The sequence below is a fragment of the Pseudomonas sp. RIT357 genome (assembly GCF_000632245.1).
In the GTDB taxonomy this organism is placed as follows: domain Bacteria; phylum Pseudomonadota; class Gammaproteobacteria; order Pseudomonadales; family Pseudomonadaceae; genus Aquipseudomonas; species Aquipseudomonas sivasensis.
This window is the reverse complement of the sequence record NZ_JFYX01000046.1, coordinates 57,672-173,014: the sequence shown is the minus strand read 5'-3', so window position 1 is coordinate 173,014 and position 115,343 is coordinate 57,672. Positions and strand designations below refer to the sequence as shown.

The following is a 115,343-nucleotide window of genomic DNA, read 5'->3' as shown; positions in this document are numbered from 1 at the left end:
TCACTCTGAAACTGGGCGTGGACTACGGCTCCGATCTGGACCTGGTGAAGGAATTGCTGCTCAAGGCCGCGAGGGAAAATCCACGGGTGCTGAAGGAACCGGAACCTCACGTGTACTTCCTCAACTTCGGCGAAAGCACCCTCGACCACGAGCTGCGTATGCACGTGCGCGACCTGGGTGACCGCAACCCGGTACTCGACGAGGTCAACCGCTACATCAACCGTGAGTTCAAGAAGCAGCACATCAACATCTCGTTCCGGCAGATGGAGGTGTACCTCAAGAACATGCATGGCCAGGAGTACAAACTGGTGCCGGTCGAGGATGATCGCAAGACCATCGCCGGGCCCGCCACCGAACAGGACGCCCCCGAGCCGCCGCCCGGCAAAGTCGACGATGCGCCGGAACCGCCGCCCAGCAAACTCGACTAAAGCGTCTATCCCCAGCAGAATGCTCGGACATTCTGCTGGAGATGGCCGGTGAAAGCCCTCGACGAACTGACCTTCGACAACCGCTTCGCACGCCTGGGCGACGCGTTCTCAACCCACGTTTTGCCCGAACCCCTCGACGAGCCTCGCCTTGTCGTGGCGAGCAACGCCGCCATGGCCCTGCTCGACCTCGACCCGGCGGTGGCCGAAACGCCGGTATTCGCCGAACTGTTCAGCGGCCACAAGCTGTGGGCCGAAGCAGAACCGCGCGCGATGATCTACTCCGGGCACCAGTTCGGCGGCTATACCCCTCAGCTGGGCGACGGCCGTGGGTTGTTGCTGGGCGAGGTGTACAACGAGGCCGGCGAACATTGGGACCTGCACCTCAAGGGTGCCGGGATGACGCCTTACTCGCGGATGGGCGATGGCCGTGCGGTTTTACGCTCCTCGATTCGTGAGTTCCTCGCCAGCGAAGCACTCCACGCGTTGGGCATCCCCAGCAGCCGCGCGCTGTGTGTAATCGGCTCCAGCACGCCGGTATGGCGGGAAAAACAGGAGCGGGGTGCCATGGTGTTGCGCCTCGCGCCCAGCCATATCCGCTTTGGGCATTTCGAATACTTCTACTACACCAAGAAGCCCGAGCAGCAAGCCGAACTGGCCGAGCATGTGCTGAACCTGCACTACCCCGAGTGCCGCGAACAGCCCGAACCGTACCTGGCGATGTTCCGTGAAATCGTCGAGCGCAACGCCGAGATGATCGCCAAATGGCAGGCCTATGGCTTCTGCCATGGCGTGATGAACACCGACAACATGTCGATCCTGGGCATCACCTTCGACTTCGGGCCGTTCGCGTTTCTTGATGACTTTGACGCGCACTTCATCTGCAACCATTCGGACCATGAAGGGCGCTACTCCTTCAGCAATCAGGTGCCGATTGGACAGTGGAACCTCAGTGCGCTGGCCCAGGCGCTCACGCCGTTTATCAGCGTCGATGCCTTGAAGGAGTCCCTCGGCCTGTACCTGCCGCTGTACCAGGCGCACTACCTGGACCTGATGCGTCGCCGACTCGGGCTCACCACCGCCGAAGACGACGACCAGCAACTGGTGGAGCGCCTGCTGAAATTGATGCAGAACAGCGGTGTGGATTACACGCTGTTCTTCCGTCGCCTTGGGGATGAGTCAGCGGCGCTGGCCGCAGCGCGGTTGCGCGATGATTTTGTCGACATGGCCGGGTTCGATGCCTGGGCCGAGCAGTACAAGGAACGTGTCGCACGAGACGCAGACTCCAGCGAGGAGCAGCGCCGCGAGCGGATGCACGCCGTGAATCCGCTGTACATCCTGCGCAACTACCTCGCCCAGAACGCCATCACCGCAGCCGAGTCGGGCGACTACAGCGAAGTTCGGCGATTGCATGAGGTGCTTTCCAGGCCGTTCGAGGAGCAAGCGGGGATGGAGCAGTACGCGCAGCGGCCGCCGGATTGGGGAAAGCATTTGGAGATTAGTTGTTCGTCGTGACCACGAGAGCAATGAGCGCCCTTTCTACAATCATGTGTTTCGCTTGATAACTATCATTGCTGGCTCCAAATAGAGCCTATTGGCCATTTCCAGGAGCCCTCAATGTCCGAACCTCTCGTCATACCCTGCCCTCATTGCAACGGCCTCAACCGCATCCCCGGCGAACGCCTGGCAGATGCGCCCAAATGCGGGCGTTGCAAACAGCCCGTTTTGTTGAATAAGCCTTTTGAGCTGAAACAAGGCGACTACGCCAGCCAGATCAAAGGCGACCTGCCGCTTCTGGTGGACGTTTGGGCCGACTGGTGCGGACCGTGTAAGTCGTTCGCACCAGTGTTTGAACAGGCTGCCGGACAGTTGGAGGGCAAGTGCCGGTTGGCCAAGCTGGACAGCGAGGCCAATCAACAGTTGTCGGCGCAGTTGGGGATTCGGTCGATTCCGAGCCTGATTCTGTTCAAGAATGGTCGCGAAGTGGCGCGTCAGAGTGGAGCGTTTCCGTTGCCGCAGTTGATGAGTTGGTTGCGTAGCCAGGGGGTGTAACCGAACCTCAAGGACAATGCTGGGCAGTGTGGGAGGGGGCTTGCTCCCGATGCGGTGGGTCAGCTCCAGATGAGCTAGCTGGCATACCGCTATCGAGGGCAAGCCCCCTCCCACAGGTCAGGCGTTTTCCAGCAAGTTATGCAATTCCACGAACTGTTGGGTCAGCTTGTGCCGTGGATCGAGGTGGATCAGCGGCTTGTTCTCCTGATGGGACTCGCGCATGCGCACCGAACTGGCCAGGTACACCGGAAGCACCGGCAACCCTTCATTGATCAACTCCTCCAGCATCTGCTGCGGCAGACTCGCTCGGGCCTGGAACTGGTTGACCACGATACCTTCGACTTCGAGGCCTTCGTTGTGGTCTTCCTTCAATTCTTCGATTTCGGCCAGCAGGCCATACAGGGCCTGCCGCGAGAAGCTGTCGCAATCGAAGGGGATCAGCACACGATCAGCAGCAATCAGCGCCGAAACCGCATAAAAGTTCAGGGCTGGCGGTGTATCCAGGTAAATCCGGTCGTAATCTTCGCTCAGCTCATCCAGCAGCTTTCGCAGCTTGTTGATCTTGTGCTTGGCTTCAAGCTTGGGCTGCAAGTCCGCGAGTTCGGCCGTCGCGGTGATGACGTGAAGGTTATCGAAGGGCGTTTCGTAGATATCGACCTTGTTCTTCTTCGAAAACGGCCCGGAAGACAGGGTTTGCTTGAAAAAGTCCGCGATCCCCATGGGAATGTCGTCGCCGGTCAGCCCGGTGAGGTACTGGGTTGAGTTGGCTTGTGCATCGAGGTCCACCAACAGGGTTCGATAGCCTTCGCTGGCACTGACCGCCGCCAGGTTGCAGGCGATGCTGGACTTGCCAACGCCGCCTTTCTGATTGAACACCACACGCCGCATGGAAAAACCTCCGTGTATCAATGAATGTCCGAGTGTAGAGGGCAAAAGCGCCTGTTAGCTACCTCGTTCATCCATCCATTGCCGCACTCTAGACAGGTCGTCGCACCTCACACACAAAAGAATAGGAACGGTCCGACAATCCAACTCAGCCATCGATAAAGGACAATCTGTAAATCCTTACCAACAAATTGTATTCAGCCGTGAACAAATCTTTACCAAAGTTTGCTAGAACCCCGCGGCACCGGGATAATGCGCGCCATTCGGCTATTGCTCCCTGTCCCGGTATTCGGGGCCAAAAGCCGCACATGGAAGCCCGCAGGGGCGGGATAACTTCTCAGTGATCAACTTCAACATTGCCCAATGGCGTGCCTGGGCCCCAGGGCTGGAAAGTGCGGACGAATGGCGCGCATGGTGCCAGGCGCCGGTGCTGCTGCCCGCCAGCGATGCCTCGCCCGACGTATCCTTCTTGCCCGCCATGCAGCGCCGCCGCCTGAGCCGGCTGGCGCGCATGGCCTTCAGCGTGGGCTGGCCCCTTGCAGAAGGCCTGCAAGACCTTCCGCTGGTGTTTATTTCCCGGCACGGCGAAACCCCACGCACTCTAGACATCCTCAGCGACCTGGCCAACGAGCAGCCGCTGTCCCCGACCCAGTTCAGCCTGTCTGTGCATAACGCAGTGATTGGCCTCTGGTCGATTCTGCGTAATGAAACCAGTGAAATGACCGCCCTCGCCGCCGCCGGCGATGGCTTGGAGCACGGCATGCTCGAAGCCGCCGCGCTGCTCAATGAAGGCGCCCCGGCGGTATTGCTGGTGATCACCGAAGAACAGCCGCCCGAGGCCTACGCCAGCTGGATCGTTGACGTGCCCTTCCCCTACGCCCTCGGCCTGTTGCTCACACCAGGCGACGAGTGGCAACTGGAACTCACACCCGGCACTGTCCAAGCCAATCAAACCCAGTGGCCCCACGCCCTGAACCTGCTGCGCACCCTGCTCACCGAACAGGGCGCCTGCCAACATGCCTGGAAGAACCGTGTATGGAACTGGCAACGCAAGCTCTGACTGACAAGCCACGGGACGCCTACTACTGGCGCCTGTTTGCCACCGCCGCCAGCTTCTTCCTGTTTGGTGTCGGCGGGCTGTGCCTGCGCTTGCTGGTGTTTCCGGTGCTCAGCTGCCTGCCGGGCAGTGCCGACAAGCACCAGCGCCGTGCCCGTCACACCATCAGCAAGCTGTTCTGGTTCTTTATCCGCATGATGCATCGCGCTGGCGTGCTGACCTACAGCGTCGAAGGCGCCGAGAAACTCGGCCGCCCCGGCCAGATGATCGTTGCCAACCACCCGTCGCTGATCGATGTGGTGTTTCTGATCGGCCTGATGCGCCAGACCAACTGCGTGGTCAAGCAAAGCCTGTGGCAGAACCCGTTCACCCGGGGGCCGATACGCGATGCGGGCTATATCAGCAATGACGGCAGCGCGGAGATGCTCGATGCCGCCGCCGACGCCCTGCGCGAAGGCCAGACGCTGATCATCTTTCCTGAAGGCACTCGTACCACACCCGGCGCGGCGCCCGCCTTTCATCGCGGCGCCGCCGCCATTGCGCTGCGGGGTGCGACAATCATCACCCCCGTGGTGATCAAGGTCAGCCCAACCACCTTGACCAAAGCCGAACCCTGGTATCGCATCCCGAAACGCCGCTTTCACTTCAGTTTGCGGGTGGGTGCCGATATAGAACCACAGGCGTTCGCGGCACTGGGGCCCGCGCCTCAGGCTTCACGCAAGCTCAACGATCACCTGCACCACTATTTCATTAAGGAGCTCGCCGAAGATGAGCGACCAACACCGCCTTGAGCACGACATAAAGACGCTGATCATCGAGGCCCTGGGTCTGGAAGACATCAGCGCCGACGACATCGGTAGCGACCAAACCCTGTTCGGCGAAGGCCTGGGCCTGGATTCGGTAGACGCCCTGGAATTGGGTCTGGCGATTCAAAAAAAATACGGCATCAAAATCGATGCCGACGCCAAGGACACCCGTAATCACTTCACCAACGTGGCGAGCCTTGCGGCGTTCGTTACGGCCAGACAGGCAGCTTGAGACCGGACCATGCAAACTCGTGACGATATTTTCAACACCCTGCGCGATGCCTTGGTGGAACTGTTTGAACTCCCCCCAGAGCGCGTCACCCTTGACGCCAACCTGTATCAGGACCTGGAAATCGACAGCATCGATGCCGTAGACCTGATCGACCATATCAAGCGCCAGACCGGCAAGAAGATTGCCGCCGAAGAGTTCAAGGCCGTGCGCACAGTGAACGACGTGGTAGAGGCGGTGTACCGTCTGGTCCAACCCGCCGCATGAGCCGGCTGATCGGCCTTGGCCTGTTGTTGGCGGGGCTGCTGTACCCCTTTGCGGTGTATTACGGCACTGAGCATTTTGCGCCGTGGCAATTCGGGCTGCTGCTGGGCAGCCTCTGGCTGTTGCGCGCGTTCATCGGCGCACCACGTCCCGGCAGCCGCTGGATGGCGTTGGCGATGATCGTGTTTTGCCTGTTACTGGCTTGGTTCGACAGCCCGCACTTGCTGCGCTGGTACCCGAGCCTGGTCAGTGCCTTCATGCTCGCGCTGTTTGGCCTGAGCCTGAAATACGGCCCGCCGATGGTGGAGCGCCTGGCACGCATGACCGACCCGGAGTTACCGCCCAACGCGATTGTGTATACCCGCCAGGTCACCGTGGTGTGGAGCGTGTTTTTTCTGTGTAATGGCCTGCTCGCTGCCGCCCTAACCTTATGGGCGCCACTGAGCTGGTGGACGTTGTACAACGGCCTGATCGCCTACGGATTGATGGGGCTGTTGTTTGCCGTGGAATGGCTTGTACGACAAAGGGTTCGAGGCCGCATATGAATGGGTTGAAACTTGAGCACTTGCTGCTTGAGCCGCTGCAACAGCGTTTGGTGACCACCGAACCTGCAATGAATCACGCCCAACTGTGGGAACAATCACTCGGTCTGGCCGCGGGCCTGCAAGCGCGCGGTATTCGGCGTCTGGCGGTGCACCTGGAAGATGCCGGCGTGCTGGCGATCGCCCTGCTGGGCGCCTGGCGCGCAGGGGTCAGCGTACTGCTTCCCGCCGATCTGCAGCCCCAGACCCGCCAACGCTGGGCCGATGCCGTCGACGCATGGCTGGTCGACCCCGCCGATCTCGACGCGCTGTACCAGGCGCCGTTGCCTGCTGCCGCGCTCGACCTGGACACGTGTCAACTGAGCCTGTGCACCTCCGGCTCCAGCGGCGAGCCCAAGCGTATCGACAAAACCCTGCGCCAATTAGCCAACGAGGTTCAAGCGCTGGAAGCCTTGTGGGGTGCGGACCTTAAAGACGCCTGCATCATCGGCAGCGTCGCCACCCAGCACATCTACGGGTTGCTGTTCCGGGTGCTGTGGCCGTTGTGCGCCGGTCGTACCTTTGTGCGCAAGCAACTGGCCTTTCCCGAAGACTTGCAACGCGCCAGCCGCGAACACCCTCAATTTGCCTGGGTGGCCAGCCCGGCACTGCTCAAACGCATGGGCGACAACCTCGACTGGCCCGCGCTGAGCCAGGTGTCGCGAGTGTTCTCTTCCGGCGGCGCCTTGCCCGTCGAAGCCGCCGCCAGTCTTTACGAGCGTTTGCACCAATGGCCGACGGAAATTCTCGGCAGCTCGGAAACCGGCGGCATCGCCTGGCGCCAGGGCGCGCAACCCTGGCAGCCGTTTGCCGATGTGCAACTGAGCCAGGACGCCGACGGCGCTCTGCGCATCGCCTCGCCTTACCTGCCAGCAGGGCATATTGAACAAACCGCTGACGCTGCACATATCCATGCCGATGGTCGCTTCGAGCTGCTGGGTCGCCTGGACCGCATCGTCAAGCTGGAAGAAAAACGCATCTCCCTGCCGATGCTGGAACAAGCGCTGATGGCCCACCCATGGGTCGCGGAAACGCGCCTGGGCGTGGTGCAAGAAAACCGCGCGTCACTGGGTGCCCTGGTGGTATTGAGCGCCGAAGGCCTACACGCCCTGCGCAACCAAGGCCGCCGCAGCCTCACTCAAACCCTGCGCCAGCATCTGAGCCAGCATTGCGAAGCCCTGGCCCTGCCCCGTCGCTGGCGCCTGCTGCGACAGTTGCCGTTGAACGCCCAGGGCAAACTGCCCCAGGCCGATGTGGCCGCGCTGCTGCTGGCGCCACGGCCAAAGGCGCCGGAGGTGTTGGGGCAGATCGAAGCCGATGGCGAATGGACCGTGCAACTGAGTGTGCCGCCGGACCTGGCCTACTTCAGCGGGCACTTCCCGGTCACCCCCGTGCTGCCGGGCGTGGTGCAAGTGGAATGGGCGTTCAACCTGGGCCAGCAACTGCTCGACCTGCCCGCGACCTTTGCCGGGATGGAAGTGCTCAAGTTCCAGCAACTGATACGCCCCGGCGATCGTATCGAATTGCACCTGCGCTTCGACCAGGAGCGCGGCAAGCTGTATTTCGCCTACCGCAACGGCGTCGCGGCCTGCTCCAGTGGGCGGATTCTGCTGGAGACTGTCGATGCATAACCCCTGCGCCCTGATCCCGGTCTACAACCACGAAGCCGCCGTGCCCGCCGTGATCCAAAGCCTGTTGAACAGTGGCCTGCCCTGCCTGTTGGTCGACGATGGCAGCAGCCCGGCGTGCGCGGCGGTGTTGGCGCAATTGGCGACCCTCAATAACGTGACTCTGCTGACCCTGCCACACAACCAAGGCAAGGGCGGCGCGGTCATGGCGGGTTTCCGCGAAGCTGCACGCCTTGGCTATTCCCACGCCCTGCAAGTGGACGCCGACGGTCAGCATGATTTGCGCGAAGTCGAAACGTTTGTCGATACCTCGCGCAGGCACCCCGACGCTATTATCTGCGGCTACCCCGAATACGATGAAAGCGTGCCCAAAGGCCGCTTGTACGCGCGCTACCTGACCCACGTGTGGGTGTGGATCAACACGCTGTCGCTGCAGATCCGCGACTCGATGTGCGGCTTTCGCGTCTACCCGCTGACACCGGTGCTGGCGCTGATGGACTCGGCCTACATTGGCACGCGCATGGACTTCGACTCGGACATCCTGGTGCGCCTGGCATGGCGTAATCAGCCGATGCGCTGGCTGCCGACGAAAGTGCATTACCCCACCGACGGCCTGTCGCACTTTCGCCTGTTCCACGACAACGTGCGTATCAGCGCCATGCATACGCGGCTGTTTTTCGGCATGTTGGTGCGCGCGCCGATGATCCTGTGGCGACGGTGGAAGGCATGAGCGACAACACGCAACACTGGGCCGACCGCGAAGAACGCGGCAGCTACTGGCTGATGAAATTCACCGCCTTCGCGGCCAAAGTCCTCGGCCGACGCCTGCTGAGCCCGGTGCTGTACGGCATCGTGCTGTACTTTTTCCTGTTCGGCCGAAGCGCGCGCCAGAGCGCCTGGCAATACCAGCAGCGCCTGGCCGAATGGAGCGGGCGCGATGAGTTGCGCCCCAGCCACCGCAAAGTATTCGGCCAGTTCATGGCCTTCGCCGATTCCCTGCTCGACAAACTCGACGTGTGGAACGGCAAGCTGCGCCTGGAACAAATCGAAATCAACGACCCGGCGAAACTACGCGGGCAACTGCGCGGCGAGCGCGGCCAGATGCTGGTCGGCGCACATTTGGGCAACCTGGAAGTGTGCCGCGCGCTGGCGGAAATCGGCGAAAAGGTCACCATGAACGTGCTGGTGCACACCAAGCACGCCGAACAATTCAACCGCCTGTTGGGCGAAGCCGGGGCGAGTCATCTGCGCCTGATCCAGGTCAGCGAGTTGGACCCGGCGACGATGTTGCTGCTGAGCCAGCGCCTGGACGAGGGAGAGTGGCTGGCGATTGCGGGCGACCGCGTGCCGCTGCACGGCGGGCGCACGGTGCGCGTGGATTTCCTCGGCCATGACGCCGCATTCCCCCAAGGCCCGTGGCTGCTGGCCGGCCTGCTCAAATGCCCGGTCAACCTGCTGATGTGCCTCAAGCACACTGGGCGTTATCGCCTGACTATCGAACCGTTCACACCCTTGATCGAATGGAAGCGCAGCACCCGCGAGCAGGTCATCGCTCAGTGGACCTCACGCTACGCCGCACGCCTGGGCCAGTTCTGCCTGGAAGCGCCCCAACAATGGTTCAACTTTTACCCTTTCTGGAAGACCGATGACGACGCATCTTGAGCCGGTAACCTTTGGCGAACGCCCCCTGCGCATCGAAGACGTGCTGGCCCTGGCCAACCGTCAGGCGCCCACCCAGTTGCAGGGCGACGCCGCGTATCGCCAGCGCATCGCCAAAGGCGCGCAGTTCCTCGACTCGCTGCTGGACAAGGAAGGCGTGATCTACGGCGTGACCACCGGCTACGGCGACTCGTGCGTGGTCGCAGTGCCGTTGCAACACGTAGAGGCCCTGCCCCGTCACCTGTACACCTTCCACGGTTGCGGCCTGGGTAAATTGCTCGATGCGCAAGCCACCCGTGCCGTGCTGGCCGCGCGGTTGCAGTCGTTGTGCCACGGCGTTTCAGGCGTGCGCGTGGAGTTGCTGGAGCGCCTGCACGCGTTCCTCGAACACGACGTGCTGCCGTTGATCCCGGAAGAAGGTTCGGTGGGTGCCAGCGGTGATCTGACGCCGCTGTCCTACGTCGCCGCGACCCTGTCCGGCGAGCGCGAGGTGATGTTCCGTGGCGAACGTCGCCAGGCCGCCGACGTGCACCGCGAGTTGGGTTGGGACCCGCTGGTTTTACGTCCGAAAGAAGCCCTGGCCCTGATGAACGGCACCGCCGTGATGACCGGCCTCGCCTGCCTCGCCTTCGCCCGCGCCGACTACCTGCTGCAACTCGCCACACGCATCACCGCGCTCAACGTGGTCGCGCTGCAGGGCAACCCGGAACACTTCGACGAGCGCCTGTTCGCCGCCAAGCCGCACCCTGGGCAGATGCAAGTCGCCGCCTGGCTGCGCAAGGACCTGGCGATCGACGCGCCGACCGCACCGCTGCACCGCCTGCAGGATCGCTACTCGCTGCGCTGCGCGCCCCACGTCCTCGGCGTGCTGGCGGACAGCCTGAACTGGCTGCGTTCGTTTATCGAGATTGAACTGAACAGCGCTAACGACAACCCGATCATCGACGCCGAAGAAGAACGCGTGCTGCACGGTGGGCACTTCTACGGCGGGCATATCGCCTTTGCCATGGACAGCCTCAAGACCCTGGTGGCCAACGTAGCTGACCTGCTCGATCGCCAACTCGCGTTGCTGGTTGACGTGCGTTACAACCACGGCCTGCCGAGCAACCTGTCCGGCGCGCCGGCTGACCGCGCGATGATCAACCATGGCTTCAAGGCCGTGCAGATCGGCACCAGCGCCTGGACCGCCGAAGCGCTGAAAAACACCATGCCGGCCAGCGTGTTCTCGCGCTCCACCGAGTGCCACAACCAGGACAAAGTCAGCATGGGCACCATCGCCGCCCGCGATGCAATTCGCGTGTTGGAGCTGACCGAACAGGTTGCCGCCGCCACCTTGCTCGCCGCCAACCAAGGTGTGTGGCTGCGCGCCCAGGCCGAGGATGCGCGGGCGCTGCCACCGGCGTTGGCCGCCATGCATGAGGAACTGGCCAAGGACTTCCCGCCGGTGATCGAAGACCGCGCCCTGGAAGGCGAACTGCGCCTGTGCCTGCAACGCATCGCCGAGCAACACTGGAGGCTGCATGCGTAGCCCCGGCGTACTGCACTGCGACACCGAAATCCTCGTGCCATTTTTCGACGTCGACACCATGAACGTGGTGTGGCACGGGCACTACGTGAAGTATCTGGAAGTGGCGCGCTGCGCGCTGCTGGACAAGATCGGCCACAACTACACAGCGATGCTCGAAGCCGGCTATGCCTGGCCGGTCATCGACATGCAACTGCGCTACGTGCGCGGGGCAGTGTTCGGCCAGACGATCAACGTGCGCGCCAGCCTGGTGGAATGGGAGAACCGCTTGAAGGTCAATTACCTGATTACGGACCTGGCCAGCGGCGAGCGTTTGACCCGCGCCACTACCGTGCAAGTGGCGGTGGAGATGGCCAGCCGCGAGATGCAGTTGGCCTCACCCAAAGTGTTCACAGATGCGGTCGAGAGGGCCCTGGCATGAGAGCGATCATCCTGCTTGTGGGCCTACTGCTGAGCGTCAGCGCCCACGCCTTCGACCTGCAACAACTCAGCGATCAGTTGGCAAAACCTTCCGTGATCCACGGCAGCTTCACCCAGGAAAAACACCTGCGCGCCCTGCCACAGCCCTTGGTCAGCAAGGGTACTTTCGTCCTCGCCAAAGACCACGGCCTGCTATGGCTGCTCAAAACCCCATTGCAACAGGACTACCGCATCAGCGCCCAAGGCATCGCCCGGCGTGAAGCCAATGGCTGGCAGACACTGCCAAACAAGAGCGCCGGTGCCGAGCAGAATCGGTTGTTCCTCGCCGTACTCCAGGGCGACAGCAGCGGCTTGCAGCGGGATTTCGAGCTGCAACTGCAAGGCGAGGCTACGCAATGGAAGCTGACGCTGATCCCTCGGTCGCTGCTGCTGAAACAAGTGTTCACCCAGATCAATATCGACGGCGGCGCGCTGGTGCAAAAAATCGAACTGCTGGAAACCCAAGGTGACAGCACCGTACTGCGCATGCAGGACAGCACCGCCGAACAACCGTTGAGCGACGCGGAGCAACACGACTTTGCCCAGTGAGCGCCTGTTGCCGCGCCTGTTCCTGATCCTGCTGGTGGCGGTGCTGGCCCTGGCCGGCTGGCAGTGGCGCCACGGTGCGCCGCTGTCGGCCAACCTGATGGAACTGGTGCCGGGCAGCACGCCGAACGCCTTGGAACTGCAAGCCGAACAGCGCATGCAGGAACCGTTGAACCGCGAGATGCTGGTACTGGTGGGGCATGCCGACCGCCAGCAAGCGGTGGCTGTGGCACAACAGTTGGGCGAGCGCTGGCAGGCCAGCGGTCTGTTTGAAAAGGTGCAGTGGAACCTGCAAGCCGACTTGCCGGCACTGCGCGAGCAATTGCTGCGCGGCCGTTTGGCGATGCTCTCGACCAAGGACCGCGAGCAACTGATTGAACACCCCGACGCCTTTATCCAGCAGCGCGTGCAGGCGCTGTTCGACCCGTTCACCGGCTTCAGCCTGGTGCCGAGCCAGGATGACTGGCTGGGCCTGACCGGACGCATCCAGAACAGCCAGCCGCAACGTGGCTCGGTGCAGTTGGATATCGGCAGCGGCGCGTTGATCGCCGATGCCGACGGCAAAAGTTGGGTGTTGCTGCGCGCGCGCACCACCGGCAATGCCTTTGATATGAAACTGCCGCTGCAAGTAGCGGACTTGCTCCAGGCCAGCCGTGAACAGGCCGGCCAGCAAGGCGCGCAACTGCTGGCGGCCAGTGGTTTGTTATACGCCGCCAATGGTCAGCAGCAGGCCACACGGGAAATCACCTGGGTCGGTGGCGGCGCGACCGTGGGCATCCTGCTGTTGCTGTTGCTGGCGTTCCGCCGATGGCGGGTATTGCTGGCTTTCGTGCCGGTACTGGTGGGCATGCTGTTTGGCGCCGTGGCGTGTGTGGCGCTGTTTGGCCATATGCATGTGATGACCTTGGTGCTTGGCTCCAGCTTGATTGGCGTCGCGGTGGATTACCCGCTGCACTACCTGTCAAAAAGCTGGAGCCTCAAGCCCTGGCGCAGTTGGCCGGCGTTGCGCCTGACCCTGCCAGGGTTGAGCCTGAGCCTGGCCACCAGTTGCATCGGTTACTTGGCGCTGGCCTGGACGCCGTTCCCGGCGCTGACCCAGATCGCGGTGTTCTCCGCGGCGGGCCTGGTCGGTGCGTATCTGTCGGCCGTGTGCCTGTTGCCGGCATTGCTCAAGGGCGTCGAACTGCGTCCGGCGCAATGGCCGTTGCGTATCGCCGAATGCCTGTGGCAGATTCGCGCCGCGTTGCTCACGCGCGTGCCGAGCCCGGTGCTACTGGCGCTGGTGTTGCTGTTTTGCGCCGGTGGCCTGTGGCAGCTCAATAGCAAAAACGATATCCGCCAGTGGATCGGCGCGCCGCCGCAGCTGCTGCAAGAAGCCCAGGCCGTGGCGCGCATCACAGGTTTCCAACCCACCAGCCAGTTCTTCCTGGTGCGCGCCGAGAATCAACAGCAATTGCTGGAGCGCCTAGCCGCGTTGGGCCAGCGCCTGGATCAATTGGTGAATATGGACAAGCTCCAGGGTTACCTGGCGCTCAATCAACTGGTCAACCTGCCCGCCGAGCAGCAACAACTGCGCGAAGCACTGAACACACTGCCACAGCATTGGCAGCCGCTGCTGGACCTCGGCGTGCCGGCCAGCGCCCTGCAAGCTGAAGTTGCGCAGTTGCAAGCGCTGCCCACCGAAGACATCGACGCGGCACTGGCGGGCCCGATGGCCGAACCCTGGCGCACACTGTGGCTCGGCCCGGTGGACGGCGGTGTTGCAGCGATGGTCAGCCTGCAAGGTCTGAACAACCCAGCGCTGTTGCGGGTGCAGGCTGTGGACTTGCCGGGCGTGCAGTTGGTGGATCGCCTCGGTGATCTGAACCGCGTCTTCGCCGCCACCCAGATTAGCGCCGCGGAACTGAAATTGATGTCGTGCGTGCTGATCGTGTTGCTGCTGATCCTGCCGTTTGGTTTCGGCGGCGCCCTGCGCATCGTTGCACTGCCATTACTCGCCGCACTGTGCAGCCTGGCCAGCCTCGGTTGGCTGGGCCAGCCACTGACATTGTTCAGCCTGTTCGGCTTGCTGCTGGTGACGGCGATCAGCGTCGACTACGCGATCCTGATGCGCGAGCAGATCGGCGGTGCTGCCGTGAGCCTGCTGGGTACACTGCTTGCGGCGCTGACAACGTGGTTGTCGTTCGGCCTGCTGGCGGTGTCCAGCACGCCCGCCGTGAGTAATTTCGGCTTATCGGTCAGCCTGGGCCTGGCATTCAGCTTTATGCTGGCGCCCTGGGCTGGCCATCAGAAACACGCCTTATGAATCGGATTATCGCCATAGCGGCAAGGAGCCCTCGTGCCCACAGTTGAAATGGAACGTCGCCAGGTTGTCGTGATTGGTGCCGGCCCGTCCGGCGCCATCGCCGCCGCGCTGCTCAAGCGCAAAGGGCATGATGTATTGATCATCGAGCGCCAGCATTTTCCACGGTTCTCGATCGGCGAAAGCCTGCTGTCCCACTGCATCGACTTTATCGAAGAAGCTGGCATGCTCGACGCCGTGCAGGCCGCAGGCTTCCAGGTAAAAACCGGGGCAGCGTTCGCCTGGGGCGAGCGTTACAGCGCCTTTGACTTCAGCGACACTTTCAGCAACGGCAAGCCGACCACTTTCCAGGTGCAGCGAGGCGAGTTCGACAAGTTGCTGGCCGACCAGGCGGCATTGCAGGGCGTGGAGATCCGCTACGGTGAAACCATCGTCGGCGTGGATTTCGCGGGCGATAGCCGCTACCTGCATGTGCGCCGCGAAAACGGCAGCGAGTACCACATCAAAGCCAAGTTCGTGCTCGATGCCAGCGGCTATGGCCGCGTGCTGCCGCGCCTGCTGGATCTGGAAGCACCGTCGAATTTCCCGGTACGCCAGGCGGTGTTCACTCATGTTGAAGACCGCATCGAACACCCAGGTTTCGACCGTACCAAGATCCTGGTAACCACTCACCCGACCAAACGCGACATCTGGTTCTGGACCATTCCGTTCAGTAATGGCCGGTGCTCGGTGGGCGTGGTCGCGGCCAAGGAGCATTTCGACGGCCGCGACGCTGACCTGGACGCCTGCCTGCGCGGCTTTATCGACGAAACTCCAAGCCTGTCCGGCGTGCTGAACAACGCGGTGTGGGACACGCCAGCGCGCACCATCGGCGGCTACTCGGCCAACGTCAAAACCCTGCACGGCCCGGGCTTTGCCCTGCTGGGCAATGCGGCGGAATTCCTCGACCCAGTGTTCTCCTCTGGTGTGACCATCGCCATGCGCTCAGCGAGCATGGCGGCCGCCCTGCTGGACCGTCAGCTCAAAGGCGAAACCGTGGACTGGCAAACCGAATTTGCCGCACCGTTGAAGCGCGGCGTCGACACCTTTCGCTGCTACGTCGAAGGCTGGTACGCAGGGACATTCCAGGATGTGATTTTCCACCCTGAAAGCTCGCCGGAGATTCGCCGCATGATCAGCGCGATTCTCGCAGGCTACGCGTGGGACGAGCGTAATCCGTTTGTCAGCGAGCCCAAGCGGCGGTTGCGGATGTTGTCGGAGATTTGCGCGAGTGAACCGACATGACATCTCAATACCTGAGTAAAAACTACGTCGAAGAAACCAAATTCGGTTTGTGGTTCCTGCGCAGCCACACCTGGCAGCACCATGTGCTGCGCGTGGCGATCAACGACCTGCGCAGCCTGTTCACCGACCCACTGCCCGAAGCGCCGGTATTGCTCGACGCCGGCTGCGGCCAGGGCAAATCCTTCCAGTATTTGCAGCAGGTGTTCGCCCCCGAGCGCCTGATCGGGCTGGACGCAGACCCTCATAGCCTGGAATTGAGCAAGGCTGAAGCCACGCGCCAGGGCCTGGCCATCGAGCTGATCGGCAGCGACTGCGCCACCCTCGATGTGCCGGACGAGAGCGTCGATATCCTGTTCTGCCACCAGACCTTCCATCATCTGGTCGAACAGCATCGCGCACTCAAAGAGTTTTACCGAGTGCTCAAGCCGGGAGGCTATTTGCTGTTTGCCGAATCCACCGAAGCCTATATCGACACTTGGGTGATCCGCTGGCTGTTCCGCCACCCCATGCATGTGCAGAAAAGCGCCGAAGAATACCTGGAGATGCTCCGCGAGCAGGGCTTTGAATTCGGCCCACAGAACGTTTCCTACCCGTACCTGTGGTGGAGCCGTTCCAGCGACTTCGGCCTGCTGGAGCGCTGGGGCCTGCGCAACCCGCCGCCGGTGGGCCAGCGCGAAGAAACCCTGGTCAACTGTGTAGCGCGCAAGCCTCTGGCGAGCTGCGCACCATGATGCGCAGCCTGTTGATCGGTTGCCTGCTATTGCTGAGCGCCTGCGCCAGCCAGCCGCCGTTGCCGGAAAAAACGCCCGCGCTGGCGTTGCCGATGCAACTGCATGTGCAGCGCCATGCAGATGGACAGAGCCAGGACTGGTTCCTGGTGGTCCAGCGCGAAGGCAGCGCAATCCGCTGGTCGATGATGGACCCGCTGGGCATCCCGCTGGCCCGGCAAAAACTGATCGATGGCGCCTGGCAGGCCGACGGCTTGCTGCCGCCCAATCCCCAGGCGCGGGAGCTGTTCGCCGCCCTGCTGTTTGCCCTGGCCTCAGCCGATGACGTGCGCGCGCTTTACCCCAGCGCCCAGGCAAGGGGCCTCACACGTACCCTGCCGGGGCATTGGCAAATCGTCTACCAATCCTCAGAAGTCTTCAGTGTGACCATGACCGGCCAACCCTTGAGCTACCGCATTACACCGCTCGGTGCCGCCCAATGACCGCCTACCTCAACGCCCTCGGCGTGATTTGCGCCCTTGGTCGCGGTCAGGAGCACGTCAGCCGCAGCCTGTTTGCCGGTGACTGTTCAGGCATGCGCGCCGAAAGCGGTTGGGTGCCGGAGCGCGTGTTGCCGGTCGGCAGTGTGCACGGCGAGCTGGCAACCATCCCGGTGGAACTCGGCCAGCAGAGCAGCCGCAATAACCAACTGTTGCTGGAAGCGGCGTTGCAGATCGAGAACGAGATTCGTCAGGCGATCCACACCTACGGCGCCTCGCGCGTTGGCGTCGTGCTGGGCACCAGCACCTCGGGCATCGACGAAGCCAGCCGCGGCATCGCCCTGTACCTGCGCGACAAGCACTTCCCCTGCGACTACGACTACCAGCAACAGGAACTCAGCGCCCCGGCGAACTTCCTCGCCGACTGGCTGCAACTGAGCGGCCCTGCCTACGTGATTTCTACCGCGTGCACTTCCAGCGCCCGCGCCCTGATGAGCGCCCAGCGCTTGCTTGATCTGGGAGTGTGCGATGCGGTGATCTGCGGCGGCGTGGACAGCTTGTGCAAGCTGACCCTCAATGGTTTCAGCGCGCTGGAGGCAGTCTCGAATGAGCGTTGCAACCCTTTCTCGGCGAACCGCAACGGCATCAATATCGGCGAAGCGGCCGTGCTGTTTTTGATGAGTAAAGCGCCGGCACCGATTGCCTTGCTGGGCAGCGGCGCCAGCTGCGACGCACACCATATCTCCGCGCCCGAACCTACCGGCAAAGGCGCGTTGCAGGCGATGCGCAAGGCCCTGGCCAGCGCAAAACTGGCGCCGGAGCAGATCGGCTACCTGAACCTGCATGGCACCGCCACCCAGCACAACGACGCCATGGAAAGCCTCGCCGTCGCCAGCCTGTTCCCCGAAGGCGTAGCCTGCTCATCCACCAAACCCATGAGCGGCCACACCCTCGGCGCCGCCGGTGCGCTGGAAGCGGCCTTCTGCTGGCTGAGCCTGACTCACGGCCGCGTCCCACCCCACGTATGGGACGGCCAGGCCGACCCCGCGTTGCCCGCCTTGCAATGGGCACGCAACGACGAAACCTTGGGAAAAACCTGCCTGATGAGCAACTCGTTTGCCTTCGGCGGTAATAACGTCAGCCTGATTATCGGAGAGGCCCCATGACCAACTGGCCACTCGCCGAGCTGCTGCCCCACGCGGGCGACATGATCCTGATCGAACACGTGCTGTCGTTCGACGAAGAGCAGATTCACACCCGTCTCACCGTCAAGCCTGGCGGCCTGTTCAACCGCCCTGACGGCAGCTTGCCGGCCTGGGTCGGCATCGAGTTGATGGCGCAGAGCGTCGCCGCCTACGCCGGTTGCCGCGCACGCCAAAGGGGCGAGGCGGTGGAACTGGGCTTCCTGCTCGGCACACGTAAGTTCGAATGCAACGTGGAACACTTCCCGGTGGGCGCCGAGCTGAACATCCACGGCCTGCGCTCCCTGGAAGACGACAACGGCATGGGTGTGTTCGAATGCCACCTGACCGGCGACGGTATCCAGGCCAGCGCCCGCTTGAACGTATTTCGACCGCCCCAGGCGGCCAATTATTTAGAAGAATCGAAGGACGAAACGCCATGACTGAATCCGTACTGGTCACCGGCTCCAGCCGTGGCATCGGCCGCGCCATTGCCCTGCGCCTGGCCCAGGCCGGCCATGACATCGTGCTGCATTGCCGCAGCGGCCGTGCCGAAGCCGATGCAGTACAAGTCGAAATCGAAGCCCTTGGCCGCAAGGCACGGGTGCTGCAATTCGATGTGGCGGATCGTGCGACCTGCAAGGAAATCCTTGAGGCCGACGTCGAGCAACATGGCGCCTACTACGGCGTGGTGCTCAATGCCGGGCTGACCCGCGACGGAGCGTTCCCGGCCTTGTCGGAAGACGATTGGGACGTGGTGATGCGCACCAACCTGGATGGTTTCTACAACGTGCTGCACCCGGTGATGATGCCAATGATTCGCCGTCGCGCAGCCGGGCGTATCGTGTGCATTACCTCAGTGTCGGGGCTGATCGGCAATCGCGGCCAGGTCAATTACAGCGCCTCGAAAGCCGGCTTGATCGGCGCGGCAAAAGCCCTGGCCATCGAGCTGGGCAAGCGCAAGATCACTGTCAACTGCGTAGCCCCCGGCTTGATCGACACCGCGATGCTGGATGAAAACGTACCGGTGGAAGAGCTGATGAAAATGATCCCGGCACAGCGCATGGGCACTCCCGAAGAAGTCGCCGGCGCGGTGAATTTCCTGATGTCGGCCGAAGCCGCCTATATCACCCGCCAGGTGTTGGCCGTCAATGGAGGCTTGTGCTGATGAAACGTGTAGTCGTCACCGGCATGGCCGGCATGACCTCCCTGGGCGGAGATTGGGCGACCATCTCCGCCAACTTTCGCGCCAACCGCAGCGGCATTCGGCGCATGGACGAGTGGGACCGTTTTACCGAACTGAACACGCGCCTGGCCGGCCCTATCGACGATTTCGTCGTGCCGGCCCACTGGACCCGCAAGCAGCTGCGCAGCATGGGCCGTGTCTCGCGCCTGGCGGTATGGGCGGCGGAGCAGGCATTGCAGGACGCCGGGTTGCTCGGTGATGAGTCGATCAAGGATGGGCGCATGGGTGTGGCGTGTGGTTCGTCCACAGGCAGCACCGATGAGATCAAGGCGTTCGGCAATATGCTGCTCAATTCTGTGGCCGAGGGGCTGAACGCCAACTCCTATGTACGGATGATGCCGCACACCACGGCGGCGAATATCAGCATCTTTTTTGGCCTGACCGGGCGGCTGATCCCAACGTCCAGCGCCTGCACCAGCGGCAGCCAGGGCATCGGTTATGCCTATGAGGCGATCAAGTTCGGCCGCCTGCCCTTGATGCTCGCCGGCGGCGCCGAGGAGCTGTGCCCCACCGAAGCCATGGTGTTCGACGCGCTCTACGCCACCAGCCTGAAAAACGACGCCCCGCAAACCAGCCCACGCCCCTACGACAGCGGCCGCGACGGCCTGGTGATCGGCGAAGGCGGCGGCATGCTGGTACTTGAGGAGCTGGAACACGCCCTGGCGCGGGGTGCACATATTCACGCGGAACTGGTCGGCTTCGGCAGCAACGCTGACGGCCAGCACACCACCCGCCCGGAACAGAAAACCATGCGCCGCGCCATGGAGCTGGCCCTGGAAGACGCTGGGCTCACACCAGACGCGATTGGCTACGTGAACGGACACGGCACCGCCACCGATCAAGGCGACATCGCCGAGACCCTGGCCACCAGCAGCCTGTTCGGCAAGCGCATGCCCATCAGCTCGCAAAAAAGCTTCCTCGGCCACACCCTCGGGGCGTGCGGGGCGCTGGAGTCGTGGTTCAGCATCGAGATGATGAACCGCAACCAATACGTGCACACCTTCAATCTGGACTCCGTCGACCCGCAGTGCGGGAAGCTGGACTACCTGCAAGGTGAATTCCGCGAGATGCACCACGACTACGTGATGAACAACAATTTTGCGTTTGGTGGCGTGAATACGTCGCTGATCTTCCGCCGCTGGTCCTGACTTTTTAAACGATTGGAGAATACGGAATGTCTTCCTTGCTACGCGTCACCCTGATCACCCTGGCGCTGTTGACCACTGCCGGCTGCACCAGCAAACCGGTCCTCAACACCCAGCACGACCTGCCGGCGAACGCCCAGGTCAGCGAAGAAAAAATGAAGACGGTTATCGTCAACGCCCTGCAAAAACGCGAGTGGAACGTGCAACGCCTGAGCCCGCAACTGGTGCAGGCCGAGATCACCGTGCGTAACCAGTACTACGCCGCCATCGACATTCGTTACACCCGCAACAGTTACGCCATCACCTACCGCGACAGCCGCGAGCTGGGCTACAAGGACGGCAAGATTCATCGCAACTACAACCGCTGGGTGAACAACTTGGACAGCGACATCATGGCGGGCTTGCGCAGCAATGGTGTGAGTAGTGAGGCAGGGTCGGCGGCGCAGTTGTTTGAGCAAACCGGGACCACCAAGTAAAACCGAGACTCCGTGGGGAGCGGGCGGTGCGAGGCAGCCCAATAAAGACGCGGGTATTTTTCTGTTAGAACTCAACGTCTGATTTTGGGGCTGCTGCGCGGCCCAGCGCGGTACAAGCCCGCTCACCACGAGTCTCTCGTTTTCTCAGGTTATGTTTTAGATACCTATCGGGAGCGAGCCTCCTCCCGCACTTGAACCGAGCACGCCCGGCAACGCTTGGCCGTCAAGGGAACAAGCTCCCTCACCACATTTTCGATGAAGCATTGCAACTCAGTGGGTGGCCTTAAGCGTCAACAACTCCACAAACGCCTTCGCCATCGGCGTCTGCGCGCCCTTGCGCTGTACCAGCCATACCGAGGTCACCGCCTCCGGGTCCAGTAAGGTGCGATACACCACCCCATCAATGCGGATGCGCTGGTAAGACGCCGGCAGCACCGACACGCCCAACCCCGCCGCCACCAGGCCGATGATGGTCATCGCCTCGCCCGCTTCCTGGGCGAAGTGCGGGCTGAAGCCAGCGTCGCGGCACAGGCTGAGCAGTTGGGCATACAGGCCGCTCCCATAGCTGCGTGGAAAAAACACAAACGGCTCGTCAGCTAACTTGGCCAGGTGCAAGCCACGCTCACTGCCTTCCACCAACGGGTGACCGGCACTCAAGACAGCAACCAGGGGTTCGCGCATCAGCTCGATCACATTCAACGAATCCGGCAATGGCAAGGGACGCATCAACCCCACCTGAATCGACTCATCCACCAGCGACTCGGCGACTTCGGTGCTGCTCATTTCCTGCAGGTTCAAGTGCACCGCCGGGAAGGCCTGGCGAAACGCGAAGATCGCCTGGGGAATGCTCGCGTTGAAGGGCGCTGACGAGGTGAAGCCTATCTTCAACTCCCCCAGCTCACCCAACTGCGCCCGCCGCGCGACGTCCGCCGCCTTGTCCACCTGGGCCAGCACCAACCGCGCTTCGTGCAGGAACAAGCGCCCCGCCTCGCTCAGCTCAACCCGACGATTGGTACGCTCAAATAACCGCGCGCCCACCTCCTGCTCCAGCGCCTGGATCTGCTGGCTCAGGGGCGGTTGCGAGATGCCCAGCACCTGCGCGGCCCGGCCAAAGTGCAGCTCTTCGGCAACAGCGATGAAGTACCGCAGATGACGCAATTCCATGCAAACCCCATTAGGTCGTTAAAGCTATCAAACAGGTCGAACAATATATTGGAAAGAATCATTAGCCAGCTATATTCTTTTTTGCATTGCCAGCCCTGACAGGCTTTTGCTCCCCGAGGCCCCCGTGAAATCTGCTGTCGCTCCACTCGCTCAAGACGTCCCGCCCACCGCCCTCGATGAGGTAGTGGCTCAGCTCAATGACGCGTTCATCGAGAAAGGCACGCCGATGTTCATGCGCACGGTGCTGGCGCTGTTCTCAGGCGGTTTTGCTACGTTTGCCCTGCTGTATTGCGTGCAACCGATGATGCCGGCACTGTCCCACGAGTTTTCCATCAATGCCGCGCAAAGCAGCCTGATTCTCTCGGTGTCCACGGCGATGCTTGCGCTGGGTTTGCTGATCACCGGACCGATTTCCGACACCCTGGGGCGTAAGCCGGTGATGGTCGCCGCGCTGTTCTGCGCGGCGCTGGCCACGATTGCCAGCGGCCTGATGCCGTCCTGGGAAGGGATCCTGCTGATGCGTGCGCTGGTGGGCCTGTCACTCAGCGGCGTGGCCGCCGTCGCAATGACCTACCTGAGCGAAGAGATCCACCCCCAGCACATCGGCCTGGCCATGGGCCTGTACATCGGTGGCAATGCCATTGGCGGCATGAGCGGACGCCTGATCATCGGCGTGTTGATCGACTTCGTCAGCTGGCACACCGCAATGCTGATCATCGGCGCCCTGGCGCTGATCGCGGCCACGGTGTTCTGGAAAATCCTCCCGGAATCGCGCAACTTCCGCGCCAGCAGCCTCAAGCCACGCAGCCTGATGGACGGCTTTGTCATGCACTTCAAGGACGCGGGCCTGCCGTGGCTGTTTCTTGAAGCCTTCCTGCTGATGGGCGCGTTCGTGACGATGTTCAACTACATCGGCTATCGCCTGCTGGCCGACCCGTACGACCTGAGCCAGGCCGTGGTCGGCCTGCTGTCGTTGGTCTACCTCTCGGGCATCTACAGCTCGGCGAAAATCGGCTCCCTCGCCGACCGCCTCGGCCGCCGCCGTGTGCTGTGGGCCACCATCGTACTGATGCTCGCCGGCATGCTGCTGACCCTGTTCTCCCCGTTGTGGCTGGTGGTGCCGGGCATGCTGATCTTCACCTTCGGCTTCTTCGGCGCCCACTCGGTGGCCAGCAGCTGGATCGGTCGCCGAGCAGTCAAGGCCAAGGGGCAGGCGTCGTCGTTGTACCTGTTCTGCTACTACGCTGGCTCAAGCGTCGCCGGCACCACGGGTGGATTCTTCTGGCACCTCGCCGGATGGAACGGCATTGGTGCATTCATCGTGGCGCTGTTGATCGGCGCGTTGCTGGTCGCGTTGAAGTTGGCGAAGTTGCCGCCGCTGGCCTCGGCCTGAAAAGCCGAGGGTGTAACGATGCCCTACAGCTCAAGCCGTGCTTGCAGTCGATCATCGCGCTTCTCCAGCGTGAGCATCGAGAAGCCTCCCGTCTCCCGCTCAAGTGCCGCCAACCAGTTGAGCACGGCCGTGGCCTCGCCACTGAGGGTCAAACGCAGTCGTTCGTTTTCTACGTCGACCTGCTCAACCTTGAGCCCCGCAGCTTCGGCGCTGTCGTTGATGACGGATACCGAGGGCTGAACCGCCGCCCGCCCGGAACGCTGCGGCTGCGCCCGTTGCACCTGCTGCGCCAGCCACTGTTGTTGCTGGTAATACCGCTCGGCGCTGGCCAAGCGCTGGCGGCTGGGTTGCCATAGCGCCTGGAACAGCAGCACACCGATTAAAAAAACCGCCAACCCTTTCAGTAAAAAGCGATCACGAGGCGACAGCGCCTTCCAGGCGTGCAGAGGCCTCATGGCGCATCTTCCAGCATCAACACGGCGTGGACGCGATTACCTTCCTTGCTGGCGTTACCCACACGCGCAGGCATGCCGCTCTGCCGCCCCTGGGCTTGCAGTTGCTCAAGCGCGCTAAAGCCGTGGGCCACCAACTGGATCTTCCAGCCTTCGCCGCGCCGAAATTCCATGTGATGTACGTCCACGTCGCCCCCGCCGATCACCTGCTCGGTGAGGCTGACCAGGCGCACCAACGGCGTCTGCGGTGTGTGCGGGGCCTGTCCCTGTACGGCCTTGAGCTGCGCAGCGAGATCAACGATCCGCGTCTGCTGCGGGTAGAGCGCCTGGAATCGCTCCACACTCTGCCCATGGAGACTGCGGGCGTGACCCTCGAAATACTGAATACGCGCCTGCATGAATCCCCAATCGATGACGAACACCACGGCAGCCGCCAGGGCAGCAGTTGACCAAGGCCAGGCTTGGCGGACGCGGCCGAATTCACCTTGCAGCAAATTGATCGGCTGGCCCTGGCCACCCCACAACGCGCGCTCGATATACGCCTGGCTCTGCCCTTCGTCCAGCCACTGCAACGGTTCATCCAACAACGGTTCCAACGCCTTGAGCGCCTCAACGGACATCGCCAGCCGCACCGGCCCGCCCACGACTCGGCGGCCATACCAGTCCACTGCAACACGGCCATCACCCGGGAGCAGATCGGCGTCGACGTGCACCCTGTCGACCTGGATACCGAGCGTCGTCAGCTCATGCAGCAGTGCCTTGAAACGCGCCTTGTGGGTCACCAGCACCGGGAAGCGATCGGCTGCGTCACGCGGCCCCACACTGACATGCACGGCATCCAGCTCGTCGCCCAACTGGTCTTCGATAGCAAAGGCAACCGCCTGGGCCTTGGGCCGACGCGTGGACGGCCAAGCCTCGCTTCGCAACGCACTGCACATTTCCATGGGCAACAACAACTGAATCGCCAGCCCCTGCACCTCACGCGCGGCCTCGGCCAGGCACATGGGGCGACAGTCATCCGCGGCCCGCCAGACACAGCACGGCCATTCGCCGATGGGCACCGCAAGGCCTTCGGCGCTTAAATGAAGCCAGGTTTTCATGATGAGTTCTCGCTCGGTATCGGCGTAGGGAAGCGGCGTTGCACGACGCGCCAACGTCCGGTTTTGCGCTCACGCTCAACCTCGCTGGCCAGACGTAAGCGACTGGTTCCCAGGCGGACGTCAACGTTGATAAGAAACCAGCGGCTGCTGATGCCAAGCCCGTGGCCGGTCACGCCCAACCCAGCGATCAATGGGTCGTGGGTGAATGCCTGGACACTCTCGTAGCCCGTGGCCGGCCGCTGCTTGGCCAAGACTTCAGCGGTCGACGGCGAGACACCTTCAAGGGTCGCCAGCACCTGAGGCCGGGCAGTGTTGATGTTCAAGCTGGCGTCCTTGGGCAACAGGGCAACCCAGGGTTCCAGTTTTGCCAGGGTCGCGCCGTCGATACCTGGCAGCAACCGCAACTGGCTAAGTTCACGTTGCGTCGCCACCGGGCCAGCGGCGCGCACGTCCAGTGACGGAAGACCCAGCGCGGTGAGCAAACGTAGCCAGCGCTGCTCAATGACCGAATCCACTTGCCCCTCGCCGAGCAGTGCGTTGACGTTAAGGCGTGCCGAAAGGTCTTCGATCTCAAGCATGACGTGCGCGCCTTGCGTCTCAAAGGGCCAGCTCACACGTGCCCACGCCTGGCCCAGGTGCACCCGTGAGAGCTCGTCGTCGCTGGTCGCCGCCAGTGTCACCATGGCCCACGCCTCTGCCGACAGCGCCAATTGGCGCAGCTGCACCTGATGAATCTGGCGCGCACTGCTCTGCACCAGTAACTGATGGCTGCGCAGCATCCCCGCCGTCAGTAACAACGCCAGGCTCATCACCAACAACACGCTGAGGAGCGCGACGCCCCGCTGGCGTTGTCTCATGGGGCGCCTTGGGGCAGAGGCAGCACGCGGCGCACCTGCTCAAAGCGCCCGACCGACAGCACCATCTCCAGTGCTTGCGGGGGCGTCTGGGCCGCGCCTTTGCCCACCGGCCACACACGGTGCCATCCGGTATCACGGTCAAACAATCGCCAGCTCAACACGCGCACGTCATCGAGCAGTTTCTGGCGTTCGACCGTCGACGACTCCACGCTGCGGCTTTCACGCCACAACACCTGATTGTCCAGGCGGTAGAGCACGTGTTGACGCTCACTGCGAGGTAGATCCTGTGGGTTACGCCAGTTACTGCGCAGCAGTTGCAGGGTCGTGGGGCCGAGGACAATCACCGAGGAAGCCAACTGCAGGGCATCCCGCTCAATCACACCAACGGCCCGTTGCAAACGGCGAAGGTCTTGTTCGTGGCTGGCGGTGCCCTGTTGCGCGCGCACCACGGTGTCAAACAGGCGCCCGCTGGCAAGCCCAAGCAAGCCGAAGACGGCCAGCGCAATCACAAGTTCCAGCAGCGTGAAGCCTGCCTGCTTATTCATGCACGGCGGGTATCCAACCCTGCGTGCGGTAAACCGCCTGATCACTGCCAGCAGGACTCACGCTGATATCGACCTTGAGCAGGCGCGGATCAGTGGCCGGTGTGATCGTCTGGTCGATCACCCAGTCACGCCCGTCAAAACGTCGTAGCAGTTGCTGTCGCCCAGAGGTCGGCGCCTGCAGGCGCAGCTCGCTCAATTGGTTATCGGCCACCCAGGCGCACTGCACCTGCTCTTGCAGTCGCGCATTCTGGCGCAATGAGTAGTGGCTGGCGGTGATCACCGCGCCTGCGAGCGTGGCGAAAATCACCAACGCGATCATGACTTCCAGCAACGTGAAACCACGGGTACTGGCCTGGCGGTTTCGGCGTCGCCGGTGCTTAGCTTTCAATAGACGGCTCTCCGATTCCATCACTGACAACGCTGGCCCACACCTGCTCTTCGGAGGCGAAAGACCAGACAAAAGCGCTCACCTCATCACTGCTGAGCATCAGTAATTGCGGCGTGACGCTTTCAAGGCTCAAGCGCCGGCCCTCCTGCTCAAGGTGAAATTGCACACCTTCGGCCAACCGCCGCACTTCACCCGCTGGATGCCAGCCCTGAGGCTCAAGCCGATAGACCTGGTACTCATCGCGTCGAACGCGCACGCCGTATTCGCGCCCTTCGATCACCGCTTGCTCGCGCAAGTGCTGGATCAGCTGCACCACTTGGCCGGCCTCCTGCCGCGCCTGGCGGCCAGGGGTGTTGCCGGCAGTCAGACCGACCGCGCCCAGCACGATGCCCATCAGCGCAATCACAACCATCAGTTCCAGCAAGGTAAAGCCACGGCAGCGCCTGGGCACGGGCTCAGTCTCCCCAGTTGCCAATGTCTGCGGCAGGGCCTTCGCCCCCCGCTACGCCATCGGCGCCGAGGGAGTAAAGGTCATAGCCACCGTTGGCAGCGCGCACCCCAGGGTTCAGATATTGATAAGGCGTGCCCCATGGATCGACTGGCACACTTTTCAGGTAACCCTGAGGGTTCCAGTTCCTCGGCGTTGGGGTGCCGGCCGGCCGTTTGCTCAAGGCCTCAAGGCCTTGCAGAGTTGACGGGTAGTGGCCGTTATCGAGGCGGTACATTTCCAGGCTCGTCGCAACCGCTTGAACATCGGTCTTGGCCGCGGTCACTTTGGCCTGGTCCGGTCGCCCCATGAACTGCGGGACCACAATGGCTCCCAACACCCCAATGATCACGACCACCACCATGATTTCAATCAGGGTAAAACCACGTTGGCCCTTGGGCATTTTCACCATTCAGTTCACCAGTTGGTTGAGGCTGAGAATCGGCAAGAGAATGGCCATGACGATCAGCAGCACCACACCGCCCATCACCACCAGCATTGCCGGTTCGAACAAACTCACCACCAGCGTGATGCGGGCGGCGAGGCTTTTTTCCTGTTGCTCGGCGGCACGCGCCAACATCCTGTCGAGTTCACCGGCGCGTTCGCCGCTGGCGATCATGTGCAACATCAACGGGGGTATATCTCCACTGGCTTCAAGGCCACGACTCAGCGTGCCGCCCTCGCGAACCGAACGCGCGACGTCATGCATACGGGCGCGGATGGTCACATTGCCGATCACCGCCGCGGCAATTTCCAGGGCGTCCACCAGAGGTACGGCACTTTTGCCGAGGATCGCCAAGGTGCTGGCGAAGCGCGCCGCCTCCATCTCACGAAACACGCCCCCCAATAGCGGCATATGCAACACCAGGCTGTGCCACTGCCAGCGCCCGTGCGGTTGACGCAAGCGCCAGCGCAGCAACACGCCAATGCCTACTGCCATCAGCGCCAGCACCAAACCCTGCGCACGCAAGACATGGCTGACGGTAATCATGGCGTGGGTCAGCCAGGGCAGTGGCTGGCCGCTGTCGACGAAGATCTTCACCACGTCCGGCACCACATAACCGAGCAGAAAACCGACGATGGCCACGCAGGCGAACATCAGCAGGGCCGGGTACACCAACGCCAATTGGATCTTTTGTCGGGACGCCTGGCGGGCTTCGGTATAGGTGGCCAACTGTTCAAGCACTTGCCCCAAATACCCCGAGCGCTCACCCGCTGCGATAGTGGCGCGAAAAACGTCAGGAAATGCCTGGGGATAAGCACCAAGCGCCAAGGCCAGGGATTGCCCTTCCATCACCCTGTCGCGTACTTGGGAGAGCAGGTTGCTGACACGACGCTTCTGGCTTTGCTGAACCACCGCCTGCAGTGCCTGCTCAAGCGGCAGTCCGGCTTGAACCAGGGTCGACAGTTGCAAGGTCAGCAACGCCAAGTCACTGGTCGCCAACCCCGTCGCTCCCGACCATGGCACTCCAAATCGCGTGCTCGCCAGGTGCACCTGGCTCGGCAGCAACCCGCGGTCACGCAGCAACTGCCTGGCCTGGCGCGGGCTGTCGGCCTCCTGGCGACCTTTGCACGGTCGACCGTGGCGGTCCTGTGCCCGATAGTCATAAATCGGCACCACTAGTCCTCCTGGATAACCCGCAACAGCTCATCGACGCTGGTCACTCCTTCAAGCACCCGGCGGCGGCCATCCTCGAACAAGCTGCACGTGCCCCGGCGTGCCTCAGCCAGCAACGCCTGCTCACTGGCCCCCTGATGAATCAGTGCAGACAACGCCGGGGTTACCATGACCAGTTCATAGAGGCCGATACGCCCGCAATAGCCCTGGCGGCATTGTTCGCAGCCGACGGACTTAAACACGCGAGGCGCCTTGGCCGGGTCCAGCCCCAACCGTCGACAGACCTCGGCGTCCGCCACCACACCGGTCTTGCAGGCTGGGCAAAGCACGCGTACCAAGCGCTGCGCCAGCACGCCCACCAACGACGACGCCAGCAGGTACGCATCCACCCCCATGTCCACCAGCCGAGTGACGGCGCCGATGGCACTGTTGGTGTGCAGCGTCGACAACACCAGATGCCCGGTGAGCGAGGCCTGAACCGCAATCTCGGCGGTTTCACTGTCACGAATCTCACCCACCATCACCACATCCGGGTCCTGGCGCAGAATCGCCCGCAGGCCTCGCGCAAACGTCATCTCGACCTTGGGGTTGACCGGTGTCTGGCCGATGCCGGGCAGGTGATATTCAATCGGGTCCTCAACCGTGAGGATGTTGCGCGTCTGGTCATTGAGATGGGCCAATGCGGCATACAGGCTGGTGGTCTTGCCTGAACCGGTGGGCCCGGTCACCAGGAAAATCCCATGGGGTTTGGCGAGCACTTGCTGTAAGTGGCCGAGGGTGGTCGGCGCCATCCCCAGACGGGCCAATTGCAGGCGCCCGGCCTGTTTGTCGAGCAGGCGCAGCACCACCCGTTCGCCGTGCGCCGAAGGCAAAGTGGAGACGCGTACATCCACTTCGTGACCTGCGAGGCGCAGCGCTATACGGCCATCCTGGGGAACGCGTTTTTCGGCAATGTCCAGGCGCGCCATGACCTTGATTCGCGATACCAATAATGTCGCCAGCTCACGCCGTGGCCGCAGCATTTCGCGCAGTTGCCCATCGACGCGCATGCGCACAACCAGCGTGTGCTCGAAGGTTTCAAGGTGAACATCCGAGGCCTTTTCCCGAACCGCCTCACTGAGCAATGCATTGATCAGCCGAATGATCGGCGCGTCGCCTTGCTGCTCCAGCAGGTCGGCGGTCTGCGGAACCTGGTCCACCAGGCTGAGCAGGTCCAGTTCATCATCCAATCCTTGGGCAACGTGTTCGGCAGCCGTTTGCCCCTCGCTGTAAATCTTGGCCAATGCCAGGGCGAAGGCTTCGTCGGCCAGCACACGCAGGGGCAATTCGTGATCGCTCAGGCGGCGGGCTTCGGCAATTGCACTCAATGGCGTATCAAACCGAACGGTCAGATGCCCTTCGTCGACCACGACGCCAAAACGCCGGGCAAACCCGAAGGGCAAGGGCTTCATTGAGCCACCTGCGAAGGTCGGCGCACGTCGAACAACTGCGCCGCTTCATCGGGCAATTGCAACGCGCTGTCACGCTGAGAGCCCGGCTGGCGCTCATCGCGCAGGTCTTGATAACGCGCCTGGCTGATCCTGGACAGATCCTGACCGCTGCGCACGATGGTCGGGCGCAGGAACACCATCAGGTTGCTCTTGACCTGGGTATCACGGCTCCAGCGGAACAACGCGCCCAGATACGGAATATCACGCAGCAGCGGCACGCCGCTGGTCTGGGTGCGCACGCTGTCCTTGATCAGGCCACCGATCACAATGATCTCGCCGTCGTCTGCCAGGATCGTGCTTTTCAGGGCCCGCTTATTGGTGATCAGGTCCGAGGAATCAACCCCGGCAACCGCCGGGGCGATATCAGAGACTTCTTGCGCCACTTCCAGGCGCAGGGTTGAACCTTCGTTGATATACGGCTTGATCTTGAGGCTGATCCCGACGTCTTTGCGCTCCACCGTGGTGAAGGGATTATCCGCACCACTGCTGTTGGTGGCGTAGGAGCCGGTCTTGAACGGTACGTTCTGGCCGACGATGATTTCAGCTTCCTGGTTATCCAGGGTCAGCAGGCTTGGCGTCGATAACAGGTTGCTGCGCGTGTTGCTGGCCAGAGCGGACACCAGCGCACCAAAACGGTCGCCGCCCAGTTTGAGCAGAGCGCCTTCCGGCACAACGGTTTTATCATCGAACTTGAGGGCGCCAAGAATCGGAATGCCGGTACCGGGAAAATTGATAATCCCTTGCCCGCTACCGCTATTGAGCGCCCATTGCACGCCGAGCGCCTCGCTGATGTCGCCGCTGACTTCCACGATGGCGGCGTGGATCAACACTTGGGCACGCGGCTGATCCAGTTCACGCACAATGCCTTCTAGGGTCGCCAGTTGCGTCGCCTCGGCAACTACGACCAAGGCATTCTGGCTTTCATCGGCCCTGACCATAAATGGCGCGGCCGCCGTCGCGTCTTTAAGGGCCACGATGCCAGGTTGGGATTTCATGCCCTGACCCATTGAGTCCAATACTTCGGCCAATTGCTTGGCATCGCTGTAGCGCAGGCGGATGACCCGGGCATTGTCCAGGCGGGCGGGCGTGACGGTATCCAGGCTATGTGCAAGTTGCACCAGACGCTGGCGCGCCGCCACCGTGCCGACGATCACCAAGCGGTTGCTACGTGGATCGGCCAGTACCTGGATGGCACTGTCGGCATTCTGCTTGCCGATGGACGCCTCCATCAGCCGTGCGATGTCCGCCGCCACACCGTGGCGCAACTCCACCAGCTCATGGGCATTCTTCGCCCCGGAATCCAGTTGCCGAACGACGTCGCCAATGCGCCGCACGTTACGTGCGGTATCAGTAATCACCAGGGCATTGGCGGACACCGAGGGACCGACGTAGCCGTTGGCTGAAACCAATGGCCGCACCAGGCCGGCCAGATCCGCCGCACTGCTGGCCCCCAATGCGATGACTTGAGTGACGAACTGCTGCTCAGCCGAGGTGCGCTCATCTGCATTGCTGGCTTGGGTCTTGGCCTGGGTCGCAGGAACAATCAGGAGTTGATCGCCCTGGTCGATAACGCTGAAGTCATGGGCGTCGAGGACACTGTAGAAAAGCCGCCGCACACCCTCGCGATCCAACGCCTGACGGGAGACCACGGTAATGCGCCCTTGGATCTTCGGGTCGAGGATCACGGTCGTGTCGAGGATGGTCGACATTTCCTCGACCACATCACGCAGCTCGGCGTTGTTCATCGCCAACTGCCAACGCGGTTCTGCGCCCGTTGAGTGCCCGGTATACAGCATCACACCCAGCATGAGCGCCCCAAAAACACGTACACCGGTACGCCGGGCAATGGAACAGTTCATGGACCTGAATTACTCCTGGGTTGCTCGACCGTAGGCCGCAAATGCACGGCTGGGGACGCCTGACCGTGCGCCTGAGCAGTCGGTAGAAAGCGCCCGCTGGCGGCATGCAGGCTTAACAATTCCTCACGGCCCTGGCGCCACAACACCACGTGGGTCGCCTCGACACGACGTAGCAGACTGCCTCCGGGCAATCGCTCCCCCGTGCGATAGAACCGCGCCCCGTCGGGACTGGCCAGCAAGGCGCGTGAGTCGCTACCGTTGGCGACCACAGTGGCCAACAGCGTCAGCGGTTCTGCGCTGTTCATAACGCGGCCTTGGGCGCTCAGTCCAAACACCGTCGCCACTGCCAAGGTGTTGAGCACGGCGTCTGGTGCTGCAGCGGTTTCTGGCGCAGGCAGCGTTTGCACAGACTGGGTCTGCGCGTGGCGAAACTGCCACTCTTGCCAGGCCAGCGTCACGCCATAGCCAAAGGGCACCATCAGAAACAGCGCCCGCAATACAGCCGGCCTCATAACGCCCTCATTGGTAGCGCCTTAATGAAAATCGAATCCTGAAAACAAATGACGCCAGGCAACAGCGCCAGCAATAGATTGGCCAGACGAATAACGCCCAGACGCAACTAAAGCGATACATTCAAATAAAAGTACTCATAAGAAAAATACCCAGGCGAGTTTGAATAAACTCGCCTGGGCTTATGACGCTACAGGGTCAGAGTTGATCCCAGGCTGTCTGCCAGTGGTGACCTACACCTGGTTCAAAGCCGTTAGCCGTTGGAAGGTATTGTTTGCAGTAACCCGAGGCAGGGAACGGTTTGCACTCATAAACTTCGCCGGTTTGCGTATGCAATACACGGGTGCCCGCCTCGTAACTTGCCAGGCCTTGAGGGAACACAAAGTGATAGTCCTTCGCCCCGCCTTCACCCGTCAGGTTGACCGGTTGGGTGTCCTGGCGCGTTGTACGGCCATCCACAGTGGTTCCCAACAGAGTCAGGTGATGGGTGCCAGGCTCACTGCGCACATCCATTTCCAGCCAGGTACTGTCGCCCTGGGCGAGGGTCTTGATGGTGCCCACCGGCTTGTTGCTGGCGTTGAACAGGGTGGCTTCGACATTCATGTCGCGGTTGGCAATCATGGCCAAACGCACCTTGGCGCGCCCCTTGTCCAGCACGTACTCGGGAGCGATCGCCGACAAAGCCATTCGCGCTTGGGTATCTTCCCTGACGTCCAGCGTCAGTTCATAACGAATCACACCGCTGTCTTTCTGAGCAAACAGGTTGTTATTGCCTTTGACCGGCGCAATAACGCCCTGCTCGTCGCGAATACCCGCTTGAATCAGAGTCTGGGACTGGTTGATGCTTTCCGCCAGCTTGAACGCCCAGTTCTGCGGTTGGCCTTCCTCAGCATTGTCGATAGTGACTTCTACCGAATAGGCCGCGCTTTCACCTGTGGCGGTGAATGCGCGGGCCTTGACCTTGTCACCCACCAGCAAGGTCGCCGATGGCGTAATACTGCCCACGGCACTCCAACCGCCCGGCAACTCGGGTTCGGCAAGGATATTGACATCGACCACGTTGTAGAACGCCGCGTCGGTGTCACCGACTGTCCAGATGCCCAGGATCACATGCGGACCGTTCTTATCCTGAGGGATCACACAGGCATGCTTGTCGCCGCTGACCGGCAGGACGTTACCACCGTCCACGACACAGAATGGCGTGCCTTCGAACGAGGCTCGCTTAAGCGGCTCGTTCGGGTTCCAGCCATTGCGGGTAATGAAATACTCATGTTTGGTGGCTGGGTGTGCCGCAGTGTATGTCCAGTCGAAATTGATGTTTCTGTCCTTGATTTCGGTCTGGTGCCAACGGTTCGCGGATTGGGCGTCCATGGCCGAGAACAGGCCAATACCGCCGCTGGCGATCTTACCGTCGACCGGCCCCTGCAACGGCGCGCCCCCGACACCGGCCGGAAACCCCTTGAAGGTTTCACCGACACTTTGCGGCTCGTATTGTGCACCGCCGCAGTCCTTGTTCAGGCCTTTCTGGCACTGGAAGGCGCGTGAAGGTGGATCATTCAGATAACCATGAGCCTGTGCACTCTGAGCAGGTATCAACAATGCACTTAACAACGCTAGCGAAGAAACACCGCCCCAGCGCGACAGGTCCTTTTTAATCATTAAATTCGAGCCCTACTTAACCAGACAATAAAACCCACATCCGAAAATATGGAATACGTTTTTCAAGGTTTTTTGTACTACGAGCGGGCCGAATTCTACAGATATAGAAATTAATTAATGTAGGAATAGTTGAATAGTACTAATTGAAATTTCCCAAAAAGGAAAAGCGCCACATTTAAATAGGAACACTCCCACATAACAAAAAGATTTAAACGCACTATGGCCAAGCGATAAAAAATCCGCCTAGCCATGCACAGTTCATTCAGGTTGTTAGCGACAACATCACCCTCTTAATTGGAAGAAGGTGATGAAGTAAAGCAGGGGAACTACACGTGATATTGCGCGGACAACTCATGCACCGCTTGCAGGAAAGCGCCAGCGTGTTCCGGGTTCACTTCCGGCGTAATGCCATGACCCAGGTTAAACACGTGCCCGGTACCCTTGCCATAGCTGGCCAGGATGCGGCCGACTTCGGCGCGGATCGCTTCCGGCTTGGCGTACAGCACGGTCGGGTCCATGTTGCCTTGCAGCGCGACGCGGTTGCCCACGCGCTGGCGGGCTTCACCGAGGTCGCACGTCCAGTCCAGGCCTAACGCATCAGCGCCGGCGTCGGCGATGCTTTCCAGCCACAGGCCACCGCCCTTGGTGAACATGATGACCGGCACTTTGCGGCCCTCGTGCTCACGGATCAGGCCGCTGACGATCTTGCGCATGTAGGCCAGGGAGAATTCCTGGTACGCCGCCGCCGACAGGTTGCCGCCCCAGGTATCGAAAATCTGTACCGCTTGCGCACCGGCCATGATCTGGCCGTTGAGGTAGGACGTGACCGACTGGGCCAGCTTGTCCAGCAGCAGGTGCATGGCTTGAGGGTTGTCGTAGAGCATCGCCTTGGTCTTGCGGAAGTCTTTCGACGAGCCGCCTTCGACCATGTAGGTGGCCAGGGTCCAAGGGCTGCCCGAGAAGCCGATCAGTGGCACACGGCCGTTCAGCTCGCGGCGGATGGTGCTGACGGCGTCCATCACGTAGCCGAGGTCTTTGTGCGGATCAGGGATCGGCAAGGCTTCGATATCGGCCAGGGTGCTGACGACTTTCTTGAAACGCGGGCCTTCGCCGGTCTCGAAGTACAGGCCTTGGCCCATTGCATCAGGGATGGTGAGGATGTCGGAAAAGAGGATGGCCGCGTCCAGTTGAGGGTAGCGGTCCAGCGGCTGCAGGGTGACTTCGCAGGCGAACTCCGGGTTCATGCACAGGCTCATGAAATCGCCGGCGTGGGCGCGACTGGCGCGGTATTCCGGCAGGTAGCGACCGGCTTGACGCATCATCCACACGGGAGTGACGTCCACGGGTTGCTTGAGCAGGGCACGAAGGAAACGGTCGTTCTTGAGGGCAGTCATGTCGGCATCCGCAAAAAAAGTGCGGGCATTTTCTCAGAGCGCGACGCAAAAGGCACGGCAAGAGCGGTGCCTTTTGTCTATCGGGTCAATTTGTCGCGGACATGGAAGCGCTGCAAAACCAATGTGGGAGGGGGCTTGCACCCGATAGCGGTGTGTCAGTCTCAGTATCTGTCACTGAACCACCGCTATCGGGGGCAGGCCCCCTCCCACATTTTGATCCCATTTCAACCTGGGATCAGGGTCAGACTTGCAGGTAGTCCAGGATCCCTTCGGCGGCATTGCGGCCTTCGAAGATCGCGGTCACCACCAGGTCAGACCCGCGCACCATGTCGCCACCGGCAAAGATTTTCGGGTTGCTGGTCTGGTGCTTGTACTGGCCTTGTTCCGGGGCTACCACACGGCCCTGGCTGTCGGTCTGGATCTCGAACTGCTCGAACCACGGCGCCGGGCTTGGGCGGAAACCGAAGGCGATGACCACGGCGTCGGCCGGGATGATCTCTTCGGAACCCGGGATCGGCTCGGGGCTGCGACGGCCACGGGCGTCCGGTTCGCCGAGACGGGTCTCGACTACCTTCACGCCTTCGACACGGTCTTCACCGACGATCGCAATCGGCTGACGGTTATAGAGGAATTTCACGCCTTCTTCCTTGGCGTTCTTCACCTCTTTGCGCGAACCCGGCATGTTGGCTTCGTCACGGCGATACGCACAGGTCACCGACTTGGCGCCCTGACGAATCGAGGTACGGTTGCAGTCCATCGCGGTGTCGCCACCGCCGAGTACCACGACCTTCTTGCCTTTCATGTCGACGAAATCTTCCGGCGACTTTTCAAAGCCCAGGTTGCGGTTGACGTTTGCGATCAGGAAGTCGAGCGCGTCATACACGCCAGGCAGATCCTCACCGGCAAAGCCGCCCTTCATGTAGGTGTAAGTACCCATGCCCATGAACACGGCATCGTATTCGGCGAGCAGTTGCTCCATGGTGATGTCTTTGCCGATTTCGGTATTGAGGCGGAACTCGATACCCATGCCGGTGAACACTTCACGACGGTGGCTCAGTACGGTTTTTTCCAGCTTGAACTCGGGGATACCGAAGGTCAGCAGGCCACCGATTTCCGGGTTCTTGTCGAACACCACCGGGGTCACGCCGCCGCGCACTAACACGTCGGCACAGCCAAGGCCCGCCGGGCCCGCACCGATGATCGCCACGCGCTTGCCGGTCGGCTTGACCTTGGACATGTCCGGGCGCCAGCCCATGGCGAACGCGGTGTCGGTGATGTACTTCTCCACCGAACCGATGGTCACCGCGCCGAAGCCGTCGTTCAGGGTGCAGGCACCCTCACACAGACGGTCCTGCGGGCACACCCGGCCGCAGACTTCCGGGAGGGTGTTGGTCTGGTGCGACAGCTCGGCGGCGGCGAGGATGTTGCCCTCGGCCACCAATTTCAGCCAGTTGGGAATGAAGTTGTGCACCGGGCACTTCCATTCGCAATACGGGTTACCGCAACCCAGGCAGCGATGGGCCTGGTCGGCCGAGTGCTGGGGTTTGAAGGGTTCGTAGATTTCCACGAACTCTTTCTTACGTTGACGCAACAGTTTCTTCTTCGGATCTTTGCGCCCGACATCGATGAACTGGAAGTCGTTATTCAGACGTTCAGCCATGTTAAAACCTCATCAAACTCTTCAGGCGCATATCACTGCGGGTTGGCACGGATGCTGGAAAGCAACGATTTCAGGTTGGCAGCCTTGGGCTTGACCAGCCAGAAACGACGCAGGTAATCATCGAGGTTTTCGGCGAGGTTACGACCCCATTCGCTGCCGGTCTCCTCGACGTACTCGTCCAGCACGTGCTGCAAGTGGTTCCGGTAGGATTCCATGGCTTCGCCGCTGATCCGCTGGATCTCGACCAACTCGTGGTTGACCTTGTCGACGAAGGTGTTGTCCTGGTCGAGCACGTAGGCGAAACCGCCGGTCATGCCCGAACCGAAGTTGTAACCGGTCTTGCCCAATACCGCGACAAAGCCCCCGGTCATGTACTCGCAGCAGTGATCGCCAGTGCCTTCCACCACGGTGTGGGCACCGGAGTTACGCACGGCGAAACGCTCACCGGCGGTACCCGCGGCGAACAGCTTGCCACCGGTAGCGCCGTACAGGCAGGTGTTACCGATGATGGCACTCTCCTGGCTCTTGTAGACGCTGCCTTTAGGCGGAACGATCACCAGCTTGCCGCCGGTCATGCCCTTGCCCACGTAGTCGTTGGCGTCGCCTTCCAGGTACATGTGCAGGCCGCCGGCGTTCCACACGCCAAAGCTCTGACCAGCGGTACCCTTGAAGCGGAAGGTGATTGGCGCTTTCGCCATCCCTTGGTTGCCATGCTTGCGCGCGATTTCACCGGAGATGCGTGCGCCGATGGAACGGTCGCAGTTGCAGATATCCAGGGCGAATTCGCCACCGCTGGCGTCATTGATCGAGGAACCGGCCATTTCGACCATCTTCTCGGCCAACAGGCCTTTGTCGAACGGCGGGTTGCGATCCACCTGGCAGAATTGTGGCTTGTCTGCCGGGATGTGATCGCTCCCCAACAACGGCGTCAGGTCCAGGTGCTGTTGCTTGGCGGTCTGGCCTTCGAGGATGTCCAGCAGATCGGTGCGACCGATCAGCTCTTCCAACGAACGCACGCCCAGCTTGGCCAGCCACTCACGGGTTTCTTCGGCGACATAGGTGAAGAAGTTCACCACCATGTCGACGGTGCCGATGTAGTGATCCTTGCGCAGCTTCTCGTTCTGAGTGGCGACGCCGGTGGCGCAGTTGTTCAGGTGGCAAATGCGCAGGTATTTGCAGCCCAGGGCGATCATCGGCGCGGTGCCGAAACCGAAACTCTCGGCGCCGAGGATCGCGGCCTTGATCACGTCGAGGCCGGTTTTCAGGCCGCCGTCAGTCTGCACACGGACCTTGCCGCGCAGGTCGTTGCCGCGCAGGGTCTGGTGAGTTTCGGCCAGGCCGAGTTCCCAAGGTGCGCCGGCGTACTTGATGGAGGTCAGCGGGGATGCACCGGTACCGCCGTCGTAGCCGGAGATGGTGATCAGGTCGGCATAGGCCTTGGCCACACCGGCGGCAATGGTGCCCACGCCCGCTTCCGCTACCAGTTTCACCGAGACCAGCGCCTGCGGATTGACTTGTTTCAGGTCGAAAATCAGCTGCGACAAGTCTTCAATCGAGTAGATGTCGTGGTGCGGCGGTGGCGAAATCAGGGTCACGCCAGGCACTGCATAACGCAGCTTGGCGATCAGACCGTTGACCTTGCCGCCTGGCAGCTGGCCGCCTTCACCGGGCTTGGCGCCCTGGGCAACCTTGATCTGCAGCACTTCGGCATTGACCAGGTATTCCGGGGTCACGCCGAAACGGCCAGTGGCAACCTGCTTGATTTTCGAGCTCTTGATGGTGCCGTAGCGCGCCGGGTCTTCACCGCCTTCACCGGAGTTGGAACGCGCGCCCAGGCGGTTCATGGCTTCGGCCAGTGCTTCGTGAGCCTCAGGCGACAGAGCGCCGAGGGAAATACCGGCGGAGTCGAAGCGCTTGAGGATCGATTCCAGCGGCTCAACTTCGCTGATGTTCATCGGCGTGTCCAAGGTCTTCACCTTGAACAGGTCGCGGATCATGGACACCGGGCGGTTATCCACCAGCGAGGTGTATTCCTTGAACTTGGCGTAGTCGCCCTGCTGCACGGCGGCTTGCAGAGTGCTCACCACGTCCGGGTTGTACGCGTGGTATTCGCCACCGTGCACGAACTTGAGCAGGCCGCCTTGCTGGATCGGCTTGCGCGCGCTCCAGGCTTCGGCGGCCAGGGCTTTCTGTTCGGCTTCGATGTCGACGAAACGCGCGCCTTTGATACGGCTCGGCACACCACGGAAGCTCAGGTCGCAGACTTCTTCGGACAGGCCGATGGCTTCGAACAATTGAGCACCGCGATAAGACGTGACGGTGGAGATGCCCATCTTGGACAGGATCTTCAACAGGCCTTTGGTGATGCCTTTACGGTAGTTCTTGAACACCTCATAAAGGTCGCCCAGCACTTCACCGGTACGGATCAGGTCGCCCAGCACTTCGTACGCGAGGAACGGGTACACCGCCGAGGCGCCGAAGCCGATCAACACCGCGAAATGATGCGGGTCGCGGGCGGTGGCGGTTTCGACAAGGATGTTGGAGTCGCAGCGCAGGCCTTTTTCGGTCAGGCGGTGGTGCACCGCGCCGGTGGCGAGCGAAGCGTGGATCGGCAGCTTGCCTGGGGCAATATGGCGGTCGGTCAGCACGATCTGGGTACGACCGGCGCGCACAGCTTCTTCGGCCTGGTCGGCGACGTTGCGCACAGCGGCTTCAAGGCCGAGGCTCTCGTCGTAGTTCAGGTCAATGATCTGGCGGTCGAAACCTGGACGTTCCAGGGTCATCAACGAACGCCACTTGGCCGGGGAAATAACCGGCGAGCTGAGGATCACGCGGGAAGCGTGCTCAGGCGATTCCTGGAAGATGTTGCGCTCGGCACCGAGGCACACTTCCAGGGACATCACGATGGCTTCGCGCAGCGGGTCGATCGGTGGGTTGGTCACCTGGGCGAACTGCTGGCGGAAATAGTCGTACGGCGTGCGCACGCGCTGGGACAGTACAGCCATCGGCGTGTCATCGCCCATGGAGCCGACGGCCTCGTAACCTTGCTCGCCGAGCGGACGCAGCACTTGGTCGCGCTCCTCGAACGTGACCTGGTACATCTTCATGTACTGCTTGAGCTGGTCCACGTCGTAGAAAGCTGAGCCGTGGTCGTTGTCTTCCATGGTCGCCTGGATGCGCAGGGCGTTCTTGCGCAGCCATTGCTTGTACGGGTGACGGGACTTCAAGCGGTTGTCGATGGCGTCGGTGTCGAGGATCTGCCCGGTTTCGGTGTCCACGGCGAGGATCTGGCCAGGGCCTACGCGACCTTTGGCGATGACGTCTTCAGGCTTGTAGTTCCACACGCCGATTTCCGACGCGAGGGTGATGAAACCGTTGGTGGTGGTGACCCAACGCGCCGGGCGCAGACCGTTACGGTCGAGCAGGCACACCGCATAGCGGCCGTCGGTCATGACCACGCCAGCCGGGCCGTCCCACGGCTCCATGTGCATCGAGTTGTACTCGTAGAATGCACGCAGGTCCGGGTCCATGGTCTCGACGTTCTGCCACGCAGGCGGAATGATCATGCGCACGCCGCGGAACAGGTCGATGCCACCGGTGACCATCAGTTCGAGCATGTTGTCCATGCTGGAGGAGTCGGAACCGACGCGGTTAACCAGCGGGCCGAGCTCTTCCAGGTCCATCAGATCGTTGGCGAACTTGGTGCGACGGGCCACGGCCCAGTTGCGGTTGCCGGTGATGGTGTTGATCTCGCCGTTATGGGCGAGGAAGCGGAATGGCTGGGCCAGCGGCCATTTCGGCAGGGTGTTGGTGGAGAAGCGCTGGTGGAACACGCAGATCGCGGTTTGCAGGCGCTCATCGCTCAGGTCTGGATAGAAGGCGGTCAAGTCCGCCGGCATCATCAGGCCTTTATAAATGATGGTTTTGTGGGAAAAGCTGCAGATGTAGTGGTCGGCATCGGCGGCGTTGGCCACGGACGAGCGACGACGGGACGTGAACAGCTTGATCGCCATGTCCTGGTCGCTCAGGCCGTCACCGGCGATGAACACTTGTTCGATCTGCGGCAGGCGCTCCAGGGCCAGGCGGCCGAGCACGCTGGTGTCGATTGGCACTTTGCGCCAGCCGACCAGTTGCAGGCCGGCAGCGACGATCTCGCGGTTCATGTTCTCGCGAGCGGCTTCGGCTTTGACCGGGTCCTGGTTGAAAAACACCATGCCCACGGCGTACTGCTTGGGCATGTCGACAGCGAAATGCTCTTTGGCGACCGCGCGCAGGAATTGGTCGGGCTTTTGAATCAGCAAGCCACAACCGTCACCGGTCTTGCCGTCGGCGTTGATCCCACCGCGGTGGGTCATGCAGGTCAGGGCCTCGATGGCCGTTTGCAAAAGGGTATGACTGGGCTCGCCCTGCATATGGGCTATCAGGCCGAAACCGCAGTTATCCTTGAATTCATCGGGTTGGTACAGACCTGCTTTCATAGACACTTTCTCACCAGGCTGCCTCTTATACCGAGGCAAATTTCTTTTCAATTCAACCGGTTACCTTCCACGCCGAACGTACGCCGGCTTAGCGGGGGCAAAAGGGAGGTCATTGTACACACCGACACAGACGCTCACAAATTTAGCGACGAAATGTCGCAAATCTATGTCGCATTTATGAAAGGTTTAAAGCGATATGCTGTGCTAGTCAAAACTTTTTTAATTCTGACCGCTACGACTCAAAAGCTACTGTGACGCAGACACCACAAAGCGCGCGGCTTCTGGGAAGCTGCACGCACTTGAGGATTTTTTTGAGGTGCCGGGAGGGCGGCTTGGGTAAAGCCGCCGGATCTTCAGCGAGTTGCTGCCAGTTCTTGTTGAACGCTGGCAACAGTGCGAGGCCAAGGTTTACCAGCCTGAACCTTCGCTGGCAAGGATTTGATCGCAGAATCAGCTGCTGCACGGCTGGAGAAGTTGCCGTAGGTGATCACGTAAAGAGGCTTGCCGTTGAGCACTTTCTTGAAATAACGGTACTCGCCGCCCTGCTCTTTCACGAAGGCCTGAGCGTTGGCTTCGGAGCTGGTGCCGAGGATCTGCACCACGAAGTTACCGGTCGGCTGGCTGGCGTACCAGCTGCTGCCGGCGGCGCCTGCTTTGGCGACAGTGGCAGGTTTTTCCGCAGGCTTGGCCACCGGCGCGGGTTTGGCTGCTGGAGCAGGCGCTACGGGCTTGGTGACAGGTGCAGGCTTGGCAGTCGCGATAGTTGGCGCTGGCGTCGGCACTGCGGCTGGCTTGGCGGCCGGCTGACCCGCTGGCACGCCCGCAGGTGGCGCGGTGGTAGTCACGGTCGGCGGTGTAGCGCTGGAGCCCTCTACGGGCACGCCGTCGTCGCCTTCGGAGATGCCACCGGCTTCTTCGGCGAGTGGGCCGCGCATCACAGGCTGACCAACCATTGGCAGGTTGGTCGGTTGGCCGGAATTGGCGAACTCGACATTCGGCGTGGGTTTACCCAGTGGCAACTGCGCCTGTTCGGTTGGCGCGCTGGCGGTGGTCGGCGCCTTGTTGCGACCCGGGATCAACCAGGCGGCGGCAACAGCGACCACGACAACGGCAGAAATCGCCAGTACGTGCTTCTTAGGCATAGTGAACCCCATCTTTGGACGCTTGACCGCAGAGCGGCTGGCAATCATGGCTTCGATCATTGCATCGCGGGCAACCTGGTTGATGGTGCCAGGCCAGCCGTCGGAGCTTTCGTGAATATCAGAGATCTGATTTGCCGTGAAAAGTTCGATACCGGCCCCGGCGCCTTCGAGGCGTTGAGCCAGGTATTCACGGGTTTCTTCCTCTTCGTACGGCTGCAGTTCGATGACGTGGAACAGCTCCTGATCACCGCTGATCTGCTCCAGATCGGCGATCAGCGACGACTCACCGAACAGGAACACATGGGGACGACCTTCCGGCGTACCCGCCGCCAGCGCCAACAGCGCTTCCAGTGCGGATTCGTCGAGCTGCTCGGCGTCATCCACCAGCAGGTAGACTTCCTGGCCGGTCAGGCCAAGTTGCACGATTTGTTTGAGAATCGCGCTCGGCTCAGCAGTGGATACGTCCAGGGCCTGGGCAACCTGGCGCAGCACGCCGGCCGCATCACCGGCACCACGGGCAGACACCACCACGCTCTGTACCGATTGTTTGTTGGTGCTGGCAACCAGGGCCTGGCGCAGCAAGGTCTTGCCGCTGCCCAACGGACCGGTCACGACCAGCAGTAGCTGGCTGTAGCGCGCCAAGTGGTGCAACTGCCCGAGCACCGGCTTGCGCTGGGCCGGGAAAAATTTGAAACCAGGCACCCGTGGAGCAAAAGGGTCGTGGCTTAACTGGTAATGGCCGAGGAACGCCTCGTCGGCATGCAAACTAGTCATCGGGATCTTATTAACCTTTAAGCTGGGCCAGGGCGCGGTAATCCGCTCCCAGCGTGGCCTGTAAAATCTCTTTCGGATAATCGTCGGTCACTAACGCTTCGCCCATGCGGCGCAGCAGCACCAGTCGTAGTCGACCGTCGATCACTTTCTTATCTATCGCCATGTGTTCGAGAAAGTCGGCCTCGGTCATCTCCTCAGGCGGAATGACCGGCAAACCGGCGCGCTGGAACAGGCGGATACCGCGATCACGCTCCTGGGCGCTGATCCAACCCAGGCGTTGCGACATCTCAAGTGCCATCACCGTGCCAGCCGCTACAGCCTCCCCGTGCAACCACACACCATAGCCCATGTGCGTTTCGATCGCATGGCCGAAGGTGTGGCCGAGGTTCAAAGTGGCCCGTACACCGGATTCCCGTTCGTCGGCATTCACCACCAGCGCCTTCGCGGCACAGGAGCGGGAAATCGCTTCGGTGAGCGCCACCTGGTCGAGGCCGCGCAAGGCGTCCACATGATCTTCTAGCCAGGTCAGGAACGGCTCGTCGCAAATCAGCCCGTACTTGATGACTTCCGCCAGGCCCGCCGAAAGCTCGCGTGGTGGCAGGGTGTTGAGGGTCGCGGTATCGATCAGCACGGCTTGGGGCTGATAAAACGCGCCGACCATGTTCTTGCCAAGCGGATGGTTGATACCTGTCTTGCCGCCCACCGACGAATCGACCTGGGACAGCAGGGTGGTCGGCACCTGAATAAAGTCCACGCCACGCTGGTAGCAGGCCGCTGCAAAGCCAGCCATGTCGCCGATCACACCGCCGCCCAAGGCAATCACGGTGGTGCGACGGTCATGGCGCGCGGTAAGCAGGCCATCAAAGATCAGTTGCAGGGTTTCCCAGTTCTTGTGGGCTTCGCCGTCGGGCAAAATCACGGAAATCACTGAGTACGCCGCCAGGCTGCGGCTCAGACGCTCAAGATACAGCGGCGCGACCGTTTCGTTGGAGATGATCGCCACTTGCCGCCCGGCAATATGCGGTGCGAGCAACTCGGGCTGGTCCAACAGACCTTCGCCAATATGGATCGGGTAGCTGCGCTCGCCTAGATCGACCTTAAGTGTCTGCATGTGTCCCCGCGTTGAAGATGTGTTGACGACCGGCAACGTCGAGACCCGACGTCGCCTGATGGCTCTACGCCACACCCTGCAGGGTGATAGCGCGCCGCCGAGAATAGCGCATTTCGGGCCTGGCTTTAACGGGGTGGCAGCCGTTGCAGGCGCTCAAGAATGTCGAGGACCACCATGCGAGGCGGCCGCTCATCGGTTTCCACCACCAGATCGGCGATTTCCCGATACAGCGGATCGCGCAGCGTGAGTAGGTCCCGCAAGGTTTTTTCCGGGTTGGCCGTGCGCAGCAACGGGCGATTACGATCACGGGCGGTGCGGCCTACCTGCTGCTCGACCGACGCATGCAAATAGACCACCCGACCACCGGCATGCAGCGCCCGACGATTTTCATCGCGCATCACCGCGCCACCGCCGGTGGCCAATACCACGCCGTCGCAGCCGCACAGCTCAGCGATCATCGCCTGCTCGCGGTCACGAAAGCCCAGCTCGCCTTCTTTATCGAAGATCCATGGGATATTGGCACCCGTGCGCAATTCAATTTCCTTGTCGGAATCTTTGAATGGCAGGCGCAGCTCTTTGGCCAGCAAACGGCCGATGGTGCTTTTTCCAGCCCCCATCGGTCCTACAAGAATCAAATTTCGCACAGAATCAACGACTCACAGCAATCGCCTGGTTATTCATAATACGCGGAGTCAGGAATACCAGCAGCTCGGATTTTTTATCCGCCACTACATCGCGCCGGAAAAGGCGGCCAAGATACGGCACATCGCCCAAAAATGGCACTTTATCTACCACTTTGCTTTGGGTATTGGAGAAAACACCGCCAATGACGATCGTCTCTCCATCCTTGACCAACACCTTGGCGTTGACCTCGTTTTTCTTGATCGGCGGTACGTCGTTGAGTTTATTGAGGTAGTCGGGCTCATCCTTGGTGACTTTGACCACCATGATCACATGGTCATCGGGGGTGATTTGCGGGGTAACCTCCAATGAAAGGGAGGCCTCCTTGAACGACACCGACGTCGCACCTTGGGAGGTGGATTCCTGGTAGGGAATTTCCGTGCCCTTCAGAATGCGCGCGGTTTCCTTGTCGGAGGTGACCACCTTGGGCTGTGAGACGATTTCTCCATTGCCGGTTTTCTCCATGGCGGTCAGTTCCAGGTCGAGCAGCAGGTTGTCGGTGATATACGCAATGCCCAAGCCGGAGGTACCAGTAAGCGAACCCAGATCTACGAACGGCGAGCTGGGTGCATTTTCAGGAGTTTGGGCACCGTCCGACTGAGGCTTCTGAATACCTCCGGCGGCCCAATTCCCTCGATTGAGGCGACCTCCCCAGCGCGCGCCCAGGCTTTTGTCGTAGTCGACGTTGGCCTCGACAATCCGCGCCTCGATCATCACCTGGCGCACCGGGATATCCAACTGCGCCACGATCCGGCGCAGCTCTTCCAAACGCTCGCCGGTCTGGTAGGCAATGATGTTGTTGGTGCGGTCATCTACGGCCACCGAACCGCGCTCATCCGTCGTTCCTTCAAAGCCGTTCACCGACTGGAACAGCTTGGCCAGGTCCGCCGCCTTAGCGTAGTTGACCTGCAATAATTCACGCCGCAGGGGCGCCAGGTCGGCCATCTGCTTGCGCGATTCCAGCGTGAGCAATTCACGAGCGGCCAACTCCTCGGCGGGCGCCACCAGTAGCACTCCGGCCTTTATCCGTTTATCCAAACCTTTAGTTTGCAGCACAAGATCCAGCGCTTGATCCCAGGGCACATGCTTGAGGCGTAGGGTGATGGAGCCCTGCACATCGTCGCTGACCACCAAGTTGAGGCCGGCCACATCGGCGATTTGCTGCAATACGGCGCGCAGACCAATGTCCTGGAAGTTGAGGCTCAGCTTTTCACCTGTATAGGCGCCCGACACCGCATTCCCGGGAGGCGGTAGCTGGATAAGATCCACACGATTGGGCACAGCAACAGCCATCGGTGCCGTGAACGCTATCCATAGCGCCACACCGAAGGACGAGAAAGTCCTTTTCATTGTTTGATTCCGTTATGAGTGGAGGTTTAATACGAGGGTTCGCGGGCGCTCCAGCCATGCGCCCTGTTCATCGGGAAACAACTCGACCAGTTCGATATGGCCGTCATGAATCGCTGTGATTCGACCATGATCCGGCCCGAGGTAATCGCCGACCGCCAGGCGATGCACCGTAGAGGCCTGGCGCAGCAGGACGAAAGTCTGCGCCCCGCGGGACAACGTGCCGACCATGTCGAACTGATCCACAGAGAGACCTTCCAAGGCTCCACGCGAACGAGCCAGGTCTGGGGCAACAGCCGCCCGTCCACGCGAGTGATCGACGTGCAAGGCAAGGAGCTGGAACGGATCACGTAGACCGGAGGCGTCGTAGACAAAGGGTTGTTCTTGCAGGGCTGGCGCGCCCCGTTTAACGCCTTTCTGGCTACGCCAATAGCTCTTGGCCAGCAGATCAAGCCGCAGTAGCTTGCCATCACTTCGGAGAGCAACGTCATGCACCGTAGCGATGCGCGAGAGGCCACCCAGGGCACTCACAAACGTCGCCAGGTCGTGATAGGCGCCGGTGACGCCGACCTGGACAGGCTGTTCGTTATAGAGTGGCCGAGACAGCTCATCCAACGGCGTGACGCTCTCTATCACCAACCCATTAGCCAGTGCTAACCGAGCGATGTCCTCCAGCAAGCCGGGCACCTCGGACTCACCAGGCAATTGCTGAAGAAGGCCGCTGACCTTTTCCTGCATAAGTTGGAACTTGCGAGCCTGGTCTTCTAGATCCGCGGCCACGTCAGTTTTTTCCGCGCGTTGCTGCTGCAGGGCAACACCTTGAACCTCGACCTGTCGCAATCGCTCCCGTGATGAGCTCAGGTATAGAAGGTCACCCACCACCAGCACTATGCCGGCCAGCGCACAGCCCAGCAGGACTTTGCCAGGTAAGGGCCATTTTGCAGCGTTGTGAGTCAGCGCGGAAAATTCGAGCCCGGGCAGGCTCATGGCTGGGCCTCGGAGGATTCTCCCTGGCGTACCATCAACTGGAATTCGTTGGTGCCGCGAGCGCCGTCGGCTCGCACATGTTGCAGGCGCGTAGAGTGTGCACCTTCGGAGGCTTCCAGGCGGCGCATCAACTGGGCAATGTCCTGGCTGGATTCAGCGCTGCCACTGATACTCACCGTATCGCCTTTGGCGACGACCTCATGCAAATGCACGCCATCAGGGACCGCACGGGCCAACTGATCGAGCAGTTGTGCGCCGGCGGAGCGATTATCGTGCAAGTCTTGTACGATCTTCATGCGTTCCGCCAGTTGCTGGCTTTGCACCTGAAGGTCATCAATGGTCTTGATACGCGAGTCCAGCACGGCGACGTCCTTGCTCGCATGATTATTGCGCGTCACCTGCCGGTCGATCGCCTGGTCGATCACCTGATCCGCCAGCCACACCGCCGCAAGCGCCACGCAGGCAAACGCCGCCAGCAGCATCAAGAAATATTTACGCCGCCGTTCCGCCAGCGCCTGGCGCCAAGGCAAAAAATTGATTCGTGTCATCCAGCGAAACTCCTCAGGGCCAACCCGCAAGCGACTCCCATCCCAGGGGCATCGACGACCCACTGTGTACCATCAACTCGATGGCCAAGTGTGAAGCTGGCGAAATCCTGACTGCAAGCGTGCGCCAATGCAAACTCTTCGATGTCCACGACACTGGTCGCCAACCCAGCCAGCGCCAAAACGGCTTCACGGGCCTCGACGTGCTCCTTGAGACAGGATGCCAGCAATACCTCGACCCGCGCTGCCCCCTGCGCCGAAATGCCCTGAACCTGAAAATCCAGTGCCACTTCATCCAGCGGATAAGGAATGTATTGATCTGCTTCCATCTGAATCCTCCAGGCCATTTCGTCATCACTCAGCCCTGCAGGCATTTCAATTACCCGAGTAATCACCGAAGGCCCCGCCACGGCAACAGCCGCCCGCTTGGCCGACGCGCCAAGCCGAGACAGCGCGATGTAAAGCGCCTGCCCAATACCTTCCAGGTCCAGCAGGGTGCCATCGACTACCGAATGGGCAGACAGCGCCTGTGTGGCGTAGCTTTGCACGGTGTAACCGCTGGCTGAACGACTGATTTCAACCAGCTTGATCCCCGCTTCATTGATGTCGACGCCCAGGACGGTGTCGTCTTTTCGCCTGAAAAATCCCTTTTCCATAAAACTCCCCAAAACTTTCCCTGTCATAACGCCTGATTGCGGCTGGGCGCCGCGCATTCGGCCGGCATGTTGAAGTGGCGCGAATGACGCCCCAACCCGAAAAATGCTTTAATGCCCAGCGTTTTTTCCCGCTTTTTCTCTGCTGCCCGGGTCGATCCATCGTTTGCCATGCATGCCCCGACGCCTAACTCATTCTTTTCTCTGGAAATCCAAAAGCCTTGATTCGTCTGCTGAAGTTTTTCGGGTACTCCATTGTCGCGATCGTCTGCGGGCTACTGCTCGTACTCAGCGGGGCCTACCTCTACCTTAGTCCGGGTTTACCCTCCGTAGAGGCACTCAGAAGTATCCAGTTGCAGATTCCTTTGCGGGTCTACAGCAGCGATGAAAAACTGATCGCGGAGTTCGGCGAAATGCGCCGCACACCGATCCGTTTTGCCGACATTCCGCCCAATTTCATCAGCGCCCTGCTGTCAGCCGAAGATGATAATTTTGCCAACCACTATGGCGTCGACCCCAGCAGCCTGGTTCGCGCCGCCACACAATTGGTAAAAAGCGGACACATTCAATCCGGCGGCAGCACCATCACCATGCAGGTGGCGAAGAACTTCTTCCTCACAAGCGAACGCAGCTTTTCGCGTAAAGCCACCGAGATCCTGCTGGCATTGCAGATCGAGCGTCAGCTGACCAAGGACGAGATCCTTGAGCTTTACGTTAACAAGATCTACTTGGGCAACCGCGCCTACGGCATCGAAGCCGCGTCCCAGGTGTACTACGGCAAGTCCATTCGCGACGCCAGCCTGGCGCAGATGGCGATGATTGCCGGCCTTCCAAAGGCGCCTTCGCGCTTCAACCCACTGGCCAACCCGGCGCGCAGTAAAGAGCGCCGCGACTGGATCCTTGGGCGCATGTACAAACTGGGCAAGATCGACCAAGCCGCTTATGAAAGCGCGATAGCCGAACCACTGAACGCCAGCTATCACGTACCGACGCCGGAAGTGAACGCACCTTATATCGCTGAAATGGCACGTGCGGAGATGGTCGGCCGTTATGGCAGCGAGGCCTACACTGAAGGCTTCCGCGTGACGACGACGGTTCCGAGCAACTTGCAGGACATCGCCAATGACGCAGTGCATTCCGGCCTGATCACTTATGACCAGCGCCACGGCTACCGAGGCCCTGAATCGCGCTTGCCGGGCAAAACCCTGAGCGCCTGGACGACCGAGCTGGGCAAACAGCGCGCGATCAGCGGGCTGGAGCCGGCCATCGTCACCCAGGTGAAGAAAGATGGCCTGCAGGTACTGACACGCACCGGCGAAGCCCACATAGCCTGGGACAGCATGAAGTGGGCACGCCCGTTCCTGAACACCAACAGCATGGGCCCGATGCCCAAGCAGCCGTCAGACGTCGCGCAAGTGGGCGACCTGATCCGCGTGCTACGTCAGAAAGACGACAGTCTTAAATTTAGCCAAGTACCGCTGGCCCAAGGTGCGCTGGTCTCGTTGGACCCGCAGAACGGTGCAATCCGCGCCCTGGTGGGTGGCTTCGCCTTTGAGCAGAGCAACTACAACCGTGCCACCCAGGCCAAGCGCCAGCCGGGCTCAAGCTTCAAGCCGTTTATCTATAGTGCCGCACTTGATAACGGCTACACCGCCGCCAGTCTGGTCAACGATGCACCGATCGTGTTTGTCGACGAGTACCTGGACAAGGTCTGGCGCCCGAAAAACGACACCAACACGTTCCTTGGCCCTATCCGTATCCGCGAGGCGTTGTACAAGTCGCGCAACCTGGTGTCGATCCGCTTGCTGCAGGCGATGGGCGTCGGCAAGACCATCGATTACATGACGCGTTTTGGCTTCAGCAAGTCAGACCTGCCTCCTAACCTGTCCCTGGCGCTCGGCACGGCAACCCTCACGCCGATGGAAATTGCCACCGGCTGGAGCACGTTTGCCAACGGCGGCTACAAAATCGCGCCGTACCTGATCGACAAGATCGAAAGCCGCAATGGCGACACCCTGTTCACCGCCAACCCACCGCGCGTGCCGGGTGATGTGGTCAACGGCGTGGCGGCCACTGACGGGTTGGCAGCGCCGAGCAACGGCGGTATTACCATCGAGCCGACACCTGGCACCTCGCCAGCCGTAAACACCGCTGCAACCGAACCACAGGCACCTGCCGTGGCCGAGCGCATCGTGGATGGCCGCACGACGTATATCCTCAACAGCATCCTCGAAGACGTGATAAAGAAAGGCACTGGACGCCGCGCACTGGCCTTGGGCCGTGCGGACATCGCGGGCAAGACCGGTACCACCAACGAATCCAAGGACGCCTGGTTCTCCGGCTATAACGCCGACTACGTGACTACCGTGTGGACCGGCTATGACCAGCCCGAAAGCCTCGGGCGTCGAGAGTTCGGTGGCACCGTCGCACTGCCGATCTGGATGAGCTACATGGGCGCAGCCTTAAAAGACAAGCCGCTGCATACCCAGCCGGAGCCGGAAGGCATCCTTAGCCTGCGGATCGACCCGGTGAGTGGCCGTGCGGCATCGCCAAGCACGCCGAATGCGTACTTCGAACTGTTCAAGAGCGAAGACACGCCGCCGTCGGTCAATGAACTGGGTAACGGCGTTGCACCGGGCAGCCCGCTGCCGGCAGATGAGGCGGCGCCGATCGACCTGTTCTAACGGAGTCTGTGTTTGAACACAGATTCAATGTGGGAGGGCGCTTGCCCCCGATACCAGTGGAGCAGCCAACTCATCATGTGGCTGACACTCCGCCATCGGGAGCAAGCCCCCTCCCACCTTTGGTTCTGCGCAGGCCGTGGTTTTTATAGCCACACAGCAAAAAGCCCCGACTCGCGAGAGCCGGGGCTTTTTGTTGGTGCGCTACAACGGCTTAGCCGTTGAACACATCATCCACGCTTTGCAGCGGGTAGTTCTTCGGATACGGCAGGGTGGCCACACCGGTCTCGATGGCGGCTTTGGCCACGGCATCGGAGATCAGGGTGATCAGGCGCTTATCCATTGGTTTCGGAATGATGTACTCACGACCGAATTCCAGCTTGGCACCACCGTAGGCATCGCACACGTCCTGAGGCACCGGCAGCTTGGCCAGTTCACGCAGGGCATTGGCGGCAGCTACTTTCATCTCTTCGTTAATGCGCTTGGCGCGAACGTCCAGGGCACCACGGAAGATGAACGGGAAACCCAGAACGTTGTTGACCTGGTTCGGGTAGTCCGAACGACCGGTGGCCATGATCACGTCGTTACGAGTGGCGTGAGCCAGTTCCGGCGAGATCTCTGGGTCCGGGTTGGAGCAGGCGAATACGATCGGGTTGGCCGCCATGGACTTCAGACCTTCGGCGCTCAGCAGGTTCGGGCCGGACAGGCCGACGAACACGTCTGCACCGTCAAGGGCGTCAGCCAGGGTGCGCTTGGAGGACGGGTGGGCAAACATCGCCTTGTACTGGTTCAGATCGGTACGCTCGGACTGGATCACGCCCTTGCTGTCGACCATGTAGATGTTTTCCAGCTTGGCGCCCATGCTCACGATCAGCTTCATGCAGGAGATGGCCGCAGCACCGGCGCCCAGGCAGACGATTTTGGCGTCAGACAGGGTTTTACCAGCGATTTCCAGGGCGTTGATCATGCCGGCCGCGGTAACGATCGCGGTACCGTGCTGGTCATCGTGGAATACCGGAATGTCGCACTGTTCGATCAGGGCCTTTTCGATCTCGAAGCACTCAGGTGCCTTGATGTCTTCCAGGTTGATGCCACCGAAGGTGATGGAGATACGCTTGACGGTGTCGATGAAGGCCTGCGGGCTCTCGGAATCGACTTCGATGTCGAAAACGTCGATGCCGGCGAAGCGCTTGAACAGCACGCCTTTACCTTCCATGACTGGCTTGGAAGCCAATGGGCCGAGGTTGCCCAGGCCAAGAATCGCGGTGCCATCGGAAATCACTGCAACCAGGTTGCCCTTGCCTGTGTACTTGTACGCCAGCTCGGGATCACGAGCGATTTCACGTACGGGCTCAGCCACGCCGGGGCTGTAGGCCAACGACAGATCGCGGGCAGTGGCAGTGGCTTTGGTGAGCTCTACACTCAGCTTTCCTGGACGAGGATGGGCATGATATTCGAGAGCGGCAGTTTTCAAATCAGACATATCGGCATTCCGCTTTTACTGTTGGTCGACGGACCGCCGAGGATACTCGTGTCGTAAAGCCCCTACAAGACTGGGCAGTCACAGGTGTCAAGGCCCCGAAACGACGTACTTTAGTCTAAAGCCACGGTATACAAGGGCTAGACTGTTCACAATCGACATAAAAAATGTCTACAATTTTTTATTAAAACGTCAATTTGATCATGCTGGAGTCGGTCAGCGGCAACAACCAACGCGCATGATCGTGTTTCAGGCCGCCGCGCTTGGAGCGATCCTGCACCCAACCCCGAGCCTCGACTACCTTGCCTTGCAGACCATTAAGCAGACCGACATCGAATGTGCGGGCCAGATCGGGTGCAATGCGTAATACCAGTGAACGCTCCAATTCTATCCAGATGCCACCTCGATTGCGTTCGATCTTGCTTACGCGGCCGCTGACCAAGGCAAAGCCGGATTGCTTGAGCTGCGCCACGGGCTGTATTGGCGATTGCCGCCAGAGGCCCAGACTCGCCTGACGGGCGCGGTTTTCAGCAGCTTGCTGGCAGGCGACGAGATCCACATTGGGCGCGACGCCCACCTGGAATCCAAGGCCCTCAGCCAGCAATTGCGCCTCCAGGTTCTCGCCATTGCCACCGTAAAGGTGGGCCAGGGTACGACCGTAATGATCTTTAGGCTCGCGCCCCGGCACCAGGCCGACGCGACCGCCGCTGGCCGCCACCAACGCCTGCAAACGCTGGCGAGCGGCGACAGAATAGGGCTCATCGGTTCGGCCCTTTTTGCCGGTCTCCGGCGCATTAAGGCCGATCATCCGCACGCTGCGGCCATCCTTGAGACGTACGGTATCGCCATCAACCACACGCTGCACCTCGACCTGGGACACGGACGTCGGTGCAGGGCAAAACACCTCGGCCTGAACAGCCGACAGCCAAATCCCAGGCACAAAAAAGGCGCCCGCAAGGGACGCCTTTTTCAACAGCTGGCAAAAGCCCATAAGGCCTTTGAGCCTTACTCTGCTTGAGTAGCAGGCTTCTTGCCGAAAGCACCAAAGCGATCTGCGAAGCGCTGTACGCGGCCGCCGGTGTCCAGAGTCTTCTGCTTACCGGTGTAGAACGGGTGGCACTCGTTGCATACGTCAGTACCCAGTGGCTTGCACAGGTTCGAGCGAGTTTCGAACTTGTTGCCGCAGCTGCAGGTTACTTCGATGGTTTCGTACGCTGGATGGATATCGGCTTTCATGGCACTTCCTCGGGCTAGCGTGCCGCCACTCGACACTATTGTCGAATACCGCACGTAATTAGGCCGCGGATTCTACCAGACCTTTTTAAACGCGCAAGCGGCCCTTGCGGCCGATTCCCAACATAAAAGCTCCTTTCATCAGAAAACCATGGCATACCCAAGCCTTGCCCTGTCTGCTAGGCTCCCGCCCTTCCTCATCACCCTCCTTATATGGAACCCCGCGTGCCCGACGCCATTTTGCGCCTAGCCCTGCCCTCGCCCCTGCGCCGCCTGTTCGACTACCGGGCCCCGGCCGGCGTGCTGCGAGCGCAATTGCAGCCAGGCATGCGCGTGCGCGTACCCTTTGGCCGACGGGAAATGATCGGCGTTCTGATAGAAGTCGCCGATCACAGCGAAGTCCCGGCCGAAAAGCTCAAACCGGCCCTGGCCATCCTGGACGCCACCGCACCATTGCCGCCCGCGCTATTCAAGCTGTGCCTATGGACCGCCCAGTATTACCAGCACAGCCTGGGCGACACCTTGAGCTGGGCGCTGCCGGTGCTGTTGCGTCAGGGCGAGTTGGCCGAAGCACGCCAGGAGCGTTTCTGGTCGACGGTGCCCGGTGCCCGTCTCGATGACCCGCGCATCGCCCGTGCCCCGCGCCAGCGTGAAGCCCTGGCAACCCTGGCCCAGCATCCACACGGCGTAGCGCATCAGCTATTGAGCAAGCTGATGCTGAGCAAGGACAGCCTCGACCTGCTGCTAGCCAAAGGCCTGGTGCAGGTGGAAATCCGCAAGCACGCCCCCGACCCGCGCCACGAACATTGGCTGGCCCAGCCGGAATTACCGCTGAACCCCGAGCAACGCGCGGCGTATGAAGCGATTCGCGCAGGTTTCGACAGTTTCCATGCGTTCCTGCTGGCCGGCGTCACCGGCAGCGGCAAGACCGAAGTCTATTTGCAGTTGATCCGCGAAACCCTGCAGGCCGGCAAGCAGGCACTGGTGTTGATCCCTGAGATCAACCTCGGCCCGCAAACCCTGGCGCGTTTCGAACAGCGCTTCAACGCTCGCATCGCACTGGTGCACTCGGCGGTCAACGACCGTGAACGTCTCGAGTCGTGGCTGGCCGCGCGAGATGGCGAAGCTGACATTATTATCGGCACCCGTTCGGCGCTGTTTACGCCGATGAAAAACCCCGGCCTGATCATCATCGACGAGGAGCACGACGGCTCCTATAAACAGCAGGAAGGCCTGCGTTACCACGCCCGCGACCTCGCACTGGTGCGCGCGCGCCAGGAAGACATTCCGATTGTGCTCGGTTCGGCTACCCCATCCCTGGAAAGCCTGCACAACGCCTACACCGGCCGTTATGGGCTCCTACGCTTGAATGAGCGCGCTGGCGGCGCCAAGCAGCCTCGCTTCATGCGCCTGGACGTCAAAAGCCGTCCGCTGGACAGCGGCATTTCCGGGCCGATGCAGCAAGCCATCGGCCAGACCCTTGCCGCTGGACAGCAAGTATTGGTCTTTCTCAACCGCCGCGGCTTTGCGCCGACACTGCTGTGCCATGACTGCGGCTGGATGTCTGAGTGCGAGCGCTGCGATGCGCGCATGACCGTGCACCAACGCCACGGCGAGCTGCGCTGCCACCACTGCGGCCATGTGGAACGTGTGCCTCGCCATTGCCCGCAGTGCGGCAAGGTGGACCTGCGTCCGGTGGGCGCGGGCACCGAACGTGCCGAAGAGCGCTTGGGCATTCTGTTTCCGGATTACCCGGTACTGCGAGTCGACCGCGATAGCACGTCGCGCAAAGACGCGATGAATCAGCTGTTCGCCACTATTCAGAAAGGCCAGCCTTGCATCTTGGTGGGCACGCAGATGCTCGCCAAAGGGCACCACTTTCCACGGGTGACACTGGTGTCGATCCTGGATGCCGACGGTGGTTTGTTCTCCGGGGACTTCCGCGCCAGCGAGCGCATGGCGCAGTTGATCGTGCAGGTCGCGGGTCGTGCCGGGCGCGCGGAGGAACCGGGCAAGGTGATTATTCAGACGCACCTCGCTGACCACCCTTTGCTGATCCAACTGACCGAACAAGGCTATTTTGCCTTCGCCGAACAAGCACTGAGCGAGCGCCGTTCCGCCGGCCTGCCGCCGTTTGCGCACCTGGCATTGCTGCGAGCAGAAGCGCACAAGCCCGGCCAGGCCGAAGGTTTTCTTGATGAAGCATGCAGCGTCGCCGAAGGTTTACTGAGCGAACTGAGCCTGACCGGCATCGAACTGCTCGGCCCGGTGCCCGCGCCCATGGAGCGCCGCGCCGGACGCTATCGCGCTCAGCTACTCTTGCAGGCAACCTCACGCGCACCGCTGCATCGACTATTAAGTAGCTGGCTGCTTGCCCTGGAGCAAATGCCCAGCGGCCGACAAGTGCGATGGTCGTTGGATGTAGACCCGGTAGATTTGTATTAACCCAGGCCACAGGTCCCACGAAGGTTGGCAAGCCCGCCCTCGCCACGGATAATGCCCAGTTTTTCCACCTGCGCATCGCGCGCCGCCGCTTGCGGTCGAAAGAGAACACCATGAAAGACACCATTCGCCAGCTGATCCAACAAGCCCTCACCCAACTCGTCAACGAAGGTGTGTTGCCTGAAGGCCTGACGCCGGCGATCCAGGTGGAAAACACCCGAGACAAGACCCACGGCGACTTCGCCAGCAACATCGCGATGATGCTGTCCAAGCCGGCTGGCATGAAGCCGCGCGACCTGGCGGAAAAAATCATCGCCGCGCTGCCGGCTGATGAGAGTGTGACCAAGGCCGAAATCGCCGGCCCTGGCTTTATCAACTTCTTCCAAAACACCCAGGCCCTGGCTTCGCGCCTGGATGCAGCCCTCGCCGATGCCAAGATCGGCGTACGTAAGGCCGGCCCGGCTCAGCGCGTGGCCATTGACCTGTCGGCACCTAACCTCGCCAAAGAGATGCACGTCGGCCACCTGCGCTCGACCATCATTGGCGATGGCGTGGCGCGGGTGCTGGAGTTTCTGGGCGACACCGTGATCCGCCAGAACCACGTGGGCGACTGGGGCACCCAGTTCGGCATGCTGATGGCTTATCTGCAGGAAAACCCGATCACCAGCAACGAGCTGTCGGACCTGGAGAACTTCTACCGCGCCGCCAAAAAGCGTTTCGATGAATCCGAAGAGTTCGCCGACCGGGCCCGTGGCCTGGTGGTGAAACTGCAGGCCGGCGACAAGGAATGCCTGGATCTGTGGGGCCGCTTCCGTGATATCTCGCTGTCCCACTGCCAGGAAATCTACGAGCTGCTCAACGTCAAGTTGACCATGGCCGACGTGATGGGTGAAAGCGCCTACAACGACGACCTGATCAACGTGGTCAACGACCTCAAGGCCAAGGGCCTGCTGGTCGAGAGCAACGGCGCGCAGTGCGTGTTCCTCGAAGAATTCAAGACCGCCGACGGCGAACCGCTGCCGGTGATCATCGTCAAGGCCGATGGTGGCTACCTCTACGCCACCACCGACCTGGCCGCCGTGCGCTACCGTAGTGGCGTGCTCAAGGCGGATCGCGCGCTGTATTTCGTCGACCAGCGCCAAGCCCTGCACTTCCAGCAGGTGTTCGAAGTGGCGCGCCGTGCGGGCTTCATCACCCACCCGATGCACATGGAACACATGGGCTTCGGCACCATGAACGGCGCCGATGGCCGTCCGTTCAAGACCCGCGACGGCGGCACCGTGAAGCTGATCGACCTGCTGAACGAAGCCCAAGAGCGTGCCTACAACCTGGTGAAGGAAAAGAACCCGGAGCTGGCCGAAGCCGACCTGCGCAACATCGCCCGCGTAGTGGGGATTGGCGCGGTGAAATACGCCGACCTGTCCAAGCACCGCACCAGCGACTACAGCTTCAACTTCGAACTGATGCTCAACTTCGAAGGCAACACCGCGCCGTACCTGCTGTACGCCTACACCCGCGTGGCCGGTGTGTTCCGCAAGCTGGGCAAGGACTTCAGCGAAGTCGAAGGCCAGATCGTGCTGGACGCGCCTCATGAACAGGAACTGGCCGCCAAACTGGCGCAATTCGGCGAAGTGCTGAACAGCGTCGGCGAGAAAGGCACGCCGCATATCCTCTGCACCTACCTGTATGAAGTCGCCGGATTGTTCTCCAGCTTCTACGAGAACTGCCCGATCCTCACCGCCGACGACGAAGCCCAGAAGCAAAGCCGCCTGCGCCTCGCCGCACTGGCTGGACGGACCCTCAAGCAAGGCCTGGAACTGTTGGGCCTGGAAACTCTGGAGCGTATGTAAGTTGGCTGCCAAGAAAAAACCTGCACCCAAGCGCGGCGCCAGCCGCTACCAGGCCCCGGCGAAGAAGCCGATTCCGGGCTGGTTGTGGATGGCCATCGGCCTCACGGTTGGCGCGTTTATCGTGTTCCTGATGAAGCTGGACCCAGGCCAGGGCGATGACGTCAAACGGGTCAAACAGGAACAGCAGAAAGCCACGAAAATGGCTGAAGCTAACAAGACTGCACCGAGCCCAACGGCACCGGTAAAGCCGAAGTACGACTTCTATACGCTGCTGCCGGAATCGGAAGTGATCGTGCCGCCTGACGCCGTGCCGGAGAAAACCCTGCCGACGCCGCAAGTGCCGACCACCCCGGTGACCCCAGCGGAAGCCGCGAAAATCGACACTGCGCGGGCCCAGGCAGCACTGGCCGGGATTACTCCGCCGCCCGCACCACCGGTTGCGGAGACCAAAGCCGCACCTGTGACCAAGTTCTTCCTGCAAGCGGGCTCGTTCCCGAAACAGGCGGATGCGGATCGTGTGCGTGCGCAGATTATTCTGCTGGGCCAGACGGTGACGGTGGAGTCGGGCACTGTAAAGGACGCGACCTGGTATCGCGTCCTGGTGGGGCCGTTCAGCAACCGCGAACAGCTGACCGTGGCACAGAAACAATTGGCCGGCGCAGGGTTTAGCAACCTGTTGTTACAACAACGCCAGAGCCGCTGATTTCGAAGACACAACAGCATTAATGTGGGAGGGGGCTTGCCCCCGATGGCGGTGTATCAGTCACCAGATTCATTGACTGACACTCCGCCATCGGGGGCAAGCCCCCTCCCACATTTGGTTTTGCAGCGCTCTGAAATGTGTGTCAGACCGATAAACACCACTCGTCCGCCATAAACCCCTACGGTTGAAATCCCCCCCGCCACCCCCATATGAGTTTCCATCAGGGCATTTTCGCCCCGCTGCGTGGAGACTCTCCCCTTGACCACCATCGTTTCAGTACGTCGCCACGGCAAAGTCGTCATGGGCGGCGACGGACAGGTTTCCCTGGGTAATACCGTGATGAAAGGCAACGCGAAGAAAGTCCGTCGCCTGTACCACGGCCAGGTGCTCGCCGGCTTTGCTGGCGCTACCGCCGACGCTTTTACCCTCTTCGAGCGTTTCGAAGGCCAGCTTGAGAAACATCAGGGCCACCTTGTGCGCGCCGCTGTGGAGCTCGCTAAAGAATGGCGCACCGACCGCTCCCTCAGCCGCCTGGAAGCCATGCTGGCTGTAGCAAACAAAGACGCTTCGCTGATCATCACCGGCAACGGCGATGTGGTTGAACCCGAGCACGGCTTGATCGCCATGGGCTCCGGTGGCGGTTACGCCCAGGCCGCGGCGAGCGCACTGTTGAAGAAAACCGACCTGTCGGCCCGCGAAATCGTCGAAACCGCCCTGGGTATCGCCGGCGACATTTGCGTGTTCACCAACCACAACTTCACCATTGAGGAGCAGGACCTCGCCGAGTAAGCCGTAGGCTTATTCCCGCTTGAGGCCGCCAAAAACTATGTCCATGACTCCCCGCGAAATCGTCCATGAACTCAACCGCCATATCATCGGCCAGGACGATGCCAAGCGCGCCGTTGCCATCGCGCTGCGTAACCGCTGGCGCCGGATGCAACTGCCCGAAGAATTACGCGTTGAAGTAACACCGAAGAACATCCTGATGATCGGCCCGACCGGTGTCGGTAAAACCGAAATCGCCCGGCGCCTGGCCAAGTTGGCCAATGCCCCGTTCATCAAGGTCGAAGCGACCAAGTTCACCGAAGTCGGCTATGTGGGCCGTGACGTCGAGTCGATCATCCGTGATCTGGCCGACGCCGCCCTGAAGATGCTGCGCGAACAGGAAGTGACCAAGGTCAGCCACCGCGCCGAAGACGCCGCCGAAGAACGCATCCTCGATGCCCTGTTGCCACCGGCACGCATGGGTTTCAACGAAGACGCCGCGCCGTCGTCCGATTCCAACACCCGCCAACTGTTCCGCAAACGCCTGCGTGAAGGCCAGTTGGATGACAAGGAAATCGAGATTGAAGTCGCCGAGGTCTCCGGCGTCGATATTTCCGCACCGCCTGGCATGGAAGAAATGACCAGCCAGTTGCAGAACCTGTTCGCCAACATGGGCAAGGGCAAGAAGAAAAGCCGAAAGCTCAAGGTGAAAGAGGCGCTCAAGCTGGTACGCGACGAAGAAGCCGGGCGCCTGGTGAATGAGGAAGAGCTCAAGGCCAAAGCCCTGGAAGCTGTCGAGCAGCATGGCATCGTGTTTATCGACGAGATCGACAAGGTGGCCAAGCGCGGCAATTCCGGCGGCGTCGATGTGTCCCGCGAAGGCGTACAGCGCGACCTGCTGCCGCTGATCGAAGGCTGCACCGTGAACACCAAGCTGGGCATGGTCAAGACCGACCACATCCTGTTTATCGCTTCCGGTGCGTTCCACCTGAGCAAGCCAAGCGACCTGGTGCCGGAGTTGCAAGGTCGTCTGCCGATTCGCGTAGAGCTGAAGGCACTGACCCCTGGCGACTTCGAACGCATCCTCAGCGAACCGCATGCGTCGCTCACTGAGCAGTATCGCGAGCTGTTGAAAACCGAAGGCCTGGGCATTGAGTTCCTGCCGGACGGTATCAAGCGCTTGGCTGAGATCGCGTGGCAGGTCAACGAGAAGACCGAAAACATCGGCGCACGTCGCCTGCACACGTTGCTTGAGCGCTTGCTTGAGGAAGTGTCTTTCAGCGCCGGCGACATGGCCGGTGCGCAGAATGGCGAGGCGATCAAGATCGACGCCGAATACGTCAACAGCCACTTGGGCGAATTGGCACAGAACGAAGACTTGTCGCGGTATATTCTGTAAGCCTCACACAGAACTGCTTTGCTTCAAATGTGGGAGGGGGCTTGCCCCCGATAGCGGTGGATCAGTCAGCTTATCTATAGCTGACCCACTGCAATCGGGGGCAAGCCCCCTCCCACATTTTTAAGCCGGTTTATTCAAGAGCACCTCATATGGCCAAGTTTCCTACTGCTGTAAACCTGCACAAAACCTCAAACACCCTCGGCCTCACCTACGGGCCCGACGAGGTATACCAACTTCCCGCCGAACTGCTGCGCACCCACTCGCCTTCCGCCGAGGTCCAGGGCCACGGCAAACCCATCCTGCAATTCGGCAAGCTCAACGTTAAGTTGATCAAAGTAGAACCGGCCGGTCAGTACGCACTGAAATTGACCTTCGACGATGGGCATGACAGCGGACTGTTCACTTGGGACTACCTCTATCAATTGGCCGTGCGTCAGGACGCGTTGTGGACCGATTATCTCGCCGAGCTCAAAGCCGCCGGCAAAACCCGCGACCCGAGTCAGTCGGTCGTGCGGCTGATGCTCTAGTCCAGGCTTCTCGCTCATTAGAGGGCATTTTCTAATTTCATCTGTTTGAATGCCCTGTCGCGTGGTCAACGATTGGCCCGCTTGCGAAAAAAATTAAACTCGGGTAACCAATGGAACTGGCAAGTTCCCTGCATTTGACGATGCGGTATCAACGGTCACCCGAGTCGCAGTACCAGGCTTGTGTTGTGTATCGAAACTTGGTGCACGGCGGTACCCGGTACTCGTCTTTCGGACAATGGAGCGTCGTAGATGAGTAACAAGAACAACGATGACTTGAAACGCCAGGCCTCGGAAAACACCCTGGGGCTCAACCCGATCATCGCGTTACGCAAAAAGGATTTACTGGCCTCGGCCAAGATGGTGCTGACCCAAGCCATCAAGCAACCGTTGCACAGCGCCAAGCACGTCGCCCACTTTGGCGTTGAATTGAAGAATGTGATGTTCGGCAAATCGGAGCTGGTGCCTGAGAGCGACGACCGTCGCTTCCACGACCCGGCCTGGAGCCAGAACCCGCTCTACAAGCGCTACCTGCAAACCTACCTGGCGTGGCGCAAGGAACTGCATGACTGGATTGGCGACAGCAACCTGTCGGACCAGGACATCAGCCGCGGCCACTTCGTAATCAACCTGATGACCGAAGCCATGGCCCCCACCAACAGCGCAGCCAACCCGGCGGCAGTCAAACGCTTCTTTGAAACCGGCGGTAAAAGCCTGCTCGACGGCCTGTCACATTTGGCCAAGGACATGGTGCACAACGGCGGCATGCCGAGCCAGGTCAACATGGGCGCCTTTGAAGTGGGCAAGTCCCTTGGCACCACTGAAGGCGCGGTGGTGTTTCGCAACGACGTGCTGGAGCTGATCCAGTACAAGCCAATCACCGAGCAGGTGCATGAGCGCCCGCTGCTGGTCGTACCGCCGCAGATCAACAAATTCTACGTATTCGACCTGAGCCCGGAAAAGAGCCTGGCGCGCTTCTGCCTGCGCAACGGCCAGCAAACCTTTATCGTCAGTTGGCGAAACCCGACCAAGGCCCAGCGTGAATGGGGCCTGTCGACCTATATCGAGGCGCTCAAGGAAGCGGTCGATGTGGTCACGGCGATCACCGGCAGCAAAGACATCAACATGCTCGGCGCCTGCTCCGGCGGCATTACCTGCACCGCTCTGCTCGGCCACTACGCGGCGCTGGGTGAGAAGAAGGTCAACGCCCTGACCTTGCTGGTGAGTGTGCTGGACACCACCCTGGACACCCAGGTGGCGCTGTTTGTGGATGAGCAGACCCTGGAAGCGGCCAAGCGCCATTCCTACCAGGCCGGCGTGCTGGAAGGCCGCGACATGGCCAAGGTATTCGCCTGGATGCGCCCCAACGACCTGATCTGGAACTACTGGGTCAATAACTACCTGCTGGGCAACGAGCCGCCGGTGTTCGACATCCTGTTCTGGAACAACGACACCACACGTTTGCCGGCCGCCTTCCATGGCGACCTGATCGAACTGTTCAAAAACAACCCGCTGGTTCGCGCCAACGCACTGGAAGTGTGCGGCACGCCCATCGACCTCAAGCAGGTCACGGCGGATATTTATTCACTGGCCGGCACCAACGATCACATCACTCCCTGGCAGTCTTGCTACAAGTCGGCGCAGTTGTTTGGCGGCAAAGTGGAATTTGTGCTGTCCAGCAGCGGGCATATCCAGAGCATTCTCAACCCACCGGGCAACCCCAAGGCGCGCTACCAGACCAGCGACAGCCTCGCGGGCAAGCCTCTGGAATGGCAGGAGAACGCAACCAAGCACACCGATTCCTGGTGGCTGCACTGGCAGGTATGGCAGGCAGAGCGCGCCGGGAAGCTGAAGAAGGCGCCGACGACATTAGGCAACAAAACCTACGCCGCAGCCGAAGCGGCACCTGGAACCTACGTACACGAGCGTTAGATTGAAATGGGATCAAATGTGGGAGGGGGCTTGCTCCCGATGCAGGCGACACGGAGCGCCTGCTACACCGCGTTGATGCTATCGGGAGCAAGCCCCCTCCCACGTTGACCCAATACCTACCGGACTACCTCACAGGGCTTGAGCATGCCGCAACCGTTCATCTTCCGCACCATCGACCTGGATGGCCAGACCATCCGCACGGCGGTGCGCCCGGGCAAGCCTCACTTGACGCCGCTGCTGATCTTCAACGGCATCGGCGCCAACCTTGAGTTGGTGTTTCCGTTCGTCCAGGCCCTGGACCCGGACCTGGAGGTGATTGCATTCGATGTGCCAGGCGTCGGCGGCTCATCTACCCCCAAGCGGCCCTATCGTTTTCCCGGCCTGGCCAAGCTCACCGCGCGCATGCTCGACTATCTCGACTACGGCCAGGTCAACGCCGTAGGCGTGTCCTGGGGTGGTGCGCTGGCGCAACAGTTTGCCTATGACTACCCGGAGCGCTGCAAGAAACTGATCCTGGCAGCCACGGCGGCTGGCGCAGTGATGGTGCCGGGTAAGCCCAAGGTTTTGTGGCTGATGGCAAGCCCACGCCGCTACATCCAACCGTCCCATGTGGTGCGTATCGCGCCGATGATTTACGGCGGTTCTTTCCGCCGCGACTCGAACCTCGCCGCCGAACATGCGAGCAAGGTGCGATCTGCCGGCAAACTCGGTTACTACTGGCAGCTGTTCGCCGGGCTGGGCTGGACCAGCATCCATTGGCTGCACAAGATCCGCCAGCCCACCCTGGTGCTGGCGGGGGACGACGACCCGCTGATCCCCTTGATCAATATGCGCATGCTGGCTTGGCGCATCCCCAATGCGCAATTGCACATCATCGATGACGGCCACCTGTTCTTGATCACCCGGGCCGAAGCCGTGGCGCCGATCATCATGAAGTTCTTGGAAGAGGAGCGAATGCGTGCAGTGATTCATCCACGCCCGGCGGTGTAAGGACGCAACGCCGCGCAACTTGCCAGGAACCGACTATGGTTCTGAATTGGCGTGCCTGTTTGATGGCTAGACGAAGGAGTGTTGGCTCATGCGAGAAAGACCCGTGACGAACCCGGCGCCTACCCCTGCTGCGTTCATCAATGCGCAAAATGCGATCACCGGCCTCAGGGGCAGGGACTTGCTCTCGACCTTGCGCAGCGTCGCCGCCCACAGCTTGCGCAACCCGGTGCACACCGCACGGCATGCCTGGGCCTTGAGCGGCCAGTTGGGTCGGGTGCTGTTGGGCGAGACCGTGCACGAGCCCAACCCCCATGACAGCCGCTTCAGCGATCCCACCTGGAAGCTCAACCCGCTCTACCGCCGAAGTCTGCAAGCCTATTTGAGCTGGCAGAAGCAGACACGTCACTGGATCGACGACAGCGCCCTGAGCGCCGATGACCGGGCCCGCGCACACTTCGCCTTCTCCCTGCTCAACGATGCCGTCTCACCCTCCAACACCCTGCTCAACCCGCTGGCCGTCAAAGAGTTGCTCAACTCCGGCGGCAACAGCGTGGTGCGCGGTGTGGCCAATTTGTTCGAAGACCTGCTGCACAACAACGGCTTGCCACGCCAAGTGAGCAAGCACGCGTTCGAAGTTGGCAAGACGGTTGCCACCACCCCTGGCTCGGTGGTGTTTCGCAATGAGCTGCTGGAGCTGATCCAGTACAAGCCCATGAGCGAAAAACAGTACGCCAAGCCACTGCTGATCGTGCCGCCGCAGATCAACAAGTACTACATTTTCGACTTGAGCCCGGCCAACAGCTTTGTGCAGTACGCGCTCAAAAACGGACTGCAGACCTTTATGGTCAGCTGGCGCAACCCGGATGTGCGCCACCGCGAGTGGGGCCTGTCCACCTACGTTGCGGCGCTGGAGGAAGCGCTTAACGTATGCCGGGCAATCACCGGCGCCCGAGAAGTCAACCTGATGGGTGCCTGCGCCGGCGGCCTGACCATCGCCGCCTTGCAAGGCCACTTGCAGGCCAAGCGTCAGCTACGCCGCATCTCCAGCGCCAGCTACCTGGTGAGCCTGCTGGACAGCCAGATCGACAGCCCCGCCACCCTGTTCGCCGACGAGCAAACCCTGGAAGCCGCCAAACGCCGCTCCTATCAAGAGGGAGTGCTGGATGGGCGCGACATGGCCAAGGTCTTCGCCTGGATGCGCCCCAATGACCTGATCTGGAATTACTGGATCAACAACTACCTGTTGGGCAAGGAACCGCCGGCCTTCGACATCCTGTACTGGAATAACGACAACACGCGCCTGCCCGCCGCGCTGCATGGCGACCTGCTGGACTTCTTCAAGCACAACCCGCTGAGCCATCCCGGCGGCCTGGAGGTATGCGGCACGCCCATTGACTTGCAAAAGGTCACCGTGGACAGCTTCAGCGTGGCCGGCATCAACGACCACATTACGCCGTGGGACGCGGTGTATCGCTCCACACAATTGCTGGGCGGCGAGCGGCGCTTCGTACTGTCCAACAGCGGGCATATCCAGAGCATCCTCAACCCTCCGGGCAACCCCAAGGCCAACTACGTCGAGAACCAGAAACTGAGCAGCGACCCACGCGCCTGGTACTACGACGCCAACCATGTCGAAGGCAGTTGGTGGCCGCAATGGCTGGAGTGGATCCAGCAGCGCTCGGGCGTGCAACGCGAAACCCTCACGGCTCTGGGCAACCAGAATTACCCACCGATGGAAGCGGCGCCGGGCACCTATGTGCGAGTGCGCTGAGCTCAACGATCACATTAAGAAGACTGGATGAAGACCCGCGACCGTATCCTTGAATGCGCCCTGCAGTTGTTCAACCAAAAGGGCGAGCCGAATGTATCAACCATGGAGGTGGCCAATGAAATGGGGATCAGCCCCGGCAACCTCTACTACCACTTCCATGGCAAGGAGCCGCTGATCATTGGGCTTTTTGAGCGTTTTCAAGGTGAGCTGGCGCCGTTGCTTGATCCGCCCGCAGACGCACAATTGAAGGCTGAGGATTACTGGCTGTTCCTGCACCTGATTGTCGAGCGAATGGCCCACTACCGGTTTCTTTTCCAGGACTTGTCCAACTTGGCCGGACGCCTACCGAAGCTTGCCAAAGGCATTCGCAACCTGCTTACAGCGCTCAAACGTACCCTGGCATCATTGCTGGCGCGATTGAAGGCAGCGGGGCAAGTGGTCAGTGACACGCAGGCACTGGGGCAATTGGTGGAACAGATCACCATGACCTTGCTGTTTTCCCTGGATTACCAGCGGATACTTGATCGCGAAGGCGAGATACGGGTCGTGGTGTACCAGATCATGATGCTGGTAGCGCCGCACCTGCTATTGCCGACACGGCTGACGACGGAGCGGTTGGCGCTGCGTTATTTGGATGAGCCCGTTTGACGGGCCGTCATCCCGGCTCGCCGAACTGGTAACTGAACTTGAAGAGTTCGCTATCACTGCTAATGCCCAACTTGCGATACGCCGATTGCTTTTGCGTGCTGATGGTACTTGCACTACGCGAAAACTTCGCAGCAATTGAATTTACCGTCATACCATCGAGAAAACACCTCAACACTTCCTGCTCTTTAGGTGTTAGGCAAGCGTTCATTTGCAACGAAGTTGAAGGCTCCACTCTCGATTTCATATTGAGAACATCAAGTATTGATTGCATACCCTGCAGTGCGGGCACCATACACGGCTTCAAGTAAATACGGCCTTGAGCAACCGTTCGAATGGCCGTCACCAGTTCGGTCAAGTTCTGGGTCTTGCCCAGTACCCCCCAACATCCTGCCTTCAAAGACAATGAAACCGTGGCAGGCGTGTAATGCGAACACACGATCAGTGGCCTGCACTGGCTGAAGCGCCTGCTCAGGGCCTGGATCAGGCTGAGGCCGTCGCTGTCCGATGGTGCCAGGACAAAGTCCATGACCACAACGTTCGGAGGTCGCCGAGTAAGCGCTTCCAGCAGTTCCCCAGCCGTGCCGAAAGAGCCGATCACATCAAGGTCAGGCGCAGCGCTCAAGCCCAGCTCAATTCCCTGCCGAACCATCTCATGGTCATCTAAAAGCATGACGGTGTACGTAGTGGGCATAGAAGTAGGCATACAAAAAACCCGCATAAGTAAATACAACACCGCACCTTTGAATACGCGTGCTGCAATTACGGTATACCCAGTTACAGTCAGGCATCAATACTACGGGGCAATAAGCGCAAGTCCTTCAGCACGCTCCTACAGAAAAACATTAGTCCTACAGAAAAGTCTTAAGCTAAAAAGTTTTCGAATAATTACGAAATAAAACTCAGCACTTTTCTATAGATGAAGTTCGCACTCCCAGACAAATTATGCCTTCCGCCATTCGAGTAGAACTCGAAACACACTTCAGGCGTCACGCCTTAACCTGCGGCGGGCTTCTTTTACAAATTCACGACTGGGATGACCATGAAAATCACCGCTCTTTCCCCTGTTGCGGCAGTACTCGCTCTGACTGCGGCACTGTCACAGCCGGCATTCGCCGCCAACGATGGCGTTATCAATTTCACCGGCCTGGTGACCGATGTGACCTGCACCGTCGAGGGCGCAGCGCCGGGCACAGGCGCCGTCGTCAAAGACGTTAACCTGGGTGGCGTCTCTGCCTCTCGCCTGGCGACGGCGGGTAGTCGCGCCAACCTGACGGGTTTCACCATTCGCATTGGCGGGCCTGGCGAAGGCAGTTGCACCAATGGCCGTACCGCCATGGTGGCTTTCGACCCAACCAGCCCGGCCATTGACGTGGCCACCGGCCGCTTGAACATCGACGGCCACGATGATCCCTCCGACACCACCAATGCCAAGAACGTACAGGTAGAAGTAACCAATCGTGATGGCTCCCCGATCAATGTCTACACCGAGAAATCGGAGGGCGTAGTGATCGTCGACAACCAGGCGATTATCCCACTGGCAGCGCAGCTGTATGCCAGCGGTGCCGCCACCGAAGGCACGGTTAAAACCCGCGTCGGCTTCCTGATCGAATACGCCGAGTAAGAGGTGGACACGTCTGTACCCACAGACCTTGTACGCCCAGGACCTGCCATCGCCGCGCAGGTCCACTTCCAGCCTCGAAGAGACTTCAGATGATTAAACGAATGGCTCGCCGCGCCCTCGCCACCTGCGCTTTTGGGCTGATATCGCTTCACGCGCTCAGCACACAGGCGGGCGTGATTGTCCATGGCACGCGCGTGATCTACCCCGCAGAACAACAGGAAGTCGTTGTGCGGCTGGAAAACAAGGGCAGCCGCCCGGCGCTGGTGCAGGCCTGGCTGGATACCGGTGATCGACATTCGACGCCGGCGACTGCGCAGACCCCGTTCACCCTGACGCCGCCATTGTTTCGTATCGAGCCATATCAACAGCATGCCTTGCGCCTGCGCTATTCCGGTGAACCGCTACCCGAGAATCGCGAAAGTCTGTTCTGGTTGAACGTACTGGAAGTACCACCGCTTTCCGCCGATGCCGCGCAAAACAACCAGATCGAATTGTCGTTCCGTACTCGCCTGCGGGTGTTCCTGCGCCCACAAGGGCTGGCATATCCCATCGCCAGCGCCGCGTCAAAACTGCAATGGAAACTGGTACCCCATGACAATGGCTTTGCCCTGCAAGCCACCAATCCCACGCCGTACCATATTTCAATCGCCTCGGTTGACTTGCTGAGCGAGGGCAAGCGCTTCAGTAAAGCCGCAAGCAAAGCGGCCAACGACGGACTGTTACTGCCCGCCGGTGACGTAAAACTGTTTGCGCTGCCGCTGCTGCGTAATCGCCCCCACGACAAGCCCGAAGTCGAATTCACCACCGTCAGCGATTTCGGCGCCCGGGTGCGTCACTCCGCTGGCGTCGCACTGTCGTCCGCAGGATAACCCGTCGTATGAAAGCAACTTCGATTTCGCGCTGCTTAACCAGGTTCGCAGTGGCGCTCGCACTGCTCAGTCCGCCCATGGCGCAGGCGAGTGTCGTGATCAATAGCACACGGATTGTTTATCCACAGCAGGACAAGGAAGTCACGGTAAGGCTCGAGAGCAAGAATCAGGCGCCCGTCCTGATGCAAGTGTGGCTGGACAAAGGCGACGAGTACTCGACACCGGATGTAGACGACATACCGTTCGTTGTCACACCGCCGATCTTTCGCATTGAGCCGGGCAAGCAACACGTGGTGCGCCTGGCATACACCGGCGAAACGCTGCCATCGGTACAGGAAAGCCTGTACTGGTTCAACGTGCTGGAAGTGCCTTCTCAGGCCCCGAGCGCTGGGCAGAACAACCAGTTGCAACTCGCCTTCCGCACCCGGATCAAGGTTTTTTTCCGGCCACCCGACCTGCCCTCCGCGGTTGAGGCTGCGCCCGCAAAGCTGCAGTGGCGCAGCGTGACAACCGAGCGCGGCGTGATGCTGGAAGTGTATAACCCGACGCCCTATTACGTGAGCTTCGACAAGATCGAGGTCATCGCGAAGGGGCAGCGCCATGCCCGAGAACCCGCGGCATCGAGCGCCGACAACATGGTGGCGCCCCACGGCCGCAACCACTTCCAACTGACAGGGTTCAAGGCATTACCTGCGAGCGAGACGACCGTCGAATTCCAGACCCTCGACGACTTCGGTCTCACGATTTCGCACAGCGCCAAGGTGTCGTCATGACCGCCACGCCATAGCAACGCCAGGGCCTGCTCAGCGTCTCTTCAGTCCGCCCCTTCGGCCTTCTTGAGAATCAAACATGTCCGTTCAGTGCCCGTCCGTCGGGGCAGGGACGCGCTTTGCCGCAATTCGGACAACACCTATTCCTGTGGACGGTATCCATGCGTTCGAAAAAACCCGCCAGGACCAAAAACTGGCCCCTGTGTCCTCATCGATTGACGTTGATAACCCGTAGCCTCTTGTTGCTTGGAGGTGCCCACGCCGCAGGTGCACAGGGTGCCGAGCAGGTGATATTCAACCCGGCCTTTTTCCCCGACGGGGCGAACGGCTTGCAGATCGATCTTGCAAAGTTCAGTCAAGGCAACGTCGTCCTGCCCGGCACCTACCGCTCGGACGTTTACCTCAATGGCCAGTGGAGCGGACGCGAGTCCCTGACATTCAGCGCCATGGAAGGGCAAGACACGGCGCAACTGTGCCTGGAGCGGGAGGCGCTCATGAGGGTCGGCGTCGACATGGACGCCATCGAACAGGAAGCCGCCGAGTCGGCATTGTCCAGCTGTGCCGATATCTCCAGCTACCTGCCCGGCGCCAGCAGCCAGTTCGACGCGGGTGAAAACCGCCTGGACCTGCAGATTCCACAGATCTACCTGGCGCGCAAGGCCCGTGGTTATGTCGACCCCAACCATTGGGACGGCGGTATCGACGCCACCTTCGTGCGCTACAACGCCAACACCTTCATGACCCAGGCCAACGGCAGGTCGGTCAGCTCCAATTACCTGGGCCTGAACACCGGGCTCAACCTGGGTGCATGGCACTGGCGTCACAACGGCAGTTACAGCCAGTCGACGGTGGGCTCCGGCTACCAGAGCAGCAGCACCTACGTGCAGCGTGAAGTGAGCGCACTGCAGTCTCAATTGATGGTGGGCGAAATCTACACGCCGGGTGAGCTGTTCGACAGCGTACGTCTGCGCGGCGCCAGCCTGTTCAGCGATGATCGGATGCTACCGGACTCCCAGACCGGTTTTGCACCGGTGGTGCGCGGCGTTGCCGAGACCAATGCACGGGTCACCGTGCGCCAGCGCGGCGTGCTGCTGGACGAGGTGACGGTCGCGCCCGGTCCTTTTGTGCTCAACGATTTATTCCCCACCGGATACGGCGGCGACCTGACCGTTACCATCACCGAGGCGGACGGCCGCAAGCGGGAGTTCATTGTGCCCTTCGCCGCCAACGCCAACCTGTTGCGCCCCGGTTATAGCCGCTACGCGCTGAGCATCGGCCAGCTTGATGAAATCGGCCTTCGGCACCCGCCCAACGTCATGCAAGCGACCTACCAGCACGGTCTCAGCAATGTGCTGACCGGCTACACCGGGACGATAGTGGGCCAGGATTACAACTCCCAGCTACTAGGCGCTGCGTTCAACACCCCAGTGGGCGCGCTGTCCGTTGACGTGACCCACTCGAATGCCGACCTGCCCGGGCACGGCTCGCGGGAAGGGCAAAGCCTGCAGTTGCGCTACAGCAAGAACTTCGCCGCCACCGGCACTCACTTCGCACTCGGTGCCTACCGTTACTCCACCGAAGGCTTCCTCAGCCTGGGCGACGCGGCACGGGTTCGCGACCTTGCCATCGACGGACTCAACCTGGAAAACGTATCGCGCCTGCGCGACAGGATGGACATCAGCCTTAACCAGAACCTGGGCAACGGTTCGGTCTACCTCACCGGCTCCTCGCAAAACTATTGGAATCGCACAAGCGGCAACCTGACCTTAACCGCCGGGTACAGCGGGTCCTGGAAGGGCCTTCATTACACAGTCAGCGCACAACGCACCCGGGACTTGCTCAGTGACCGTGTCGACAAGCAAGTGGACCTGACCTTGAGCCTGCCACTGGGCAGCGGCGCACGGTCCCCGACCCTGACCACCACGGCCTATCGCGGCGACCACAGCAGTGGGGAACGTGTGACCGTCGGCGGCAACCTGGGCGAACGCAACGAACTCAGCTACGGGCTGGCTGCCAGTCGGACTCACGGCAGCGGCAACAGCACGAGCGCCGACGTGAAATACCAGGCCAGTCACGGCGTGCTGTCGGCCGGTTATGGCCAGAGCAGCGACTACCGCGCCACTTCATTCGGCATGACCGGTGGCATCGTCGCCCACGCGGGCGGCGTGACCTTTGCCCCGGAATTGGGCGACACCATTGGCATCGTCCAGGCACCTGACGCACAGGGTGCGCGGATCAACGGTAACCACAGCGCGCAGGTCGGCAAGAGCGGTTATGCCGTGGTGCCAAACCTCACTCCTTACCGCCAGAACGTGGTGGAGCTGGACCCCAAAGACCTTTCCGTAGACGTGGAACTCAAGACCGCCGCCCAGAACGTCGCTCCGCGTGCCGGTTCGGTGGTGAAGCTGGAGTTCGAGACGGTCAGCGGCCAGGCCTTGCTGATCACGGCAGTGCGCGAAGATGGCAGCCCATTACCGTTCGGTGCCGATGTCTTCGATGAAGACGGCGCCAGCGTAGGGGTGGTCGGGCAAGGCGGTAAGGCATTTGTTCGCGTGTCTCGTACCCACGGGGAGTTGACGGTCAAGTGGGGGAAAGCAGCATCGGCGGCGTGCCACCTTCGCTACGAACTGCCAGCAGATATGTCCAGCAGGGAGACTTCACGCTTGACGCAATTGGGCGCCGGCACGTGTGAAACGATCGCGGACCTCGTCGTGCAGCCACCCGCCAATGTACTCGCCCACTCCCTCTCATCGCGGAGTTGAAGATGAAGCACTCAGTTAAATTGATGTCCACACTACTGCTGTTCAGCCTGCCAATCGTGGCTCATGCGGCATGTGACCGGTACATGAACAGCACACTCACCCTTAACCTCCCTGCCACTATCACCGTTCCGGACAGCCTCCCTCTGGGCGGGGAAATCATCAGTCGTGCATTCAGCGGCACAGCACCCGCTTTTTTCGCCAACTGCTACTCCCTGTTTACAGCGGTCACGGGACGATACCAGACACTAGATCCGACGTACTCACCCATCTATCGCACCGAAGTAGCGGGGGTGGGGGTGCGCCTGCGCATCACGGATGCCAGGAGAATCACCAATTTCTATGCACTGCATAATCAGCAAGGAACAGCCCACCCATCCATCGTGAGCCCCAGCTTCACAGCTGCAGAGCTGAAGTTCTACAAAATCGGGCCTGTAACAGACGGGCTGGTGCCAGCCGGAAACATTTGGGTAGATAGAAGAGATAGACGTCCAGAAATGTTTACCCTGCGGCTCGGCAATGCGGTGCGTTTTATAAGACCCGCCGCCACCTGCGACCTCGCGACCGGCGACGTCAACCGCACGATCGCGCTCGACCCTATCAAAGTGAGCACACTTCAAAACGCGACCTACACCGGCGAACGTAATTTCGAGCTCACCGCCACCTGCACCAACGCATCCAATGTGACCTTTCGGTTTTCCGGCACACCCGCGCCCGGCAACGACCGACTGTTCGCCAATACAGGCACTGCGCGTGGCGTGGCGGTGTGGCTGTATTCACGCCTCAACGGAGGTGTCCAGAACATCATCCCCAATGGGGCCGACGGTGCTCGCACGGTGACGGTTTCCGGCAACCGAGCAGTCCTGCCGCTCGGCGCTGCGTACCACAAAAACGGCACGGTCAGCCAAGGCACGCTCGACAGCACGGCCATCGTCAACATCACTTATAACTAAAACCCTGAGGACTATGAAATGAGCATTCGAGCCCTACCCTTGCTGCTGGCGATCTCCGCCAGCCTGGCCGCCAACGCGGTCCAGGCTGCGACCACCGGCACGTTGCGCTTCACCGGCCAGGTCAACGCCGGCACCTGCAACCTGGCCGCTGGCGATGTGACACGCACCATCACCCTGCCAGCCATCAAAGTGTCTGACTTTGATTTATCTGAAGAAACGGGCACAGCGGAGTTCGAGATCACCGCCGAGTGTGAGTCGGACATTAAAAATGTGTTCTTTCTGTTCGCGGGCACTCCGTCCACCGGCAACGGCGTACTTTTCGCCAACACGGGAACCTCAGGCGGAACGGCACTCTCGCTGTCCCACCGAAACGTCGCGTACATCCCCGCCAACGGCACTGTCGCCCAGCGCACGCGACAGATCGCCACAAGTGGCGGAAAAGCGCTGCTACCGATGAATGCGTCGTACCGCAAAACAGGAGCCGCCATTTCAGCAGGCACCCTGGAAAGTGCTGTCACCGTTTCCATCACTTACAACTGATGAAGGCGTAAACACACGCAAAAAAAACCCGACCTTCTCAGGCCGGGCATTTTTATGTGTCCCGGAAAAATCAGGACTGACTGGATGGCGTCGGGGTAACCGGCGTTGCAGTCGGGCTCACGGCAGCGGGCGTCGGTGCAGCAACCGAGTTGGCTGATGAAGCGGTAGGGGTCGTCGCGGTAGCAGGTTTGGCCGCAACGGCTGGCTTGGTCGCTGCTGGTTTTTTGGCAGCGGCGGGCTTCTTCGCCGCAGCAGGTTTGGCCGCTGGTTTTGCCGCAACAGGCTTGGCTGCGGGTTTGGCCGCAGCGGTTTTAGCCGCTGGCTTGGTCGCAGGTTTGGCAGCGGCCTTGGCGGCCGGTTTGGCGGCTGCTTTCGCTGCTGGCTTGGCAGCGGCTTTGGCGGCCACTGGTTTAGCGGCTGGTTTGGCGGCGGCGGTTTTGGCGGCAGGTTTGGCAGCCGTTTTTGCGGTAGCTTTTGCTGGCGCCTTGGCAGCAGGTTTGGCGGCGGCTTTAACCAGCGGCTTGGCAGCGCTTTTCGCGGCCGGTTTGGCCGCAGCGGTTTTAGCCGCTGGCTTGGCAGCCGGTTTCGCGGCTGCGGTTTTCACCGGAGTTACTTTGGCGCCGGTGAGTTTCTCGATCTGCCGGGTCAGGGTATCGACCTTGGTGTGCAGTGCCTTGACTTCAGTACGGCTCGGCACGCCCAGTCGCGAAATCGCCTTGTTAAGACGTGTATCCAGCGCCCCTTCAAGTTCACTCCAGGTACCCAGCACCTGCTTCTTCGCATCACTGATGCGCGAACCGGCAGTCGCCTTAGCGGCATTAACTTGTTTGCCAACGGTGCTCTTGGTCAACTTCTCGGCCTTCTCGCCGTCTTTAACCAGGGTCTCGAAGAGTTTGCTGCCGTCACTGTCGATCTTCGAGTACACACCTAAACCAGCGAGCCAGATTTTGCGGGAATATTCTTCAACTTTCCCGACCCACGAGCTGCCTTCTTTCTGAGTAGTCTTTTTAACAGCCATCCCGATGTCTCCTTAGTGTTTACGCGCGACACGTTCGAGCAATGCCGTCAGCTCTTCGAGCTTAGCAGAGAGTGTCTCCACGTCATGTTTAGACGCAATGCCGATTCGATTCAAGGCACTTGCAACACGAGTGTCAAAAGCTTTTTCAACTTTATCCAGCTGAACTTCTACCAGACCTTTGACAGCGGAGACATTGCTCTTTACTTGGTCAATCTGACTGTTGGCGGCATCAAGTTGTTCAACTGCAACTTTTTTACCTTTACTTTCAACATGTTGACCGCTCTTTACGAGCTCTTTGAAGTACTCGCTGCCCTCGCTGCCGACCTTGGCATAAGCACCGAGTCCTGCAAGCCAGATCTTGCGGGCGTAGGTTTTAACGTCAGTCAGGGCGCCGGTCTGTACGTCGATTTTTTTCTTCAAGATAACTTTGGCCATGGTGCACCTCACGCAGAATAGGGTGGAGGAACGGCCCGCAGGAGTTGAGGGCTTGGGCACAAAGTAGGAGAAAAAATTAGAATCGGCACCCTAAGAACAATCGATCAGGCCAATGCCTTATCCAAGGCTTTCTCGATTTCAGACTTGATCGTGCTACTCATGGCCGACATCAACAGCCCCAACTCCACATCAATACGCAGAGAATCATCCGCCACTAATACTGTTCCTTTAACCCCGGAGCGCTTGAGGTTCAAGGTATCGCCGGACCACGACGGCTCAAGCCCATATTGCTCCTTGAGTTTGTGCGCCAACTTCTCGGCCTTTGCACGTGCGCCTTCTTTACCCAGGGAATGTGCACGCTCAACGGTTATACGGGCCATTGCAATGACTCCTCTTTATAGGGATTTGAATACCTTCGCTGCGGCAAAAGGCCTCGGTGACCACCTATCTTACCTGCAGCCTTGCCAAGACAAAGCAAGCCTTGGGGATTATCATGTCCCGCATTCTCTTTTGGTGACAGCGATATGACTGATCAGCGCAAAGGCAGCGATGCCGAACCCACCACTCACTTCGGCTTCAAGAACGTTCCGGAAAGCCAAAAAGCGGAAAAAGTCGCTGAGGTGTTCCACTCCGTCGCCGCCAAGTACGACCTGATGAATGACGTGCTCTCCGGCGGTATGCACCGCCTGTGGAAGCGCTTCACTATCGAGTTGTCGGGTGTGCGCACCGGCAACCGTGTGCTGGACATCGCCGGTGGCACCGGCGACCTGGCCGCCAAGTTCTCCAAGCTCGTCGGGCCGACCGGTCAGGTCGTGCTGGCAGACATCAACGGTTCGATGCTCAAGGTTGGCCGTGACCGCCTGCTCGACAAGGGTGTGGCCGGCAATATCGAATTCGTCCAGGCCGACGCTGAAAAGCTGCCGTTCCCCGACAACCATTTCGACTGCGTGACCATCGCCTTCGGCCTGCGCAACGTGACCCACAAGGAAGACGCGATCCGCTCGATGCTGCGCGTCCTCAAACCGGGCGGCCGCCTGTTGGTGCTGGAGTTCTCCAAGCCGACCAATGCGCTGATGTCCAAGGTCTACGACACCTACTCCTTCGCCTTCATGCCATTGATGGGCAAGCTGATCACCAATGACGCCGAAAGCTACCGCTACCTGGCCGAATCGATCCGCATGCACCCTGACCAGGAAACCCTGAAGTCGATGATGGTAGAAGCCGGTTTCGACCGTGTGACCTACCACAACATGACCTCGGGTATCGTCGCCCTGCACCGCGGCATCAAGCCCTGATGCTGCTCGCAGGCCTGCTCGCCAGCGTCGAACACGGCCTCAACCGTGTGCTGCGCCTGGACAGTACCGCCTTGGCGCGGCTCGCGCATTTAGACGGCAAGGTCATTGCCGTCGACTGCACCAGCCCCGCCTTGCAGCTTTTTATCCTGCCCAGCGACGAAGGCCTGCTGCTGGCCAGCCAATGGGCCGCCGAAGCCGACTGCACTCTGCGCGCGCCGGCGTCGAGCCTGTTGCACCTGGCCCTGAGCCGCAACAAGACCGCCATCCTGCACAGCCCTGAAGTGGCGCTGGAAGGCGACAGCGCGGTGCTGATGGACTTGGCCGCCGTGCTGCAAGACCTGGAGCTGGACTGGGAATACGAGCTGTCCCGCTGGATCGGCCCCGTGGCCACCCAGTTGATAAGCGGGCACCTGCGCAGCCGCACGCGCTGGTACCAAAAAGGGTTTGCCAGCCTCAACCAGAACCTCGCCGAATACCTGAGCGAAGAATCGCGCACCCTGGTCGGGCAGCAGGAAGCGCAAGCGCGCTTTCGCGAACTCGACAAGGCCAAAATCGACCTGGAACGCCTTGAGGCGCGCTTCGAGCGCCTGAGCCGTTCCCTTGATCCAAGCGATAACGCATGAAGCTGCTCGCCGTCCGCCGTTTGTTTCGTATCCAGCGCGTCGTAATCCGCTACCGCCTCGATGACTTGCTGTTCGCCCTACCCTTGCCGTGGTTTCTGCTGGCGGTGCGCTATGTGCTGCCGTGGCGCTGGTTTCCGCGCAAGCAACTGGAGCTGAACCGCGGTGCGCGTCTGCGTCTGGCGCTTCAGGATTTGGGGCCGATCTTCATCAAGTTCGGGCAGATCCTCTCGACGCGCCGCGATCTGCTGCCCGAAGACATCGCCGACGAATTGATGCTGTTGCAGGACCGCGTACCGCCGTTCGATTCACAGCAGTCGATGAAACTGATCGAAGAACAGTTGGGCAAGAAGATCAGCGAGGTCTTCACACGCTTCGACGTCGAGCCGCTGGCCTCGGCCTCCGTGGCACAAGTCCACGCGGCGCAGCTCAAGACTGGCGAAGAAGTGGTCGTGAAGGTCATTCGCCCAGGCCTGAAGCCGATCATCGGTCAGGACCTCGCGTGGTTGTTCATCCTCGCCCGCGCTGCCGAACGTTTCTCTGCCGATGCGCGCCTGCTGCACCCGGTGGACGTGGTCGCCGACTACGAAAAAACCATCTACGACGAACTCGACCTGCTGCGCGAAGCCGCTAACGCTAGCCAACTCAAGCGCAACTTCGAAGGCTCGCAGCTGCTGTACGTGCCGCAAGTGTATTGGGACTGGTGCCGCCCGAAAGTGCTGGTGATGGAGCGCATCTACGGCGTGCAGGTCACCGACCTCGCCACCCTGGCCGACCAGCGCACCGATATGAAGATGCTCGCCGAACGCGGTGTGGAGATCTTCTTCACCCAAGTGTTCCGCGATAGCTTCTTCCACGCCGACATGCACCCGGGCAACATCTTCGTCAGCACCGTCAATCCGTGGAGCCCGCAGTACATCGCGATCGACTGCGGCATCGTCGGCAGCCTTACCCCGGAAGACCAGGACTACCTGGCGCGCAACCTGTTCGCCTTCTTCAAGCGTGACTACCGCCGCGTGGCGCAGTTGCACATCGACTCAGGCTGGGTGCCGGCGGAAACCAAACTCAACGAATTCGAAGCAGCGATCCGCACCGTGTGCGAACCGATCTTTGAGAAACCGTTAAAAGACATCTCCTTTGGTCAGGTGCTGATGCGCCTGTTCCAGACCGCGCGGCGCTTCAATATGGAAGTGCAGCCGCAGTTGGTACTGCTGCAAAAAACCTTGCTCAACATCGAAGGCCTGGGCCGTCAGTTGTACCCGGACCTCGACCTGTGGAACACCGCCCAGCCGTTCCTCGAACGCTGGATGCGCGAGCGCATGAGCCCGAAAACCGTGCTGGGTAACCTGCACAGCCAAATGGAACAACTGCCGCACCTGGCCAACATGACTCGCGACTTGCTTGAGCGCATGTCCCAGCCCCACGCCAAGGACCCGGAACCGCCGTGGCGCAAGCGCAAGGATGACTGGTTCCTGCGCCTGCTCGGCGCCGCGCACCTGGTGGGCGGTGTGATGCTGGCCATTGGTGGGCCGTTGAATCAACTGGGCCACTGGCCTGCGGGGATCATGGTCGCCGTGGGTGTTTATCTGATCGTGCGTCGATAGCCAATCCGGTTATACACTGTCGCAAATTGCCGGAGCCGAACATGAAAGACTGGCTGGACGAGATCAAGTGGGACAGTGACGGCCTGGTGCCGGCCATTGCCCAGGACTACAAGACCGGGCGCGTGCTGATGATGGCCTGGATGAACCGCGAGGCCCTGAGCCTCACCGCCACTGAGCAGCGTGCCATTTACTGGTCACGTTCCCGTGGCAAACTGTGGCGCAAGGGCGAAGAGTCCGGGCACGTGCAGACCCTGCACGAGATGCGCATCGACTGCGACGCCGACGTGGTGATCCTCAAGGTCGAGCAGATCGGCGATATCGCCTGCCACACCGGCCGTCACAGTTGCTTCTATCGCGTGTTCGAGAACGGCGAGTGGAAAACCGTCGAACCGGTGCTCAAAGACCCGCACGCCATTTATTCCGCAGGACACTGACCATGAGCGATACCCTGAACCGCGTGGCCCAGGTGCTGGAAGACCGCAAAGGTGCGGACGCCGACAGCTCCTACGTCGCCAGCCTGTACCACAAGGGGCTGAACAAAATTCTGGAAAAGCTCGGCGAAGAATCCGTCGAGACCATCATCGCCGCCAAGGATGCGCAAATCAGCGGCGACTGCAGCGATGTCATCTATGAGACCGCCGACTTGTGGTTCCATAGCCTGGTCATGCTCGCCCAACTGGGGCAGCATCCACAGGCAGTGCTGGACGAACTGGACCGTCGCTTCGGCTTGTCCGGGCATGCCGAAAAGGCCTCGCGCCCGTCCGCTTGAATAACTAAGACTAGAGGATTTGCAGCATGGGCATTTTTGACTGGAAACACTGGATCGTCATTCTGGTGGTCGTGGTACTGGTGTTCGGCACCAAGAAACTCAAGAACCTGGGCACCGACGTGGGCGAGTCGATCAAGGGATTTCGTAAAGCCATGAACGACGACGAAAAGCCTGCCGACCCCGCCGCCAATCCCGTACCGCCGGTCCAGCCTGTGCACCCGCAGGCCGCCCAGCCGATCACCGAACGTCGCACCTTCGACGTGCAGGCTGAGAAAGTCGAAGAGCCGACCCGCAAAGACTCGTGAGCACTGAATAATGTTTGGTATCAGCTTCTCTGAACTGCTGCTCGTCGGCCTCGTGGCCCTGTTGGTACTGGGGCCGGAACGCCTGCCCGGTGCCGCGCGCACGGCCGGCCTGTGGATCGGGCGCCTGAAACGCAGTTTCAACGCGATCAAACAGGAAGTTGAACGGGAAATCGGCGCCGACGAGATCCGCCGCCAACTGCACAACGAGCACATTCTGTCGTTGGAGCAGGAAGCACGGAAGATTTTGTCCCCTGTCCAGGAGCCCGCCAAGCCGGTGGAGCCTGTGGCCGAGCACAGCATTGCGCCAGCGGTTGAGCCTACGCCCGCCGCCCCGACGCCTACCGCGCCAACCGAGCCTGCGCCGACGCCCGCTGCGTCGCCCGCGCCCCATGACCCTACATTGCCGCCGCGAGCCCCATGAGCGCTGATAAACCGGAAAACGACCAGCACATGCCGCTGGTCTCGCACCTCACCGAGCTGCGTACGCGCCTGCTGCGTTGCGTAGCGGCCATCTTCATCATCTTTGCCGGGCTGTTCGCCTTTACTCAGCAGATCTATACCTTCGTCTCAACGCCGCTGCGCCAGTACCTGCCGGCCGGCGCGACGATGATCGCCACGGATGTTTCATCGCCGTTCCTCACGCCGTTGAAACTGACGATGATGGTTTCGCTGTTCCTGGCGATCCCGGTGATCCTGCATCAGATCTGGGGCTTTATCGCGCCGGGCCTGTACAAGCACGAGAAGCGCATCGCGGTGCCGTTGCTGGTATCGAGCATCCTGCTGTTCTACACCGGCATGGCGTTCGCGTACTTCCTGGTATTTCCGTTGATCTTCAAGTTCTTCGCCGCTGCCACTCCGGCCGGCGTGGAGATGATGACCGACATCACCAGCTACCTCGACTTCGTGATGACGCTGTTCTTCGCCTTTGGCGTGGCCTTCGAAATCCCGGTGGCCGTGGTGCTGCTGGTGTGGATCGGCGTGGTCAACGTGGCCTACCTGAAGAAGATACGCCCGTACGTGATCATCGGTTGCTTCGTGGTCGGCATGATCCTGACGCCGCCGGACATCTTCTCCCAGACCCTGCTGGCCGTGCCGATGTGGATGCTGTTCGAGATCGGCATCCTGTTCAGCGGTTTGATCAGCAAGCGTGGCGATCACCCGGATGACCAACCCGTCGACGACGAACAGCCGCCAGCGACCCAGCCGTGAACCTGCTGCTGCTTGAAGAGGCCGACTTTATTGCGGCCGACCGGGTGATCCTGCGCGATCGACGCCTGGTGCATATGCAGGAGGTCCACCGCGCCGCCGTAGGCGACAGCCTGCGCGTGGGGCGCATCGGCGGGTTGATGGGCGCAGCGCAATTGTTGCGCCTGGAAGCCAGCGAAGCCGAGCTGCAAGTGAGCTTCGACCAACCGCCTCCAGCCAAGCTGCCCTTGACCCTGCTACTGGCCCTTCCCCGCCCGAAAATGCTGCGCCGGGTGCTGCAAACCGTTGCTGCCATGGGCGTGCCGAAGGTGGTGCTGGTCAACAGTTACCGAGTGGAAAAGAGCTTCTGGCAGACCCCGTTCCTGGAGCCCGAGGCGATACGCGAGCAACTGATCCTTGGCCTGGAACAGGCGCGGGACACGGTGCTGCCCGAGATCATCATCGAAAAGCGCTTCAAGCCATTCGTCGAAGACCGCCTGCCGGCCATGACCGAAGGCACCCTTGGCCTGATCGGCCATCCAGGCGATTACCCAGCTTGCCCCCGTGGGCTGGATGAGCCGGTTACCCTGGCAATCGGCCCGGAAGGCGGCTGGATCCCCTACGAAGTGGACCTATTGGCCAAGGCTGGCTTGCAGCCGGTACAACTCGGCGCACGGATCCTACGGGTTGAAACCGCCGTCACCGCCCTGCTCGCCCGCCTCTTCTAACAACGGCGCTGTCCCCTTGTGAGAGGGGCTCGCCCCCCGATGACGGTTTGTCAGCTGATAAATATATCGACCGATCCCCCCTATCGGGCGCAAGCCCCCGCCATTAGAGCTGCCTCGCTACAGAATCCCGGGCGCAGGCCGATAACTCCTGAATAAGTCCAAGCCTTGTTCCAGGGGAGTTCGCAGCATGTATCGTTGGTTAGCCGAAAAGCTGGGGAATGTCAGCGTCAAAACCAAGTTGGGCGTAGGTTTCGGCCTGGTGTTACTACTCACACTGATGATCACCTTCACCGGCTGGACCGGCCTGGGCGATGTGATCAGTCGCGGTGACAAGCTGGGCTTTATCTCCAGCCTCAATGGATTGACCAAGGACCTGCGCCTGGCTCGCCGGGACTATGAATTGCGCCATGGCGAACAAGGCCCAGGCGCGGTCAGCGAATTGCTGGATAAGCTCAATAGCGGCCTGAATAAAGCCCGCAACCTAATTGAACAACCCGCCGACGCGGCCCTGGTCGATGAACAGTTGGCCGCCGTGGACCAGTACAAGCGCGCATTCGGCGACATGGTGCAAGCCAGCGCCAACCGTGAAAACGCCCGCAGCAAGCTGGGAGATACCGCTGACAACGCGGTGCTCAAGATCAATGAGATCGAGAAGGCCCTGCTGCAAGGCGACAGCGTCACCCAGTTCAACACTGTGGTGGAAGCGAGCAAACTGATACAGCAGGCGCGCTTCCAAGTGCGCGGCTATACCTACAGCGGCAAGGTCGAAGCCGAGCAACCCGCACTGGATGCCATCGACAATGCCCTGAAGAAAATCACCAGCCTCAACGGCCAACTGCCTGAGCAATATTCGACCAACCTGCAACAGGCCAGCGTCTCGCTGCAAGCCTACCGCGCCGCTGTCAGCCAGTACCGCGACTCGCAGGTGGCCAGCGCTGCAGCCCTTAAAACCATGAGCGATCAAGGCGATCTGTTGCTCGGCCACAGCGACAAACTGACCCTCTCCCAAACCGTGGTGCGCGACACCGATGCCGCGCAAGCCAAGTCCCTGTTGCTGCTGGCAACTGTGCTGGCGTTGATCTTTGGTCTGGTGGCGGCCTGGGCGATCACCCGCCAAATCATTATCCCGCTGGACCAAACACTCAAGGTCGCCGAGCGCGTCGCCTCGGGTGACCTGAGCCACAACCTGACGTCTTTGCGCCAGGACGAGCTGGGGCAGTTGCAGAGGGCTATGCAGAGCATGACCGTGGGCTTGCGCGAGTTGATCGGCGGCATTAGCGAGGGCGTGACCCAGATCGCCAGCGCTGCTGAGCAACTGTCGGCTGTCACCGAACAGACCAGCGCCGGGGTCAACAGCCAGAAGGTCGAGACCGACCAAGTAGCCACCGCCATGAACGAGATGGCCGCGACCGTGCAGGAAGTCGCGCGCAATGCCGAAGAAGCCTCTGAGGCCGCCGCAGCGGCTGACCAGCAGGCCCGCGAAGGCGACAAGGTGGTCGGTGAAGCCATCGCCCAGATCGAGCGCCTGGCCACTGAGGTCGGCAATTCCACAGTCGCCATGGGCGACCTTAAACGGGAAAGCGACAAGATCGGCAGCGTGCTCGACGTGATCAAATCCGTGGCCCAGCAAACCAACCTGCTGGCCCTCAACGCCGCAATCGAAGCCGCCCGCGCCGGTGAAGCCGGACGTGGCTTCGCGGTGGTGGCCGATGAAGTGCGTAGCCTGGCCCAGCGCACGCAGAAGTCCACCGAAGAGATCGAAGAGCTGATTGCCGGCCTGCAGAGCGGCACCCAACAGGTGGCGACCATCATGGACAACAGTCGCAGCCTCACCGACAGCAGCGTCGAGCTGACCCGCCGTGCCGGCAGCGCATTGGAGAACATCACCCGCACGGTCTCGACTATCCAGACGATGAACTCCCAGATCGCCACCGCCGCCGAACAGCAAAGCGCTGTGGCGGAAGAGATCAACCGCAGCGTGCTGAACGTGCGCGATGTCTCGGAGCAGACGGCTGCGGCCAGTGAAGAAACCGCCGCGTCGAGCACCGAACTGGCGCGCCTGGGCACGCATCTGCAAGCACTGGTGGGTCGCTTCCGAGTCTGACCTCCCTCCCCGCGCGGCGACCTGTCCTGGGTCGCCGCCTGCAATCTATGAAACTTCCTACACGTTTATCAGCCCCTCCCGATCTTCAAAGACACTAGCGTTCAGGTCAGTTCAGTGTGCTCACGCACTTGTCGGAGGTTAATCATGCTTCGTCGAATGACTCACCTGCTGGGTAACGCCAGTGTCACCCTCAAATTGGCCCTGGGCTTTGCCCTGGTACTGGCCCTGAGCCTTGTCATTGCCGTGACCGGCTGGCAAGCATTAGCGGCGTCCCTTTACCGATCACAAACGCTGAGCGTGCTGGCACAACTGGCGGTGGCCGGCGAAGAACTGCGCACCGACAGAATCCTCTATCGCACCCTGGACGACGCCGAAAGCCTCAGTCGATTGAGCGCGAGTATGGAGAAAGTCGACAAGGCCCTGGCGGAGCTGTCCAACCGACTTAAGGTGCCGAAAGCCATTCAATATCTGCAGGAGATGACGCGGATGTCTGCCACGTTCAAATCCACACTCAAGGGCGTGCCCGCGCTGGTGGAAAAACGCGAAAGTGCCCGGGAACAGCTGACACAGAGCACCACGCGGGCCGGCGATGTTCTGGCACAACTGGCTAGCGACTTGCCTGATCAGGAAGATGAAAAAGCCCTGGATGCCGTCGAAAACCTGCGCCAGGCCATGGAACAGGCCGAGGACCGTGCCAAGAGCCCGGCTTGGGCTTCAAGTTCGCTGGATGCGTATGGACAAGCCGTGGTTGACGCAGAACGCAGCCTCGAACTCGCCCAGGCTGAAGTGGCCAAACTGGCGGTCGACAGTGACGCGATGAAAAACGCCGTGCTCAGTATCCGCACCCAGCTGACCCGCCTTAAAGACACCCAACTCACGACCGAAAGTAGCCAGAACCAGTTGGAGCAGCAGTTGGATCAGTTGCTCGCGCAGAGTGACCTCTTGAGCCAGGATCAGACCCAACGACGCGACAGAGAAGCCGACCAAGCCCGCATTCAGACCTTGGGTATTGCGGCTGCCGCGGTGCTCTTCGGCGCCTTGGCCGCCTGGGTGATTGCCGGACAAATCGTGCACCCGCTGCGCAAGGCGCTCATGGTGGCCAACCGCATTGCCGAGGGTGATCTGAGCAACGAAGTGCAGTCACAGCGCCGCGATGAGCTGGGCCAGTTGCAACGCAGCATGAGCCAAATGACGCTGAACCTACGGGGGTTGGTTGGCAACATCAGCGACAACGCACGGCAAATCGCCAGCGCCGCCGAAGAGCTCTCTGCCGTCACTGAGCAAACTCGCGCCGGGGTGAATAATCAGCGCGATGAAACCGAGCAGGTGGCGACGGCCATGAACCAGATGCTGGCCACCGCCCAGGAAGTGGCGCGCCACGCCGAGCAAGCATCGATTGCCGCCGGCCAGGCCAATCAGCAGGCTGAACTGGGCGATCAGGTGGTCACGGATGCCGTGGCACAAATTGAACACCTGGCCCATGAGATGGCTCGCTCAAGCGAAGCCATGTTGGGGCTGCAACGGGAAAGCCAGAAAATCGGCAGCGTGCTGGACGTAATCAAGTCCGTGTCGCAGCAGACCAACCTGCTGGCGCTCAATGCCGCGATTGAAGCCGCACGGGCCGGTGAGGCAGGCCAGGGCTTCGCCGTGGTCGCCGATGAAGTGCGCAGCCTCGCCCGGCGGACCCAGCAGTCCGCCGAAGAAATCGAAGAGTTGATTGGTGGCCTGCACAGGGGTACCCAACAGGCGGCCGACATCATGGACTACAGCCGCACGCTGACCGACAACAGCGTCGGCCTGACTCGCAACGCCGGGGACGCCCTGACGGAGATCGCCCGCACCGTGGCCATCATCCAGGAAATGAACCCGCAGATTGCCGCAGCGGCCGAGGAGCAAAGCGCGGTGGCCGAAGAGATCAATCGCAGCGTCTTGAAGGTCCGCGATGCCTCGGAGCAAACCGCTGCCGCCAGCGAACAGACGGCGGCGGCGAGTATCGAGTTGGCGCGACTGGGAACGGATCTGCAGCAGTGCGTAGGGAGGTTCAAGATATGAACCGCCCGGTTTCAGTGGCCTTGGGCTTACAGAACCTGACGCAGGAACGCTTGGGCACGCGGGTCTTTTGGCGAATCAAAAAACTCGGCCGGTGCCGCATCTTCCAACAACTTGCCGTGATCGAAGAACAACACACGGTCCGCCACTTCGCGGGCGAAGCCCATTTCGTGGGTAACGCAGACCATCGTCATGCCTTCCAGAGCCAAGGTCTTCATCACGTCCAGCACTTCGCCGACCATTTCCGGGTCGAGGGCCGAGGTGGGCTCGTCGAACAGCATCACCTTGGGCTCCATCGCCAGCGCCCGGGCGATCGCCACCCGTTGTTGCTGGCCGCCGGACAGGCGTGATGGGAACTCGTTGGCCTTCTGTGCAATGCCGACCTTTTCCAGCAGGGCCAAGGCCTTGGCTTCGCGCTCTTGCTTGCCGCGCTTGCGCACGACTTTTTGCGCCAGGCACAGGTTCTCCAACACGGTCATGTGGGGGAACAGGTTGAAGTGCTGGAACACCATGCCGACTTCACGACGATAGGCGTTCACGTCGGTTTTCGGATCGGCCAGTTGCAGGCCGTCGATGCTCACCGAGCCCGAGTCGAACTCTTCCAGGCCATTGAGGCAACGCAGGAAAGTCGACTTGCCGGAGCCGGACGGGCCGATCACCACCAGCACTTCTCCCTTGGCCACCTGGGTGGTCACATGGTCTACCGCACGCACTACATGACCACGGGTGTCGAAGACTTTTACCAGATCGCGGACTTCAATCACTTTGGGCGAGCCTCCGCTCAAGCCGGCTGGCCATTTTCGACAGCGGCAGGTTGATCAGCAGGTACAGGCCTGCGACGCAGAACAGGATTTCAAACGGCGAGAACGAGGTCGTGATGACTTCGCGACCGCTCTTGAGCAGTTCGGTAATGGCGATCACCGAGACCAGGGACGTGTCTTTCACCAAGCTGATGAATTGCCCTGCCAAGGGCGGCAGTACGCGCTTGAAGGCTTGCGGCAGCACCACATGGCGCATCGACTGGCTGGCACTCAGGCCCAAGGAGCGCGCGGCTTCGTTCTGCCCGCGGGTGATGGACTGCACGCCGGCGCGAACGATTTCGGCCACATAGGCGCCGGTGAACAGCGACAGCGCGGCGATCCCGGCAAATTCCCGTGACAGGTTGAGCACCGTGCCAATGAAGAAATAGAAAATGAAGATTTGCACCAGCAGCGGGGTGCCACGTACCAGTTCGACGTAGATCGTCGACAGATCACGCAAGGTCGGGTTATTGGAAAGTCGGCACAAACCGGTGGCAAGGCCAATCGCCAGGCCCAAAATCCCGGAAACCACCGACAGCCACAGTGTGGTCCACAACCCCCACATCAGCGGGCCCAACGCCCAATGACGATTCACACCAATGACATCACCTTCGGCCACGTCATCACCGCGCGCCACTTGCAGACTGTTGTCGGCAACCGTCACCTTTTGCTCGTTGCCAGCGTCGTTGCGCAGGGTCACTTCGGCGACGTCGCCGTTACGAACCAGCTCAATGACGGTGGAGATGTCCGCTGCACGCTGTGCTTCTTCGGCCTGGTAGGCGAAGTATTGCGGCACGCGGTTCCAGCGCCATTCGTAGGACATCAGCGAGGTAGCGTAGTACAAGGCGCCGGCCAGGCCGACCAGCACGACCACGGTTAGCAGGTGCCAGGGCCATTGGGCTTTTTTCTGTTTCATTACTCGACATCCAAAAAATTCGAAGGCATGCGCCTTTGTGTAGTGAGCGGATTTGACCTGCGCTGGGAGGCAAGCCGCCCCAAAATCATGCGCCTCGGTCTTTCTGAAACACCGCTGCGTCTGGATTTAGGGCGGCTTCGCCCCCCAGCGCAGGGCAAGCCTGCTCACTACAGGACAGCCTTTATTCCATGTCCTTGAGCCACTCTGAGCTCTTGAACCACTTGTCATGAATGCGATCGTAGGTGCCGTCGTTCTTGATCTGGTGCAGGAAGTTGTTGATGAAGTTGATGCTGTCGTAATCACCTTTCTTCAGGCCAAACGCCAATGGCTCGAAGGTGAAGGGTTCGTCCAGGAACACCAGCTTGCCGTTGCCGACTTTCTTCTCGGCAACCACGTTGTACGGTGCGTCATACACAAAGGCATCGGCCTTGCCGTTGACTACGTCCAGCACGCCTTCCTGCTCGTTGTCATAGCCGTGGTACTTGGCTTTGGAGATCAGCTTCTTGGCGACCATTTCACCGGTGGTGCCAAGCTTGGAGGTCAGGCGGTATTTCTCGTCGTTCAGGTCTTTGTAGGACTTGATGGTGCCTTCCAGGTCCTTGCGAATCAGCAGAGTCTGGCCGACCACGATGAAGGGTTCGCTGAAGTTCAGGCGCAGGTTGCGTTCCTGGGTCAGGGTCATGCCGCTGCCGATCATGTCGAATTTGCCGGTCAGGAACGCTGGGATGATGCCGTCATAACCCGTGGAAACCAGCTCCAGCTTGACGCCCATGGACTTGGCCATGGCCTTGAGGATGTCAACTTCGAAGCCGATGATCTCACCGCGCTTGTCTGTCATCTCGAACGGCATGTAGGTCGGATCCATGCCGACTTTCAGCGTGCCGCGCTTGACCGCATCGTCGATGGCGCCAGCCTGGGCCGCATTGGCCGCGACCAGCGCGGTGACGCCAAGCAGCAGCATCGAAAGATACTTTTTCATCATCAAGTCCCCTGAACGATTCTTATAAGGTCGGCGCGCAAAAAGGGCTGCACCATTTCGGGGTGCGATCCTAACCCACTCGTTGCCCGTCACAAAGGTTTCACGGGCAATTGTTATCAGGGTATGTAGGAAAAGACCCACGACGCTGCGGTCAACCGCAGGGGTAGACACTTGCGCAACCTGACACGGCAATGGGTTGATATGTAAGCAGTTATGACTTTCAGTCGAGTTCTGCCAGCCAGGTGGTGTCCTTGAACCACTTGTCATGCAGCCGATCATAGGTCCCATCCTGGGCCACCTGGTTCAAGAAATGGTTGATCCAATTAATGCTGTCGAAATCGCCCTTTTTTACGCCAAACGCCAAGGGTTCGAATGTAAACGGTTGTTCCAGCGCCAGCAGCGTGCCGTTCTCCGCCCGGTTCACCGCGATCAGGTTGTAGGGTGCGTCATGGATAAAGGCATCGGCCTCCCCCGCCACCACCTGGCGAACCCCTTCCTCCGGCGTGGCGAAACTACTCAGTCGGGCCGCCCCCAAAAACCGTTGAGCCGCTGCTTTGCCGGTGGTGCCCTCAGTGACAGCGATTCTGTAGCCGGCATCGTCCAGGTCTTCAATACTGCTGACCTTACCCGCCAGACGGGGGTGCAGCAGTACGCTCTGGCCCACCACGATGAAAGCGTCACTGAAGTTCAGCCTTAAGTTGCGCTCCTGAGTGACAGTCATACCACTGCCGATCAAGTCGAATTTTTTCGCCAGCAAGCCCGGCAACAGTTCGGTGTAGGGCATCACGACCAGTTCAAGTTCCACCCCCAGGGCCTGGCTCATCACGTTGAGCAGGTCAATTTCAAAGCCGACAATGCGCCCCTGTTTATCGGTCATTTCGAAAGGGATATAGGTGGGGGTGGTGCCAACCTTGAGCACACCACGCCGGACGGCGTCGTCAATCGCACCCGCGTGCACCTGGCTGATTTGAATCAATGCAGCAGCGCTGATAAGCAATGCCGAACAATACCTTTTGAGCATGAATCCCTCGCAGCCAAGAAAATTGGGGGGCGATCCTAACCTAGTCGCGGGCACGCAAATACGCCTCGGACGAGGGTCTTTTGTTTCGAAATAACAGGGCGTCAGGAAGACAAAGAAGAGGCGGGAAACGCTGTAGGACCAGCGCTTCGAACACCCCCGAGGTGAGCCCTCGGGGGTGTCTGAATCAGGCCGGTTGGGCCTGGGATGACAGCGGTTGCAGCGGTAGCAACGGCGCGTGCGGGTCGGCCTTGATCGAATCACGCCAAGCGGCGAGCCACTCGGCATGTCCTTCGCTCCAGACCTGCTCGTGCAGGCGGGCAAGGGCCACCGGATCACTGAGCAAAGCCAGACGCTCACCGTTGTTGAGGCCGGCCGGGCCGACTTTCAACGCGTGACGCACACGTTCGATACGCAGGTACTCGATAGGCTCAGCCTCACGGTGACGCGAGGTCGCCAGGGCGCAGGCCAGGGCGTTCTGCTGAGGATCAACCACCGAACGCACGAACCCGTCATTGAGGGCGTGCCAACGGTTTTCATGGGTGTACTTCTCCGTCGACAGCAGGGCTTGCGGCGGGTTGTACTCCTCAGGGATCAGGAACAGGCTCTCGTCACGGGACTTGAGGCCCAGCTTGACCCGGCTGGAGATCACCGACACCGGGATCGACAGCATCAGCGAACCCACGATCGGCACTAGCCACCACAGGAAGCTTGGGTTCAGCCACACCACCAGCAGCGCCCACAGGAAGCCCAGCACGGTTTGCGGACCGTGCCGCTTGACCGCTTCACTCCACGGCGTGGAGTCGTCGTCACGCTGTGGCGAGTTCCAAGTCGCGGCCCAGCCGAGGAACGCGGCAAGAACGAAACGGGTGTGGAAGATCATGCGCACAGGCGCAAGCAGCATGGAAAACAGCATCTCCAGCAGCATCGACAAGGTCACCTTGAACTTGCCACCGAACTCTTTCGCGCCCTTGGCCCAGATCAGGATGATGCTCAGCAACTTAGGCAGGAACAGCAACACGATGGTGGTGGAGAACAGCGCCACCGCCTTGTCCGGATGCCATTGCGGCCACAGTGGGTACAGCTGGCGGGGAGCCATGAAGTACTGCGGCTCCATCAGCGTGTTCACCGCCAGCAAGGCTGTGGACAACACCAGGAACAGAAACCACAACGGTGCCGACAGGTAGGACATCACGCCGGTCAGGAACACCGCGCGGTGCACCGGGTGCATGCCTTTAACCAGGAACAGGCGGAAGTTCATCAGGTTACCGTGGCACCAGCGACGGTCACGCTTGAGTTCGTCCAGCAGGTTCGGCGGCAGTTCTTCGTAGCTGCCAGGCAGGTCGTAGGCAATCCACACGCCCCAGCCGGCACGGCGCATCAGCGCAGCTTCAACGAAGTCGTGGGACAGGATGGAGCCGGCGAACGCGCCTTTACCCGGCAACGGCGCCAGGGCGCAGTGCTCGATGAACGGCTTCATGCGGATGATCGCGTTGTGACCCCAGTAGTGGGATTCGCCCAACTGCCAGAAGTGCAGGCCGGCGGTAAACAGCGGGCCGTACACACGAGTGGCGAATTGCTGCATGCGCGCATACAGGGTGTCCATGCCCGACGCACGGGGCGCGGTCTGGATAATCCCGGCATCCGGCGTGGCTTCCATCAAGCGCACCAGGCTGGTCAGGCATTCGCCGCTCATCACGGAGTCGGCGTCGAGCACGACCATGTACTTATAGTCACCGCCCCAGCGACGGCAGAAGTCGTCGAGGTTGCCGCTCTTGCGCTTTACGCGACGGCGACGGCGGCGATAGAAGATCTTGCCGAAACCACCGGCCTCGCGGCACACGTCGAGCCAGGCTTGCTGTTCGGCGATGCAGATGTCGGCGTCATTACTGTCGCTGAGCACGAAAAAGTCGAAGCGGTCCAGGTCACCGGTAGCGGCCACTGACTCAAACGTCGCACGCAATCCGGCGAATACACGCGGCACGTCTTCGTTGCAAATCGGCATCACCAGCGCGGTACGGGCGTCTTTCGGAATCGGCTCGTCGCCGGCACTTTTACCGGAGATACGGTATTTATCGTGTCCGGTAAGCAGTTCCAGAAAGCCCATCAAGGCGGTCCAGAAACCGGCCGACACCCAGCAGAACAAGATCCCGAACATGATCAGGATGCTGGTTTGCAGCGCGTAAGGCAGCACCTGAGTAGCGGTTTGCAGCAGGGTCTGGTTGCGGATCTCGTCGAAGTCAACCAGCGACCAGCCCTGGTACGGCATGATGCCTTTCATGTACCAGCCGGCAACGATGGTCTGACCAAGCATCAGCACCAGCAGGATGTAGCGACGGATCGAACCCACGGTACGCCAGCGCGCGGCCGGCAATACGCGCTCATCTTTCGGCGGTGCCGGCGGATTGCTGCGGCCGGTGAGGCGGCGCCAGCCGCGCACCAGGATATTGGTACGCCAAGGCTCCGGCACCACACGGGTGCGCCGAATCGGTGGCGTGGCCTTGAGGCACACGCGACCGCTGGCGTCGAGCGCCAGCATTTCGGCGTCTTGCAGCTCCTCGGCGGTGCTAAGGGTCAAGCGGCGGCCAACCGACGCCTGGGCGGCGTCGACGGGCGCGTCAAAGGTTGCGGACGACAAACGCTCGTGCAACTCGGTGAAGGATGTGCAGCCCGCCAGTTCGGCGCGCTGCTCAGCGGTCATCGGGAGATGCGCCAGATACTCGGACAGAGTTTCTGGCTGGACTTGAGAATTACTCATCGGCAGGCAACTGATAGCTCCAGGTTTCGGTCAGGACTTGCTCGGTCTTGATCGGCTCCGGTGTGGCTGGGGCAGCTTCTGGCTGCTTGGCTTCCTTGTCTTTCGCGTCTTTCTTGGCCTGTTTCTCGTGTTGCTTGGCCAGGACCTTGTCAGCCTTGAGCACCTGGGTCGAAACCTTCTCCGGCTCTGGCTGCGGGATATCCTGAACCAGGGCAGCACGCATTTCGGTCGGTTTGCCTGCGTCTTTGATCTTCATGCGCAGGGTCAAACGCCAGCCTTTGGTGTGTTCGTTGTAACGCACGCTGTTTTCTACCACTTCAGCGTTGTCACCCACGCTCACCTGGCTGCGCACCGGGGCGTCCGGCAGGAGTTTCTTCAGGGACGGGCCTTCAAAGTCCACCAGGTAGGCGACGCTGCCATCAGGCTGACGGATCAGGTTGGACTGTTTCACATCACCCGTGGAACGCAGGGTCTGCTTGACCCAAGCGCTGTCCGGCGAGTGGAACGCGGCGTCGTCCAGAGTCCAGTGCAGGCGGTAGGCGACTTCCAGCGGCTCGCCGACTTTCGGCAGTACAGCCGGGCTCCAGAAGGCAACGATGTTGTCGTTGGTTTCGTCGGCGGTCGGGATCTCGACCAGATCGACGGAACCCTTGCCCCAATCACCTTCAGGCTCGATCCAGGCGCTTGGGCGCTTGTCGTAGTTGTCGTCCAGGTCTTCGTAGTGGCTGAAGTTGCGGCCGCGTTGCAGCAGGCCGAAACCACGCGGGTTCTCTACGGTGAAGTTGCTGACCGACAGGTGTTTAGGATTGTTCAGTGGGCGCCAGATCCACTCACCGTTACCGGCATGGATAGACAGACCGCTGGAGTCGTGCAGTTCGCGACGGTAGTTGAGCACCTTGGACGGCTGGTTTGCGCCGAACAGGAACATGCTCGTCAGCGGTGCAACGCCCAACTTGCTGACGTTGTCGCGCAGGAACATCTGGGATTTCACATCGACAACGGTGTCGGTGCCCGGACGCAGGATCAGGCGATAGGCGCCGGTCGCACGAGGGGAATCGAGCAGGGCAAAGATCACCAGGTGCTTGTCACCCGGTTTTGGACGTTCGATCCAAAACTCGGTAAAACGCGGGAACTCTTCACCAGACGGCAGCGCAGTATCGATCGCCATGCCACGGGCGGACAGGCCATACACCTGGTCCTTGCCGACGACACGGAAATAGCTCGCGCCGAGCATGGTCATGATTTCGTCTTGCTTGTCGCTCTTGTTGATCGGGAACAAGACACGGAAACCGGCATAACCCAGTTGTTCGGTTGCTTTCGGATCAAACTTCACATCGCCGAAATCGAAACGCGACGGGTCGTATTTGATTTCCTGCACGCTGTCAGCGGTGACTTCGTTGATTTTCACCGGTGTATCGAAATGCATACCCTGGTGATAGAAGGACAGCTTGAACGGGGTGTTCTGATCGGCCCATTCGGCTTTTTCGTTGCGGAAACGAATCTTCTGGTAGTCCGCGAACTTCATTTCGCGAAATTCGTTCGGCAGATTGCTGCGCGGAGCTTCGTATTTCTGCCCAGCCAGCTCTTTTGCCTTGGCCGACACATCATCCAGACTGAATGCCCACAGCTGACCCGCGCCGAACAGGCAAAACAGGGCTGAGCCCGTTACCAGTGCGTTTCGTAACCGTTTGGCAGACAATTTTGGTGCATTACAGGGACTAACAATCACGAGCAACCCTCGCCGAAAACAGATCAAAAAACCAACGGCCAGCTATCTATATGCCAGGTTGGCGAGCATTGTTCCGACTCCCCTGGGTCAAAATGATTCCCCAATGGATGTCGGACAAGTCTCTACCTAAATCAAAAATGGACCAAACAACGCTGATCCCCGTAGCGCGCGATTATCTAGTAGCCCGCGAGACAACGCATCAGGGGCAGCGAAGTATTTGTAGCGAAATCCTGCGTTTTTAGGCATTAAAAGTCGTTTTTAATACATTCAGGTCTGTAACAGAAAGGTCACAGGGCCATCATTGACCAAATGCACCTGCATATCGGCACCAAAACGCCCCGACGCCACCTTGCCATGCAATTGTTGCGCTTGTACCAGCAGGTGATCAAAAAGCGCCGCTCCCAGGGCCGGCGGGGCCGCTGTGGAGAAGCTTGGCCGCAGCCCGCTCTTGGTATCCGCCGCCAACGTAAACTGCGACACCAGCAGCAAACCACCGCCGATGTCCTTGAGCGACAGGTTCATCTTGCCCTCGTCGTCGCTGAACACACGGTAGTTGAGCAGTTTGTGCAGCAACTTATCGGCGCTCTCCGGCGTATCTGAAGGCTCAACGGCCACCAGTACCAGCAATCCCTGGTCGATGGCACCGACGACTTCACCCTCGACCTCGACACGGGCGCTACGCACCCGTTGCAACAGGCCCTTCATGCTTCTTCTGGCGGTAGATCAAGCAGGCGCCGTGCCATCTCACCGGTCGCGCGCACCAATGCATCGGTAATGCCGGGCTCGGACGCCGCATGGCCCGCCTCGCGGATCACCTGCAGTTCGCTGTTCGGCCAAGCCTGATGCAGCTCCCACGCGTTATCCAGCGGACAGATCATATCGTAGCGGCCGTGGATGATTACGCCAGGCAGATGGGCGATCTTGTGCATATCGCGAATCAGCTGGTTGGGTTCCAGAAAGGAATTATTGGTGAAGTAGTGGCATTCAATCCGCGCGATGGACAGGGCGCGCTGCGGCTCGGAAAAACGCTCCACATGCTGTGGGCTTGGGCACAGGCCCAGCATGCGACCTTCCCAGCCGGACCAGGCTTTGGCCGCGTGCATCTGGGCGATCTGGTCGTTACCGGTCAGGCGCTTGTGGTAGGCGGCAATCATATCGTGACGCTCGTCCGCAGGAATCGGCGCGAGGTAGTCCTGCCAGTAATCCGGGAACAAGCGGCTGGCGCCGGTTTGGTAGAACCATTCGATGTCCTGCGGTCGGGCCAGGAAAATGCCGCGCACGATCAGGCCATGCACACGCTCAGGGTGGGTTTGCGCGTAGGCCAGAGCCAGGGTCGAGCCCCAAGAGCCGCCGAACAACACCCATTTGTCGATGCCCAGGTGCTCGCGGATACGCTCAAGGTCGGCCACCAAGTCCCAGGTGGTGTTGTTTTCCAGACTGGCGCGGGGCGTGGAGCGCCCGCAACCACGCTGGTCGAAGGTGACAATGCGGTACAGATTAGGATCGAAATAGCAGCGACTCTGGGCGTCGCAACCGGAACCAGGGCCCCCGTGGATAAAGACGACAGGCAAGCCTTCGGGGGAGCCACTTTCATCGACATACAGGGTGTGGGTGTCATCGACTGCCAGATCGTGCCGGGCGTAGGGTTTGATCTGCGGGTACCAAGTCTGCATTGCGCGCTCCGTAGGGGGTCGGGTTCATCCCTGAGGGGACGTCTTTTATTTTGCCGTCTGGCACTATAAACCCGAATTGTGCAATGAGCATGTCCTTGAGCGCTTAGACCTGTGTCAGCCCTTCGCCCTGCAGGTAATTCAGCAGATAGTCGAACAATTGGTCCACCTCCGCCACTTGGCCTCGTGCGCGCAAACAGCCATGGACCAGGCCCTTTCCCGGATAAAGCACCGTGGTCACGCCCGCCGCTTGCAGTCGCTCGGCATACAACATGCCGTCGTCGCGCAACGGGTCGAATTGGGCGACGGCGATCAATGCCTTGGGCAATCCACAGTAATCCTGGGCCAGCAGCGGCATGGCATAGGGTGAATCCTTGCCCGATCCGCGCAGGTAAAGCGCCAGGTAGTGCTCCGCATCAGCGGTGCTGAGCAAGGGTGCGGCCATGCAATCTCGGCGCGAGGGTAAGTCAGCCGTGCCACCAAGGCCGGGGTAAATCAACACTTGGGCGCGGGGCAACGGTTCACGGGCGTCGCGCAGCCCCAGGCACAGCGCAGCGGCCAGATTGCCACCGGCACTGTCACCCATCACGACAATACGTTGCAGGTTAATGGCGTGCGGCCCCTCCCCCGACTGGATCGCCCGCCACACGGCGCGGCAATCTTGATAGGCCGCGGGGAACGGGTGTTCCGGGGCAAGGCGGTAGTCGATGGCGATCACCAAAACGTTCAACGCACCGGCCAATTCGAAGCAAATAAAGTCGTGGGAATCCAGGCCGCCGACTACCCATCCGCCGCCGTGCATATAAAGGAGGCAGGGCCAACCATCGGCCGGTGGGGCTGACGGGGGGAGGTAGCTGCGCACGCCAACGCCTGCGAGGGGAAAGTCAGACACCTGCAAGCCGTCCGGCATGGGTGGGGTGAACGCTTGGCACATGCGCTCGTAGCTCTGGCGTATGCCGGCCAGCGATGGATCGTCGCCGGTGAAGGAAGCGGTCTTTTCGACGAAGGCGGCAAGCCGTGGGGAAATTGGGTACATGCACAATGATCTCTAGCACAGCAGGTTCAAGGAGGAAGGCACTGCATTTGGCTTAGGGTTTGAGGCTTGCCAGCACTGCCGCCACGCCATCGCGGCCATCAAACGCTTTAACACCTGCCAGCCAGCGCTGCAAATCCTGCGGATGGTCGCGCAACCACTGTTTAGCCACGTCCTGGGGCGACTGGCGCGCCATGATCGGCACCATCAACTGGCTCTCTTGGGCAGCGGTAAAGGTGAGGTTTTCCAAGAGTCGATGGACATTTGAGCAGCGTTCGGCAAAGTCCGGCGCCGTCACGGTGGAGACGGTAGCGCGGCCTTCGTCGAGACCGAATACGTCTTCGCTGCCGGTGAGGTAGGTCATTTTCATATTGAGGTTCATCGGGTGCGGGGTCCAACCGACAAACACCACGAACTCCTTGCGATTTACAGCGCGCTGCACCGCCGCCAACATCCCCGCCTCACCGGAGGCCACCAGTTTGAAGCCGCCGAGGCCGAAGCGGTTGGTGTCGATCATTTTCTGAATATCAGTATTGGCACCGCTGCCGGGCTCGATACCGTAGAGTTTGCCACCCAGTTGGTTCTTGAATCGGGCAATGTCGGAGAAGGTCCTCAACCCGGCATCGGCCACGTATTGCGGCACGGCCAGGGTAGCTTGGGCGTCGGCGAGGCTCGGCGTGTCGAGCACCTTGACCTGTTTGGCCGCCAGGAAGGGGGCGATGTTGTTGTCCATCGCCGGTTTCCAGTAGCCAAGAAAGATATCCAGGCGCTTATCGCGGATGCCGGCAAAGATAATCTGCTGCACCGCACTGGTCTGTTTGCTGTCGTAGCCCAAACCGTTGAGCAGCACGTCAGCCATGCCGGAGGTGGCGACCACATCGGTCCAACTGACCACGCCCATTCGGATGGACTTGCAGGAGGCCGGCTCGGCCGCCATGGCTTGCGCACTGAGCAGTACGGCGCCGGTGAGGGTCAACAGATAGCGGTTGAATAGTCGTTTCATGAAAGCGGTCTCACTCGGCAGTTTTTATTGTGGGGAGTGGCATCTGATGCGCCGTAACCACAACCTTACCCAGCAAGACCTCGATAAACACGACCGGGTGCGACCGGCAGTTGCACTGTGTCGACTGTCAGCGTCATCGGCTCGGACCGTTGCGTGATAAATGAGCGGTTCGAACACTGCCCTCTACGGTGCTCTGGAACCACGCCAATGAATAGTTAATCGCTCTTAATTCAAAAGCTGATAACCACCCACGCTGAAATGACTACTTCACCTAAAAAACTGTCATATATAACAGTAGAGCAACTCTCAGGGGCGTCTTTACTGTTTACGGAAAGACACTGACTTTCCGGAGAGCAATAATGACCACGCCAACGTACCCGAGCAATAAACCCATAACTGAGATCTTTGAAGCAACAGTGCAATACGCAAACGAGAAAGACATTTTTCTCGCCAATAAAATCAACATCGCGCTGATCAAAGATAATTCAGGTAGCAGCTGCTGGATGATAGCGGCATTTCAGGACATCTCCGAAATAAACAAGAAACCTCATGAAATACGCGCGATACACATTTACCTGCCCAGATATCAGCTACACGGTAGGGTCGAGATGTTCCCAGCTCTTCCCCCTGAGGCGCCGATTATAAACAGTGCAAGCTATTTTAGAATTGTGAACATTGACTATGAGAAGAAAAAGTCAGACGAACTCATCTACCTGGGTAAAACAGGGGTGATCAAATACGAATGGAGTAATGACTTTAAATCCATTGAGGGCAACATTGACCTCAACACACTCGATGAGAACAAAGCCCCCATTAATATCAATGGCCACTTTTACCTTTCAAACAGCGGACAACACTCCATCTGATAGCTGAAAAATACAGGTGCGCGTTCTGAGCAGGAAATCGCATCTGTATTTTTTCATTTAATAGTGCCCACGTCCCCAGACCAAAAAACCTTCCAGCAACTGCTTCAACACCACCCGCGTCGGCTCAGCCAAATCCGCGCGATAACGGAACGGCTCGAACTCCTCCATATAAGTGCTCTGGCACAACTCCAACTGCACCGCATGAATATCCTGCGCCGGGTCGCCGTAATGCCGGGTGATATGGCCGCCCTTGAAGCGCCCGTTCAGCACATGGGTGTACTGCGGATGGGCGGCGCAGATGGCTTCCAGCTGGCTGGCCAGTTCGGGATCGCAGGCGGCCCCGTTAAAGGTGCCGAGATTGAAGTCCGGCAGTTTGCCGTCGAACAGGTGCGGGATCACCGAGCGGATCGAGTGGGCGTCGAACAGCAGCGCGTAGCCGAACTCGGCCTTGAGCCGCGCCAGTTCCTCTTGCAGCGCGCGGTGATACGGGCCCCAGATCTTTTGCAGGTAAGTGGCGCGTTCTGCCTCGCTGGGCTCCAGGCCTTCACGAAACAACGGCACACCCTCAAATAGCGTGGCCGGGTACAAGCCGGTGGTGGCGCCGGCGTACAGCGGCTTGTCGTCGGACGGCCGGTTGAGGTCGATGACAAAGCGCGAGTACTCCGCCGAGAGGGTGCTGGCGCCGAGCTCTTCGCCAAAGTCATACAGCGTGGGGATATGCCAATCGGTGTCCGGCAGGCTTTGCGCCTCGGGGATCAACCCGGCCTCGACCGCAGGTGTCAAACGCACGCCGGCGTGGGGCATGCTGATCAGCAGCGGGGTGCGGCCTTGTTTGAAATTCAGAACCTTATCCACAACAGCACTCCTTAAACAGTGACATCGACGCCATGGCGCACGACGCGTTTATCCAGCTCGCCGCCCAGCCAGTAGGCGAGGTCGGCGGGACGATCAATCTGCCACGCTACAAAATCCGCCACTTTGCCCACTTCCAGTGAGCCATGGGTAGCGCCCATGCCCAATGCGGTGGCCGCATGTTGCGTGACGCCGGCCAGGGCCTCTTCCGGGGTCATGCGGAACAGAGTGCAGGCCATGTTGAGCATCAGGCGCACCGACAGTGCCGGCGAGGTGCCGGGGTTGAGGTCACTGGCGATGGCGATTTTCACGCCGTGTTTGCGCAGGGCCTCCATCGGTGGCAACTGGGTTTCGCGCAGGAAGTAGAACGCCCCTGGCAGCAGCACGGCGACGGTGCCGGATGCAGCCATGGCAATGGCGTCTTCTTCGGTCATGAATTCCAGGTGGTCCGCCGACAACGCGCGATAACGCGCCGCCAGGCTGGAGCCGTGCAACGACGAGAGTTGCTCGGCGTGCAGTTTTACCGGCAGGCCCAACTGCTGGGCGACCTTGAACACGCGCTCCACTTGCTCAGTGGAAAACGCCAGGTATTCGCAGAAGGCATCCACGGCGTCCACCAGCCCTTCCGCCGCCAGGGCCGGTAGCATCTCGCTGCAGATATGCTCGATGTAGTCGTCGGCGCGGTCCTTGTACTCCGGCGGTAACGCATGGGCCGCCAGGCAGGTGGCGCGCACGCTGACCGGCAGCTCATCGCCGAGACGCCGGGCCACGCGCAACATCTTGCGTTCGTTGGCCAGGTCCAGGCCGTAGCCGGATTTGATCTCCACTGTGGTCACGCCGTCGCGCAGCAGACTGCGCAGGCGCTTGCGGGCGCTGTCGAACAGTTCATCCTCGCTGGCGGCGCGGGTGGCGCGCACGGTGCTGGCGATACCACCGCCCTTGGCCGCGATCTCGGCATAGCTAACGCCCTCAAGGCGCTGCTCAAATTCGCCACTGCGATTGCCACCAAACACCGTGTGGGTGTGGCAGTCGATCAGCCCCGGAGTGACCCACGCGCCTTGCAGGTCATGCACCTGGGCGTAGTCCGCCGTCGGCACTTGGCTGCGCGGGCCGATCCACTCGATGAGTGAGCCGGCAGTGACCATGGCAGCATCCTTGATGATCGAGTAGTTACCTTGAGCCATGGTTGCAACGTGGCAGTGTTGCCAAAGGGTTTTCATCAACGCCTCCCTAAGTTATCGATGAGACACAGCCGGGTCGTATTGGACGTTGGCCGTTTGCCCGGCGGCGGGTTTGACCCACAGCAGGTAGGCAACGACCAGCAGCACGATCCACACGGCGCCGACCAGCAAGGCCGCCTGGGTGTCCGGGAAGTAACCCAGCACACCAAACACAAACAGCATGAATACGATGGCCGCCGCCGGCGCATAGGGCCAGAACGGCACCGGGAATTTCAGCTCAGCGACCTGTTCTTTAGTCATCGAGCGACGCATGGCGACCTGGGTGAACAGAATCATCAGCCATACCCACACGGTGGCGAAGGTGGCAATCGAGGCAATCACCAGGAACACGTTTTCCGGGATCAGGTAGTTGAGCAGCACGCCGCCGAGCAACGCTGCGCCCATCACCACCACGGTCATCCATGGCACGCCCTGTTTGGACAACTGGGCAAAACCCTTGGGCGCCTGCCCTTGTTGAGCGAGGCCGTACATCATGCGCCCCGCACCGAAGATGTCGCTGTTGATCGCCGAGACTGCCGCCGAGATCACCACAATATTGAGAATGGTCGCCGCCGAGCCTATGCCGAGGTTACTGAATATCTGCACGAACGGGCTGCCCTGGCTGCCGATCTGGGGCCATGGGTAGATAGCCATCAGCACAAACAGGGTCAGCACGTAGAACAATAGGATGCGCAGCGGCACGGCGTTGATCGCCTTGGGAATTACGCGCTGCGGGTCTTTGGCTTCGCCAGCGGTGATGCCGATGATTTCGATACCGCCGAAGGCGAACATCACCACCGCGAACGAGGCGATCAGGCCGCCAACACCGTTAGGCATAAAGCCGCCGTGGGCCCACAGGTTGCTCAGGCCGCTGGCCTGGGTCTCGCCCGCCGAATGGATACCGAACAGCATAATGCCGAAGCCGCCGAGGATCATCGCGACAATCGCGCCGACCTTGAGCAGCGACAGCCAGAACTCCATCTCGCCAAACACTTTGACGTTGCACAGGTTCAGGCCGCCGATCAGAAACACAATGCCGAGCACCCAGACCCAGCGCGCGACGTCGGGAAACCAGAAGCCCATATAGATGCCGAACGCGGTGACGTCGGCGAGGCAGACGATGATCATTTCAAACGCGTAGGTCCAGCCGAGAATAAACCCGGCCATGGGCCCCAGATAGGTGCTGGCGTACTGGCCGAAGGAACCGGACACCGGGTTGTGCACGGCCATTTCACCGAGGGCGCGCATCACCATGAAAACCGCGGCGCCGCCGATCAGGTAGGCCAGCAGCACGGCAGGGCCGGCCATCTGGATAGCCGAGGCGGAGCCGTAGAACAGCCCGGTGCCGATGGCCGACCCCAGTGCCATGAAGCGAATATGTCGGGCACTTAGGCCACGTTTCAAACCCTTTTCTTGCTGGTGCATTTCTCGTCCTTAATTATTTTTATCCTGAGAAAATTAAAAGCCGCGCTCATGACAACTGCTTTTTTTGTGGTGAGCGGGCTTGCCCCGCGCTGGGGTGCGAAGCAACCCCAAATCCGGCTACCGCATTTCACTTGGAGAAATGCGGTGACTGTAGGAGGGGCTGCTACGCAGCCCAGCGCGGGGCAAGCTCGCTCACTACAGAGAGCGAGTGTCGCTTACAGGCTCGGCAGCAACTTCGCCGGCACCAGGTCATTCAGGCAGCGGCTGGCGAGCAGTTCGCTCGCGGCGATGATGTCCGGGGCGAAGAAGCGATCCTTGTCGTAGAACCCCACTTTGGCGCGCAAGACGCCACGGGCTTTTTCCAGTTTCGGCGAGGTTTTCAGGCCTTCGCGCAAGTCCAGACCCTGGCACGCGGCCAGCCATTCCACGGCGAGGATGCCACGGGTGTTCTCGGCCATTTCCCACAGGCGCTTGCCGGCAGCAGGTGCCATCGACACATGGTCTTCCTGGTTGGCTGAAGTCGGAATGCTGTCGACACTATGGGGATGGGCCAGCGCCTTGTTCTCGCTGGCGAGCGCGGCGGCGGTCACCTGGGCGATCATGAAACCGGAGTTCACCCCGCCATTGCCCACCAGGAACGGCGGCAATTGCGACATGTGTTTGTCCATCATCAACGAGATACGACGCTCACTGAGGGAACCGATTTCGGCGATGGCCAGCGCCATGTTGTCAGCGGCCATAGCCACTGGTTCGGCGTGGAAGTTACCGCCGGAAATCACATCGCCTTCGGCGGCGAACACCAGCGGGTTATCCGATACGGCGTTGGCTTCGACCACCAGCACTTCAGCGGCCTGGCGGAACTGGGTCAGGCACGCCCCCATGACCTGAGGCTGGCAGCGCAGGGAGTACGGGTCTTGCACTTTGTCGCAGTTCTGGTGCGACTGGGAGACCTCGCTGCTTTCGCCGAGCAGGTCGCGGTAAGCGGCAGCCGAATCGATTTGCCCACGCTGGCCGCGTGCGGCATGAATACGCGCGTCGAACGGCGAGCGCGAGCCCAGCACTGCTTCGACGGTAAGGCCACCACAGGCCAGGGCGCCTGCGAACAGGTCTTCGCCTTCGAACAGGCCGCGCAGGGCATAAGCAGTGGACACCTGGGTACCGTTGAGCAACGCCAGGCCTTCTTTAGCCGCGAGGGTCAGCGGCGTGAGGCCGGCGACTTTCAGCGCTTCAGTCGCTTCCAGCCATTCACCTTTGTAGCGCGCCTTGCCTTCGCCCAGCAGCACCAGGGACATATGGGCCAGCGGCGCCAAGTCACCGGACGCACCGACCGAGCCTTTCAACGGAATATGCGGGTAAACCTCGGCGTTGATCAGCGCGATCAGCGCGTCGATCACTTGCCGACGAATCCCGGAGAACCCACGGCTCAGGCTATTGACCTTGAGCACCATGACCAGCCGCACCAGCGCATCGCTGATCGGCTCACCGACGCCGGCGGCATGGGACAGCACCAGGGAACGCTGGAGGTTTTCCAGGTCTTCGCTGGCGATACGGGTCGAGGCCAGCAGGCCGAAACCGGTGTTGATGCCGTAGGCAGTGCGGTTCTCAGCGAGAATCTGCTCCACGCAGGCAACGCTGGCTTCGATCTGGGCTGAAGCGCTGTCATCCAGACTGAGGGTCACCGGCTGCTGGTAGATGGCCCGCAGTTGGGCAAGGCTCAGTTGGCCTGGAATCAGATTTAACGCAGTCACATTCATACTCCTTGTGAATTGTTCTTTCGAATATTTCTGTTGAATAAGGGTTCAGTGCACATTGGGTAATGCGGTGTCTTTGAGCAGCTTGGCGGCAGCTGCAATGTCCGGCGCCAGCCAGCGGTCCTGCTCGTATGCGGGGACCACTTCACGTAACAATCGCCAAGCGCGGTCGGTACCCGCGCCGAAACGCTGGGCCTTCAAAAATTCAAAGGCCTGGGCCGCCAGCAAGTACTCGATGGCAAGAATCTGGGTGACGTTGGCCAGCAGTTGATGCAGCTTCAGCGCGGCATTGGTGCCCATGCTCAAGTGGTCTTCCTGCAGCCCCGAGGTGACGAAATTATCGAGCACCGCTGGTTGCGCGAGCTGGCGGTTTTGCCCGCACAGTGATGCAGCGACGTATTGCACGATCATCATTCCGGAGTTGACCCCTGGGTTGCTCACCAGGAACGCCGGCAAGCCACTGACGTGCGGGTTGATCAAACGGTCCAGGCGGCGTTCGGCAACTGAGCCGATTTCGGCCATGGCGATGGCGAGCATATCGGCGGCCAGGGCGACGGACTGGCCGTGCGGATTGGCCTGGGACACTACGCGGTACTCGTCCGGCGTGCCAAGCACCAACGGGTTGTCAGTGGCGCTGTTGAGTTCAGTCTCGATCTGGCGGGTGGCGTGCTCCACCTGGTCGCGCGCCGCGCCGTGGATCTGCGGGATCGAGCGGATGCTCAGGGCGTCCTGGGTGCGGAGGCCTTTGCTGCTGGCGATCACTTCACTGCCGTCGAGCAAGGCACGCAGGTTGACGCCAACGTGCTGCATGCCGGGGTGCGGCTTGAGGGCGATGATTTCTTCATCAAAGGCATCGATCTGGCCGCGCTGGGCTTCGAAACTCATGGCGCCGATCACGTCGGCCCACTGCAGCAAGTGATGGGCGTCGGCCAAGGCCAGGCAGCTCAAACCGGTCATGCACGGCGTGCCGTTGACCAGGCACAGGCCGTCTTTGGCGCCGAGTACCACGGGCTGCAAACCTTCTGCCTGCAAGGCTTCCTGCGCCGTCACGATCTGGCCGCGATAACTCACCGTACCGACACCCAACAAAGCGACACCGACGTGGGCCATGTGAGTCAGGTAACCCACCGAACCTTGGGACGGCACCTGTGGCGTGATGCCGTGGTTAAGCAGCGCCAGCAACGAACGTACGACCTGCGGATGCAGGCCGGATTTTCCGTGACTGTAATTGATGACCGCGGCGCAGATGATCGCCCGGGTCTGCTCGTCGCTCAGTACCGGGCCGACGCCACAGGCGTGGCTCAGCAGAGTATTGCGCGACAGCTGGCTGAGTTGCTCGCCCGCAAGCGACACGTTGCACAGCGCGCCCAGGCCGGTGTTCACGCCATACGCGCGTTCGCCGCTGGTGACGATGCGCTGCACGATGGCTTGGGCATTGTCGATGCGGGCCCAGGCTTGGCCCGAGAGTTCCAGCACCGCGCCGTGGCGGGCCACGGCGACCACGTCCTGCCAGCGCAGGGGGGTGTCGGCGATGATGATTTTTGCTGCCTGGGACATGGTTGACCTCTTCATATTCTCTACCGCTTTGCCGGCCTCATCGGGGGCAAGCCCCCTCCCACATTTTGAACGGTGAACATCTTCAAAGGTGGGAGGGGCTTGCTCCCGATAGGGCCAGCAGCCTCACCACAGAATCTGGATCAGACCACCGCCGCCCGCCGCTGAACAAACCGGTCCACATACTCATCCGCCGGGGAATGGAGGATCTCCCGAGGTGTGCCGACCTGGATCAACTTGCCGTCCTTGAGGATCGCAATGCGGTTACCAATGCGCACGGCCTCGTCAAGGTCGTGGGTGATGAAGACGATGGTCTTGTGCAGGGTCTTTTGCAGCTCCAGCAATTGGTCCTGCATCTCGGCGCGAATCAACGGGTCAAGGGCGCTGAAGGCTTCGTCCATCAGGATGATGTCCGTGTCGGCAGCCAACGCACGGGCCAGGCCGACGCGCTGGCGCATGCCGCCGGAGAGCTGGTGCGGGTATTTGTTTTCGTAGCCTTTGAGGCCCACGGTTTCGATCCAGTGCAGCGCGCGTTCGGCGCACACCTGCTTGGTTTCGCCACGCACCTTGAGGCCGTAAGCGACGTTGTCGAGCACGCTCTTGTGGGGCAACAGGCCGAAGCTCTGGAACACCATGCTGATCTTGTGCCGACGGAATTGGCGCAGGGCGTCCATGTCCAGTTGCAGGATGTCTTCGCCGTCCACGAGGATCGCGCCGCTGGTGGGATCGATCAGGCGATTGAAGTGACGCACCAATGTGGATTTACCGGAACCCGACAGGCCCATGATCACGAAGATCTCACCAGTACCGATGCTCAGGGACAGGTCGTTGACGCCGACCACGCAACCGGTCTCGGCCAACACTTGGTCCTTGGTCTTGCCCTGCCCGATCATCGCCAGCGCTTCCTTGGAACGCGCGCCAAAGATCTTGAAGACGTTTCTGACTTCGATTTTGCTCACAGTCGTCATTTGCTCGCCTCATGCCGTGGGCGGCCATAGGCCTGGGTAATGCGGTCGATGACCACTGCAAGAATCACGATCGCCAGCCCGGCTTCAAGGCCACGGCCAACGTTGAGGGTCTGGATGCCGACGAGCACGTCTTCACCCAAGCCACGGGCGCCGATCATCGAGGCGATCACCACCATCGACAACGCCATCATGGTGGTCTGGTTGATGCCGGCCATGATGCTCGGCAGCGCCAACGGCAGTTGCACGCCAAACAGTTGCTGCCAGCGGTTGGCACCGAAGGCGTTGATGGCCTCCATAACTTCGCCATCCACTTGGCGGATGCCCAAATCGGTGAGGCGAATCAGCGGCGGCGCGGCATAGATCACCGTGGCAAAAATCGCCGGCACCTTGCCCAGGCCGAACAGCATCAGCACCGGGATCAGGTACACGAAGCTGGGCATGGTTTGCATGATGTCGAGCAGCGGCATCAGCACCGAACGCAGGCGATTACTGCGCGCCGAGAGGATGCCCAACGGAATGCCGATCAACACCGAAATCACCGTGGCAACCATCATCAAGGCCAGGGTCTGCATCAGCTTGTCCCACAGGCCAACCGCGCCTACCAAGAACAGCAAACCGACGATCACCGCCGTAGTGACTACTTTGCGGGTAGCGTGCCAGGCCACGCCGCCGACGATGGCCAGCATCAGCCACCAAGGGGCGGCGCGCAGCAGGCCTTCCAGGTTGACGATGGCCCACAACAGCGTGTCGGAGATCTGCCGGAACACATCGCCGTAGTTGGTGACCAGTGAATCCACCCAACCGTTAACCCAGTCGGCAATGGAAAACGTAAAACTCTCAGGAAACATAGCGTGCTCTCGATCCAATGGGTTGTGGCCGGGCGCCCGGCCACCCCTCAGGGTAGCCGTGCACACTTGACCTACAAGGCCGCGTCGATTTTCTTGGCTGCGTCTTCGCTCACCCAGGCGTGCCAGACTTCAGGATGTTCCTTGAGGAAGATCTTCGCCAGTTTCGGCGACTCAATGCGCTCCTTGGCCATGCGTCCCAGGTTCTGGTTCAGCAGGTCGATGGGCAGGTTGACCTTTTCCAGCACGGCCACCAGTTCAGGGGCTTGTTCGTGGAAGGTCTTGGACAGGCCGACCTTGATGGTCACGGTTTTATCCACACCGGGTTTTTCTTCAAGCTTGACCAGGTCGACCTGACCCATCAGCGGCGTCGGCGACCAGTAGTAGAACAGGATCGGCTCGCCACGCTTGTAGCTCGACAGCACCGCCGCATCCAGCGCCGGGCCGGTGCCAGGGCGGAAGTTGGTGTAGGTGCTTTCCAGGCCGTAGCTTTTCAGCATTTCGCTGTTGTCCAGCTCGCAGGTCCAGCCGGCCGGGCAGTTGTAGAAGCGGCCCTTGGATGGTTCTTCCTGGTCCTTGAACACCGAGGCGTACTTGGCCAGGTCGGCGATGGTTTTCAGGTCCGGCGCCTTGGCTTCCAGCTTGCGCTTGGCGTCGCCTTCGATCACGTAGCGCGGCACGTACCAGCCTTCGATTGCGCCCACCACAGGCGCACCAACGCCGACGACTTTGCCGGCCTTCTCAGCCTTGTTCCAGACTTCGCTGCGGCCGACCCATTCTTCGGCGAACACTTGGATGTCGTTACTGCTCAGGGCGTTTTCCATGGTGATGGAGTTGCCCGGCAGGCTGTCGGTTTTGCAGTCGTAGCCTTTTTCCAGCACGGTTTGCAGGATGTCGGTGAGCAACATGCCGCTTTCCCAGTTCAGCCCGGCGAATTTCACCGGTTTACCGGACTCGCACCAACCGGCCGCCTGGGCGCCAGCGCTGGCCAGCAAGCCTGCAGAGAACAACGTGGTCAGCAGGGTCTTATGCATTTTCATTGTGTGACGCTCCCAATCATGAAATGGATTACGGCAGTCAAAAGGCGTCCTGCCTTGTCCACGTCCTGTCAGGCCCGCGCCGCAGCGCGACTGGCCCCGCTTTTTTTAGTGGGTACAACACTGTCCTGCTCGACCGGCAGAATCAGTTGATCGGGCACGCTGCCGTGCCATTTTTTCGCACACAGGTAATACAGAGCAGCGGGCAGCACCAGGCCGATGATCCAGGAGATATCCACACCCCCAAGCGCGCTCACCAGCGGACCGGTGTAGAACTTGGTAGCGATGAACGGCATCTGCACCAACACCCCGAAGACATAGACGCTGATACCCAGAGGGTTCCAACGACCGTACCGCCCGTTTGGATCGGCCAGCGCCGGCACGTCATAGCGCTCGCGGGTGATGAAGTAGTAGTCCACTAGGTTGATCGCGCTCCAGGGCGTGAAGAACGCCAGCAGGAACAGAATGAAAGACTTAAACGCACCGAGGAACGAATGCTGGCCGAGCAATGCGATCAGGGTCGCCGTACCGACGATAAGCAGCACGAACACCAGACGCTGCAGACGCGTCACCTCCAGGCGACCACGAAAGCCGCTGATGATGGTCGCGATGCACATGAAGCTGCCGTAGGAGTTCAGTGTGGAGATGGTGACCTTGCCGAACGCGATGCTGAAATACAGCAGCGCAGCGGTGGCGCCCGTACCACTCAAACCAACGATGTAGGCCACTTCATGACCGGCGAATTGCCCGTTGGCCATGGCGGCGGCGAACACGCCGAGAATCATCGCCACTTGTGCGCCAATCACTGAACCGGCGCCCGCAGCGAGAAAGGTTTTCACCGACGACGTGCTGCTCGGCAAGTAGCGCGAGTAATCCGCCACATACGGCCCAAACGCGATCTGCCAGGAGGCGGCGAGGGACACCGCGAGCAAGAAACTGCTCCAGCTGAAATGGCGGATTTGCAGCAATGCGCCAATGTCAGCCTGGCCCATCAGGCGACTGAACAGGTAAACGAAGGCAATCACACCAATGACGCTGGCAACGCGCCCTATGAAGTGGATCACCCGATAACCAAGCACCGTGACCAGCACGATGACACTGGCGAAGATCAGGATACCGACGCTGCTGCTGACACCAAACAACTGGCCCAGCGCCTGGCCGGAAAGCACCGTACCGGTTGCGGTAAAGCCTAGGTACATCAGGCACACCAAGACGATCGGAATGGCCGCGCCATATACGCCGAACTGCACGCGGCTGGAGATCATCTGCGGCAAGCCGAGCTTGGGCCCTTGCGCCGCATGCAACGCCATGACGCCGCCGCCGATCAGTTGACCGATCAACAGACCGATCAACGACCAGAACACATCACCGCCCAGCACCACGGCCAAGGCCCCGGTGACAATGGCCGTAATTTGCAGGTTGGCACCCAACCACAGGGTGAATTGGCTCAATAGACGACCGTGTCTTTCCGCTTCCGGGATGTAGTCGATCGAACGTTTCTCGATCAACGGGGTGGTGCTTGCACGCGCGTCATTTGCAGCCATGGGTGTTCAACCTCTGATGGATTGTTTTGGGGGTCGCAGCCGCTCAACTGTGGGAGGGGGCTTGCTCCCGATAGCAGTGGGTCAGTCACCAGACCTATTGGCTGATACACCGCCATCGGGAGCAAGCCCCGCCCCACATGGGTTACTTGATCATTGGAAGATTGAGACCCTGCTCTTTGGCGCAATCGATCGCGATCTGGTAACCCGCATCGGCGTGACGCATCACCCCTGTCGCTGGGTCGTTGTGCAGCACACGGGCAATCCGCTCGGCCGCTTCGTCGGTGCCGTCGCAGACGATCACCATGCCGGAGTGCTGGGAGAAGCCCATGCCGACGCCGCCACCGTGGTGCAGCGAGACCCACGTCGCACCGCTGGCGGTGTTGAGCAAGGCATTGAGCAGTGGCCAGTCGGAGACGGCATCGGAACCGTCCTGCATGGATTCTGTTTCGCGGTTCGGGCTTGCTACCGAGCCGGAGTCGAGGTGGTCACGACCAATCACCACCGGCGCCGACAGCTCGCCGCTGCGCACCATTTCGTTGAATGCCAGGCCGAGCTTGGCGCGCTGGCCCAGACCGACCCAGCAGATACGCGCTGGCAGGCCCTGGAAGCTGATGCGTTCGCGAGCCATGTCCAACCAGTTATGCAGGTGGGCGTCGTCGGGGATCAGCTCTTTGACTTTGGCGTCGGTCTTGTAGATATCTTGCGGGTCGCCCGAAAGCGCAGCCCAACGGAACGGGCCGATGCCACGGCAGAACAGTGGACGGATGTACGCCGGAACGAAACCTGGGAAGTCGAAAGCGTTTTCAACGCCTTCTTCCTGTGCCATTTGGCGGATGTTGTTGCCGTAGTCGAAGGTCGGGATGCCTTGCTTCTGGAATTCCAGCATGGCTTTGACGTGGACTGCCATGGACTGCTTGGCGGCCTTGATCACGGCAGCCGGCTCGGTCTTGGCGCGGGCGCGGTATTCGTCCCAGGTCCAGCCGGCGGGCAGGTAGCCATTGAGCGGGTCATGGGCACTGGTCTGGTCGGTGACCATGTCCGGGCGCACACCGCGCTTGACCAGTTCCGGCAGGATCTCGGCCGCATTACCCAGCAGCGCGATGGAAATGGCTTTGCCTTCTTTCGTGTATTTGGCGATACGGGCCAACGCGTCGTCGAGGTCGGTGGCTTGCTCATCGACATAACGGCTGGCCAGGCGGAAATCGATGCTGACCTGCTGGCACTCGATGTTCAGCGAGCACGCGCCGGCCAATGTCGCGGCCAGAGGCTGTGCGCCGCCCATGCCGCCGAGACCGGCGGTGAGGACCCAACGGCCTTTCAAATTGCTGTCGTAATGCTGGCGACCGGCTTCAACGAAGGTTTCGTAAGTGCCTTGGACGATGCCCTGGCTGCCGATGTAGATCCAGCTGCCGGCAGTCATCTGGCCGTACATAGCCAGGCCCTTGGCATCCAGTTCGTTGAAGTGTTCCCAACTGGCCCAGTGCGGAACCAGGTTGGAGTTGGCGATCAACACGCGCGGGGCGTTGCTATGGGTCTTGAACACGCCGACCGGTTTGCCGGATTGCACCAGCAGGGTTTCGTCGTCGTTCAGATTGGTGAGGCTCTCGACGATCTGGTCGTAGCACTCCCAATTACGTGCGGCGCGGCCAATGCCGCCGTACACCACCAACTCTTTCGGGTTCTCGGCCACTTGCGGGTCGAGGTTGTTCATCAGCATGCGCAGCGGTGCTTCAGTCAGCCAGCTTTTGGCGGTGAGCTTGTTACCGCGGGCGGCGCGGATTTCGACGTCACGGTATTTTGTAGGCTTGGTCACTGCTAGGACTCCTCGGCGATCGATGCGCGAACATGGATGGTGCGAAGGAGAGTCTTACGCACACATCTTTACTTGTATGTACAAGCATATGCAATCAAGCTGCCAACTTTTTGAGCGAGGTGTTGGATTTTTTTTGCAAAACGCGTGGGAGCCTTGGAAATTAAGGCTTCGAGGGACGATGAAATTTCTTACGTGGGAGTTTTACGACGAGAGAGGTTTGTCACGACAGCGTGGCTTTGCGCCACGCTGGGGCATTCGGTAACAAATTGGTGCAGGGGTTGGAAACAGATCGCAACAACAGCGGGAAACAAATGTGGGAGGGGGCTTGCCCCCGATAGCGGTGGATCAGTCAGCCCACCTGGTACTGACACACCGCAATCGGGGGCAAGCCCCCTCCCACATTTTTTAACCGCGCTGAGTCAGTTCGATGATGCAGCTACGGCCAGTGATAGAGATGTCCAGCAAGCCAGCGTTACCGTCCACTTGCAGGCAATCGTGATGGCCCAGTACCTGGTCCAGCACCTTCACTTCATCCGCCACGCTGAACACCAGCACCGTCTGCGCCGTACTGAAAAACCGCTGCACACCATCCATCCACTGCAACCGCGCGTGGTAGCGCTCGGGCGAATAAATCAGGTTGAAATCGCGAATCGGCCCAGTGATCAATCGGCACGACACCTGACTGTCACCCTTGAACGCGAACGGTTGCAGCGGTAACAGTCCGCGCTGCTCCTCGCCATCCACGGTCAGCACCATGCCTGCGCCCTTGATTACCGTGATCACACGCTGGTAACCGGCGAAGGTGGAAAAGCCGCCCGACTCGGCGATATCGGCAATCGACAAGCGCCAGCCAAAGCCATCCAGGCCATCGCCGGCATCACGGGAAATTTCTTCGGTACTGCCACCGCCGTTTTTCCACGGCATGCGGACGTAATCGGCGGCGCGCCAGACTTTCAAACTCATTTACTGAAGCGTCCTTCGAGGCTGTGACGGGAACCAGGGTGGATCAACCGCGCGGCGGTCACCGGCTGGCGTCCGGACCAGGTGCGTCGGCGAATCAACAGGCACGGTTCGGTGGGCTCGATTTGCAGCAGCTTGCACTCGTCGGCGTCGGCGAGGATCGCTTCCACGACGTGCTCGCCTTCCGTCAGCGGCGCAACCTGGTTGAGATAGGCATAGGGCGTTTGTTGGGTGAAATCCTGCTGCAGGTATTCCGGCGCGACCAGGGCGTTGACGAAACGGTCTTCGATTTGCACGGGAATATCGTTTTCGTAATGCACGATCAGTGAGTGGAACACCCGCCCGCCTTCGCGCATTTCCAGAGCGACGGCACGTTCGGAACCGGCGGCCTCTTCGCCCAGGGTGATGACCTGGCAGGTATGCCGATGACCGCGGGAAGCGATCTCATCAGCAATGTTGTGCACTTCAAACAGCGCCGACTGGCTTTTGGGCTCGGCGACAAAAGTACCGACGCCTTGCATGCGAACCAGCAACCCTTCGGCGGTGAGTTCGCGCAGGGCGCGATTGATCGTCATTCGGCTGAAGCCCAGTTGGCTGACCAGTTCACTCTCCGACGGCACGCGGTAATGGGGTGGCCAGTTGCCGTTGAGGATCTGCTGACTGATCATCTGTTTGACGCGGGCATACAAGGGCGCCGGACTTTCGTCCATGTGGGCAGCCAGTGAAGACTTGGCGGGCGGAGTCGGCACAGGGAATCCTTGCAGGGGGAAAAGATGCATAGATTGCCGGAGTTTACCGAGCAGGCAAACGTCTGTATATGTATATACAAATAAACACACGACCGGAGTGCTCTGAACATGTCCGCTTTTTTTGCCGAACGCGCACTGCTGCCTAATGGATGGGCCAACGATGTACGTCTTGAAGTCAGCGCCGATGGCCTGCTGACACAGATTGCGGCCAATGCCAGTGCAGACGGCGCCGAGCGGCTCAAAGGCCCGGTTTTGGCGGGCATGCCCAACCTGCACTCCCACGCATTCCAACGCGCCATGGCGGGTTTGGCCGAAGTCGCCGGCAACCCGAATGACAGCTTCTGGACCTGGCGCGAGCTGATGTACCGCATGGTCGGCAAGATCAGTCCGGAGCAACTGCAGGTGATTGCGCGCCAGCTGTACATCGAGATGCTCAAGGCCGGTTACACCTCGGTGGCCGAATTTCACTACGTGCATCATGATGTCAGCGGCCAGCCGTACGCCGACCGTACGGAACTGTCGCGGCAGATCAGCCACGCGGCCGCCAGCAGCGGTATTGG

General features: G+C 60.6%; 107 protein-coding genes and 2 pseudogenes (2 of these 109 cut by a window edge). 55 read left to right on the top strand and 54 right to left on the bottom strand.

The features are described 5' to 3' along the window. The 3 genes from mscK to trxC all read left to right on the top strand — a co-directional run. Positions 1–428, top strand: partial view of a mechanosensitive channel MscK gene (mscK, locus tag BW43_RS05075; protein ID WP_032890337.1) — the 3' portion only. It extends 2,956 nt beyond the left edge of the window; the window shows 428 of its 3,384 coding nt (coding positions 2,957–3,384); its start codon lies off the left edge, out of view; its stop codon occupies positions 426–428. A 48-nt stretch (positions 429–476) separates the two neighbouring features. After that, on the top strand, positions 477–1,940 hold the full coding sequence (gene selO, locus BW43_RS05080) for a protein adenylyltransferase SelO (RefSeq protein ID WP_032890336.1): 1,464 nt from the start codon (positions 477–479) through the stop codon (positions 1,938–1,940). A gap of 102 nt (positions 1,941–2,042) precedes the next feature. Then, on the top strand, positions 2,043–2,477 hold the full coding sequence (trxC, locus tag BW43_RS05085; protein WP_032890334.1) for a thioredoxin TrxC: 435 nt from the start codon (positions 2,043–2,045) through the stop codon (positions 2,475–2,477). 117 nt (positions 2,478–2,594) lie between these two features. On the opposite strand, the gene BW43_RS05090 is transcribed toward trxC, so the two are convergent. Further along, on the bottom strand, positions 2,595–3,365 hold the full coding sequence (locus tag BW43_RS05090; RefSeq protein ID WP_032890333.1) for a ParA family protein: 771 nt from the start codon (positions 3,363–3,365) through the stop codon (positions 2,595–2,597). Between the two features lie 337 nt (positions 3,366–3,702). Here BW43_RS05090 and BW43_RS05095 point away from each other — a divergent pair, with 337 nt between their 5' ends. Genes BW43_RS05095 through BW43_RS05190 form a run of 20 tightly spaced genes read left to right on the top strand, consistent with a single transcriptional unit; the run spans position 3,703 to position 20,957 of the window. Beyond that, positions 3,703–4,422, top strand: coding sequence for a beta-ketoacyl synthase chain length factor (locus tag BW43_RS05095; protein WP_032890331.1), 720 nt, complete (start codon positions 3,703–3,705; stop codon positions 4,420–4,422). Then, the gene (locus BW43_RS05100; protein WP_032890329.1) at positions 4,398–5,210 is read left to right on the top strand and encodes a 1-acyl-sn-glycerol-3-phosphate acyltransferase; all 813 of its coding nucleotides are present in this window, start codon (positions 4,398–4,400) and stop codon (positions 5,208–5,210) included. The genes BW43_RS05095 and BW43_RS05100 overlap by 25 nt, the downstream gene beginning before the upstream one ends. Next, on the top strand, positions 5,188–5,457 hold the full coding sequence (locus BW43_RS05105; RefSeq protein ID WP_010563239.1) for a phosphopantetheine-binding protein: 270 nt from the start codon (positions 5,188–5,190) through the stop codon (positions 5,455–5,457). Before BW43_RS05100 ends, BW43_RS05105 begins: the two co-directional genes overlap by 23 nt. 9 nt (positions 5,458–5,466) lie before the next feature. Continuing rightward, complete coding sequence (locus tag BW43_RS05110) at positions 5,467–5,721, top strand: acyl carrier protein (protein WP_003187949.1); 255 nt, start codon at positions 5,467–5,469, stop codon at positions 5,719–5,721. Then, positions 5,718–6,263 carry a membrane protein gene (locus BW43_RS05115; RefSeq protein WP_032890326.1) on the top strand — a complete coding sequence of 182 codons (546 nt, stop codon included), beginning with the start codon at positions 5,718–5,720 and terminating at the stop codon, positions 6,261–6,263. Before BW43_RS05110 ends, BW43_RS05115 begins: the two co-directional genes overlap by 4 nt. Beyond that, on the top strand, positions 6,260–7,930 hold the full coding sequence (locus tag BW43_RS05120; protein WP_032890324.1) for an acyl-CoA synthetase family protein: 1,671 nt from the start codon (positions 6,260–6,262) through the stop codon (positions 7,928–7,930). The genes BW43_RS05115 and BW43_RS05120 overlap by 4 nt, the downstream gene beginning before the upstream one ends. Then, positions 7,923–8,657 (top strand): glycosyltransferase family 2 protein, encoded by a 735-nt coding sequence (locus BW43_RS05125; RefSeq protein WP_032890322.1) that lies wholly within the window; start codon positions 7,923–7,925, stop codon positions 8,655–8,657. The genes BW43_RS05120 and BW43_RS05125 overlap by 8 nt, the downstream gene beginning before the upstream one ends. After that, positions 8,654–9,589 (top strand): glycosyl transferase, encoded by a 936-nt coding sequence (locus BW43_RS05130; RefSeq protein WP_032890320.1) that lies wholly within the window; start codon positions 8,654–8,656, stop codon positions 9,587–9,589. The genes BW43_RS05125 and BW43_RS05130 overlap by 4 nt, the downstream gene beginning before the upstream one ends. Then, positions 9,573–11,114 (top strand): histidine ammonia-lyase, encoded by a 1,542-nt coding sequence (gene hutH / locus BW43_RS05135; protein WP_032890318.1) that lies wholly within the window; start codon positions 9,573–9,575, stop codon positions 11,112–11,114. The genes BW43_RS05130 and hutH (BW43_RS05135) overlap by 17 nt, the downstream gene beginning before the upstream one ends. Continuing rightward, positions 11,107–11,532, top strand: a complete 426-nt coding sequence (locus tag BW43_RS05140; protein WP_032890316.1) for a thioesterase family protein — start codon at positions 11,107–11,109, stop codon at positions 11,530–11,532. Before hutH (BW43_RS05135) ends, BW43_RS05140 begins: the two co-directional genes overlap by 8 nt. Further along, entirely contained in the window at positions 11,529–12,119 is a 591-nt protein-coding gene (locus BW43_RS05145; RefSeq protein ID WP_032890314.1) for an outer membrane lipoprotein carrier protein LolA, read from the top strand. Before BW43_RS05140 ends, BW43_RS05145 begins: the two co-directional genes overlap by 4 nt. Then, the gene (locus tag BW43_RS05150; RefSeq protein ID WP_032890312.1) at positions 12,109–14,421 is read left to right on the top strand and encodes an MMPL family transporter; all 2,313 of its coding nucleotides are present in this window, start codon (positions 12,109–12,111) and stop codon (positions 14,419–14,421) included. Before BW43_RS05145 ends, BW43_RS05150 begins: the two co-directional genes overlap by 11 nt. A 33-nt stretch (positions 14,422–14,454) precedes the next feature. After that, the gene (locus BW43_RS05155; RefSeq protein WP_081797837.1) at positions 14,455–15,702 is read left to right on the top strand and encodes an NAD(P)/FAD-dependent oxidoreductase; all 1,248 of its coding nucleotides are present in this window, start codon (positions 14,455–14,457) and stop codon (positions 15,700–15,702) included. Beyond that, the gene (locus BW43_RS05160; protein WP_032890309.1) at positions 15,699–16,433 is read left to right on the top strand and encodes a class I SAM-dependent methyltransferase; all 735 of its coding nucleotides are present in this window, start codon (positions 15,699–15,701) and stop codon (positions 16,431–16,433) included. Before BW43_RS05155 ends, BW43_RS05160 begins: the two co-directional genes overlap by 4 nt. Beyond that, positions 16,430–16,912 carry a hypothetical protein gene (locus BW43_RS05165; protein WP_032890308.1) on the top strand — a complete coding sequence of 161 codons (483 nt, stop codon included), beginning with the start codon at positions 16,430–16,432 and terminating at the stop codon, positions 16,910–16,912. The genes BW43_RS05160 and BW43_RS05165 overlap by 4 nt, the downstream gene beginning before the upstream one ends. After that, positions 16,909–18,075 carry a beta-ketoacyl-[acyl-carrier-protein] synthase family protein gene (locus BW43_RS05170; RefSeq protein ID WP_032890306.1) on the top strand — a complete coding sequence of 389 codons (1,167 nt, stop codon included), beginning with the start codon at positions 16,909–16,911 and terminating at the stop codon, positions 18,073–18,075. The genes BW43_RS05165 and BW43_RS05170 overlap by 4 nt, the downstream gene beginning before the upstream one ends. Further along, positions 18,072–18,533 carry a hotdog family protein gene (locus BW43_RS05175; protein WP_032890304.1) on the top strand — a complete coding sequence of 154 codons (462 nt, stop codon included), beginning with the start codon at positions 18,072–18,074 and terminating at the stop codon, positions 18,531–18,533. Before BW43_RS05170 ends, BW43_RS05175 begins: the two co-directional genes overlap by 4 nt. Then, a complete protein-coding gene (gene fabG / locus BW43_RS05180) occupies positions 18,530–19,258 on the top strand; it encodes a 3-oxoacyl-ACP reductase FabG (RefSeq protein ID WP_032890302.1) in 729 nt (242 codons plus the stop codon). The genes BW43_RS05175 and fabG overlap by 4 nt, the downstream gene beginning before the upstream one ends. Continuing rightward, complete coding sequence (locus BW43_RS05185; protein ID WP_032890301.1) at positions 19,258–20,484, top strand: beta-ketoacyl-ACP synthase; 1,227 nt, start codon at positions 19,258–19,260, stop codon at positions 20,482–20,484. Before fabG ends, BW43_RS05185 begins: the two co-directional genes overlap by 1 nt. A 26-nt stretch (positions 20,485–20,510) precedes the next feature. After that, a complete protein-coding gene (locus BW43_RS05190; protein WP_032890299.1) occupies positions 20,511–20,957 on the top strand; it encodes a hypothetical protein in 447 nt (148 codons plus the stop codon). A 270-nt stretch (positions 20,958–21,227) separates the two neighbouring features. Here the strand turns inward: BW43_RS05190 and BW43_RS05195 are convergent, their stop codons facing one another. Next, the gene (locus BW43_RS05195) at positions 21,228–22,121 is read right to left on the bottom strand and encodes a LysR family transcriptional regulator (protein WP_032890297.1); all 894 of its coding nucleotides are present in this window, start codon (positions 22,119–22,121) and stop codon (positions 21,228–21,230) included. A gap of 184 nt (positions 22,122–22,305) precedes the next feature. Here BW43_RS05195 and BW43_RS05200 point away from each other — a divergent pair, with 184 nt between their 5' ends. Further along, entirely contained in the window at positions 22,306–23,514 is a 1,209-nt protein-coding gene (locus BW43_RS05200) for an MFS transporter (RefSeq protein ID WP_032890295.1), read from the top strand. A 23-nt stretch (positions 23,515–23,537) separates the two neighbouring features. Here BW43_RS05200 and gspM read toward each other — a convergent pair whose 3' ends face one another. From gspM to BW43_RS29065, 23 genes and pseudogenes are all read right to left on the bottom strand, one after another. Then, positions 23,538–23,969 carry a type II secretion system protein GspM gene (gene gspM, locus BW43_RS05205; RefSeq protein ID WP_032890293.1) on the bottom strand — a complete coding sequence of 144 codons (432 nt, stop codon included), beginning with the start codon at positions 23,967–23,969 and terminating at the stop codon, positions 23,538–23,540. Further along, positions 23,966–25,066, bottom strand: coding sequence for a type II secretion system protein GspL (gene gspL / locus BW43_RS05210; protein WP_032890291.1), 1,101 nt, complete (start codon positions 25,064–25,066; stop codon positions 23,966–23,968). The genes gspM and gspL overlap by 4 nt, the downstream gene beginning before the upstream one ends. Then, the gene (locus tag BW43_RS05215; RefSeq protein WP_032890289.1) at positions 25,063–25,923 is read right to left on the bottom strand and encodes a type II secretion system protein GspK; all 861 of its coding nucleotides are present in this window, start codon (positions 25,921–25,923) and stop codon (positions 25,063–25,065) included. The genes gspL and BW43_RS05215 overlap by 4 nt, the downstream gene beginning before the upstream one ends. Next, a complete protein-coding gene (locus BW43_RS05220; RefSeq protein WP_032890287.1) occupies positions 25,920–26,468 on the bottom strand; it encodes a type II secretion system protein GspJ in 549 nt (182 codons plus the stop codon). Before BW43_RS05220 ends, BW43_RS05215 begins: the two co-directional genes overlap by 4 nt. Further along, positions 26,461–26,856: a type II secretion system minor pseudopilin GspI gene (gspI, locus tag BW43_RS05225; protein ID WP_256226846.1), complete on the bottom strand. Its 396-nt coding sequence runs from the start codon at positions 26,854–26,856 to the stop codon at positions 26,461–26,463. Before gspI ends, BW43_RS05220 begins: the two co-directional genes overlap by 8 nt. Beyond that, positions 26,846–27,307 (bottom strand): type II secretion system minor pseudopilin GspH, encoded by a 462-nt coding sequence (gene gspH, locus BW43_RS05230; RefSeq protein ID WP_032890285.1) that lies wholly within the window; start codon positions 27,305–27,307, stop codon positions 26,846–26,848. Before gspH ends, gspI begins: the two co-directional genes overlap by 11 nt. Before the next feature lie 4 nt (positions 27,308–27,311). Continuing rightward, complete coding sequence (gene gspG, locus BW43_RS05235) at positions 27,312–27,755, bottom strand: type II secretion system major pseudopilin GspG (protein ID WP_032890283.1); 444 nt, start codon at positions 27,753–27,755, stop codon at positions 27,312–27,314. After that, entirely contained in the window at positions 27,756–28,961 is a 1,206-nt protein-coding gene (gene gspF / locus BW43_RS05240) for a type II secretion system inner membrane protein GspF (RefSeq protein WP_032890645.1), read from the bottom strand. A 2-nt stretch (positions 28,962–28,963) separates the two neighbouring features. Further along, on the bottom strand, positions 28,964–30,412 hold the full coding sequence (gspE, locus tag BW43_RS05245) for a type II secretion system ATPase GspE (RefSeq protein ID WP_032890280.1): 1,449 nt from the start codon (positions 30,410–30,412) through the stop codon (positions 28,964–28,966). Then, positions 30,409–32,259 carry a type II secretion system secretin GspD gene (gene gspD / locus BW43_RS05250; RefSeq protein WP_256226944.1) on the bottom strand — a complete coding sequence of 617 codons (1,851 nt, stop codon included), beginning with the start codon at positions 32,257–32,259 and terminating at the stop codon, positions 30,409–30,411. Before gspD ends, gspE begins: the two co-directional genes overlap by 4 nt. 47 nt (positions 32,260–32,306) lie before the next feature. Continuing rightward, positions 32,307–32,822, bottom strand: coding sequence for a type II secretion system protein N (locus tag BW43_RS05255; RefSeq protein WP_032890276.1), 516 nt, complete (start codon positions 32,820–32,822; stop codon positions 32,307–32,309). A 196-nt stretch (positions 32,823–33,018) separates the two neighbouring features. Continuing rightward, positions 33,019–34,479 carry an N-acetylglucosamine-binding protein GbpA gene (gene gbpA, locus BW43_RS05260; protein WP_050442869.1) on the bottom strand — a complete coding sequence of 487 codons (1,461 nt, stop codon included), beginning with the start codon at positions 34,477–34,479 and terminating at the stop codon, positions 33,019–33,021. A gap of 326 nt (positions 34,480–34,805) precedes the next feature. Then, positions 34,806–35,873: a uroporphyrinogen decarboxylase gene (gene hemE / locus BW43_RS05265; protein ID WP_032890274.1), complete on the bottom strand. Its 1,068-nt coding sequence runs from the start codon at positions 35,871–35,873 to the stop codon at positions 34,806–34,808. Positions 35,874–36,114: 241 nt separating this feature from the next. Then, positions 36,115–37,533, bottom strand: a complete 1,419-nt coding sequence (locus BW43_RS05270) for an FAD-dependent oxidoreductase (protein WP_003187920.1) — start codon at positions 37,531–37,533, stop codon at positions 36,115–36,117. A 32-nt stretch (positions 37,534–37,565) separates the two neighbouring features. Further along, the gene (gltB, locus tag BW43_RS05275; protein ID WP_032890272.1) at positions 37,566–42,011 is read right to left on the bottom strand and encodes a glutamate synthase large subunit; all 4,446 of its coding nucleotides are present in this window, start codon (positions 42,009–42,011) and stop codon (positions 37,566–37,568) included. A gap of 353 nt (positions 42,012–42,364) precedes the next feature. After that, positions 42,365–43,927 (bottom strand): SPOR domain-containing protein, encoded by a 1,563-nt coding sequence (locus BW43_RS05280; RefSeq protein WP_032890270.1) that lies wholly within the window; start codon positions 43,925–43,927, stop codon positions 42,365–42,367. Between the two features lie 10 nt (positions 43,928–43,937). Next, on the bottom strand, positions 43,938–45,038 hold the full coding sequence (gene aroB / locus BW43_RS05285) for a 3-dehydroquinate synthase (protein WP_032890269.1): 1,101 nt from the start codon (positions 45,036–45,038) through the stop codon (positions 43,938–43,940). 125 nt (positions 45,039–45,163) lie between these two features. Continuing rightward, the gene (gene aroK / locus BW43_RS05290) at positions 45,164–45,682 is read right to left on the bottom strand and encodes a shikimate kinase AroK (protein ID WP_010213757.1); all 519 of its coding nucleotides are present in this window, start codon (positions 45,680–45,682) and stop codon (positions 45,164–45,166) included. Positions 45,683–45,686: 4 nt separating this feature from the next. Then, positions 45,687–46,943: pseudogene (locus BW43_RS05295) on the bottom strand (type IV pilus secretin PilQ); the annotation flags it as partial. A 138-nt stretch (positions 46,944–47,081) separates the two neighbouring features. After that, positions 47,082–48,053: a pilus assembly protein PilP gene (locus BW43_RS05300; protein ID WP_032890264.1), complete on the bottom strand. Its 972-nt coding sequence runs from the start codon at positions 48,051–48,053 to the stop codon at positions 47,082–47,084. Next, complete coding sequence (locus BW43_RS05305) at positions 48,050–48,601, bottom strand: PilN domain-containing protein (protein WP_032890262.1); 552 nt, start codon at positions 48,599–48,601, stop codon at positions 48,050–48,052. The genes BW43_RS05300 and BW43_RS05305 overlap by 4 nt, the downstream gene beginning before the upstream one ends. Continuing rightward, positions 48,598–49,254 (bottom strand): type IV pilus assembly protein PilM, encoded by a 657-nt coding sequence (pilM, locus tag BW43_RS05310; RefSeq protein WP_032890640.1) that lies wholly within the window; start codon positions 49,252–49,254, stop codon positions 48,598–48,600. The genes BW43_RS05305 and pilM overlap by 4 nt, the downstream gene beginning before the upstream one ends. A gap of 23 nt (positions 49,255–49,277) precedes the next feature. Beyond that, complete coding sequence (locus tag BW43_RS29065; protein ID WP_177326456.1) at positions 49,278–49,424, bottom strand: hypothetical protein; 147 nt, start codon at positions 49,422–49,424, stop codon at positions 49,278–49,280. A 51-nt stretch (positions 49,425–49,475) separates the two neighbouring features. On the opposite strand from BW43_RS29065, the gene BW43_RS05315 reads away from it, so the two are divergent. Then, a complete protein-coding gene (locus BW43_RS05315; RefSeq protein ID WP_371260752.1) occupies positions 49,476–51,935 on the top strand; it encodes a penicillin-binding protein 1A in 2,460 nt (819 codons plus the stop codon). 211 nt (positions 51,936–52,146) lie between these two features. Here the strand turns inward: BW43_RS05315 and BW43_RS05320 are convergent, their stop codons facing one another. From BW43_RS05320 to rpmE, 3 genes are all read right to left on the bottom strand, one after another. Then, positions 52,147–53,415, bottom strand: a complete 1,269-nt coding sequence (locus tag BW43_RS05320; protein WP_032890259.1) for a malic enzyme-like NAD(P)-binding protein — start codon at positions 53,413–53,415, stop codon at positions 52,147–52,149. Positions 53,416–53,596: 181 nt separating this feature from the next. Further along, positions 53,597–54,403, bottom strand: a complete 807-nt coding sequence (locus tag BW43_RS05325; RefSeq protein ID WP_032890257.1) for a thermonuclease family protein — start codon at positions 54,401–54,403, stop codon at positions 53,597–53,599. 14 nt (positions 54,404–54,417) lie between these two features. Further along, complete coding sequence (rpmE, locus tag BW43_RS05330; protein ID WP_032890256.1) at positions 54,418–54,648, bottom strand: 50S ribosomal protein L31; 231 nt, start codon at positions 54,646–54,648, stop codon at positions 54,418–54,420. Between the two features lie 222 nt (positions 54,649–54,870). On the opposite strand from rpmE, the gene BW43_RS05335 reads away from it, so the two are divergent. The 10 genes from BW43_RS05335 to BW43_RS05380 all read left to right on the top strand — a co-directional run bounded on the left by BW43_RS05335 (position 54,871) and on the right by BW43_RS05380 (position 67,669). Continuing rightward, complete coding sequence (locus tag BW43_RS05335; protein ID WP_032890254.1) at positions 54,871–57,090, top strand: primosomal protein N'; 2,220 nt, start codon at positions 54,871–54,873, stop codon at positions 57,088–57,090. 110 nt (positions 57,091–57,200) lie between these two features. Further along, positions 57,201–58,937 (top strand): arginine--tRNA ligase, encoded by a 1,737-nt coding sequence (argS, locus tag BW43_RS05340; RefSeq protein WP_032890252.1) that lies wholly within the window; start codon positions 57,201–57,203, stop codon positions 58,935–58,937. 1 nt (position 58,938) lies between these two features. Next, entirely contained in the window at positions 58,939–59,640 is a 702-nt protein-coding gene (locus tag BW43_RS05345; protein ID WP_027605014.1) for an SPOR domain-containing protein, read from the top strand. A gap of 258 nt (positions 59,641–59,898) precedes the next feature. After that, positions 59,899–60,429, top strand: coding sequence for an ATP-dependent protease subunit HslV (hslV, locus tag BW43_RS05350; RefSeq protein ID WP_010563201.1), 531 nt, complete (start codon positions 59,899–59,901; stop codon positions 60,427–60,429). A 37-nt stretch (positions 60,430–60,466) separates the two neighbouring features. Next, complete coding sequence (gene hslU, locus BW43_RS05355) at positions 60,467–61,804, top strand: ATP-dependent protease ATPase subunit HslU (RefSeq protein WP_032890250.1); 1,338 nt, start codon at positions 60,467–60,469, stop codon at positions 61,802–61,804. A gap of 149 nt (positions 61,805–61,953) precedes the next feature. Further along, positions 61,954–62,331: a gamma-butyrobetaine hydroxylase-like domain-containing protein gene (locus BW43_RS05360; protein ID WP_032890248.1), complete on the top strand. Its 378-nt coding sequence runs from the start codon at positions 61,954–61,956 to the stop codon at positions 62,329–62,331. Between the two features lie 249 nt (positions 62,332–62,580). Next, positions 62,581–64,260 carry a class II poly(R)-hydroxyalkanoic acid synthase gene (phaC, locus tag BW43_RS05365; RefSeq protein ID WP_032890246.1) on the top strand — a complete coding sequence of 560 codons (1,680 nt, stop codon included), beginning with the start codon at positions 62,581–62,583 and terminating at the stop codon, positions 64,258–64,260. Between the two features lie 144 nt (positions 64,261–64,404). Then, complete coding sequence (gene phaZ, locus BW43_RS05370) at positions 64,405–65,250, top strand: poly(3-hydroxyalkanoate) depolymerase (protein ID WP_032890243.1); 846 nt, start codon at positions 64,405–64,407, stop codon at positions 65,248–65,250. 88 nt (positions 65,251–65,338) lie between these two features. Further along, a complete protein-coding gene (gene phaC, locus BW43_RS05375) occupies positions 65,339–67,021 on the top strand; it encodes a class II poly(R)-hydroxyalkanoic acid synthase (protein WP_032890241.1) in 1,683 nt (560 codons plus the stop codon). A 27-nt stretch (positions 67,022–67,048) separates the two neighbouring features. Further along, on the top strand, positions 67,049–67,669 hold the full coding sequence (locus BW43_RS05380; protein ID WP_032890239.1) for a TetR/AcrR family transcriptional regulator: 621 nt from the start codon (positions 67,049–67,051) through the stop codon (positions 67,667–67,669). A gap of 7 nt (positions 67,670–67,676) precedes the next feature. Here the strand turns inward: BW43_RS05380 and BW43_RS05385 are convergent, their stop codons facing one another. After that, positions 67,677–68,372 carry a response regulator transcription factor gene (locus tag BW43_RS05385; RefSeq protein ID WP_032890237.1) on the bottom strand — a complete coding sequence of 232 codons (696 nt, stop codon included), beginning with the start codon at positions 68,370–68,372 and terminating at the stop codon, positions 67,677–67,679. 336 nt (positions 68,373–68,708) lie between these two features. Between BW43_RS05385 and BW43_RS05390 the strand changes: the two genes are divergently transcribed. From BW43_RS05390 to BW43_RS05415, 6 genes are all read left to right on the top strand, one after another. Continuing rightward, complete coding sequence (locus BW43_RS05390; protein ID WP_032890638.1) at positions 68,709–69,290, top strand: fimbrial protein; 582 nt, start codon at positions 68,709–68,711, stop codon at positions 69,288–69,290. A gap of 101 nt (positions 69,291–69,391) precedes the next feature. Further along, the gene (locus BW43_RS05395; protein ID WP_032890235.1) at positions 69,392–70,159 is read left to right on the top strand and encodes a fimbria/pilus periplasmic chaperone; all 768 of its coding nucleotides are present in this window, start codon (positions 69,392–69,394) and stop codon (positions 70,157–70,159) included. A gap of 8 nt (positions 70,160–70,167) precedes the next feature. Then, positions 70,168–70,932, top strand: a complete 765-nt coding sequence (locus BW43_RS05400; RefSeq protein ID WP_032890232.1) for a molecular chaperone — start codon at positions 70,168–70,170, stop codon at positions 70,930–70,932. A gap of 158 nt (positions 70,933–71,090) precedes the next feature. Further along, the gene (locus BW43_RS05405; RefSeq protein WP_081797831.1) at positions 71,091–73,691 is read left to right on the top strand and encodes a fimbria/pilus outer membrane usher protein; all 2,601 of its coding nucleotides are present in this window, start codon (positions 71,091–71,093) and stop codon (positions 73,689–73,691) included. A gap of 2 nt (positions 73,692–73,693) precedes the next feature. Then, positions 73,694–74,641 carry a fimbrial protein gene (locus BW43_RS05410; protein ID WP_032890230.1) on the top strand — a complete coding sequence of 316 codons (948 nt, stop codon included), beginning with the start codon at positions 73,694–73,696 and terminating at the stop codon, positions 74,639–74,641. Between the two features lie 18 nt (positions 74,642–74,659). Then, positions 74,660–75,181 carry a fimbrial protein gene (locus tag BW43_RS05415; RefSeq protein ID WP_032890229.1) on the top strand — a complete coding sequence of 174 codons (522 nt, stop codon included), beginning with the start codon at positions 74,660–74,662 and terminating at the stop codon, positions 75,179–75,181. Positions 75,182–75,251: 70 nt separating this feature from the next. Here the strand turns inward: BW43_RS05415 and BW43_RS05420 are convergent, their stop codons facing one another. From BW43_RS05420 to BW43_RS05430, 3 genes are all read right to left on the bottom strand, one after another. Beyond that, the gene (locus BW43_RS05420; RefSeq protein ID WP_032890227.1) at positions 75,252–76,199 is read right to left on the bottom strand and encodes a phasin family protein; all 948 of its coding nucleotides are present in this window, start codon (positions 76,197–76,199) and stop codon (positions 75,252–75,254) included. A 12-nt stretch (positions 76,200–76,211) separates the two neighbouring features. Beyond that, a complete protein-coding gene (locus BW43_RS05425; protein ID WP_032890224.1) occupies positions 76,212–76,634 on the bottom strand; it encodes a phasin family protein in 423 nt (140 codons plus the stop codon). Between the two features lie 104 nt (positions 76,635–76,738). Continuing rightward, positions 76,739–77,014 carry a polyhydroxyalkanoic acid system family protein gene (locus BW43_RS05430; RefSeq protein ID WP_032890222.1) on the bottom strand — a complete coding sequence of 92 codons (276 nt, stop codon included), beginning with the start codon at positions 77,012–77,014 and terminating at the stop codon, positions 76,739–76,741. 144 nt (positions 77,015–77,158) lie between these two features. On the opposite strand from BW43_RS05430, the gene ubiE reads away from it, so the two are divergent. From ubiE to BW43_RS05485, 12 genes and pseudogenes are all read left to right on the top strand, one after another. After that, positions 77,159–77,929, top strand: coding sequence for a bifunctional demethylmenaquinone methyltransferase/2-methoxy-6-polyprenyl-1,4-benzoquinol methylase UbiE (gene ubiE, locus BW43_RS05435; protein WP_003171186.1), 771 nt, complete (start codon positions 77,159–77,161; stop codon positions 77,927–77,929). Beyond that, positions 77,929–78,552, top strand: coding sequence for an SCP2 domain-containing protein (locus tag BW43_RS05440; RefSeq protein ID WP_032890220.1), 624 nt, complete (start codon positions 77,929–77,931; stop codon positions 78,550–78,552). Before ubiE ends, BW43_RS05440 begins: the two co-directional genes overlap by 1 nt. After that, a complete protein-coding gene (ubiB, locus tag BW43_RS05445; protein ID WP_032890218.1) occupies positions 78,549–80,153 on the top strand; it encodes a ubiquinone biosynthesis regulatory protein kinase UbiB in 1,605 nt (534 codons plus the stop codon). The genes BW43_RS05440 and ubiB overlap by 4 nt, the downstream gene beginning before the upstream one ends. Before the next feature lie 41 nt (positions 80,154–80,194). Continuing rightward, positions 80,195–80,587 carry a phosphoribosyl-AMP cyclohydrolase gene (hisI, locus tag BW43_RS05450; protein ID WP_032890216.1) on the top strand — a complete coding sequence of 131 codons (393 nt, stop codon included), beginning with the start codon at positions 80,195–80,197 and terminating at the stop codon, positions 80,585–80,587. A gap of 2 nt (positions 80,588–80,589) precedes the next feature. After that, the gene (locus tag BW43_RS05455; RefSeq protein ID WP_003209299.1) at positions 80,590–80,922 is read left to right on the top strand and encodes a phosphoribosyl-ATP diphosphatase; all 333 of its coding nucleotides are present in this window, start codon (positions 80,590–80,592) and stop codon (positions 80,920–80,922) included. 26 nt (positions 80,923–80,948) lie between these two features. Then, a complete protein-coding gene (locus BW43_RS05460; protein WP_032890214.1) occupies positions 80,949–81,227 on the top strand; it encodes a twin-arginine translocase TatA/TatE family subunit in 279 nt (92 codons plus the stop codon). Between the two features lie 10 nt (positions 81,228–81,237). Beyond that, positions 81,238–81,648: a Sec-independent protein translocase protein TatB gene (gene tatB / locus BW43_RS05465; protein ID WP_032890211.1), complete on the top strand. Its 411-nt coding sequence runs from the start codon at positions 81,238–81,240 to the stop codon at positions 81,646–81,648. Then, the gene (gene tatC, locus BW43_RS05470) at positions 81,645–82,436 is read left to right on the top strand and encodes a twin-arginine translocase subunit TatC (protein ID WP_032890209.1); all 792 of its coding nucleotides are present in this window, start codon (positions 81,645–81,647) and stop codon (positions 82,434–82,436) included. Before tatB ends, tatC begins: the two co-directional genes overlap by 4 nt. Further along, on the top strand, positions 82,433–83,140 hold the full coding sequence (locus BW43_RS05475) for a 16S rRNA (uracil(1498)-N(3))-methyltransferase (protein ID WP_032890208.1): 708 nt from the start codon (positions 82,433–82,435) through the stop codon (positions 83,138–83,140). The genes tatC and BW43_RS05475 overlap by 4 nt, the downstream gene beginning before the upstream one ends. A gap of 187 nt (positions 83,141–83,327) precedes the next feature. Next, a pseudogene (locus tag BW43_RS29645) lies at positions 83,328–84,386 on the top strand (methyl-accepting chemotaxis protein); the annotation flags it as partial. After that, positions 84,372–85,244: a methyl-accepting chemotaxis protein gene (locus BW43_RS29640; protein WP_371260751.1), complete on the top strand. Its 873-nt coding sequence runs from the start codon at positions 84,372–84,374 to the stop codon at positions 85,242–85,244. The pseudogene BW43_RS29645 and the gene BW43_RS29640, both read left to right, overlap by 15 nt. 144 nt (positions 85,245–85,388) lie before the next feature. Continuing rightward, positions 85,389–87,296 (top strand): methyl-accepting chemotaxis protein, encoded by a 1,908-nt coding sequence (locus BW43_RS05485; RefSeq protein WP_032890205.1) that lies wholly within the window; start codon positions 85,389–85,391, stop codon positions 87,294–87,296. 26 nt (positions 87,297–87,322) lie between these two features. Here BW43_RS05485 and BW43_RS05490 read toward each other — a convergent pair whose 3' ends face one another. The 10 genes from BW43_RS05490 to choX form a co-directional block, all read right to left on the bottom strand. Next, positions 87,323–88,057 carry an amino acid ABC transporter ATP-binding protein gene (locus BW43_RS05490; RefSeq protein WP_032890203.1) on the bottom strand — a complete coding sequence of 245 codons (735 nt, stop codon included), beginning with the start codon at positions 88,055–88,057 and terminating at the stop codon, positions 87,323–87,325. Next, on the bottom strand, positions 88,050–89,009 hold the full coding sequence (locus tag BW43_RS05495) for an amino acid ABC transporter permease (protein WP_032890201.1): 960 nt from the start codon (positions 89,007–89,009) through the stop codon (positions 88,050–88,052). Before BW43_RS05495 ends, BW43_RS05490 begins: the two co-directional genes overlap by 8 nt. A 181-nt stretch (positions 89,010–89,190) precedes the next feature. Further along, entirely contained in the window at positions 89,191–89,988 is a 798-nt protein-coding gene (locus BW43_RS05500) for a transporter substrate-binding domain-containing protein (RefSeq protein ID WP_032890199.1), read from the bottom strand. 220 nt (positions 89,989–90,208) lie between these two features. Further along, a complete protein-coding gene (locus BW43_RS05505) occupies positions 90,209–91,009 on the bottom strand; it encodes a transporter substrate-binding domain-containing protein (protein WP_032890197.1) in 801 nt (266 codons plus the stop codon). A 184-nt stretch (positions 91,010–91,193) separates the two neighbouring features. Next, positions 91,194–93,764: a glucans biosynthesis glucosyltransferase MdoH gene (gene mdoH / locus BW43_RS05510; RefSeq protein ID WP_032890196.1), complete on the bottom strand. Its 2,571-nt coding sequence runs from the start codon at positions 93,762–93,764 to the stop codon at positions 91,194–91,196. Beyond that, a complete protein-coding gene (locus tag BW43_RS05515; RefSeq protein WP_032890634.1) occupies positions 93,757–95,493 on the bottom strand; it encodes a glucan biosynthesis protein G in 1,737 nt (578 codons plus the stop codon). The genes mdoH and BW43_RS05515 overlap by 8 nt, the downstream gene beginning before the upstream one ends. A gap of 267 nt (positions 95,494–95,760) precedes the next feature. Further along, the gene (gene dtd / locus BW43_RS05520; protein WP_032890193.1) at positions 95,761–96,198 is read right to left on the bottom strand and encodes a D-aminoacyl-tRNA deacylase; all 438 of its coding nucleotides are present in this window, start codon (positions 96,196–96,198) and stop codon (positions 95,761–95,763) included. Next, complete coding sequence (pip, locus tag BW43_RS05525; RefSeq protein ID WP_032890191.1) at positions 96,195–97,166, bottom strand: prolyl aminopeptidase; 972 nt, start codon at positions 97,164–97,166, stop codon at positions 96,195–96,197. The genes dtd and pip overlap by 4 nt, the downstream gene beginning before the upstream one ends. Positions 97,167–97,269: 103 nt before the next feature. Next, positions 97,270–98,199, bottom strand: coding sequence for an alpha/beta hydrolase (locus tag BW43_RS05530; RefSeq protein WP_032890189.1), 930 nt, complete (start codon positions 98,197–98,199; stop codon positions 97,270–97,272). A gap of 52 nt (positions 98,200–98,251) precedes the next feature. Then, a complete protein-coding gene (gene choX / locus BW43_RS05535) occupies positions 98,252–99,199 on the bottom strand; it encodes a choline ABC transporter substrate-binding protein (RefSeq protein WP_032890187.1) in 948 nt (315 codons plus the stop codon). Between the two features lie 359 nt (positions 99,200–99,558). Here choX and BW43_RS05540 point away from each other — a divergent pair, with 359 nt between their 5' ends. Then, positions 99,559–100,065, top strand: a complete 507-nt coding sequence (locus tag BW43_RS05540; protein WP_032890185.1) for a hypothetical protein — start codon at positions 99,559–99,561, stop codon at positions 100,063–100,065. A gap of 57 nt (positions 100,066–100,122) precedes the next feature. Here the strand turns inward: BW43_RS05540 and hutG are convergent, their stop codons facing one another. The 12 genes from hutG to hutC form a co-directional block, all read right to left on the bottom strand. Then, a complete protein-coding gene (hutG, locus tag BW43_RS05545) occupies positions 100,123–100,920 on the bottom strand; it encodes an N-formylglutamate deformylase (RefSeq protein ID WP_032890182.1) in 798 nt (265 codons plus the stop codon). A gap of 11 nt (positions 100,921–100,931) precedes the next feature. Next, on the bottom strand, positions 100,932–102,137 hold the full coding sequence (hutI, locus tag BW43_RS05550; protein ID WP_032890180.1) for an imidazolonepropionase: 1,206 nt from the start codon (positions 102,135–102,137) through the stop codon (positions 100,932–100,934). A gap of 15 nt (positions 102,138–102,152) precedes the next feature. After that, positions 102,153–103,562, bottom strand: coding sequence for an amino acid permease (locus tag BW43_RS05555; protein WP_032890178.1), 1,410 nt, complete (start codon positions 103,560–103,562; stop codon positions 102,153–102,155). A 215-nt stretch (positions 103,563–103,777) separates the two neighbouring features. Further along, positions 103,778–105,316, bottom strand: a complete 1,539-nt coding sequence (gene hutH, locus BW43_RS05560; RefSeq protein WP_122756619.1) for a histidine ammonia-lyase — start codon at positions 105,314–105,316, stop codon at positions 103,778–103,780. Positions 105,317–105,361: 45 nt separating this feature from the next. After that, positions 105,362–106,870 (bottom strand): histidine ammonia-lyase, encoded by a 1,509-nt coding sequence (gene hutH, locus BW43_RS05565; protein WP_032890176.1) that lies wholly within the window; start codon positions 106,868–106,870, stop codon positions 105,362–105,364. A 140-nt stretch (positions 106,871–107,010) separates the two neighbouring features. Further along, the gene (locus BW43_RS05570) at positions 107,011–107,835 is read right to left on the bottom strand and encodes a glycine betaine/L-proline ABC transporter ATP-binding protein (protein ID WP_050442867.1); all 825 of its coding nucleotides are present in this window, start codon (positions 107,833–107,835) and stop codon (positions 107,011–107,013) included. Continuing rightward, the gene (locus tag BW43_RS05575; RefSeq protein WP_032890174.1) at positions 107,832–108,683 is read right to left on the bottom strand and encodes a proline/glycine betaine ABC transporter permease; all 852 of its coding nucleotides are present in this window, start codon (positions 108,681–108,683) and stop codon (positions 107,832–107,834) included. Before BW43_RS05575 ends, BW43_RS05570 begins: the two co-directional genes overlap by 4 nt. Positions 108,684–108,754: 71 nt before the next feature. Then, positions 108,755–109,720 (bottom strand): ABC transporter substrate-binding protein, encoded by a 966-nt coding sequence (locus BW43_RS05580; RefSeq protein WP_032890172.1) that lies wholly within the window; start codon positions 109,718–109,720, stop codon positions 108,755–108,757. Between the two features lie 68 nt (positions 109,721–109,788). Beyond that, entirely contained in the window at positions 109,789–111,261 is a 1,473-nt protein-coding gene (locus tag BW43_RS05585; protein WP_032890170.1) for a cytosine permease, read from the bottom strand. A 142-nt stretch (positions 111,262–111,403) separates the two neighbouring features. Beyond that, positions 111,404–113,074 (bottom strand): urocanate hydratase, encoded by a 1,671-nt coding sequence (gene hutU / locus BW43_RS05590; protein ID WP_032890167.1) that lies wholly within the window; start codon positions 113,072–113,074, stop codon positions 111,404–111,406. Positions 113,075–113,479: 405 nt separating this feature from the next. Further along, positions 113,480–114,037, bottom strand: coding sequence for a HutD family protein (locus BW43_RS05595; protein WP_032890165.1), 558 nt, complete (start codon positions 114,035–114,037; stop codon positions 113,480–113,482). Continuing rightward, positions 114,034–114,744, bottom strand: coding sequence for a histidine utilization repressor (gene hutC, locus BW43_RS05600; RefSeq protein ID WP_241089512.1), 711 nt, complete (start codon positions 114,742–114,744; stop codon positions 114,034–114,036). The genes BW43_RS05595 and hutC overlap by 4 nt, the downstream gene beginning before the upstream one ends. Positions 114,745–114,891: 147 nt before the next feature. On the opposite strand from hutC, the gene BW43_RS05605 reads away from it, so the two are divergent. After that, a protein-coding gene (locus tag BW43_RS05605; RefSeq protein ID WP_032890162.1) for a formimidoylglutamate deiminase crosses the window boundary here: on the top strand, positions 114,892–115,343 show its 5' portion. The gene runs 913 nt beyond the window's last position; only the first 452 of its 1,365 coding nucleotides appear in the window; it begins with the start codon at positions 114,892–114,894; its stop codon lies off the right edge, out of view.

Coding starts and splice junctions, on each gene's coding strand:
- BW43_RS05440 (WP_032890220.1), top strand. CDS start 77,929: ATGCTGCTCGCAGGCCTGCTCGCCAGCGTCGAACACGGCCTCAACCGT.
- BW43_RS29640 (WP_371260751.1), top strand. CDS start 84,372: ATGCAGAGCATGACCGTGGGCTTGCGCGAGTTGATCGGCGGCATTAGC.
- BW43_RS05500 (WP_032890199.1), bottom strand. CDS start 89,988: ATGAAAAAGTATCTTTCGATGCTGCTGCTTGGCGTCACCGCGCTGGTC.
- BW43_RS05305 (WP_032890262.1), bottom strand. CDS start 48,601: ATGACACGAATCAATTTTTTGCCTTGGCGCCAGGCGCTGGCGGAACGG.
- BW43_RS05585 (WP_032890170.1), bottom strand. CDS start 111,261: ATGGCTGCAAATGACGCGCGTGCAAGCACCACCCCGTTGATCGAGAAA.
- BW43_RS05300 (WP_032890264.1), bottom strand. CDS start 48,053: ATGAGCCTGCCCGGGCTCGAATTTTCCGCGCTGACTCACAACGCTGCA.
- BW43_RS05380 (WP_032890239.1), top strand. CDS start 67,049: ATGAAGACCCGCGACCGTATCCTTGAATGCGCCCTGCAGTTGTTCAAC.
- BW43_RS05505 (WP_032890197.1), bottom strand. CDS start 91,009: ATGCTCAAAAGGTATTGTTCGGCATTGCTTATCAGCGCTGCTGCATTG.
- BW43_RS05175 (WP_032890304.1), top strand. CDS start 18,072: ATGACCAACTGGCCACTCGCCGAGCTGCTGCCCCACGCGGGCGACATG.
- BW43_RS05120 (WP_032890324.1), top strand. CDS start 6,260: ATGAATGGGTTGAAACTTGAGCACTTGCTGCTTGAGCCGCTGCAACAG.
- pip (WP_032890191.1), bottom strand. CDS start 97,166: ATGCAGACTTGGTACCCGCAGATCAAACCCTACGCCCGGCACGATCTG.
- BW43_RS05325 (WP_032890257.1), bottom strand. CDS start 54,403: ATGGGCTTTTGCCAGCTGTTGAAAAAGGCGTCCCTTGCGGGCGCCTTT.
- BW43_RS05125 (WP_032890322.1), top strand. CDS start 7,923: ATGCATAACCCCTGCGCCCTGATCCCGGTCTACAACCACGAAGCCGCC.
- gspE (WP_032890280.1), bottom strand. CDS start 30,412: ATGAAGCCCTTGCCCTTCGGGTTTGCCCGGCGTTTTGGCGTCGTGGTC.
- rpmE (WP_032890256.1), bottom strand. CDS start 54,648: ATGAAAGCCGATATCCATCCAGCGTACGAAACCATCGAAGTAACCTGC.
- hutC (WP_241089512.1), bottom strand. CDS start 114,744: ATGGACGAAAGTCCGGCGCCCTTGTATGCCCGCGTCAAACAGATGATC.
- BW43_RS05420 (WP_032890227.1), bottom strand. CDS start 76,199: ATGGCTGTTAAAAAGACTACTCAGAAAGAAGGCAGCTCGTGGGTCGGG.
- tatC (WP_032890209.1), top strand. CDS start 81,645: ATGAGCGCTGATAAACCGGAAAACGACCAGCACATGCCGCTGGTCTCG.
- BW43_RS05410 (WP_032890230.1), top strand. CDS start 73,694: ATGAAGCACTCAGTTAAATTGATGTCCACACTACTGCTGTTCAGCCTG.
- BW43_RS05555 (WP_032890178.1), bottom strand. CDS start 103,562: ATGCACCAGCAAGAAAAGGGTTTGAAACGTGGCCTAAGTGCCCGACAT.
- BW43_RS05165 (WP_032890308.1), top strand. CDS start 16,430: ATGATGCGCAGCCTGTTGATCGGTTGCCTGCTATTGCTGAGCGCCTGC.
- BW43_RS05580 (WP_032890172.1), bottom strand. CDS start 109,720: ATGAAAATGCATAAGACCCTGCTGACCACGTTGTTCTCTGCAGGCTTG.
- BW43_RS05090 (WP_032890333.1), bottom strand. CDS start 3,365: ATGCGGCGTGTGGTGTTCAATCAGAAAGGCGGCGTTGGCAAGTCCAGC.
- BW43_RS05395 (WP_032890235.1), top strand. CDS start 69,392: ATGGCTCGCCGCGCCCTCGCCACCTGCGCTTTTGGGCTGATATCGCTT.
- phaC (WP_032890246.1), top strand. CDS start 62,581: ATGAGTAACAAGAACAACGATGACTTGAAACGCCAGGCCTCGGAAAAC.
- BW43_RS05405 (WP_081797831.1), top strand. CDS start 71,091: ATGCGTTCGAAAAAACCCGCCAGGACCAAAAACTGGCCCCTGTGTCCT.
- BW43_RS05110 (WP_003187949.1), top strand. CDS start 5,467: ATGCAAACTCGTGACGATATTTTCAACACCCTGCGCGATGCCTTGGTG.
- BW43_RS05115 (WP_032890326.1), top strand. CDS start 5,718: ATGAGCCGGCTGATCGGCCTTGGCCTGTTGTTGGCGGGGCTGCTGTAC.
- tatB (WP_032890211.1), top strand. CDS start 81,238: ATGTTTGGTATCAGCTTCTCTGAACTGCTGCTCGTCGGCCTCGTGGCC.
- BW43_RS05140 (WP_032890316.1), top strand. CDS start 11,107: ATGCGTAGCCCCGGCGTACTGCACTGCGACACCGAAATCCTCGTGCCA.
- BW43_RS05170 (WP_032890306.1), top strand. CDS start 16,909: ATGACCGCCTACCTCAACGCCCTCGGCGTGATTTGCGCCCTTGGTCGC.
- BW43_RS05255 (WP_032890276.1), bottom strand. CDS start 32,822: ATGAGGCCGGCTGTATTGCGGGCGCTGTTTCTGATGGTGCCCTTTGGC.
- BW43_RS05575 (WP_032890174.1), bottom strand. CDS start 108,683: ATGTTTCCTGAGAGTTTTACGTTTTCCATTGCCGACTGGGTTAACGGT.
- BW43_RS05215 (WP_032890289.1), bottom strand. CDS start 25,923: ATGAGACAACGCCAGCGGGGCGTCGCGCTCCTCAGCGTGTTGTTGGTG.
- BW43_RS05415 (WP_032890229.1), top strand. CDS start 74,660: ATGAGCATTCGAGCCCTACCCTTGCTGCTGGCGATCTCCGCCAGCCTG.
- BW43_RS05145 (WP_032890314.1), top strand. CDS start 11,529: ATGAGAGCGATCATCCTGCTTGTGGGCCTACTGCTGAGCGTCAGCGCC.
- gspG (WP_032890283.1), bottom strand. CDS start 27,755: ATGGTGAAAATGCCCAAGGGCCAACGTGGTTTTACCCTGATTGAAATC.
- BW43_RS05425 (WP_032890224.1), bottom strand. CDS start 76,634: ATGGCCAAAGTTATCTTGAAGAAAAAAATCGACGTACAGACCGGCGCC.
- BW43_RS29065 (WP_177326456.1), bottom strand. CDS start 49,424: ATGGCAAACGATGGATCGACCCGGGCAGCAGAGAAAAAGCGGGAAAAA.
- hemE (WP_032890274.1), bottom strand. CDS start 35,873: ATGACTGCCCTCAAGAACGACCGTTTCCTTCGTGCCCTGCTCAAGCAA.
- phaZ (WP_032890243.1), top strand. CDS start 64,405: ATGCCGCAACCGTTCATCTTCCGCACCATCGACCTGGATGGCCAGACC.
- argS (WP_032890252.1), top strand. CDS start 57,201: ATGAAAGACACCATTCGCCAGCTGATCCAACAAGCCCTCACCCAACTC.
- BW43_RS05485 (WP_032890205.1), top strand. CDS start 85,389: ATGCTTCGTCGAATGACTCACCTGCTGGGTAACGCCAGTGTCACCCTC.
- BW43_RS05390 (WP_032890638.1), top strand. CDS start 68,709: ATGAAAATCACCGCTCTTTCCCCTGTTGCGGCAGTACTCGCTCTGACT.
- BW43_RS05105 (WP_010563239.1), top strand. CDS start 5,188: ATGAGCGACCAACACCGCCTTGAGCACGACATAAAGACGCTGATCATC.
- hutI (WP_032890180.1), bottom strand. CDS start 102,137: ATGAAAACCCTTTGGCAACACTGCCACGTTGCAACCATGGCTCAAGGT.
- mdoH (WP_032890196.1), bottom strand. CDS start 93,764: ATGAGTAATTCTCAAGTCCAGCCAGAAACTCTGTCCGAGTATCTGGCG.
- BW43_RS05540 (WP_032890185.1), top strand. CDS start 99,559: ATGACCACGCCAACGTACCCGAGCAATAAACCCATAACTGAGATCTTT.
- hutH (WP_032890176.1), bottom strand. CDS start 106,870: ATGTCCCAGGCAGCAAAAATCATCATCGCCGACACCCCCCTGCGCTGG.
- BW43_RS05320 (WP_032890259.1), bottom strand. CDS start 53,415: ATGTCTGATTTGAAAACTGCCGCTCTCGAATATCATGCCCATCCTCGT.
- gspM (WP_032890293.1), bottom strand. CDS start 23,969: ATGAGGCCTCTGCACGCCTGGAAGGCGCTGTCGCCTCGTGATCGCTTT.
- BW43_RS05570 (WP_050442867.1), bottom strand. CDS start 107,835: ATGACGACTGTGAGCAAAATCGAAGTCAGAAACGTCTTCAAGATCTTT.
- BW43_RS05195 (WP_032890297.1), bottom strand. CDS start 22,121: ATGGAATTGCGTCATCTGCGGTACTTCATCGCTGTTGCCGAAGAGCTG.
- BW43_RS05360 (WP_032890248.1), top strand. CDS start 61,954: ATGGCCAAGTTTCCTACTGCTGTAAACCTGCACAAAACCTCAAACACC.
- BW43_RS05190 (WP_032890299.1), top strand. CDS start 20,511: ATGTCTTCCTTGCTACGCGTCACCCTGATCACCCTGGCGCTGTTGACC.
- BW43_RS05595 (WP_032890165.1), bottom strand. CDS start 114,037: ATGAGTTTGAAAGTCTGGCGCGCCGCCGATTACGTCCGCATGCCGTGG.
- BW43_RS05455 (WP_003209299.1), top strand. CDS start 80,590: ATGAGCGATACCCTGAACCGCGTGGCCCAGGTGCTGGAAGACCGCAAA.
- pilM (WP_032890640.1), bottom strand. CDS start 49,254: ATGGAAAAGGGATTTTTCAGGCGAAAAGACGACACCGTCCTGGGCGTC.
- gspL (WP_032890291.1), bottom strand. CDS start 25,066: ATGAAAACCTGGCTTCATTTAAGCGCCGAAGGCCTTGCGGTGCCCATC.
- BW43_RS05220 (WP_032890287.1), bottom strand. CDS start 26,468: ATGAATAAGCAGGCAGGCTTCACGCTGCTGGAACTTGTGATTGCGCTG.
- BW43_RS05270 (WP_003187920.1), bottom strand. CDS start 37,533: ATGGCTGAACGTCTGAATAACGACTTCCAGTTCATCGATGTCGGGCGC.
- BW43_RS05430 (WP_032890222.1), bottom strand. CDS start 77,014: ATGGCCCGTATAACCGTTGAGCGTGCACATTCCCTGGGTAAAGAAGGC.
- BW43_RS05530 (WP_032890189.1), bottom strand. CDS start 98,199: ATGTACCCAATTTCCCCACGGCTTGCCGCCTTCGTCGAAAAGACCGCT.
- gbpA (WP_050442869.1), bottom strand. CDS start 34,479: ATGATTAAAAAGGACCTGTCGCGCTGGGGCGGTGTTTCTTCGCTAGCG.
- BW43_RS05400 (WP_032890232.1), top strand. CDS start 70,168: ATGAAAGCAACTTCGATTTCGCGCTGCTTAACCAGGTTCGCAGTGGCG.
- BW43_RS05385 (WP_032890237.1), bottom strand. CDS start 68,372: ATGCCTACTTCTATGCCCACTACGTACACCGTCATGCTTTTAGATGAC.
- BW43_RS05495 (WP_032890201.1), bottom strand. CDS start 89,009: ATGAAACAGAAAAAAGCCCAATGGCCCTGGCACCTGCTAACCGTGGTC.
- hutH (WP_122756619.1), bottom strand. CDS start 105,316: ATGAATGTGACTGCGTTAAATCTGATTCCAGGCCAACTGAGCCTTGCC.
- gltB (WP_032890272.1), bottom strand. CDS start 42,011: ATGAAAGCAGGTCTGTACCAACCCGATGAATTCAAGGATAACTGCGGT.
- ubiE (WP_003171186.1), top strand. CDS start 77,159: ATGACTGATCAGCGCAAAGGCAGCGATGCCGAACCCACCACTCACTTC.
- BW43_RS05130 (WP_032890320.1), top strand. CDS start 8,654: ATGAGCGACAACACGCAACACTGGGCCGACCGCGAAGAACGCGGCAGC.
- dtd (WP_032890193.1), bottom strand. CDS start 96,198: ATGAAGGGCCTGTTGCAACGGGTGCGTAGCGCCCGTGTCGAGGTCGAG.
- BW43_RS05100 (WP_032890329.1), top strand. CDS start 4,398: ATGGAACTGGCAACGCAAGCTCTGACTGACAAGCCACGGGACGCCTAC.
- BW43_RS05460 (WP_032890214.1), top strand. CDS start 80,949: ATGGGCATTTTTGACTGGAAACACTGGATCGTCATTCTGGTGGTCGTG.
- hslU (WP_032890250.1), top strand. CDS start 60,467: ATGTCCATGACTCCCCGCGAAATCGTCCATGAACTCAACCGCCATATC.
- trxC (WP_032890334.1), top strand. CDS start 2,043: ATGTCCGAACCTCTCGTCATACCCTGCCCTCATTGCAACGGCCTCAAC.
- hutH (WP_032890318.1), top strand. CDS start 9,573: ATGACGACGCATCTTGAGCCGGTAACCTTTGGCGAACGCCCCCTGCGC.
- choX (WP_032890187.1), bottom strand. CDS start 99,199: ATGAAACGACTATTCAACCGCTATCTGTTGACCCTCACCGGCGCCGTA.
- aroB (WP_032890269.1), bottom strand. CDS start 45,038: ATGCAGACACTTAAGGTCGATCTAGGCGAGCGCAGCTACCCGATCCAT.
- fabG (WP_032890302.1), top strand. CDS start 18,530: ATGACTGAATCCGTACTGGTCACCGGCTCCAGCCGTGGCATCGGCCGC.
- gspD (WP_256226944.1), bottom strand. CDS start 32,259: ATGCTGGGTGTGATGCTGTATACCGGGCACTCAACGGGCGCAGAACCG.
- BW43_RS05160 (WP_032890309.1), top strand. CDS start 15,699: ATGACATCTCAATACCTGAGTAAAAACTACGTCGAAGAAACCAAATTC.
- hisI (WP_032890216.1), top strand. CDS start 80,195: ATGAAAGACTGGCTGGACGAGATCAAGTGGGACAGTGACGGCCTGGTG.
- ubiB (WP_032890218.1), top strand. CDS start 78,549: ATGAAGCTGCTCGCCGTCCGCCGTTTGTTTCGTATCCAGCGCGTCGTA.
- phaC (WP_032890241.1), top strand. CDS start 65,339: ATGCGAGAAAGACCCGTGACGAACCCGGCGCCTACCCCTGCTGCGTTC.
- BW43_RS05280 (WP_032890270.1), bottom strand. CDS start 43,927: ATGACTAGTTTGCATGCCGACGAGGCGTTCCTCGGCCATTACCAGTTA.
- BW43_RS05185 (WP_032890301.1), top strand. CDS start 19,258: ATGAAACGTGTAGTCGTCACCGGCATGGCCGGCATGACCTCCCTGGGC.